Raw genomic sequence first — 113,149 nt, 5'->3', positions numbered from 1 at the left:
CAGATTGTCGATCTCCAGTATCACGACTGCCCTCCCGGGTGGAAGCAGGCCGCCAGATGAGCCTCCAGCAGCTGGGGTTCGAGCTCGGGCCGTCGCAGGCGGCAGTCGGGCTGCGCACGGCCGCACCGCGCCTGGAAGGCGCACTCGTCAGGATCCGTCAGCGGCGAGGGCACCATGCCGGGGATCTCGGCGAGCCGGCCGTTCACGGCGGCCGACGGCAGGGCGTTCATCAGGCCGAGAGTGTACGGATGGCGCGGCCGGGCGAACAGCTCGGCGACGGGCGCCTGCTCCACGGCCCGGCCCGCGTACATGACCACGGCCCGGTCGGCGATGTCGGCGACCACGCCCAGGTCATGGGTGATCAGGATGACCGCGGTGCCGAGCCGGTCGCGCAGGTCGCGGAACACGTCGAGCACGCCCGCCTGGATCGTCACGTCCAGCGCGGTCGTGGGCTCGTCGGCGATCAGCACCCGCGGCGAGCAGGCCACCGCGATCGCGATCATCACCCGCTGGCGCATCCCGCCCGAGAGCTGGTGCGGGTACTCCTTGACCCGCCGGGCGGGCAGCGGGATGCCGACCAGTTCGAGCAGCTCCACCGCGCGGGCCGCGGCGGCCTTGCGGGAGAGCCCCTCGTGCCTGCGCAGCACCTCGGTGATCTGGTAGCCGACCGTGAACGACGGGTTGAGCGAGGTCATCGGCTCCTGGAAGACGACCGAGACGTCCTTGCCCCTGATCTGCCGCATCCGAGACTCGGGCAGCGTGGTCAGCTCGCGGCCGTCTAGCTTGACCGAGCCCGACAGCCTGGTCGTGTCCGGCGGCAGCAGCCTCGGCACGGACATCGCGGTGACCGACTTGCCGCAGCCCGACTCGCCGCAGAGCGCGAGGATCTCGCCCTCGTCCAGTTCGAGCGAGATGCCCCTGACCGCCTGCACCAGGCCGTCCTCGGTGTCGAAGTCGACGGTCAGGTCGGTGATCTCGAGCAGGCTCATCGGCCACTCCTCGGGTCGAGAACGTCACGCAGCCCGTCGCCCAGCAGGTTGAAGCCGAGCGTGGCCAGCGCGATCATCAGCCCCGGCCAGATCGCCAGCCACGGCGCGACGTCGAGGTACTGCTGGGCGGTGGTGAGCATCACGCCCCACGACGGCGTCGGCGGCTGGACCCCCAGGCCCAGGAACGACAGGGTCGACTCGCCGATGATCGCCGCCGGGATCGCCACGGTGGCCTGCACGATGAGCGGGCTGGAGCAGTTCGGCAGCACGTAGCGGAGCAGGATGTGGCGGTCGCCGGCGCCGTCGGCGATGGCCGCGGCCACGTAGTCCATCTCCCTGATCGCCAGCACCTCGCCGCGGGTGATCCGGACGACCGCCGGCAACTGGGAGAAGCCGAGCGCCAGCACCACGCCCTTCAGCGAGGGCCCGATGATCGCCGCGAGGCCTACGGCGAACACCAGGAACGGGAAGGCCAGCGTCACGTCGACCAGCCGCATCACGACCGGGTCCAGCCAGCGCCGGTAGAACCCGGCGACCAGCCCGATCGGGATGCCGACCACCATGGCCAGCAGCGTCGACAGCACCCCCGCCTGGAGCGAGACCTGCGCGCCGTGCGCGATCCTGGCCAGGGCGTCCCGGCCCAGGTCGTCGGTGCCGAGCGGGTGTGCCCCCGATGGGGGCGCGAGCGTCGCGGTGTAGTCCTGCGCCGACGGATCGCCCGTGAGCAGCGGCCCGAGCAGCGCCAGCAGCAGGAACCCGGCGACGAGCACCAGCCCCGCCATCGGCATCGGGCGCCGCCTGAAGCGCCGCCACAGCCTGCGGCGCCGGTCGGCCCGGCCCGTTGTCACCGGTACGGCCGCCACGTCAGTCATGCCTGCCCCCCGACAGCCGGATGCGTGGGTTGAGGAAGGCGTAGGCGATGTCGACCAGCAGGTTGACCAGCACGTACCCGATCACCGTGATCAGCACCACAGCCTGGATGACGGGGTAGTTCCTGGTGAGCACCGCGTCCACGGTCAACTTGCCGAAACCGGGGATGACGAAGATCTGCTCCGTCACCACCGCGCCGCTGATCAGCGCGCCGAGTTGCAGGCCGAGGACGGTGACCACGGTCGTGAGGCTGTTGCGCAGCGCGTGCGCGCCCACCACCTTGGCCTCCGACAGGCCCTTGGACCGGGCGGTCCGTACGTAGTCGGCCGACAGCGCGCCCAGCATGGCCGAGCGCGTCTGCCGCATCAGGATCGCCGCGAACCCGGTGCCGAGCACCAGCGCGGGCAGGATCATGCGCTGGAGGTTCTGGCCGGGGTCCTGGGTGAAGGGGACGTATCCGGAGGCGGGCAGCCAGCGCAGCGTCACCGCGAACAGCAGGATGCCGAGCAGGCCCAGCCAGAAGTGCGGCACGGACAGCCCAGCCAGGCCGAAGCCGGTGGCCACGTAGTCGGGCAGCCGGCCCCGCCGCACCGCGGCCACGATGCCCGCGCCGACGCCGACGACGATCGCCACCAGCAGGGCCAGAGCCGACAGCTCCAGCGTCACCGGCAGCCGCTCGGCGAGGATGCCGGCCACCGGCAGCTGGTCCTGGGTGGAGCGGCCGAGGTTGCCGGACAGGGTCTGGCCCACGTAGTCGACGTACTGCGCCGGCAGCGGCTTGTCCAGGCCGAACTCGTGCCGGATCGCCTCGACCACCGCGGGTGAGGCCTCCTCGCCCGCCATCACCACGGCCGGGTCCCCGGGCAGCGCCCTGATCCCGAGGAAGATCAGGATGCTGGCCAGGAACAGCACGATCACCGCCGACCCCGCCCTGCGGAGGATGAACCAGACCATCAGCCGGCGAACCCAGCGGTGACGAAGCGGGGCAGACCATCCTTGAAGTACTGGACACCGGCGACGGTCTTGTTCATGCCCAGGTAGTACTTGTTGTGGTAGAGGTACACGACTCCGCGCACCTCGGCGGCCCGCTGCAGCGCCTTGGCGTACAGCTCGGCGCGCTGGGCCGGCTCCGTGGCCGCCGCGGCCTCCTTGATCGGGTCGTCGATGCCGGGGTCGGACATGCCGCTGTAGTTGTTGCTGCCGCGGCTGGTGATCAGGTTCGACAGGTTGCCGTCCGGGTCCACCCGGCCCGACCAGCCGTTGAGCACGGTGTCGAACTTGCCGGCCTTGCCCTGCTCCAGCGTGCTGACGAACTCGGCCGTCTGCACGGTGACGTTGAAGCCGGCCTCCTTGGTCATCTGCTGGATGACCTGGGCCAGGCGCTGGTTGGTTGCGTCGTTGGGCGTGGTCATCGTGACCGGGATGGGCGTCGGCACACCGGAGGCCTGCACCAGCTGCTTGGCCTTGGCCAGGTCGCGCTTGGCGCACTGGAGCGAGGGCGAGCGGTAGGGGCTGTCGGCGGGGAGCGGGAAGCAGTCGGGCTCGTACAGGCCGTTGTAGACGGTCTTGTTGATCTGGTCGCGGTCCAGCGCCAGCTCGAACGCCTCGCGTAGCTGCGGGCTCTTGGCCAGCGGGGTGTTGACCGGGCCCGGCTTCTCGGTGGAGCCGGTGGCGTTGCCGGTGTTGATCGTGAGGCCGTAGTAGCCGAGGCCGCCGCCGGACACGACGGTGAGGTTCGGGTCGGCCTGTACGCCCTTGACCGTGGTGGTGGCGAGCTGGTCGGCCACCTGGACGTCGCCGGACTTCAGGTTCGCGGCCCGTACGTTCGGGTCGACGATGATTTTGTATACGAGCTTGTCCAGCTTCACCTTGGCGGCGTCGTAGTAGTCGGGCGCCTTGTCCAGCACGATCTGGCTGCCGGAGGTGCGACTGCCGAACTTGAACGGCCCGACGCACACCGGGCTCGCGCCGAAGTTGTCACCGCCCGTCTCCAGCGCCTTGGGCGACATGATCATCCCGGCGCGGTCGGCGAGCTGCGCCGTCAGCGGCGTGAACGCGCGCGACAGCGTGAGCTTGACGGTGGCCGGATCGACCACGCTCACCTTCGACACAGCGGCCAGGTCGGACTGGCGGGCCGACTTCTCCCAGGTACGGTGGCGCTCCAGCGACTTCTTGACCGCCTCCGCGTCGAACGCGGTGCCGTCGTTGAACTTCACCCCCGCGCGCAGCTTGATCGTCACCTCCTTGCCGTCGTCCGAGACGGCAGGCAGGGCGGCCGCCAGCTGCGGCACCAGCGTGGCCTTCGCGTCGATGTCGAAGAGCTTCTCGCACATGCTCGCGAACACCTCGCGGCCCACCAGCGTGGTGGACACGCTCGGGTCGAGCGCGTCGGGGTCGGCGTTGAGCGCGATGTTCAGCGTGCCGCCGCTCTTGACGGCCCGGTTGTCGGCCGTGGCGTCGGCTACGGACGGGGCGACGGGGGTGCCGCCCGAACCGCCGCCACCGCACGCGGCCAGAGCTATGGGGAGTACGGCGAGCGTCAAGACCAGCCTGGGTCTCATGATGCCTCCGGGGGAGCGAACTTTAGGAGACTGTATACAAGAACCCGGATTTCCATGGTGTTTCGTCAAGCCATGTTGTTATATGAGCGTTTTCTAAGCGTTCGGGACTTTCACCGCAGCCAGGAACGACCTCCTGGCCGCCGCGACGTGCGCGACCGCCCTGGCCTGGGCCTCGTCCTCGTCGCCCGCCGCGATGGCCTCGCACAGGCTCAGGTGCTCCGACCAGGAGTGCGGTCCGCGTACGGCGGCGGTCTGGCGGAACACCCACTGGGCCCGCAGCAGCATCGGCGCCATCATCAGGTTGAGGTAGGAATTGCCCGCCACCTCGCCCACGGCCAGGTGGAAGGCGGTGTTGAGGTCGGCCACCCGTTCCAACTGGCCGCCCTCGACGGCCTCCCTGGCCGAGTCGAGCACCTTGCGCAGCCGCGCGGCCGTCTCCGGGGTGCGTTTGCGCGCCGCCAGCCGGGCCGCCAGCCCTTCGATCGCCATCCGCACGTCGAAGAGCTCCTCGGCCTCCGCCGGCGACAGGCGCGCCACGGTGGCGCCGATCCGGGGGATGACCAGCACGAACCCCTCGGCGGCGAGGACTCGGATGGACTCGCGCACCGGGTTGCGCGACACGCCCAGCCGCGCCGCGAGCCGGTCCTCGACCAGGCGTTCACCCTGGGCGAGCTCGCCGGAGATGATGAGCCGGCGGATCTCCGCGGTCACTTGATCGCGAAGGGGGAGATGGGCGCCGCCCAGTGTCAGATCAGTCATTTGACGGCTAATCGTATACAAGTTACGGCAGTTTCCGGTGCGGTCGCCGCATCGTGCGGTCAGGCGCGCAGGCGCAGACCTCGCGGTGTCGGGTGGAACCCGGCCTCCTCCAGGGCCGCGGCCAGTGGCGACTCGCCGATCGAGGTGCCGTCCGCCCGCTCGACGGTCAGCTTGCCGAGCGCCCCATCCCGTACGGCCAGCGCCAGAGCGTCCACGGCCGGCCGCAGCCGCTCGTCGTCGGCGAACGACAGCAGCGTCTTGCCGCCTCGCTCGACGTACAGCACGAGGAAGCCGTCCACCAGCACCACCAGCGCGCCCGCCTTCCTGCCGGGCTTGTGCCCCACCTCGCCGGGATGCGCCGGCCACGGTAGCGCCGCGCCATAGGGGTTGGCCGGATCGGCGGCGGCCAGCACGACCGCCCTGCGCGCCGCGCTCCCGTCACCGCCGACCGCCCTGCGCGCCGTGCTCCCGTCACCGCCGCCCGCCCGCCCGAAGGTCTCCGCGGGATCGCTCGGGGCCGGGCTGGTCGGCGCGATGCTCGGGGCCATGGCCCGCATCCGGTCGACCGCTCCCGGCAGCGCGAACTGCGCCCCCCCGAGCCCTTCGACGAAGTAGCCCCGGCGGCACCGCCCGCTCTCCTCGTAAGCCCGCAACACCTGATAGACCGGCGTGAACCCGCCAGGCAGCCGCTCCGACGTCACCGCGCCCCGCGTCACCACCCCGTGCCGTTCGAGCAGCACCTCGGCCTGCGCCTGCGCCCGCTGGGTGGCGTCCTCGGCGGGTGCGGGAAGCCGCCACCACCGCCCGCCCACGGTGGGCGGCCCGGTCCTGCTCGGCAGCACGGCCCGCCGCCGGCGCGTGGTGGCCGGCCGATGCGCGGGACGTCCCGACCCGAGGGTGGCCCGCAACGGCGCCAGCGTGTCACCGGACACCTGGCCCGACCACACCAGGTCCCACAGCGCCGACACCAGCGCCGTGTCGTCGAGCGAGCCGAGCTGGTCGGAGATGCCACGGAAGAACAGCGCCCCGCCGCCGCCCAGCACGTCGAGCACCTGCTCGTGCAGCGGCGTCATCGTGATCGGGCCGGGCTCGGGCAGCAGCAGCGGCGCGGTGTCGGCGAAGTAGAGCGACACCCACCCGTCCCCGCCGGGCAGCGACCCCTGGCCCGCCCACATCACCTCACCCGAGGCGGTCAGCTCGTCGAGCAGCGCCGGGTGGTAGCCGGGCACCCGCGACGGCAGCACCAGCGTCTCCAGCGCCGACGCGGGCACGGCGGCCCCCTGGAGCTGCTCGACGCTGTGGATCAACGCGTCCATGGCCCGAGCCGACCCAGCCGAACCAGCCGCGCCGCGTGGCGCCTGGGCCGAGCCGGTGATGCCGTGCCAGGCCGGCATGAACAGCGCGAGCGTCTCGGGCGCGACCGGCTCGACCTCCTTGCGCAGCCGCGCCAGCGACCTGCGCCGCAACATCCGCAGCACCCCGGCGTCGCACCACTCCTCGCCCCTGCCGCCCGGCCGGAACTCCCCGCTGACCACCCGCCCGGACGCCGCCAGCCGCCGCAGGGCGTCGGTCACCACGGCCACGCCGAGCCCGAACCTGGCGGCGGCCGTGCCGGCGTGGAAGGGCCCGCGCGTACGGGCATGACGGGCCACGAGGTCGGCCAGCGGGTCGGCGACCGGCTCCAGGAACGCGTGCGGGATCCCCACCGGCAGCGGCGCGCCCAGCGCGTCGCGCAGCCGGGCCGCGTCCTCGATCGCCGCCCACTGCTCCTCGCCCGCGATCCGCACCCTGATCGCCCGGCGGGCGCGTTCGAGCTCCGTCAGCCAGGCGGGATCGCCGCCGCGTACGCTCACGTCGGGCACCAGCAGCGGCCCGTGCGAGCGCAGCAGGTCGGCCAGGTCCTCGGCGTCACGCAACGGCCGGTCGAGCCGGGCCAGCTCGCGTTCGCTGTCGGAGATGACGTCGGGGTCGAGCAACTCGCGCAGGTCGGCCTGGCCGAGCAGCTCGGCCAGCAGCGTCGTGTCGAGCGCCAGCGCCTGGGCCCGGCGTTCGGCCAGCGGCGCGTCGCCTTCGTACATGAACGCGCCGATGTAGTGGAACAGCAGTGACGCGGCGAACGGCGACGCCTGCGACGTCTCCACCTCCACCACCCGCACCCGGCGCGCGGCGATGTCACGCATCAGCCGCACCAGCCCGGGCACGTCGAACACGTCCTGGAGGCACTCGCGCATCGTCTCCAGCACGATCGGGAACGACGCGTATTGGGAGGCCACCCCCAGCAGGTGGGCGGCCCGCTGCCGCTGCTGCCAGAGCGGGCTGCGCTTGCCGGGCACGCGGCGCGGCAGCAGCAGGGCCCGGCCCGCGCACTCCCTGAACCGGGAGGCGAACATCGCCGAGCCGCCCAGCTCCTCGGTGACGATCCGCTCGATCTCCTCGGCGTCGAAGGCCGCCACGTCGGTGGGCGGCTCGGCCAGCGTGTCGGGGATCCGCAGCACGATGCCGTCGTCGGAGTGCACGGCCTGCACGTCGAGGCCGTAACGCTCGCGCAGCCGCCGGTTGATCGCCAGAGCCCACGGGGCGTGGACCCGCGCGCCGTAGGGGGAGTGGATGACCACGCGCCAGTCGCCGAGCTCGTCGTGGAAGCGTTCGACCAGGAGCGTGCGGTCGTCGGGGACGTAGCCGGTGGCCTCGCGCTGCTCATCGAGGTAGGCGCGGAGGTTGCCGGCGGCGTACGTGTCGAGTCCGGCGGCCCGCATGCGGTCGGTCGAGGTGTTTCCGGCGTGTTCGCGGAGGAACGCGCCGATCGCCTCGCCCAGCTCGGCGGGTCTTCCCGGCGTGTCGCCGTGCCAGAACGGCAACTTGCCCGGCTGGCCGGGCGCGGGGGAGACCAGCACCCGGTCGGTGGTGATGTCCTCGATCCGCCAGGAGGTCGCACCCAGCACGAACACGTCGCCGACCCGTGACTCGTAGACCATCTCCTCGTCCAGCTCGCCCACCCGCGACGCCTTCTCGCCCACCAGGAAGACGCCGAACAGCCCGCGGTCGGGGATCGTGCCGCCGTTGGTCACCGCCAGCCGCTGCGCGCCCGGACGGCCCCGCAACGTGCCCGTCACCCGGTCCCAGACGACGCGCGGCCGCAGCTCGGCGAACTCCTCGCTCGGGTAGCGGCCCGCGAGCATGTCGAGCGTGGCCTCCAGCGCGGTGCGCGGCAGCGTCGCGTAGGGGGCGGCCCGCTTGACCACGGCCTCCAGCTCGTCGACCGTCCACTCCTCCAGCGCGGTCATCGCCACGATCTGCTGGGCCAGGACGTCGAGCGGGTTACGCGGGTAGCGCAGCTCCTCGATCTGGCCGCTCTTCATGCGTTCGGCCACCACGGCGGTCTGGATCAGGTCGCCGCGGTATTTCGGGAAGATCACTCCCCTGGACACCGCGCCCACCTGGTGACCCGCCCGGCCGATGCGCTGCAGCCCGCTCGCCACGCTCGGCGGCGCCTCCACACAGGCGACCAGGTCGACCGCGCCCATGTCGATGCCCAGCTCCAGGCTGGACGTCGCGACCACGGCGGGCAGCCGGCCCGACTTGAGCGCCTCCTCGATCTGCGCCCGCTCCTCCTTGGACACCGAGCCGTGGTGCGCGCGGACGATCTCGGTGACCACGCCCTTGCTCGCCCCGGCCTGCGCCATCATCTCCGCGGGCATCCGCCGGGGCGGCTCTCCCGGCGGCGCTCCCGGAGAGGGCGTCTCCCAGATCGACAGATCGACGGCCTCGGGCCCCTGAACCCGCTCGTAGGCCAGCTCGTTGAGCCTGGTGCACAGGCGTTCGGCCAGCCGTCTGGAGTTGGCGAACACGATCGTCGACGAGTGGGCCTCGATCAGGTCGAACAGCCGGTCCTCGACGTGCGGCCAGATCGACCGGCTGGACGGCTCGGGCTCCTCGCCGTCGGCGGGCCCCGGCCCGCCCTCCATCTCGGTCATGTCCTCGACCGGGACGATCACCTCGACCTCGATGCGCTTGTCGGAGGGCGGCTGCACGACCGTCGCGGGACGGGACCCGCCCAGGAACGCCGCGACCTCACTCACCGGCCGCACCGTCGCCGACAGCCCGATCCGCTGCGCGGGCCGCTCGAGCAGGGCGTCGAGCCGCTCCAGGCTGAGCGCCAGGTGCGCGCCGCGCTTGGTGGCGGCCACCGCGTGCACCTCGTCGACGATCACCGTCTCGACGCCGCGCAACGCCTCGCGCGCCTGGCTGGTGAGCAGCAGGAACAGCGACTCCGGCGTGGTGATGAGGATGTCGGACGGCTTGGCGGCGAACCGCCTGCGGTCCTCGGCCGGGGTGTCGCCGGAGCGGATCGCCACCGAGATGTCCGGCACCGGCAGGCCCAGCCGGCGCGCGGTCTGCTTGAGCCCGGCCAGCGGGGCACGCAGGTTACGCTCCACGTCGACGGCCAGCGCCTTGAGCGGCGAGACGTACAGGACCTTGGTCCCCTTGTGGGCCTGTTTCGGATCGGCCCGGGTGGGGTCGGCGGCCAGCCGGTCGAGCGACCACAGGAAAGCCGCCAGCGTCTTGCCCGACCCGGTGGGCGCCACCACGAGCGTGTTGTCGCCGCGCGCGATGGACTCCCACGCGCCTGCCTGCGCGCTCGTGGGCGCCTCGAACGCTCCGGCGAACCACTGCCTGGTCCCGTGGGTGAAATGGTCTAGCGAGCTCACCTGCACATAGTGCCTCGCGGCACCGACAGAAAACGCATTGTGGCGGTGGTGCGCGATTGAGGCGGGGGCGCTGCGGACATAGAGCGATCGTGGGCATCGACTACGCAGCCATTGAGACCCGCCGCGAGGACATCAGGGAGCGCTATCTATTAGCGCACCGACCGTCGAGCAGCGCGCGCGGCCTGCACCACTTCGCTCTCCTGTCGTCGGACGTGGAGCGGACGGTCAAGTTCTACCAGGAGTTGCTTGAGTTCCCCTTGACGGAGATCTTCGAGAACCGGGACTACAAGGGCTCCAACCACTTCTTCTTCGACATCGGCAACGGCAACCTGCTGGCCTTCTTCGACTTCCCGGGGCTCGACCTCGGCCCTTACCAGGAGGTGCTCGGCGGGCTGCACCACATCGCGATCTCCGTCGACCCCGCCACCTGGGAACGGCTGCGCGGCAAACTGGAGATGGCCGGCGTGCCGCACCAGATCGAGAGCGGCGCCTCCATCTACTTCAAGGACCCCGACGGCGCCCGGCTGGAGCTGCTCGCCGACCATCTGGGGGAGATGTACGGCTCGCGCGTGATGTGAACTACCGTCGCGACGCTCTACGCGTCCGCGGTGTGCCCGCCCGAGGTTCCTGCTTGATGCCCGCGTGCCTTTCGGCTCGTTCGGCTTTTTCCTGTTGTACGGCTAAGCGCTGGGCTAAGCGGAGCTGGCGGCGCTTCGTCCGGTTGGCTCGGCACTTGGCGGACTTGGGAGGGGAGGACTTGGGGGTCTTTGCCATGGGGGTGTCCTACCACTCTCGCGGCGGTTCCATACTTGGGTGATGCGCCTGACCGAGTTCTGGAGAAGGATGCGTGCCCACTTCGGCGAGTCGTACGCCGACTCGTGGGCCCGCGACTACGTGATCGCCCCGCTCGACGGGCGCACGGTCGACCAGGCGCTGGCCGACGGCGAGAGCGCCAAGACCGTCTGGCGCGCGGTCTGCCAGGTCGAAAACGTCTCCTCCCGGCTCCGCTAGCTCCCCGGATCCATGCTCTCCTTCAGCGCGCGGACCGTCTGGGGCAGGTCGTCGGCGGTGCCCTGACCGCCGGGCGACCACAGGAACTCCCACCCATGACGCCCGGGGGTGGCGAAGACGAGCGTCTGCCTGCCGGTGCGGGGATACCACGCCCACAGCACCGGCTCCTCACCGCCGACCATGCGGCTCGCCAGCCCGTGACCGGGCAACAACGCGGCGAGCGCTTCCAGGTGGGCGCGTCGTTCTCCGGTGTACGTGCTGCTCGTCACGTCGCCGCCTCCAAGCCTCAGGTTCAGAGTCTCCCCAGCTCATGGGGTGTGACAACACGTACGGCGCATTGCCTATGAATGTCTGTTGTGTGTACGGCGCCGCTCGACGTGGTCGCTACCCTGGCCGTCATGCGTGCGCGCCTCAACCAGATCGTGGTGGATTGCCGGGACCCGAAGAGCCTGGTCCGCTTCTGGGCCGCCCTGCTCGGTGGCGACCCGGTGGATCGTGCCCGGGGCTGGTCTCACATCGAACTTCCCGGAGCCGTACGGCTGGCGTTCCAGCCGGTTGCCGAGGACAAGGCCGTGAAGAACCGGTTGCACCTGGACATCGAGGTCGACGCCATCCTGCCCGCCATCGCCCGGGCGCTGGGACTGGGCGCCACGCGGATCGGGGAGACGGTGACCGACGACCAAGGCTCCTTCCAGGTGATGGCCGACCCGGAAGGCAACGAGTTCTGCTTTGTCGGGGATTGAGGCGCGACGCCGCGTTCAAGGGCTCATACCCGAACCTGTCCCGCTATCGTCGTACAAGATCGACGACAACAACGTCCAGGCCACGACTGTGGAGAAAGGCCGATGGCGTACCGAACAGATAGGGAAACCTTATGACCACCACCGCGCTCATCGTCGGCGACCTGCAGGCGGGCATTGTGGACAACTACCCCTTCGCCGCCGGTGTACTTCCCGCCATGGAAAAGGTTCTCCCCGCGGCCAGAGCCTCCGGAATCCCAGTGATCTTCATCCGTTTCGGGCTCCGGGCCTCAGGCCTTGATGTGGCGGGAAACCAGTTGGTCAGCACTCTGCACGGGGCCGGGACGCTGTTCCACGAAGAATCCCCCGAGACGCTCGTGCATCCGCGCATCGAGCCGTTGCCGGGCGAGGCCGTCGTCCTCAAGCGCCGCGCCAGCGCGTTCGCGGCGACCGACCTCGATCTGCTCCTGCGCGCCCAGGGCATCGACTCCATCGTGCTGACCGGTGTCGCGACCGGGGCGATGGTCGCCGCTACGCTCTACGACGCCGCCGACCGCGACTACCGCCTGACCGTACTCAGCGACGCGTGCGCCGACGGGGAACCGGACGTGCACGACTTCCTGATCAACCGCGTCTTCCCGGCCAGGGGCGCTGAGGTCCTCACGGCCGACGAGTGGACCGCCCGCCTGTGAACAACCGCCGGCATTGAAGATCGGAGCCAGGTCCCGCGACAAGCCGGCGCACCTGACCCGCTCAGCCCTCGATGACAAGAGCTCAAGGTCCGAAGTCACGGGACACTCAAGGTTCCCTGCCGTGTACTGCGTGTTCCGTGTGTGATCGAACAGCCGTTCGGCTACCATGGAACCTGCCAGGCCACGCTCTCCCACCAACGACTCCGCAAAACTGTCGGTGGCAGGCCGTAGCTTTCACTCGACTGATCGGACCACAACCCTCCAGGGGGAGTTCCCATGGCTATCAACGACCGCGAGAAGGCCCTCGAGACCGCCCTCGCTCAGATCGAGAGGCAGTTCGGTAAGGGCTCCGTCATGCGCCTCGGCGACGACGCCCGAGCCCCCATCGAGGTGATCCCCACGGGTTCGATCTCCCTGGACGTCGCGCTGGGCATCGGAGGGTTGCCGCGGGGCAGGATCGTCGAGGTCTACGGCCCGGAGTCCTCGGGTAAGACCACGATCGCCCTGCACGCGGTGGCCAATGCCCAGCGCGCGGGCGGCATCGCCGCGTTCATCGACGCCGAGCACGCCCTCGACCCCGAATACGCCAAGAAGCTCGGCGTCGACACCGACGCCCTGCTCGTCTCCCAGCCCGACACGGGTGAGCAGGCGCTCGAGATCGCCGACATGCTGATCAGGTCGGGCGCCGTCGACATCATCGTCATCGACTCGGTGGCCGCGCTGGTTCCCAAGGCGGAGATCGAGGGCGAGATGGGCGACAGCCACGTCGGCCTCCAGGCCCGCCTGATGTCCCAGGCCCTGCGCAAGGTCGCCGGCGCGCTCAGCAACACCGGCACCACCGCCATCTTCATCAACCAGCTCCGCGAGAAGATCGGCGTCATGTTCGGCTCGCCCGAGACCACGACCGGTGGCAAGGCGCTCAAGTTCTACGCCTCGGTCCGCCTCGACATCCGCCGCATCGAGACGCTCAAGGACGGCACGGAGGCGGTCGGCAACCGCACGAGAGTCAAGGTCGTCAAGAACAAGATGGCCCCGCCCTTCCGGGTCGCCGACTTCGACATCCTCTACGGCGTGGGCGTCTCCCGCGAGGGCGGCCTCATCGACATGGGCGTCGAGCACGGCTTCGTCCGCAAGTCCGGCGCCTGGTACACCTACGAGGGCGACCAGCTCGGCCAGGGCAAGGAAAATGCCCGCAACTTCCTGAAGAACCACCCCGACATGGCCAACGAGATCGAGAAGAAGATCAAGGACAAGCTCGGCGTCGGTCCCCGCCTCGACGCTCCCGCCGAGGCACCCGCGGCACCCCCCGCCCCGGCCGCCGCTCCCTCGGGCCGCGGCGCCAAGGCCGCCACGCCGAAGCCCGGTGACGTCTGATCGGTCGCCGCATGAGTGACACGGACCCGCCGCAGGCGCCCCACTCCCACGACTGGGGCGCCTGGCCCGACCTCCCCACCCCACCTCCGAGCCGCCGCCGCAAACGCCGCACCTCCAGCGACAACCCCCCACCGCTGCCCCCGACCTCGGACACCTGGCCGTCCCACCCCTCGGACAGCCCAGCCTGGGGCGGCCAGCCATCCGACCAGGCCCGGCCCAGCCGGAACCGGTCCAGCCAGGACCGGTCCAGCCAGGACCGTTCAGGTCGGGAACGGGCCGGCCGTGAACGGTCTGGTGGCGCGTCGTCGGGGGGCTGGCCGTCACTCAGCGAGTGGCGCGAGCGTCCCCGCCCACCAACCGACCCACCACCCTCTGAGCCGGCCCCTGAGGCACGCCCCGACTCGTCTCCCGAGCCGAGCCCTGAGCTGGGCGGTGGGCAGTCCGACGAGCGCCTCTCAACCACGTCCCAGGAAACCGCCTGGCCGCCTGCCCAAGACGCCTCACCGTCCACTGAAGGCAGTCTGTCTCCGCGAGGTGACGTGCCATTCTCAGGCGATCCGTCGTACGGGCTGGGCACCGAAAGCGGTCAGCCTGAGGACGGCCCCCGTCTGGGCGGTCAGCCTGGGGGCAGTTCCTATCACGGCGGTCAATCCCAGGCCGGCTCGCACTCCGGCGGCCTGTCCGGGGACGGTCAGTCCAATGACGGCCCCCGCCTGGGGGGTCAGCCTGCGGACACTCTCTTCCCGGAGGGTCAGTTCGAGGCGGGTTCCTACTTCGGTGGCCAGCCCGAGGACGGGCCCTTCCAAGGCGGTCACCCTGGCGACGCGCCCTACTCCGACGGATCATCCGGAGCTGGTTCCTACCAGGGCGGTCGGCGTGGGGAAAAGCGGTCCGGTAGAGGGCGTCGGTCAGGTGGGAAAGGGGCGCGTTCGGCGGGGTCTCGGGGGCGTGGCGGGTGGCTTCCCGATGGGCCCGATGAGGAGTCGGCCGCCGGTGCCACTCCCCACGCCGACCCCGAGTCGGTGGCTCGGGCCATCTGTCTTCGCCTGCTCACGATGGCCCCCAAGACGCGAGCCCAGCTAGCCGAGGCGCTGCGTAAGCGTGACGTGCCGGACGAAGCCGCGGAGACGGTCCTCGACCGCTTCTCCGAGCTGGGCCTCATCAACGACGAGGCGTTCGCCGAAGCGTGGGTCGACTCCCGCCACCACGGTCGCGGGCTGGCCAAGCGCGCCCTGGCCGCGGAGCTTCGCCACCGGGGTGTCGACTCCGAGACCGTCAACGAGGCCGTGGACCGCCTCGACCCCGACCAGGAGGCCGAAACGGCGCGGCGCCTCGTGGAACGCAAGCTGTCCTCCACCCGCGGCCTCGATCCCCAGGTCCGCACTCGCCGCCTTGCCGGAATGCTGGCCAGAAAGGGGTACGCCCCTGGGCTGGCCTTCCGCGTCATCCGCGAGGCCCTGGAGACGGAAGGTGTCGAAATAGAGGACGACTTCTCCTGACCACGCACAGCGGGCCCGCCGTCGGGTCGCTTTTGGTCTGTGTCCGGCCCCCGCCGCCCGGTCGCTCCGGGTCTATGCCGGGCCCATCGCCGGGGCACGTCGTTCTGTGTCTGGTCCGCTATCGGATCATTCCCCGGTCTGCGTCTGGCCCGCCGCCGGGTCGCTCGGGGTCTGTGTTCGGTCCGTCACCGGGTCACGTCGTTCTGCGTTCGGTCCGTCGCCAAGTCACTTTCGGTCTGTGTCCGGTTCGCCGTTGGGTCAATGCCTGCGCGCGTCCATAGGTGTGTGCAGAGGGGTATTTCGGGTCAGAAGCTGGAAATCTGACTGAATGGCAAGATGCAAGCCCGTAAGACACGCTTGATGACTCGTTTGCTTGCTCGTGACTTGTTCGACGCATAACCTCGACGGCAGTGAGGAGTTACTCCGCGCAGTGCGGATTGCCATACCGGTGATTGACGGACGAACGAGCTCGAAGGATCGAGGCAGGCGAGGTGTCGGCTATGCCAGTCGACGCCCGGTCAGTCTTGGTTGGATATCGGTCGTGGTGAAGGTGCCGTTTGGGCGATCAGCGCCGCGCATGTGACCCCTCCCGTTTTGAGGGCGCGTTACGAGTCTTGACGACGCGAGGAGGGCGGGGAGCACATGGGGCCGCTTGTCGTGGTGCTGTCGGTGGCGGTGCTCCTGCTGGCGTTCGGGATGATCGCCGCGTTGCTCATCGTCGTCCGTCGCACGTCAGGCAGCGGTTCGCGAGTGCTCAAACCGAGCCCCGAGCAGTTGCAGGCCGTACACGAGGAGATCGAACAGGCTCGTGAAGAGGCCGGGGAGATCCGGGACAAGGCCGAGTCCGACGCGGAGGAGATCCTGCGCAGGTCGGCGGCCGCCGCTGAGAGTGCGGCGCAGTTGCGGCGCGAGGTCGAGGAAGAGGGCCGGATACTCAAGGCGGAGCTCAAGGAGCTCCGGGCCGATCTCGAACGCCGGGAAGGACGGCTGGCCGAGCGCGAGCAGCGGCTCGACGAGGAGGCCAGGCGGCAGGCCGAGCGCGATCGCAAGCTGACCGAGACCGAGGTCGAGCTGGCCGACAGGCGGGCGGAGTTGCTGCAGGTCGAGGATGAGCGGCGGGTGATTCTCGAGCGCGTCGCCGGGCTCACCGGCGAGCAGGCCAAGGGCGAGCTGGTACGCGAGATCGAGAACCAGGCCAAGCGCGAGGCCGCCCTGATCATCAGGGAGATCGAGGGCGACGCCCGCAAGGAGGGCGAGAAGCGCGCTACCAAGATCGTGACGCTGGCGGTGCAGCGGATGGCGGCGGAGCAGACGGCCGAGTCCGTGGTCAGCGTGCTGCACCTGCCCGGTGACGAGATGAAGGGCCGGATCATCGGCCGTGAAGGGCGCAACATCCGGGCGTTCGAGTCGACGACCGGCGTGAACCTGATCATCGATGACACCCCGGAAGCGGTGCTGCTGTCGTGTTTTGACCCGGTGCGCCGGGAAACTGCCCGGCTCACGCTGGAGAAGCTGGTGCTCGACGGCCGCATCCACCCGCAGCGCATCGAGGAGGCACACGAGCGCAGCCGCGCGGAGGTGCAGGACCTGTGCGCGCGGGCGGGCGAGGACGCGCTGGTCGAGCTGGGCATCACGGACATGCACCCCGAGCTGACGCTGCTGCTCGGCCAGCTCCGATACCGCACCTCCTACGGCCAGAACGTCCTCAAACACCTCATCGAGTCCGCGCACATCGCCGGCATCATGGCCGCCGAGCTCAAGATGGACCAGCCGCTGATGAAGCGCTGCGCCCTGCTGCACGACATCGGCAAGGCGCTGACGCACGAGGTCGAGGGCAGTCACGCGCTGATCGGCGCGGAGATCGCCCGCAGATACGGCGAGCAGGAGGACGTGGTGCACGCCATCGAGGCGCACCACAACGAGGTCGAGGTCCGCACGGTCGAGGCCGTGCTCACGCAGGCGGCCGACGCGATCAGCGGCAGCCGTCCGGGGGCGCGACGGGAGTCGCTGGAGGCGTACGTCAAGCGGCTGGAGCGGCTGGAGGAGATCGCGCAGTCGTATGAGGGGGTGGAGAAGGTGTTCGCCATGCAGGCGGGGCGGGAGATCCGGGTCATGGTGAAGCCTGACGCCATCGACGACATCCAGGCGCAGGTGATCGCGCGGGATGTGGCGAAGCAGGTCGAGGAGGAGCTGACCTATCCGGGGCAGATCCGCATCACTGTTGTTCGGGAGTCCCGCGCGACCGAGTTCGCCCGCTGACGGTCGAGGTCACCAGCCTCACGATCATTTTTCTGTACGGCTGAGCACGGTGGGCGCCACCCGCCGTATGAGGCTGGGGTCTGTCCAGGGGCAGGGGTCGGTCGTCGACCTGCTTCTTTCTTGTTTTACGGCCAGCATGGGCCAGCCCCACCCGCCACACGGGGCCGGGGTCTCTCCAGGGGCACACTCCTCCGGTTTACCGGGCTGGGCGCCGTGACGTGCGTCTTCTTGGCCCCGGTCCGTGGATTGTGCTGGCGGCGGGCAAAAAGGGCGGTGTGGCCGGGGCGGGAGGGAGGTTCCGCCCCAGCCACACTCGCCCCGGCCCGGCCCACACCCCCACTGTGCGGGTGTCAGGCCAGGCGGATGCGGGGGTCCAGGAGGCCGTAGGCGAGATCCACCAGGAGGTTGGCCAGGACGACGGCGGTGGTGGCGAGGACGACGACGCCCATGATGACCGGCAGGTCGCCGCTGACGAACGCCTGTACCACCGCCTGCCCGATGCCGCCGAGCCCGAAGACCGACTCCGTCACCACCACCCCGCCGATCAGCGTGCCCACGTCGACGCCGAGTTGCGTCACCACCGGAGTCAGGGCGGCGCGTAAGCCGTGCCGGTAGATGACCTGGCCTTCGGGGACGCCCTTGGCGCGGGCCGTGCGGATGTAGTCCTCGCCGAGGGTGTCCAGCATCGACCCGCGCGTCAGCCGTACGTAGGAGGCGGCCTGGACCATGGCGAGGGTGATCCAGGGCAGGATCAGGTGGCGGGCCCATTCGCCGGGGCTGTCGGTGAACGACACGTACGAGTCCGGCGGCAGCAGCGGCGCCCCGGCCATGGTGAGCTGGAAGAACATGAAGTACAACAGCAGCAGGCCGACCACGAACGTGGGCATGGACACGGCGGCCAGCGCCAGGAACGTCACGACGCGGTCCAGGAGGGAGCGCGCCCGGGTGGCGCTGAGGACTCCGGCGCCGACGCCGATGACGACCCAGAGGATCGCGCCGCCGATCACGAGCGAGGCCGTCGGCGGGAAGTCCTCGGAGAGGATCTTGCCGATGGATTCGCCGGAGAAGTACGACTGGCCGAGGTCGCCGTGGATGAGGCGGTTCAGGTAGTCGAGGTACTGGACGAGGGTCGGGCGGTCCAGGCCGAGGTTGTGGCGGATGAGCTCCACCTGTTCGGGCGTGGCCTGGCGACCGGCCAGCGTCCTGGCGGGATCGCTGGGGGCGACGAAGAACAGCAGGAACGTGCCCAGCGTGACGAGCCACAGGACGAGCACGCCGAGCAGCGCCCGCCGGAGCAGGAATCTGCGGAGCATCAGGCCCCCTTACGGGCAGAGCGGCGGCGACGGCGGCTGAACAGGCGTTCCGTGCGCGGGTCGATGGCGTCCCTGATGCCGTCGCCGACCAGGTTGAAGGCGAGCGTGGTGAGCAGCAGGGTGGCCGCGGGGAAGCCCAGGTACCAGTAGGCGACCCGGTAGAAGCCCTGCGCCTCGCTGAGCAGGTTGCCCCAGGAGGGGGTGGGCGGCACGATGCCGAGCCCCAGGTACGACAGCGTCGACTCGAAGACGATGGCCGCCGGCACGAGCAGCGTGGTCAGGACGATGACCGGAGCGAGCAGGTTCGGCAGGATGTCGACGAACATGATCCGCAGGTCACCGCAGCCGATGGACCGGGCGGCCTCGACGTACTCGCGTTCCTTCAGGGAGAGCGTCTGGCCGCGCACCACCCGTGCGATGGCCGCCCACGAGTAGAAGGCGATCACCCCGATCGTCGCGGTCAGCGACGGCCCGGCGATCGACACCACCGCGATGGCGAAGATCAGGTACGGGAACGACAGCACCACGTCCATGAGCCGGGACAGCACGGTGTCGATGACGCCGCCGTAGTAGCCGGCCAGCAGGCCGATGACGACGCCCACCAGCGCGGCCAGCCCGGTGGCGACCACGCCGACCAGCAGCGAGACCCGCGCCCCGTACAGGACCCTGATGAACAGGTCGCGCCCGAGGCGGTCGGTGCCGAACCAGAACGTGCCGTTCGGCGCGATCGGCAGCCCCTGGGCGGTGATGCCGGTGTCGCGGAACTGCTCGTCCGGGTCGTGGCCGTTCCACGCGGCGATGAGCGGGGCGGCCAGCGCCAGCGCGCAGAGCAGGACCACGGTCAGGCCGGAGACCAGCGCGACCTTGTCGGTCCTGATCCTGGCCCAGGCGAGCTGCCACGGGCTGCGGCCGGCGATCGTCCGATCGGTGACCGCGTCGGGTCTGATCTCCGTCAGCGTCATGCGGTCCTCCCGACGGTCAGGTCCTCGCCCGCCTCGACGGGGAAGTGGCAGGCCACCAGGTGATCCCGGGGCACCAGCAGGGGTTCCTCCAGCGAGCAGCGGTCGCGCGCCTTCGGGCAGCGGGGATGGAAGCGGCAGCCGGACGGGGGGTCGATCGGCGAGGGGACGTCGCCCGTGAGGATGATGCGCCGCCGCCGTCCGGCCTCGTCCGGGTCGGCCACCGCCGTGGCGGAAAGGAGGGCGTTCGTGTACGGATGCCGGGGATGTTCGTGCAGCTCGTCGGCCCCCGCGAGTTCGACGACCTTGCCCAGGTACATGACCGCGATCCGGTCGCTGATGTGCCGCACCACCGACAGATCGTGCGCGATGAACAGATACGTCAGGCCGAAGTCGTCCTGCAGATCCTTCAGCAGGTTGAGGATCTGCGCCTGGATGGAGACGTCCAGCGCCGACACCGGCTCGTCGCAGATGATCAGCCGGGGCCGCAGCGCGAGCGCCCTGGCCACCCCGATCCGCTGCCGCTGCCCGCCGGAGAACTCCGCCGGGAACCGGTTGTAGTGCTCGGGATTGAGCCCCACCCGTTCCATCAGCTCCTGCACGGTACGGCGGAGCTCGGCGCCGCTGCTCACCCGGTGGACCACGAGCGGGTCGGCGATGATCGAGCCGACGCGCCTGCGCGGGTTCAGCGAGCCGTAGGGGTCCTGGAAGATGACCTGGATGTCGCGCCGGTAGGCCCGCATCCTGGCCCTGGGCAGGTTCGTGATGTCGTCGCCGTCGAAGCGGACCCGGCCGGAGGTGACCGGGTGCAGGCCCGCGACGCACCGGGCCAGGGTCGACTTGCCGCAGCCGGTCTCGCCGACCAGCCCGAGCGTCTCGCCCGGCGACAGGTCGAAGCTCACCCCGTCGACGGCCCGTACGTGCCCGACCGTCTGCTTGACCAGCATGCCGGTGGTGATGGGGAAGTGTTTGACGACGTTCTCGACTTCGAGGAGCATCAGGCCTCCTTCGCTCGCAGCCGCAGCGCGTCGGCCTCCGGGCCGAGCCCGACCGCCTCATGGGGCAGCCAGCAGGCCGAGGCGTGCCCGCCGCCGCCCGTGACCTTGGCCAGCGGTGGCCGCTCGGCCGCGCAGACCGGCATGGCGTACGGGCAGCGCGGGTGGAAGGCGCAGCCCGAGGGGATGTCGATCAGCGACGGCGGGGAGCCGGGGATGGGCCGCAGCCGCCCGCCGCGGGCCCCCGTGCTGCCCGGGATCGACTCCAGCAGGCCCTTGGTGTAGGGGTGGTGGGGGCGGTAGTAGAGGGTGCGCCGGTCGGCCCGCTCCGCCACCAGCCCCGCGTACATGACCAGCACCTCGTCGGCGATGCCCGCCACGACGCCGAGGTCGTGCGTGATGAGGATGAGCGCGATGTCGAACTCGGCCTGGACCCGGCCGATGAGTTCGAGGATCTGCGCCTGGACGGTCGCGTCGAGCGCGGTGGTCGGCTCGTCGGCGACGATGAGCTTCGGGTTCAGCGCCAGCGACATGGCGATCATCGCCCGCTGCCGCATGCCGCCGGAGAACTGGTGCGGATAGTCGTCCACCCGCCGGTCCGGCCGGGGGATGCCGACCAGGCCGAGCAGCTCGATCGCGCGCTTGCGGGCCTCGGCGCGGCCGGTGCCGGGCTGATGGACCCGGAACAGCTCCTCGATCTGCCAGCCGACCTTGTAGAGCGGGTGCAGGCTGGTCAGCGGGTCCTGGAAGACGACGCTGATCTCCGCCCCCCGGATGCGGCGCAGCTGCTCGCGGTCGAGCTGGAGCAGGTCCACGCCTTCGAACAGGGCGGTGCCGGAGATGTCGGCCCCGGGGGAGAGGCCGAGGATGGCCTGGGTGCTCACGGTCTTGCCGCTCCCGGACTCGCCGACGATCGCCAGCGTCCGGCCGCGGTCGACGGTGAACGACAGTCCCCGCACCGCCTGCACCAGGCCGTCGGAGGTGGGGAAGGTCACCTTCAGGTCGGTCACCTCTAGCAGGCTCATGTTTCTCCCTCACAGCGCCCCGCGGACTCCCGCGGGGCGCCGCACCGTCATGGCGAGTTGGGGTCAAGCCAGAGGTTGGTGATGTCGTAGAGCTGGAAGGCGGGCAGGTACAGCGCGTTCCGCACCCGCTTGCTCTTGTAGATCGGCGTGTTCTGGTTGTTGAACGGCACGATCACCGCGTCGCCCATCACCGTCTCGTCGACCTGGTGCCAGAGTCCGGCCGCCTTGGTCGCGTCGGGCTCGGCCAGTGCCTGCTTGATGAGGTCGTCCACCTTGGGGTTGCTGTAGCAGCCGTAGTTGCTCGTGCCCGCGGCGCAGTTGGTCTGGAACAGCGGCTGGGAAACGGCGCGGCCGTTGTTGCCGTACCAGTCGGGCACCCAGCCGGGCGCCGAGATGTCCCACTTGCTGTCCTTGGCGATCGTCGGGTTCTGCAGGAAGGCGCCGTAGTAGTCGCCCTGTCGTACGGGCAGGCCCTTGACGTTGATCCCGCACTGCTTCAGGTCGGCCGAATAGGACTGGAAGTTGGCCGGGTGGTTGCCCGCGTTGCGGAACGCGCCGATGAGCGTCAACCCGTTCGGGTAGCCCGCCTCGGTGAGCAGTTGCTTGCACTTGGCCGGGTCGCCCTGGTCGCCGGGTGTCGGGTACGGGTTGTACTCCTGGTAGCCGATGTTGCCCGGCGGGATGGCCGTGTGCAGCGGGGTCGCCACGTCGGCACCGCCGTAGATCTTGGCGATGGCCACCTTGTTGATGGCGTACTCGATGGCCTGGCGCACCTTGACCTTGCCCATGGCGCCGTTCTCGTTCTTGCTCTGCAGGTTGAACACGAGATACGGGTTCGTCACGGCGCCCGGGAAGATCTTGAAGTCGGCGTCGCCGCTCTTCAGCCGGGGGATCTGGGCGGTGGGCACCGGCAGGTCCCAGGACAGGTCCGCGCTGCCCGCCTCGAGCTGCTGCTGCACCGCGTCGGGCTCGGTGACGCCCATCTTGACCTCGACGGCGTTGACGTACTGGTGCCTGATCGGGTCGGAGGCCTGCGTCCAGGCGGGGTTCCTCTCCAGCCTGATCGACTTGGTCGCCACATACTGGGTGATCTTGTACGGGCCGTCGGAGATCACGTGCTGGCGGAAGGTGGCGTCGTCCGGCACGTACTGGTCGTACTCCTGGGGTGCGGCCGAGGAGAAGTTCAGCGACAGGATGTTGAGGAAGTCGGCCGCCGGCTGGACCAGCGTGAACACGACCGTCTTGTCATCCTTGGCCCGGACACCGGCGATGTCGTGGGAGTTCTGGAAGGCCGCCAGCGCCGCGGCGGTGGGCTTGGCCTTCTCGAACGCCTTGGCATAGGCCGCGCAGTAGGCGGCCATGCCCTTGATCGTGCTGGTGTAGTAGCCGGGCGCGCCCGCTCCGGCCACCGGGTTGCAGATCCGCTTGAAGCCGCGGACGAAGTCGCCCGCGGTCACCGCCCGCGGCGGCTGGGTGTCCCACTGGACGCCGTCCCGCAGTTTGATCGTGTAGGTGAGGCTGTCGGCGCTGAGGCCGCCGTTCGCGGTCGTCGGCAACTCGGCGGCGACGTCGGGGACGACGGCGAAGCCCTTGGTGGTCTCGGCCTCCTTGGCCACGCCGTTCAGGTTGAACAGCTGGCGCGCGTAACCGCGCAGGATGCCGTTGGTGACCGTGTAGTAGGCGCTGGTGGGATCGAGGTGGTCGACGTCGCCACCGCCCACCAGTCTGAGCGTGCCGCCCGATAACGGGGTGCCGGGCTTCTGGGCGGTGGTCGGGGGCGCGGAACCGTTCGTACCGGTGTCCGTGGCGCATGCGGCGGCGAGCAGACTTGCCGCCGCCACCACGGCAATGCTGAGATAGCGCAAGCTGGCCATCTGGCCCTCCCTCGTGCCGAGATGGGATGTGTGGCTGGCCAGTGGGGTGCGCTTCGTGGCCGCGACGCGCACCCCACGTTTGCTCTTTCACGGTGCTCTTTCGAGCAACCCACCTGGAGGGTCTCGGTGTCGAGGACGGTTATTCAACCGTTGGCGAGTAGCGACCGCCGAGTGATGCCGGTTCTGTCAAGGAACCGTGAGAGATGACGACGAGAGCGAGATTCAGCTGAAAACCTGCTGGTAGAACGCCAGTTCCGCGGCCAGCGCGGTGGCCCGCGTCTCGGTGCGGCGGAAACCATGTGACTCGCCCTCGAACGCCAGATAGGTGCACGAGACACCGCGCTCGGCCAGCGCGTCGGCGAAGGCCGCCGACTGCTCGGGCGGCACCGCGGGATCGTCGAGCCCCTGGAGCAGCAGCATCGGGCAGGACACGCCGCCGACCAGCGCCAGCGGCTCGCGCTCGGCGTACAGCCGCGGGTCCTCCGGGCCGACCAGCCACTCCACGTAACGTGACTCGAAATCGTGCGTGTGAGCGTTGAGCGGGGCCAGCGCGCTGACGCCGTAGTAGGACACACCCCCCGCGAACACGTCAGAACGGCAGCAGGCCGCCATTACGGTCCAGCCGCCCGCGCTGCGGCCGCGCACCGCGATGCGCCCGGGGTCGGCCAGCCCCTCGGCCGCCAGCCATTCGGCGGCCATGATCGTGTCCTCGACGTCGACGACGCCCCACTGCCCCTTCATCTGATCGCGGTAGGCCCGGCCGTAGCCGGTGGACCCGCCGTAGTTGACGTCGAGCACGCCGATGCCGCGCGAGGTGAGGTATGCCTTCTCCAGGTCGAGCGCCGTGTGCGCGTGTGCCGTCGGGCCGCCGTGCACGAAGACCACGTACGGCGGAGCCTCCTCCGAGTCCTCGGCGGCCGGGTTGGACGGCGGGTAGAGGAAACCGTGCACGCGGCGCCCCACCTCCACCGGCCGTGGCGTCGGCAGGCAGCCGAGATCGGGCAGCTCCTCGATGTCGAGTCTGAGCCCTTCTGCCTGGCCGGTCACGGTGTCGACGCGCAGCACCGACTTCGGCACCGCGGCGCCGTACGCGATGCCGGTCACGGAGGTGCCGTCGGCGGCCAGCGCCGGATCCCATCCCGCACACGGCAGGTCGAGGTCGGCGAGCTCGCCCGTCTCGGGGTCGAGCACCCCGAGCCGCAGGTCGCCGCGCCCGTGCAGCACCGCGAGCCGGCCGTCGCCGAGCACGAGGTAGGGCAGGCCGCCCAGCGTCCACGGCGGCCAGGCGAACTCCTCCTCCAGAGGATGGAGCGGCTGGGGCGAGGCGTCGTGGAGGCCGGTCTGGTAGAGATTCCACCAGCCGGAGCGGTCGGAGATCAGGTAGAGGTGGTCGTCGTCCTTCCAGCTGGGCGCCAGCACGGACTCGGACGGACCGCCCCGCACGGTCCACGTGGCGCCGTCGGACAGGCGGGTGACGCGGAGCTCGGTGCCGATCCACGGCATGAGCGGATGGTTCCAGGTGATGTACGCGAGATGCCGCCCATCAGGGGAGATGGTGGGGGAGGCGTAGAAGTCGCCGCCGGTGACCCATTCGCGGGTCTCGCCACCGTCGACCGGGATGGAGACGACGGTCCTGGTCACCTTCCCGTCGTCGGTGTGCCGTTCGCGTACGCACCAGACCTGGCCGTCGCGGATCAGCAGGTCGGCGTAGCGGTCGCCGTCGGCGGTGAGCGGGACGGGCTCGCCCGCGAGCCGGTCGAGCAGGTAAAGGCGCTGGTCGGCGAAGCAGGCGAAGATCACGTCGCCCTCGGGGGTCACCGCGTAGGGGCGGCCTCCGTACTCGTGCACGCGGGTGCGGGCGCTCCACGGCGCGGGCAGCAGCTCGCGGCAGGCGCCGTCGGCGGCGCGATGCATGATCGTGGTGCGTCCGACTTGGTCAGGACGGTCCTCCGTCCACCACACCTGGCCGTCGAGCGCGGTCGGCCAGCCGAGCCGCCGGCCGGACCGGGCGACGTCGGTGGTCGAGATGGGGGAGCGCCAGAAGGGCATAGACGCATCCTGCCGGAAGATCAGCAAGAGTGCGGGGTGATCACCGTAGCTCGGTGACCACCCCGCGTCGATCACCGTAGTCCGGTGACCACCCCACTCCGGTCACTGGACTGCGATGACCGCTTTACGACGTCGGTCACACAGTCATGGGGGTGTTACCCATATCTGGCTGCCCCGGGGGCAGCGGCACCGCGCCCGGCGGCTCGAGTGGCCCGGCCGTGGTCTTGCGGCTGCGGCGGCTGCGCTTCTCCAGCCAGGTCGCGAACGAGCTGAGCGCCATGGCCATGACGATGTAGATGACGCCGATGACGATCGCCGACACCAGCTTCGTGCCGGGGTAGACCGACGGCAGGGTCTTGAAGCCCATGTTCAGGAGGTCGACGTAGACGATGAAGTAGCCCAGCGCGGTGTCCTTGAGCAGGACCACGAGCTGGCTGACCACCGCGGGCATCATCACCGTGAGGCCCTGCGGCAGCAGGATCAACCGCATCACGCCGCCCTTGCGCAGCCCGACCGCGTACGCCGCCTCCGACTGGCCCTTCGGGATCGAGTTGATGCCCGCCCTGACCACCTCGGCCAGCACCGAGCCGTTGTAGAGGGTGAGCCCGAGCACGATCGCGAACAGCGCGTAGTCCCCGCCGCCGAACAGGTCGGGCGACAGGAACCAGATGAAGAAGATCAGCAGGAGCAGCGGGATCGCCCGGAACAGCTCCACGATCCAGGCGGCGGGAAGCCTGATCCACCGGTGGTCGGAGAGCCTGGCGATGCCGAAGACCGCGCCGAACAGCAGCGCGAAGACCGCGCCCAGGACGGCGGCCGTGAGCGTGCCCACCAGGCCGGGCAGGATGAAGTCCACCCAGACGGTCTCGGTGGTGAACGGCTCCCAGAGCTTGCCGTCGAACTGGCCTTTCTCGTTGAACTTCAGCACCACCCAGCCGAGGACCGCCAGCAGGGCCAGCGCGGAGATCCCGGTGATCAGGTGGTTGCGTACCCGGCCGCGCGGGCCCGGGGTGTCGAAGAGAACGGACGTGCTCATCGGGCCACCGCCAATCTCCTGGCCAGCCAGCCGGTGTACCAGCCGATCGGCAGGATGAGTACCAGGAACGACAGCACGATGCCGATGAAGATGGGGATCGAGACGCCGGTGGTGTCGAACGTCTCCCTCATCGTGGCGGCGATCTCCACGGTGTAGCCCGCGGCCGCCACCACGGTCGTGTTCTTGATCATGGCGATCAGGACGCTGCCGAGCGGGGCGATGACCGCCCGGAAGGCCTGCGGGAAGATGACGAGCGTGATCGACTGGCTGAAGGTGAGCCCGATCGCGCGGGCCGCCTCGGCCTGTCCCATCGGCACCGTGTTGATGCCGGACCGCAGTGCCTCGCAGACGAACGCCGCGGTGTAGGCCGACATGCCCAGCACGGCGAGCCAGAACGAGTTCGTCAGCGGCACCTCGGTGGAGAAGATCAGCCCGAGGGTGTCGCTGAGCCCGAGGTAGCAGAAGGCCAGCACCAGGGTCAGCGGGGTGTTGCGCACCACGTTGACGTACACCGTGCCCGCGGCCCGCAGGACCGGGGTGGGGGAGACCCGCATGGCGGCCAGGATCGTGCCGACGATCAGTGAGAACACCGCGATGATCAGCGAGAGCTTAATGTTGTTCAGGAATCCTTCGCCCAGGTCGGGCGCGTACTGAATCAGTTCGTCCATCGTGCTCCACCAGAGAGAATGGCGGCGGCGGCCGGGTCACCGGCCGCCGCGGTCTTGAGGATCAGGCGCAACCCTCGGCCGGTGGGGCCTCCTTGGGCAGGTCCAGGCCGGTCTTGCCGAACCACTTCGTGAGGAGCTGGGTGGCCGTGCCGTCCTGCCACATCTTGGTGACGGCCTTGTTGACGGCCTCGCAGGTCGTCTTGTCGCCCTTCTTCAGGCCGATGCCGTACTTCTCATCGGTGAAGGGGTCGTTGAGCAGCTTGTACTTGCCCGGTTCCTGGCTGGAGAAGCCGGCCAGGATCAGGTTGTCGGTGGTGACCGCGTCCAGGTTGCCACCACTGAGCTTCTGCACGCACTCGGAGTAGTTGCTGGCTCCGACGAGCTTGGCGGGCAGGCCGAGCTTGCCGTCCGGCGGCGGGTCGGTGATCCGCTTGTAGGAGTTGGAACCCTGCGCCTGACAGATGCGCTTGTCCTTGAGGTCCGTCGCCTTGGCGATGTCCGCGGCGTCCGCACGGACCATGGTGTCCTGGTGGACGATGACGTACGGGCCGCCGAAGGTGACCTTCGGCTTGCGCGCGTCGGTGATGGAGTATGTGGCGAAGATGATGTCCACGGTGCCGTTGGCGAGCAGCGCCTCGCGGTTGGACGAGGGCGACTCCTTCCACGTGATCTTCACATCCTGGCCGCCTGCCAGCTCCTTCACGATGTACTTGGCGACATCGACGTCGAAGCCCTCAGGATCGCCGCCACCCTTTTTCAGACCCAGGCTCGGCTGATCCCATTTGGTGCCGATGGTGATTTCCTTGGCACCCTTGAGCTTGTCCATGACGTTGGTGTAGCTGTCTCCACCGCCACACGCGGCAAGACCGGCAGCCATGGCCGTGACGGCGAGCACGGCCCCAGTTCGACGCATCTGCATAGTGGTTACCTCAATCTTCCTGCTGCGGACTGGGATCAATGCGTGAGGATCTTCGAAAGGAAGTCCTTGGCCCGGTCTGTCTGGGCGTTGGTGAAGAACTCGTCGGGGGTGTTCTCTTCGACGATCTGACCGTCGGCCATGAACACCACCCGGTTCGCGGCCCTTCGGGCGAACCCCATCTCGTGTGTGACGACCATCATCGTCATGCCGTCGCGAGCGAGCCCGATCATCACGTCGAGCACCTCCTGGACCATCTCCGGGTCCAGCGCCGACGTCGGCTCGTCGAAGAGGATCATCTTCGGATCCATGGCCAAGGCCCTGGCGATCGCGACGCGCTGCTGCTGGCCGCCGGAGAGCTGTGCCGGGTATTTGTCCGCCTGCGCGGCGATGCCCACCCGTTCGAGCAGCTCCATGGCGCGCGTGTCCGCGGCGTCACGGGCCTTCTTGCGCACCTTGATCGGTCCCAGCGTGACGTTCTCGCGAATCGTCTTGTGGGCGAACAGGTTGAACGACTGGAAGACCATGCCCACTTCGGAGCGGAGCTTGGCCAGCGCCTTGCCCTCTTCGGGCAACGGCTGACCATCGAAGATGATCTGCCCGCCGTCGATGGTCTCCAGCCGGTTGACGGCCCGGCACAGGGTGGACTTGCCACCACCTGAAGGGCCGATCACGACCAGGACCTCGCCACGGGAAACGGTCAGGTTGATGTCCTTCAGGACGTGCAATGCCCCGAAGTGCTTGTTGACGTGCTCCAACTTCACTAGTGGAGTGACGTCCCCGTTCTCCGTCATGGTCAAAACCTAGGGGTGAATAGGACGCTGGTCACTAACCGAGCGGTACCGATCCGATCACATCGTGCCGTCAAGCTGCTGTTTTAGATCCTACGACCGTCGCAAGCCGGACAAGGACTACCCTTGGACGTGCGATGACTGTGACCCAGGAGAGCGCCCGCACCTATGAAGTGCGCACATACGGGTGCCAGATGAATGTGCACGATTCCGAGCGCCTTTCCGGTCTGCTGGAGGACGCCGGTTATGTAGCCGCGACCGAGGGCGAGACCGCCGACGTTGTGGTGTTCAACACGTGCGCCGTGCGCGAGAACGCCGACAACCGCCTCTACGGCAATCTCGGCCACCTACGACCGGCCAAAATGAGCAACCCCCGCATGCAGATCGCCGTCGGCGGCTGCCTGGCGCAGAAGGACCAGGGCGAGATCGTCCGCAAGGCGCCGTGGGTCGACGTGGTGTTCGGCACCCACAACCTCGGGGCGCTGCCGGTGCTGCTGGAGCGGGCGCGCATCCAGGGCGAGGCGCAGGTCGAGCTCAAGGAGTCGCTCGAGGTCTTCCCCTCGACGCTGCCGACCAAGCGCGAGTCCGCCTATGCCGCCTGGGTCGCGATCTCGGTCGGGTGCAACAACACCTGTACGTTCTGCATCGTGCCGTCGCTGCGGGGCAAGGAGAAGGACCGGCGGCCCGGCGACGTTCTCGCCGAAGTCCAGACATTGGTGGATCAGGGCGTTCTCGAGGTCACGCTGCTCGGCCAGAACGTCAACACCTACGGCGTCGAGTTCGGCGACCGGCTGGCGTTCGGCAAGCTGCTGCGTGCCTGCGGCGACATCGACGGGCTGGAGCGGGTCCGCTTCACCTCGCCGCACCCGGCCGCCTTCACCGACGACGTGATCGCCGCCATGGCCGAGACGCCCAACGTCATGCACCAGCTCCACATGCCGCTGCAGTCGGGCTCCTCGCGCCTGCTGAAGGCGATGCGCCGCTCCTACCGGGCCGAACGCTACCTCGGCATCATCGAGCGGGTTCGCGCCGCCATGCCGGACGCGGCCATCTCCACCGACATCATCGTCGGCTTCCCCGGCGAGACGGAGGAGGACTTCCAGGCCACCCTCGACGTCGTACGACAGAGCCGCTTCGCCAACGCCTTCACCTTCCAGTACTCCATCCGGCCCGGCACACCCGCGGCGACCATGGACGACCAGATCCCCAAGCAGGTCGTCCAGGAGCGTTACGAGCGCCTGGTCGCCCTCCAGGAGGAGATCTCCTGGGCGGAGAACCGCAAGCAGGTGGGCCGGACGCTGGAGGTGCTGGTCGCCGAGGGCGAGGGCCGCAAGGACGACGCCACGCGCCGGCTGTCCGGGCGCGCCGCCGACAACCGACTGGTGCACTTCGCGGTCGGCGACCACACGCCGCGGCCCGGTGACATGGTCACGGTCGAGGTCACGTACGCGGCTCCGCACCACCTGGTGGCCGACGGGCCGGTCTCCGTCCGCCGTACCCGGGCGGGCGACGCCTGGGAGGCGCGGCAGGGCGCCCCGGCTCCGGCCAAGGGCGTCTCGCTCGGCATGCCCACCATCGGCCGCCCGCCGTCCGTACCGACAGCTGGGGCGTGCTCCGCCTCCTAAGCGCCCCTTGTCAAGGGGCCGCCCGTCGCGGGGCGCCTTGTCTGTTGCGGGCCGTGTGTCATGGGGCCACCTGCTGAGGGGTCATCTGCCGAGGCGGTCGAGCAGCCGGAAGCAGTAGTCGCGGCGGAAGTCGAAGAAGGTCGCGCACGGGTTGGCCCCCAGCGGCGCCGAAGGCTCGTGTCTTTCGGCGTGCTCGCCGGGGGCGGTGGCCTGGGCCGCCGGTGCGTCCGGCGGGGAATCCGTGGGTTTCTGCGGGGTCGGCAAGGGCCGGGGTGCCCGCGACCTCTCCGGCGGGCCGCTCGGCGTGGGGCTGTCCCGCTGCGGGGGCGGCGGCAGCGCTTCGCCCACTCCCGGGCTTGGTGAAGGCACGGGGTGCGGGCGTGCCTCGATCTCCTTGGGCACCAGGCCCTTCTCGGGAGTCGGGCCGTTCTCCGGTGGCGGGCCGCTGTCGGGATCCGGATCGTCGGTGTCGGTGTCGGTGTCGGTGTCGGCGTCGGTGTCGGCGACGTTGGCGTCGGCGCCGGCGGCCTGGTTGTCGTCTGGGGCCGTGTACGACATCGGGGGCGTAGCCGAAGTCAGAGCGGGAGGCGGGCTCGGGCTCGGCGAAGGAATGCTTGATTGATCGGAAAGCCCGCTTTCCTGATCATTTTCCGGCCCCTTTTCAGGATCGGGACTTTGGGATCCCATGAGCGACAGGAAAACCCCGAGCGCGGCGACGACGATCACCCCGGCCACACCTGCCGCGGCTGCCAGGCGGTCACGACCACCTGGGCGAATAGCTTTATGCGGTGACAAGTCGTGATTCCTTTGTGATTGGTGCGCGAGCATTCGACTCCTGCGGCTAGTGTGGTCCATCACCCGCGGAAGCCGGCGAGCTTTCCCGATACGACCGCAGGGAGACGCACCACCATGCAAGATCCGATGGAACCGGATCGCCAGGAGATCCTCACCGGGCCGGGCGATATGCCGAGATCTGCCAGAAATGGCAGGTCCGCCACCACCAAGAAGGCCGTCATCATCGCCGCGTCGGCCCTCGCCGCCGTGCTCGTGGCGGGTGGCATCGGCTTCGCGCTGGCGGGTGGCCCCGGCGGGCCCGTCCAGCCTTCGTCGTCCACAGGCCAGGCCGGCCAGGCGAGCCCCACCCAGGCCGCCGACGAGGAACTGCAGGACGAAGAGGCGTCCATGGGTGATGCCAAGACGGACGCCCCCGACGAAGGACTCTCGTCCGACGAACCCGCCGCCGACATGGGTGACGCGGCCACGGACCCGGATACGAGCACGGATACGGACAAGGGGGCGGCGGGCACCGATACACGCACCACGACCACGCCTCCGGCCAAGAACGGCAAGAAGCCCACATCCTCGCCGACCAAGCCGGCGCAGGAGTCAGCGGGCGACAACCCGGCGGACGGTCCGGCGGGCGAGGTCATCGGGCAGTGCGCGAAGAGCGGTTGCTGACGGCAAAGTGGTGTAGAGCGGCGGCCGGCGGCTGACCGGTTAGGCGGGAAAGCGGCCGGCCAAGTGGCTTGGCGGTTCCCTGCGGCATTGGCCCTTTGGTGGGCAGCCACCCTTTCCTAAGCTGGCCGTATGACCACTGACAAGGCCGCCCTGCTCCGGGCTCTCCACGTGCCCGGGAACCCGCTGGTGCTGCCCAACGCCTGGGACGCGGCGTCCGCGCGGGCCGTACAGGAGGCCGGGTTTCCGGTGATCGCCACCGGAAGCGCGGCCGTCTCCCAGGTGCTGGGCTACGAGGACGGCGAGCAGACCCCCGTCGCCGAGATGATGGCCGCCGTGGCCCGCATCACGCGCGTCGTGGACGTCCCCGTGACGGCGGACGTCGAGCGCGGGTACGGCCTGAAGCCGGCCGAGCTGGTCGAACGCCTGCTCACGGCCGGTGCCGCCGGCTGCAACCTGGAGGACTCCGACCCCCGTACCCACGTGCTCATGGACGTGGAGGCGCAGGCCGAGTTCCTGGCGGACGTGCGGGCCGCCGCCGGGCCGGCGCTCGTGATCAACGCCAGGGTCGACACCTACCTGTACGGCGACCGGACACGGGAGGCGGCCGTGACGCGGGCACGGCGCTACCTGGAGGCCGGTGCCGACTGCGTCTATCCGATCGTTCTCGGTGACGCGGAGGAGATCGGGGCCCTGGTGAGCGAGGTCGGTGGCCCGGTGAACGTGCTGTTCAGGCCCGGTGTCCCGGACCTGGCCCGGCTGGCCGAGCTGGGTGTGGCCAGGGTCAGCTATGGGGGCGGGCTGCACCGGGCCGCGTACGAGTACGCTCGCGGCCTGATCCAGGCGATCGACGAGGGCCGCAGCCCGTACGAGTGACTTGCGTTACTCGGTCAGCTCATTGCTGAGCTGGTCATCCTTGACGGCCGCGGCAAGGTGGAAGTCCTTGCCGCATTCGAGGTCGTCGAGCGCCGCCTTGATCTCCCGGTTCAGGATGGCCCGCTTCTCGCCCTCCGTGAGGTGCGCCGGGATGTAGCCTGTGCCGGACTCCGGGTCGAAGTCGGGAATGCTCTTGTCGTCCTTCTTCGCGAGCTCGTGCAGTTCCCTGGTGAACGTCGTATATCCCCAGTCCCGCATGGCCAACGGGCTGTGCGCGGTGATCCGGTAGCCTTTGGCGGTCATGCAGTCGGCCATGCCCGTAGCCAGTTCGGTGAGCCGGGCGTCGCCGTTGAGCTCGCGCTTCCTGCGCGCCACGTATGCCTGCTCACGGAACCGGCTCCACTCGTCAGCCGACTTCACGACCTTGCCGGTGATCTGCTTGATCGCCGCGATCTGACACTTTTCGAACTTGGTCCCGTACGAACGGCGCTGTGCGGGCGAGAGAGACTTGACGAGGGCGACGTTAGGGTTCTTGGACTCGTGCTCCTGTCCTGCGGCCTCGCCGTCCGGTGGGTAGACGAGCATGGAGGACACCCCGAAGCCGTATTTGGCGCGGTATGCCTTCATGCCCTCGTAGTCGCGGGCGGAGCCCATCTTGGATTGTTCCGTCTCGGGCGGCTCAGGAGGGATCCACGCCACGTATTTGAAGCCGTTCGCCTTCATGCAGTCGGCTTTGGCCAGCTCGATCCGCTGGTTCTCGCCAAGCCCCTGGCCGGCCGTGGCGGCCGAGGGAGACGGCTGTGCGGTGCTGGTCGTCCCGCAACCGGAGACGATGACAGCGAGCGCCGCCAGCGCTAATGATCTCTTTGGCATGGCCTAGGACCATAATTCGTTAAACGTAGTATTGTCAATCTCCGCTCAGTAGGACTGGAACTCCAGCAGATTCCCTTCCGGGTCACGGACGTGCGCGGCTCGCAGGCCCCAGCCGGGCCGGTCCGCGGGCTCGGTGACGGACCGGCCGCCGTGGGCCAGGCAGAGGGCGTACGCCCGGTCGACGTCGGCCACCCGGCTGACGAGCATGAGGCGATCCTGCGCGGCGGCGTCCACCGGCAGGGCGCCGGTGCCCGCGACCTCGGTCATGAAGCCGCGGTCGAGCATCGACAGCACCCCTTCCGACCCCACGTCCCAGTGCGCGTAGGGACCGTCCGGGCCGCCCTTCGCGAGGTTCGCCCCGAGCGCCTCTGGCAGGACCGCGTCATAGAAGGCGAAGCACTCCGCGAACGCCGAAACCAGCAGCCGAGGATGTAGCACGTCCATCCTGAAATCTCCTGAAATAGTGGGTCGAGACCTATTATTGGGTCAGACCTTACAATATCCAGGATGGACACGCTGCCGCCGAGCCTGCTCGGGCTCACCACGTACCTGCTGTCGAAGACCGGGAAGGCGGCCAGAGGCCGGCTGGCCGCGCGGCTGGCGGCCGACGGGCTGCGCATGTGGCACATGGCCGTGCTGGCGGCGCTGGCGGACTTCGGGCCGCACGCCCAGCGCGACCTGTCGGCCAGGCTCGGCATCGACCCCAGCGACATGGTCAAGGTCCTGGACGAGCTCTCGGCGCCGGGCTTCGTCGACCGCGCCCGCGACCCCGCCGACCGTCGCAGGGTCACCGCCACCATCACCGCCACGGGACGGCGCGAACTCACCCGCCTGACACAGGAGGCGCGAGCCATCCAGGACGAGCTCCTCGCCCCCCTCGACGCCGCCGAACGCGACCAGCTCCACGACCTGCTCACCCGGATCCTGGTCTGACCCCTGTTGTTCGTTCGGGTGCGGAGCAGGTAGGACAGATCTCATGACTGCTCTCGGCGCCGTGTTCCGGCCTCAGCTCCCTCCCGAACGGATGCGCGGCGTGGCCCGCGTGGCGGAGGAGGCGGGGCTGGACGAACTCTGGCTCTGGGAGGACTGCTTCTCCCAGAGTGGCATCGCCAGCGCGGCCGCGGCCCTGGCCTGGACCGAACGGCTGCGCATCGGCGTCGGCCTGCTCCCGGTGCCCCTGCGGAACGTCGCCCTGACCGCGATGGAGGTGGCCACGCTGTACCGGCTGTTCCCGGGGCGGGTCGTCCTGGGCGTCGGTCACGGCGTACAGGAGTGGATGGCGCAGGCGGGCGCGCGGGTGGACTCGCCTCTGACGCTGCTGCGCGAGCACCTCGCGGCGCTTCGGGCGCTGCTGCGCGGCGAGCGGGTCACCGTGGACGGCCGTTACGTGCGGCTCGACGACGTCGCCCTCGACTGGCCGCCGGAGACGGCGCCCCCGGTGCTCGCCGGGGCGATCGGGCCGCGGTCGCTGCGGCTGTCCGGCGAGGCCGCCGACGGCACCATCCTCGTCGCCGGAACCCCGCCCGACCAGGTACGGCAGGCCCGAGGGCTGATCGACGAGGGGCGTGCGGCGGCCGGGCGTACCGACCACCACGAGCTGATCGTCGGCCTCCACACGGCGACCGGCCCGGACGGACCCGGGCGCCTCAAGGCCGAACTCGAGCGCTGGGGCGACGCCGGCAAACCGGACGTCGGAGTCGCCGGGGACGCGGGCACGGTCGCCAAGGCCGTCCAGCGGCTGGCGGACGCCGGGGGCGACACCGTGGTGCTCCAGCCGACGGCCGACGAGCCCGACCTCGAAGGCTTCGTACGGTTCGTGGCCGAAGAAGTCCGCCCGCTCGTTCCCTGACGTAACTGATCTCGGCCGGCCTAGGAAGTGGGTCGGCGGCGGAGGAAGCGGGCCCACCGGCCGGGCGGCGGTCCGGCCGGTGGGGGGTCCAGCGGCAGGCCGAGCCAATCGGCGAAGGCCCTGGCGTCGCCCAGGGAGCCGCCGGGGGGCTTGGGGTGCCGCTCGGCGTACTCGGTGAAGAGCGCGGCGAATCGGGGGCCGAGGCGGATCGCCAGGTCGGGAGCCGACCTGGCCACAAGGCCCCGTCTCTTGGCGATCAGCCCGGCGGCCTCGATCCGGAGCCGTACCGGGTCGAAGCCGTCAGGGAGCGGCCCACCGGCGACGAGCGCCGCCAGAAGCCCCCGCTGAGCCGCTGCCAACCGCTGCCGCCGCTGGTCGGCGGCGTGGTCAGCGGCTTGGTCATCGGACATATGACGCCGCCCTGATGCGGTCGAGTTCGGCGGCGAGTACGGCGTCGCTCGGGTAGTCCGCGTCCCACTCCAGCAGCACGCCGGGTGGTTCCGCGCGGGCGGACAGCTCGGCGAGCAGGTCGAGGACGTCCGGGGGTATGACGGTCGTGTGCGTGTCGTGCCAGACGCCGTCGTGCGCGTACCCTCCGGCGACGTGGACGTAGGCCAGCTCCTCCAGGGGCAGCGTGTCCAGGGCCGCGCGGGCGTCGAGGCCCAGGTTGACCTGGCTGGTGTAGAGGTTGGCCACGTCGATGAGCAGGCCGACACCGGTCCGCTCGACCAGTTCGCGCAGGAACTCGGCCTCGGTCAGCTCGTCCTCCGGCCAGCCGAACAGCGCCGCCACGTTCTCCAGGGCGAGGGGCACCGGCAGGGACTCCTGCGCCTGCCGTACGTTCTGGACGATCACCGACAGCGCCTCGCGCGTGCGTGGCACCGGGAGCAGGTGGCCGGATTCCAGGTCTCCCGCTCTGACGAAGGCGAGGTGCTCGCTGACCAGCGGTGATTCGAGCGCCTGGGCGCAGGCGGCGAGATGGGCGAGGCGCCGGCTATCGGGTGGCTCGGCGCTGCCGACGCCGAGGCTCACGCCGTGCGGGATCACGGGCGTGCCCCGGGAGCGGAGCACGCGCAGCGATTCGGGCAGGGCCGGCGGGCGGATGTTCTCCGCGATGACCTCCACGAAGTCCACCCCCGGGAGCCCTTCCACGGTCAGGTCGAGCTCGGCCCGCCAGCCGATGCCCACGCCCAGCCGCTCCGGGCGGGGGCTCACTGGCTGCCTCCCCCGCAGCTCGAACCGCCCCCGTCACTGCCTCCGCCGTCGTGGCCGCCCCCGTGGTGACCGCCTCCGTGATGGCTTCCTCCACCGAAACCGTCGAAACCGCCGAAACCATCGGAACCGTCGCCGCCGAAGAGGCCGCCGAAGAAGTCGCGGCCGAAGAGGCCGTCGCCGCCGCTGCCGCACGTACTGCCGGCCCAGGGACTGCCCCTGGAGTAGGACCCGCAGTGGCCGGGGGCGCAGCACGTGGCGTAGCGCCGGCTCCGGGCGCGTGTGTCGCTCCGCAGGGTGCCGGCGAGGTCGCGGTCCGGCAGCTTCGTCAGCCCGTGCAGAGCCACCAGGCCGAAGTCGGAGTTCTGCCATCCGCCATCGGCGTCGTCGACGTCCGCGTGCTTCAGCGCCGCGCGGCCCGCCTTCGTCAGCGGGTCCATCATGAGGTGGCGCTGCCAGGAGAAGCAGGCGACGCCGGCGACGGCGGCCACGGCCGCGATCACCAGCGCGTTCACGGGCGCGTGGAGCAGGGCGTCCGCGATGACCACGACCGCCGCCAGCCCGGTGAACACGACGAGCCAGCGCGCCCGCCGGCGCGACCGGGCCCTGACACCAGGCGGCATCAGGAGCCCCTGCCGGGACAGCATGATCGTCAGTTGCCGGACCGCGTGGGCGTCGGTGGCCGCGTGCCGGACCTCGGCCGCGGTACGGCCTCCTGGGGCCGAGGCGACCTGCCGGTACACGGCGCGCTCGACGACCACCCGCTTGGCCGGCTTGAACCCGTGCACCGGGGTGACCGTCCCGTCGCGGGAGACCCGGAGGCCGCCCTGGGAGACCAGCGACACGAGCGCCGTGTTGATGACCCGCCGGGGGCCTCCGGCCAGGTACGCCGCCTCGTAGACGTCCATCGGCGAGCGTGCGCCGGAGGGGGCGACGGAGCGGCCCCTGACCAGCGCGAGCTGTGTTCGGATCACGGTGAGGGCGACGAGTGCGAGCAGAACGATGCCGGCCGCGTAAAGCACTTGCTCCATGGTGCCTCCCCGCGTGGAGGGGTGTTTTTACCTGAATGACGAACGCGGTCGTCGCGAAGTTTCCCTACGGGTGCCGCCGTGGTACTGGGATCTTCATCAGGTCGCGGGCCAGGATGATCTCGCCGTCGTAATTGCGCCGTGCCTCGCCGAGGAAGGCCGGTTCGTCGGCGAAGCCGTAGCGTTCGGAGAAGTGGGTGAGCACCAGGCGGCGCGCCCCCGCCTCGGCCGCCACCTGACCGGCCTCGGCCGCGGTGAGGTGGCCGTACTCCTTGGCCAGGGTGCTCTCGGCGGACAGGAACGTCGACTCGATCACCAGCAGGTCGGTGCCGGCGGCGAGTTCGAAGACGGCGTCGCACAGGCGGGTGTCCATGATGACGGCGGCGCTCTGCCCGGTCCTGGGGACGCTGCACTGGTCGAGCGTGATGCCGCGGACGGACCCGGTGCGCTGGAGCTCGCTGATTTCAGGTCCGCGAATCCCGAAAAATGCGAGCTTGTCGGGGAGCATGCGGCGGCTGGACGGTTCCTGGAGGCGGTAGCCGTAGGACTCGACGGGGTGGGACAGGCGGCGCGCGGTCAGCGGGCCGATGGTGGCGTGCTCGCCGCTGACCGGCTGCTCTTCGATGACGCCGGTGTCGGCGAAGACGGCGGCGTGACGGAGCCGCTGCCAGTATTCGGCGCCGGAGGCCGGGTAGACGGCTCGTACGGGATGCCGGACCTTGTCGCGCGCGATGCGCTGCACCACGCCGGGCACGCCCAGGCAGTGGTCGCCGTGGAAGTGCGTCAGGCACAGCCAGTGGACGTCGTTGGCGCTGACCCCGGCGTGCACCATCTGCCGCTGCGTGCCCTCACCTGGGTCGAACAGGTAGCCCTGGCCGTCCCAGCGCAGGAGGTACCCATTGTGGTTTCGGTGGCGCGTGGGCACCGCGCTGGACGTTCCCAGGATGACGAGTTCACGGGATGACACGAGCGCGATGTTAACCGTTCGATGCCTAGACGGGGGCTTTGCGGCGGGTGATATGTCTGCGGGTCCAGCGGACCGCGCGCTGGACGACGGGTCCGGCCAGGCTGATCTCCCTGGTCGCGGTCTTCAGGTTCTGGACGGCGGTACGGGATTCCGCCGCGGTCTTCTTCAGGTCCGCGGCCGTGCGCCGGAGCTCGGCGCTGAGCCGGCCCAGCTCGCCCAGGTCGCCGGCCGGGGCGGGCTTCTTGCGCTGGTTGACGCGGACGAGTTCGCGTTCGCCGAGCACGTCCGTGGTGTGCCAGAGCTCGGGGGTGGCGGCCAGCCAGTCGAGCAGGCGCCGCTGGACGGGCACGGGATCGCCCCACGTGGCGTACAGCTTCTGCGAGCTGACGCAGACCGGGGCCAGCCCGAGCCCGGAGACCGCCTCCCAGACCGCGAGCGCGACGCCCGGCGTGTGCTCACTGCGGTAGTCGTCGAAGGCGACGATCCCGTCCTCCCGCAGCACCGCCCGCGCCGCCAGGACGTCCGCCTTGACGTGCGTGTAGAGGTGCGAGGCGTCGACGTGGACGAACCTGCAGGAGTCCGCCTTGACGTGGTCCAGGATCACCGAGGTGGGCCCGTGCACGATCTCCGGCAGGCTGTCGTGGACGCTCAGGTAGTTCTGCTCGAACCGCTCCCTGGTGAGCGTGGAGTAGGAGCCGGTGGTCTCCGCCTCGTTGGCGGCGTCGGGCGCCTCCGACTCGAACAGGTCGCAGACGGTGAACGACTCTCCGGGACGCAGGTGCCCGCCGATCAGGACGGCGCTCTTGCCGAGGTACGTCCCGAGCTCCAGGAGATCGCCCTGCGTGCCCGTGGACAGGAACCACGCGAACAGGCGCTGGTCCGTGGGCCAGAACCAGCCAGGGATCCGGTCCAGTGCGGCGGCGGTGGGTGCTGGCATGTTCGGACGGTAACAACCCGGATTCGCGGACCTGAAGAGGCTTCGCCACATGGCCATCCGGGAGTCGCCTAGTGTTTATGCCGGGAGTAAATCCCCCAGGGGAGGACATGATGGGTACGGTCGCGTTCGCCGAGGTGCAGACGCCGGTAGGGCCGTTCGTGCTGGCGGTGACCGAGGTCGGGCTGGCCGCCACGGGGTGGGGCGCAAGGACGCATCCGGGTGAGCGGCTCTCGGATCTGACCGCGGTGGACGACCCCGGGCGCACGGCCTTCGCCGTCGCCGAGCTGAACGCCTACTTCGCCGGTGACCTGCGTACGTTCGAGACCCCGATCGACTGGCGGCTGACCTCGGGGTCGCGCCGCCAGGTGCTGAAGACCCTGCACGGCATCCCGTACGGCACCGCCGTCACCTACGGCGAACTGGCCGAGCGGAGCGGATCGCGGGTGCCGGCCCGCGGCATCGGTTCGATCATGGGCTCCAACCCGATCCCGATCGTGGTGCCCTGCCACCGGGTCGTCGCGGGCAACGGGCTGGGCGGGTTCAGCGGCGGCGAGGGCGTGGAGACCAAGCGCTGGCTGCTGACCCACGAGGGATACCTGCAGCCGACACTGCTTGATCTCTAGACGCTCGACCTCTGAGCGGTCCGCCCATACCCAGACAGTTGACACACTTGTCGGTGTGCGTCAGCAGCCAGTCATCGCCGTCGTGGGTCCCACGGCAGCCGGAAAGTCCGATCTAGCCGTGGATCTCGCCCTCCGGCTGGGGGGCGAATGCATCAATGCCGACTCGATGCAGCTCTATCGAGGAATGGACATAGGCACGGCAAAGCTTTCCCCGGCCGAGCAGCGGGGGGTGCCGCATCACCTGCTCGACATCTGGGACGTCACGGTCACCGCCAGCGTGGCCGAATACCAGAAGCTGGCCAGGGCGCTCATCGAGTCGCTGGCGGCGCCCGTGCTGGTCGGCGGCAGCGGGCTCTACGTACGCGCGGCCATCGACGACCTGGACTTCCCCGGCACCGACCCGGAGATCAGGGCCAGGCTGGAGGCCGAGCTGGCCGAACGCGGCCCGGCACCGCTGTACGAGCGGCTGCGCGAGGCCGATCCGGCCGCCGCGGCGGCGATCCTGCCGAGCAACGGCCGCCGGATCGTCCGCGCGCTGGAGGTGATCGAACACTCGGGGCGCCCGTTCTCCGCGACCATGCCGTCGTTCGAGGCGATCTACCCGAGCGTGCAGATCGGGCTGGCGGTGCCCCGGCCGGAGCTCGACGAGCGGATCGAGATCAGGGTCGGCCGCATGTGGGCGGCGGGCCTGGTCGACGAGGTGCGGGGCCTGCTCGGGCAGGGCCTGGCCGAGGGACGTACGGCCGGCCGCGCGCTGGGGTACGCCCAGGTGGCGCGCTTTCTCGACGGCGAATGGACCGAGGAGCAGGCCTTCGCCGAGACCGTCAGGGCGACCAGGCGTTTCGCCCGCCGCCAGGAGTCGTGGTTCCGCCGCGACCCGAGGGTCCACTGGCTGCCCTATGACGCCCCCGACCTGCTCGAACGATCCCTGGCGCGAATCGCCGAACAAGGGTCCGCATAAAATCGTCCTATGCGTTTTCTCAAGGGGCACGGAACCGAGAACGATTTCGTCATCCTCCCCGACCCCGATGGCGAGCTCGACCTGTCCGCCGCGCTGGTCGCCGCGATCTGCGAACGGCGCTCCGGGATCGGCGCCGACGGCGTCCTGCGCGTGGTGCGCACCAAGCTCAGCCCCGAGGTCGCCGACCAGGCCACGACCGCCGAGTGGTTCATGGACTACCGCAACGCCGACGGCAGCATGGCCGAGATGTGCGGCAACGGCGCGCGTGTCTTCGCCCGCTACCTCGTCGAGACGGGGCTGGCCGGTGGGAGCGAGTTCGACGTGGCGACCAGGGGCGGTGTCCGGAGGATCCGCATCGAGGACAACGGCGACGTCACCGTCGACATGGGCAAGCCCGTCGTCCGCGGCACGAGCGTCACCACCGTCACCGGGCAGGAATACGAGGGTGTCCATGTCGACATAGGCAACCCGCACCTGGCCTGTGCCATCGGCGACCCCGTCGCGCAGCTCGACCTGACCCACCAGCCCGGCTTCGACCCGGGCGTCTTCCCCAGGGGCGTCAACATCGAGCTGTTCAACGCGGTCGGCGCCAGCCGCGCGGTCATGCGCGTCTACGAGCGCGGCTCGGGCGAGACCCGCTCCTGCGGCACCGGCACGATCGCCACCGCCGTCGCGGCCGCGGCCCTGTCCGGCGAGACCACCGGCACCTGGACGATCGAGGTGCCCGGCGGCACGGTCGTCGTCACGCTCGACGAGGAGACCAGCTATCTGACCGGCCCCGCCGTCATCCTCGCGAGCGGCAACCTGATGCTTGCAGAATGATGTTCTCCTGAGAGATGCTGAGTCCACTTCCCGAACCGAGAGGGGCTGGACATGGCGGACCCGAGAACCACGGCCGTGCTGGTCAAGGCCCCGATCGGCCGGTACGGCGGCGGATTCATGGTCTCCAGGGAGGCCAAGACCCGCTGCGAGAAGTACGGTCTCGGCCCGCGTGAGTTCTACTTCCGCGGGCGCTGCGGGGTGCTCGGCGAGTGCGAGGCCGACGTGGTCACCTCCGTCGCGGTCTTCTTCCCCGCCGCTCACGTCGAGGAGAGCTGGAACGGCGGGCGCAAGCTGACTGTCGAGCGGGCCGTCGAGGTCTACGCCGAAGCCTGTCAGGAGTGGGGACGGCGCCGGCTCGGCGACTTCGACGGCTGCGCCCGGCTCGCCGAACTGCTCGAACCGGTCGTCGCCCAGGCCCCGGTCGCCGGGGCGCCGCTGTTCGCCGGGTGGCGGGCCGTACCCCTGCCCGATGACGCGCCGGCGCGGGCCACGCAGCTCATGCACGTCGTACGGGAGCTGAGAGGGGGGCTGCACGCCAACGCGGTGCTCGCGGCGGGCCTCCACCCGCTGGAGGCGATACTGGCGGCCGAGCACGACGCGCCTTTCGGACACGCGGCCGGTGAGGCGATGGCGCGGTTCCTCAACTGGCCGGAGCCGTACCAGAAGCCGGGTCCCGACGTGGTCGCGATGCGGACCGCGGTCGAGGACACGACCGATGATCTGCTGGCATCGGTATTTTCGGTATTGAACAACGACGAATCGGACGAGCTCATCGAGCTTCTGCGTTTTGGGCACGGTCATTGACCTGGCAGACTGACTGCTCATGGACGTGGACATCTGGGCCTGGGTCGGTGAAACCCAGCAGCAGCTTTCTGAGGCGGGCAACGTGGGCCTCGCCATGGCGCTGGGAGACCTGCCCGCACAGGCCTACGAGGGGCGATACCCCCAGCTAGACGTGATGGCTCCGGCCATCGCACAGCAGGCGGAGGCCCTGGAGCTCCCGTGGCTCGAGTTCTACGCCCGCTACTGGCACCTGCTCGGCCGCGTGGGCGACCGCGCGCAGGGTGCCGTCGCGATCGGTGACGCCGAGCAGTTGCTGTCGTTCGCTCAGCGCGAAGAGGTGCGTGACTGCCCGGCCACCCCGGCCGCGGTCGAGGCGCTCGCGCTGGCGTGGGCCAACGCCGACGGCCCCGGCTACGCGGCCGAACGCCTGGAGACGCTCGACGCGGTCATCCAGGACCTAGAGCCGGCCAACCCGGCCTACACCGGGCTGGTGACCCAGTACATCGCCGCGCTCATCGACGCGGGCCGGGCCGGCGAGGCCGTGACCTACGCCGAGTCCGCCGTCGAGCGGCTGCGCGCCGCCGACCGCGAGGCGAGCTGGGAGCTCGGCGCCGAGAGCGCCCGGGCACTGCTTGTCGCCGGACGCGGGGAGGACGCGCTGGCCGCGCTCCAGGCCGCGGCCGACTTCCAGGCCGACGACCCGGTGGCCAAGGCACACCGCGACGGCGTACGCCGCGCGCTGATCCTGGCCACGCTCGGCCGCATCGCCGAGGCCGTCGACGCGCTGCCCGACCTCGACGTGGTCGGCGACCACCCGGGCTCGTGGGTGGAGTGGACGCAGGCGGTCGCCAAGCTGGCCGGCTCCTCGCAGATCACCAACACCTGGCAGCTCGGCCGCGTGCTGCGCCAGTGGATCGACTACTTCGGCATGATGGGCGGCTACCGCGCCCGCTTCGAGCTCTCGCTGGTCGCGGGCGAGCTGGCCGTCGCCAGGCAGGGCGTCTGGCAGGCGCGGCTGCTGGCCGACCAGGCCCAGTCGGCCGCCGCCGAGCTGCGCGAGAGCGCGGGCGTGGCCGAGCGGATCGCCGCCCTGCGCGCCGCCGCCGACGCGGCCACCGAGCCGCCCGCGCCGGGCCCGGTCGAGGAGCGGGTGGCCTACTTCGACGCCGCCGACGGCCACAACGCCGACCCCGAGCGGTGGGTCGGCTGGCTGGCCCCGCGCTCCGGCGAGGACCTGGAGACCACCCGCCGCCACACCACCACGCTCGGCTTCCTCGGCTACCCGGCGACGGGCGCCGACATCTACTGGAAGCTGCTGGTCGACTCCGGCGACCTCGCCGGCGCCGACCCCGAGGACATCTCCACCCTGACCACGCTGCTCGTCGAGGCCCGCCAGGACGAGCGGCTCGAGCAGCTGGCGGCGCTGCTGCCGCACGACACCCAATACCTCGCGCTGGCGCGGCTGCACAGCGCCCGCGAGCGCTGGCCGGAGGCGCTGGAGGCGGCCGAGCACGCCGTGGCGGCCGGCGCCGGCGTCGAGGCGCGCCGTCTGGTGGCCACCGCGGCCCAGCAGCTCGACGACAACGCCAAGGGCGCCCGGGCGCTGCTCGAAGTGATCGATGAGATCACCGAGGAGGACACCTGGCGCATGATCGTCATGGCCACCTCGAGCGAGGACTGGGACATCGTCCGCAAGGGCACCGCCAAGATCGGCATGCCGGTCAAGTCGACCGAGGGTCCGATCGAGGAGGAGATGGGCCTCATCCGGGTCATCCTCCCGGCGCCCGACGGCGGCCAGCGGCAGATCCTGTCCATCCGCACCGGCCCGGCCACCGCCCGGCTCGCCCTGCCGCAGCCCCGCGGCATGGACTACAACGCCGGCGACCTGGTCGTGTTCGACCCGCAGCTGCTGGAGCCGGTCCCCGACGACCCCGAAGAGCAGCAGAACTTCGTGCCCCCCTTCGCCGCGGTGCGCATCCTGCGGCCCGGCGGCTACACCAGCTACTTCTTCGACGGCGCCGCGCCGAGCGAGGAGGACTGGGCGGAGTTCACCGAGGTCATGGCCGAGCGCGGCTGGCCGATGTGGGTCTACAGCGACGAGAACTACACGGTCACCCACCCGACCGGCGGCGAGGCGCTGCCCGGGGTGTTCGGCTGGGTCGCGGTGCCGCCGGACGTCTCGGCGACCGAGGTCGACGCGCTGCTCGACGACGCCACCGAGCGGTGGTCGCACCCGCTGGCCTGGCTCGACCTGGCCAAGGAGGTCGACGTGGAGGTCGAGCGCCACGAGCGGATCGTCAAGGAGTACGGTCTCTAGCATGCTTCAGCGGTTCAGCCTCGAGGGGAAGGTCGCCGTCGTCACCGGCGCGTCGTCGGGACTGGGCGTGGCCTTCGCCCGAGGGCTGGCCGAGGCCGGGGCCGACATCGTGATCGGCGCCCGGCGGCAGGATCGGCTGGAGGAGACGCGGCGGCTGGTCGAGGAGACCGGCCGCCGGTGCCTGGCCGTCAAGACCGACGTGACGCTGGTCGAGGACTGCCAGGCGCTGGTCTCCGCGGCCGTGGAGACCATGGGCTCGGTCGACGTGCTGATCAACAACGCCGGGGTCGGCACCGCCGTGCCCGCGCTGCGGGAGACGCCGGAGGAGTTCCGGCAGGTGGTCGACATCAACCTGCACGGCACCTACTGGATGGCGCAGGCGTGCGCGCGGGTGATGCGGCCCGGCTCGTCGATCGTCAACATCGGCAGCATCCTGGGCGAGACGACGGCGGGGCTGCCGCAGGCCGCTTACAGCGCGTCGAAGGCGGCGGTGATCGGGCTGACCCGGGATCTGGCGCAGCAGTGGACGGGGCGGCGGGGGATCCGGGTCAACTGCCTGGAGCCGGGGTTCTTCGCCTCGGAGATGACGGAGCAGTACAACCCCGCCTACCTGGAGCGGATGCTGGCTCAGCGGGTGGTCATGGGGCGGGTGGGGGATCCGGCGGAGTTGGTGGCCGCGGCGGTCTTCCTGGCGAGTGACGCGTCCTCGTACATCACCGGCGCCGTCCTTCCCGTCGACGGCGGCATCCTCATCACCTGACTTGGCGCACCACCTGACCTGGCGGTCCATGGTGCCTGGTAGTTTGAGCGCTGATTGATGGCGTGATTTTCCGGGACCTGGAGGGGCGATGCAGGACATCGACAGGCTGGCGGCTGTGATCCGTGACGAGCGGCCGTGGGGTGGGTTCGAGCGGTTCACCCTCAACGAGGTGTCCACCGTCAAGATCATCGAGGTCTCGCCGGGGCAGCGGCTGAGCCTGCAGCGTCATGAGCACCGCTCCGAGCTGTGGGTGGCGCTCGACCCGGGGTGCGTGTTCGAGGTGGACGGGAAGCGGATCGAGCCCGCGGTGGGGGACCGGGTCCTGATCCAGCAGGGCCAGACGCACCGGCTCAGCTCGTCGGGGCCGGCGACGCGGATTCTGGAGATCGCCTTCGGCCACTTCGACGAAGACGACATCGAGCGCCTGGAGGACAGTTACGGGCGGTCGTAGTCGATCGGCTTTCCCGTCATTCCCGCCCTGAGGGGCGGGAATTTTTTGTTTTACGGCCAGCCCGGTGGGCCCCACCCGCCATACGGAGCCGGGCTCTGTCCAGGGGCACGCTCCTCCGGTGGAGGGTGCTGGGCGCCGTGACGTGCGCCTTCTTGGCCCCGTCCGTGGTCTGGCCGAGCACCGGTGGCGATCCGGCATCCGGCCTGTAAGGGTTACTTGGCTTCCTTGAGGGATAAAGCGTGCCTTAGGGGTAATTGCTCTACCTAGACTTTGCTAAAACTTTAGTCAAGGGGTAGAGCGTGCGGTTTCGTGTGGGTTTGGCCGGTTTGGCCACAGTGGGATTGCTCGCCGGATGTGGGCAACTGGAAGCGCAGACACCTCAAGCCGACAAGGGCAAGGCCGCTTCGTCGGCCGACGTGGGGGACGCCCGCAAGAAGCTGGCCAAACTCGCCGTCAAAGGCCGTGCGCCGCGGACCGGCTTCGAGCGGGAGAAGTTCGGGCCGGCCTGGTCGGACGTCGACCACAACGGCTGTGACACGCGCAACGACATCTTGAAGCGTGACCTGCACGACGAGAAGTTCAAGTCGGGCACGCACGACTGCATCATCCTCAGCGGCGTGCTCGACGACCCGTACAGCGGCAAGACGATCACCTTCAAGCGCGGCCAGGACACCAGCACCGCCGTGCAGATCGACCACCTGATCCCGCTGTCCGACGCCTGGCAGAAGGGCGCGCAGCAGTGGACGGCGGACAAGCGCAAGGAGTTCGCCAACGACCCGATGAACCTGATGGCCGTGGACGGGCCGCTCAACGGGCAGAAGAGCGACTCCGACGCCGCCACCTGGCTGCCGCCGCGCAAGGCGTACCGCTGCACCTACATCGCCAAGCAGATCGACGTGAAGGCGAAGTACGGCCTGTGGCTGACCACCGGTGAGAAGGACGCCATGGACGGCATCCTGGACTCCTGCTGACGACCGGTCCCGCCGGTCAGGCTTCCGCGCCGAGTGCCGCCTTCGTGAGCTCGGCCTGCCGCCTGATCTGTCCCATGACGATCTGGTTGACCCCCTTGGACTGGAACAGGGCGACCATCTTGTCCATCACCGCGTTGGCCCGTTCCAGGTCGCCCTGGCGGGCCTCGGCTCTGGCCAGGCGGCGCATCACCATGTTCAGGGTGATGTTGTCGACGCTGGCGTCCCGGGCCACCGCGGTGAGGTGCTCGATGCCCTGCTTGAGGTCCGGCGGCCGGACCTCGACCTGCTTGTCGGCGGTGATCGCCTTGAACTCCCGCTCGGCGTTGAGCCCCTTGACCATGCGGGCGTAGACGGCCAGCGGGTGGCCGCCGTACCTGCCGATCACCTCGTCCAGCGCCCGGTTGCCCGAGCTCAGCGTCGGCGAGTCGGAGCCGAGCAGCGAGAACAGCTTGCCCTGCTCGTCGCCCAGCATCAGCTCGGCCACCCGGTGATCGTCCGCGCCGACCGGGTAACGGACCCTGACCAGGCAGGCGGGGGAGACGATGCGCGAGCCGTCGGCGGCGATGTACTGCCCGCGCACCTGGTACTCGCCGGGCTGCTGGAAGTAGTGCCCGTCGCGGCCGTGCCCGATGTACGCGCTCCGGTACATGGCCGGGTTGCCCGAGTCGAGCCGGATGTCGGGTGAGGCGTCGACGCAGTGCCGCATCATCGGCCGGTACAGCACGGTCCGGCCGGTCGGCTGGGTGATGGTGATCTGGGTGAACTCGGTGTCGGGATGGAGATGGCCGTGTGTGGTGCGCGGCTCGCCGGTCGTGGACAGCTTCAGCTCCACCACGACGGGCTCGCCGAAGCCGAACGACTCCTTGGCCCGCAGTTCGAGCAGCAGCCCGGACCGGTCCACGATCGGCTGTTCGAAGGGCGCGATGTCGGCGGCGCCCGTGCCGAAGGCGTTCGCGCCCATGGCCACCTCCCGGTAGAAACCGTGACGGAGGTGGACGAGCTCGGAGTCGGTGAACTGGAAGGGGAAGGCGGCCCAGTAGCCCTGCTCGCCGCCGGGTTGGTAGTTCTGGACGTAGTTCATCCAGGACAGGTCGCCGAAGCCGCCGTTCGGGCCGAGCGGCTGAGGTGGGGTGGCCAGGTTCTTCTGCCAGGAGTGCAGCAGGTTGAAGGCGTGGCCGAGCTCGTGCACGTACGTGCGCAGTTGCGCGCGCTGCGCCTGCGGGGTGTCGCCCTTGATCGCGTCGTAGAAGACCGCGGACCCCTGCCGCTGGTGGGCGTCGTCGTAGTCGAACATGATGCCCCGGTAACCGCCCACGTGCCTGCTGGCCACCAGCAGCCACACCCGCCAGGCCGGAGCCTCCCCGAACGCGCTGAACTGCTGCGTCATCGCGTGATGCAGCTCGGCGTCGTCCCAGGCCAGGTCCGCGCCCGACCCGTCGACCGGGATCACCCCGGGCGGGTTGACGGTCAGGCGGATCCCCGCCTCGTCGTAGGCGGCGGCCACGCTCAGCTCCCTCGCCGGCGAGCCCGCCGGGCCGGGCAGCGTCCCGGTGCCGTACTTCTCGAACGGCCGGGTGCCCGCCACCGAGTCCTGTTCCAGGAGCACGGTACGGAAGTGGCGGCCGGAGAACGTCAGCTCGTAGGTCTGGCCGGCGATCCTGGCGGTGCCCACCGTGCCGCTGATCGTGACCGTCACGTCCTTCGCCGGGGTGTCGAACGAGAACGCCCCCCGCCCCGTGATCTTCGTCCCGGCGCCCTCGGCCGTCGCCGAGGCCGCGTTCACCACGAACGAGCCGGCGTATGACGTGGTCGCGCCCGCCACGGAGAACAGATCTCCGCTCACCCTCCCGGTGGGCCGCGCCCCGTCGACGTCCACCCGGAGTTCGAGGCGCGAGTCCCCGTCCCTACCCTGATACAGCCCACTGATCATGGGATGCCCCCTGGCGATCGATGCGGTTACACCGGGGACACTTCCCTCACCGGGGGATCGTGTCAACGCCCTCCGCGAACCTGTAGCGCCGCCAGCAACTCCTCCGACGCCCGGGTGATCGTCTCGACCGCCCGGTCGAACGCCTCGGCGTTGTGCGCGGCGGGCGCGCGGAAGCCGGAGATCTTGCGTACGTACTGCAGGGCCGCCGCCCGTACGTCGTCTTCCGTCACGTCCTCGGTGTACGGCGGGCGCAGGGTCTTGATGCTTCTACACATGCGGTCAACGGTAATAGCCGCTGGAGCTCAAAGGCCCGCGCCGGCCACCGGGCTGAGTTCGGCGCCGAAGTCGAGCGCGAGTTTCCGCATGGCCGCGGCCAGCTCGTCCCGGTCGAGGGCGTCGATCCGCTCCGCCGGGCCCGACACCGACATGGCCGCCACCACCCGGTTCCCGTCGTGCACGGGCACGGCCAGGCAGTGCACGCCCAGCTCCTCCTCACCCAGGTCCATCGCATAACCCCGGTCCCTGACCCGGCCGAGCTCGGTGAGCATGCCGTCGGTGTCGGTGATCGTGTTCGGGGTGCGGCGCGGCATGCCGGTCCGTACGAACACCGCGACCGCCTCATCGGCCGGCCGCCCCGCCAGCAGCACCTTGCCCACGGCCGTACTGTGCGGCAGCACCCGCCTGCCGACCTCCGCGAACATCCGCAGCCTGCGCGGCGAGGGCACCTGCGCCACATAGACGATGAAGTCGCCCTCCAGCACCGCCAGGTTCGCCGTCTCTCCCGACAGCGACACCAGCTTCGACAGGTAGGGCCGCGCCCACACGCCGACCATGCTCTCGGCGATGCCACCCAGCCGCACCAGGCCGCCGCCCAGGGCGTAGCGCCGGTCCGACTCCTGGCGTACGTAGCCGCGGGCCAGCAGCGTCTGCAGCAGCCGGTGGATCGTCCCGTACGGCAGCCCGGTCTTGGCCGCGATCTCCGACAGCCCCGCCTCACCACCGTGTTCGGCCAGCGCCTCCAGCACGTCGAGCGCCCGCTCGACCGACTGCACGCTCACCCGCCCAACCCCCGTCCGGTCAAAGGGACACCCCGCGCAGCGACGCGTCGAGCACCTCGGCCGTGTGCGCCACCCTGATCTCCGCGCCGCCGCGCCGCATCGCGGCGGCTATCTGCATCGTGCAGCCCGGATTGGCCGACACCAGCAGCTCCGCGCCCGTCGAGGCCACCGACCTGGCCTTCCTGTCGCCCAGGTCGCGGGCCGCCGCGGGCTGGAAGATGTTGTACGTGCCCGCCGAGCCGCAGCAGATGGCCGACTCCGGCACCTCACGCAGGTCCAGCCCCGGGATCGCCTTCAGCAGCTCGCGCGGCTGGGCCCGGATCCCCTGCGCGTGGGCCAGGTGGCAGGCGTCATGGTAGGCCACCGTGACGGGCAGCGGATGCCGGTCCGCCACCGGTCCCAGCTCGGCGAGGTATTCCGACAGGTCCAGCACCCGGAACCCCGGCTCACTGCCCAGCAGCCGGCCGTACTCCTTCATCGACGACCCGCACCCGGCCGCGTTGACCACGACCGTGTCCACGCCGGCCCTGGTGAACGTCCTGACCGTGCGCCGCGCGAGCCGCCTGGCCTGCTCCTCGCGCCCCGAGTGCACGCTCAGCGCCCCGCAGCAGCCCTGTCCGGGCGGGATGACCACGTCGCAGCCCTCCAGCGCGAGCACCCGCGCGGTGGCCGCGTTGACCTGCGGGAAGAACTCGCCCTGCACGCACCCGGTGAGCATGCCGACCACGGCCCTGCGCGGCCCCCTGGCCCGGACCAGCCGTGGCAGCCGCTGCCTGCGCCCGGCCCTGGGTGCCAGCCCGGCCATCGCCCCGAGGCTGGGATGCACCCGTTCCAGGAACGGCGCCATCCGCTCGGCCAGCCACATTCCGGGGCGCAGCAGCCGCAGCCTGCGCGGGTAGGGGAACAGGCTGAACACGATCTCCCTGACCGCCCGCTCGCGCGGGTCGCGCACGTGGACCCGCTCGACCTCGGCCCGCGTCTGCTCGATCAGCTGGTCGTACTGGACGCCCGACGGGCAGGCGGTGACGCACGCCATGCAGCCGAGGCAGGCGTCGAAGTGGCCGGCCATCTCCGGCGTCACCGGGGTGCCTTCGACGTGCTGCTTCATCAGGTGGATCCGGCCGCGCGGCGAGTCCATCTCCTCGCCCCACAGCACGTACGTCGGGCAGGTGGGCAGGCAGAAACCGCAGTGCACGCAGTCGTTGATCAGCTTGGGGTCGATGCCGGACGTCACGTCAGATGCCTCCCACGAACCGGCCGGGCGACATCCTGCGCTCCGGGTCGAACCGTTCCTTGACCCGCCGCATCAGCGGCAGCGCGCTCACCGGTCCCCACCGGTCCACGCTCTCGTCCGGCGCGGCCAGCACGGTCACCCGGCCGCCCAGCGGCGCCAAGCGCTCCCGCAGGCCGGACACCACGTCCGCGAACCCTGTGGTCATGGCGCCCGCGAGCTCCAGCCGGACCCGGCCCGCGACCGGCGAGCCGCGCAGCGCGAACCCGGTCCCGCGTACCCTCTCCAGGACCTCGCCCGCCCGCGCCGGCGGGAACCGCAGCTCCAGCAGGACCTCGTCGTCCGTGATCAGCCCCCACCAGGCCGGCGCCTCGTCCGTGACACTGCCCGCGCCCATCGCCTCGCGCAGCGCGTCCGCCCGCTGCCCGGCAGCCGTGCCCTCGACCAGCACCGCCAGGGTGAACGGCGCGTCCCCGCCGGGCCAGTCGAGCTCGACCGCGCTCGGCTCGGCCTGCGAGGCGGCCAGCAGCGCGGCCACCTCCTGGACGCGCTCGGGCGACTCGAACGCGGCCACGACATAGCGCCGGTCGGCGGGCAGCGGGTGCAGCCGGAACGTGGCCTCGGCGATGACGCCCAGCGTGCCGTACGAGCCGGTGAACAGCTTGCCCAGGTCGTAGCCCGCGACGTTCTTGACCACCCGGCCGCCCGACTTGGCCACGGTCCCGTCCGGCAGCACGACGGTGATGCCGATGAGCAGGTCGCGGGCCGTACCGTAGCGGAAGGCGCGCGGCCCGGCCGTCGCGGCGGCCAGTGTGCCGCCGACCGTCGCGCCGTCGGTGAACGGCACGTCCAGCGCCAGTTCCTGACCCTGCGCGGCGAGCGCGTCAGCCAGCGCGTCCATCGTCACCCCGGCCTGGGCCTTCACCACGAGGTCGCCCGCGGCGTGCTCGATGACCTCGTTCAGGCAGCACAGGTCGAGCAGCACGTCACAGCGTTCGGGCGGCGGGCCCCAGTGCAGCTTGGTGCCGCCGCCGGCGGGTACGACCGCCAGGTCGTGCTCGGCGCAGGCCCGCAGCACGGCCGAGATCTCCTCGACCGACTCGGGCAGCGCCACCACGCTCGGGCGCACCCCGCCCACGGCGTCGTCCGGCCCGGCCTCCCTGACCGTCACGCCGGTCTTGTCCAGCCGCTCCATCAGAACTGCTCCGCCTGCCCCGAGGCGACCAGCGGATGAACGCCCTTGCGCACGCCGGGCACCTCCCCGCACAGCCGCGGCGTGGGGAAGATCTTGCCCGGGTTCGACAGGCTTTTCGGGTCGAAGGCGCAGCGGACGAGCTGCATGGTGTCGAGATCGTCTTCCGAGAACATCTTCGGCATGTACTTCGCCTTGTCCGTGCCCACCCCGTGCTCCCCGGTGATCGACCCGCCGTGCTCGATGCACAGGTCGAGGATCGCGCCGGAGACCGCCTCGGCCCGCTCGCCCGCCCCCGGCTCCGCGTCGTCGAACAGCACCAGCGGATGCAGGTTGCCGTCGCCCGCGTGGAAGACGTTGGCCACCCTGATCCCGTACTCCTGCGACAGCCGGTCGATGGCGGCCAGCACCTTGGGCAGCGAGGTGCGTGGCACCACGCCGTCCTGCACGATGTAGGCCGGGCTGATCCGGCCGACGGCCGCGAACGCCGACTTGCGGCCCCGCCAGATCGCCGCCCGCTCGGCCGGGTCGTCGGCCACCCGCAGCTCGAACGCCCCCGAGCAGATCTCCTGAAGCCGCTCGAACTGCCGGAGCACCTCCTGCTCCGGCCCGTCGAGCTCGACGATCAGCACCGCGCCCGCACCCTCGGGGTAGGAGCAGGACACCGCCGCCTCGGCCGCCTCGATGGACAGCGCGTCCATCATCTCGATCGCGGCCGGCACGATGCCCGCGCCGATGATCGCCGACACGGCCTGCCCGCCCTGCTCGATGCTCTCGAACGCGGCCAGTACGGTGATGACGGACTCGGGGGTACGGCTCAGCCGTACCGTGATCTTGGTCGCTATGCCCAGCGTGCCCTCGGAGCCGATGAACGCCCCGAGCAGGTCGTAGCCGGGGTCCATGCGGTCGAGCGTCACCAGGTCGCCGTCAGGGGTGACGATCTCGCAGGCTTCGATGTGGTTGACCGTGAAGCCGTATTTGAGGCAGTGGGCGCCGCCGGAGTTCTCCGCCACGTTGCCGCCGATCGAGCAGATCTGCTGGCTGGACGGGTCGGGGGCGTAGTAGTAGCCCTGGTCGCGGACGGCCTCGGTGATCGCCAGGTTCGTGACGCCCGGCTCGACGACGGCCCTGTGGTTGGGCAGGTCGATCTCCAGGACGCGGCGCATCCTGGAGGTGACGATCAGTACGCCGTCCTCGCGGGGGAGCGCCCCGCCCGACAGCCCGGTGCCGGAGCCGCGGGCCACGAACGGCACCCCGAAGTCGTTGCAGGCGCGGACCACGCCGGAGATCTGCTCGGCGGTCTCCGGCAGCACGACCACGCCCGGCGTGGCCCGGTGGTAGGTCAGGCCGTCGCACTCGTAGGTGCGCAGGCGTACCGGGTCGGTGATCACCGAGTCGGCGGGCAGCAGCGCGCGCAGCGCCGCCGTCAGCTCGTCGAGCAGCTTGTCGACCATGGCGACCCCCTTCTTATCATCATCCTTTACGGCATGCGGGAGTACGCCGGGAGTGTCAGGAATTCGGCAAAGTCGTCGTCCAGCGCGACCTCCTTGAACAGGGCCGTGGCCTGCTCGTACAGCCGCTCGTCGTAGCCGGGCTCGGCCGCGATCTTCGCCAGCTCCTCCGAGATGATCTGCTCGACCAGCTCCTTCGTCACCGTCGCGCCCGTGTCGGACAGCGTGATGTCGTTGTGGATCCACTGCCAGATCTGCGAGCGGGAGATCTCCGCCGTGGCCGCGTCCTCCATGAGGTTGTGGATCGCCACGGCCCCGAGCCCGCCCATCCAGGCGGCCAGGTAACGCAGCGCCACGTCCACGTTGCCGCGCAGCCCGGTCTCGGTGATCTCGCCCGGCGTCTCGGAGACCGACAGCAGGTCGGCGGCCGAGACCGAGACCTCCTCGCGCGTCCTGTCGAGCTGGTTGGGCCGCGAGCCCAGCACGCCGTCGAACACCTCGCGGCAGATCGGCACCAGGTCGGGGTGCGCCACCCAGGAGCCGTCGAAGCCGTCGCCCGACTCGCGCGTCTTGTCGGCGCGCACCTTCTCCAGCGCCATGGCGTTCACCTCGGCATCGCGCCGCGAGGGGATGAACGCCGCCATCCCCCCGATCGCGTGCGCGCCACGCTTGTGGCAGGTCCGCACCAGCAGCTCGGTGTACGCGCGCATGAACGGCGCGGTCATCGTGACCGCGTTGCGTTCGGGCAGCAGGAACTCGCGGCCCCTGGTGCGGAACTTCTTGATCACGCTGAACAGGTAGTCCCAGCGGCCCGCGTTGAGCCCGGCCGAGTGCTCACGCAGCTCGTAGAGGATCTCCTCCATCTCGAACGCCGCCGGGTACGTCTCGATCAGCACGGTCGCCCTGATCGTCCCCTGCGGAATGCCCAGCAGGTCCTGCGCGCGGACGAACACCTCGTTCCACAGCCGCGCCTCCAGGTGCGACTCCATCTTCGGCAGGTAGAAGTAGGGGCCGCGGCCCTTGTCCAGCTGCCGCTGGGCGCAGTGGAAGAAGTAGAGCCCGAAGTCGAACAGCGAGGCCGACACCGGCCGCCCGTCCACCAGGGCGTGCTTCTCGTCGAGGTGCCAGCCGCGCGGCCGGACCACGATCGTGGCCAGCTCGGCGTCGGGCCTGAGCGAGTAGGACTTGCCGCCGGTCTCGAAGTCGATCGTCCGGTCGAGCGCGGCGCGCAGGTTGAGGTGGCCGCTGACGCAGTTGGCCCAGAGCGGGGAGTTGGCGTCCTCGAAGTCGGCGAGCCAGACCTTGGCGCCGGAGTTGAGCGCGTTGATCGTCATCTTGCGGTCGACCGGGCCGGTGATCTCGACCCGGCGGTCCTCGAGGCCCGGGGCCGGGGGCGCGACGCTCCAGTCGCCCTCTCTGACCGCCTTGGTCTCCGGGAGGAAGTCGAGCCGGCCGCCCGCCGACAGCTCCGCCTGTCGCACCTGCCGGGCTTCCAGCAGCTCCTGGCGCGTCGCGTCGAACTCCCGCTGGAGGGTCTCCACGAAGGCGAGCGCCTCCGGCGTGAGGACCTCGTCGAACCGGTCGAGCATCGGGCCGGTGATCTCCATGAGCCCCTTCTTCCATGATGTGGAAAATCAGTTCTGGATTATGGAAGTGAAGCTACTTCATGGGTGGTCCCGGGTCAAAGGTGGGGGTTCCCCTGGGAGGGGTCCGGGGGAAACCCCGATGTGCGCCAACCCCTGCGCACGCGAGGATCTGGGGCATGAAGACAATCGTGATCGCGGGCGGCCTGCTCGCCTCGGCGCTGCTGCTGACGGGCTGCGGGCTCAAGAGCCTCGGTGGCCCGACCAACCAGGACACCGTCACGTACCAGGTCGCGGACAAGGTGGCCAAGCTGCACCTCAGGAACGAGTCCGGCGACTCCGTGATCACGGAGTACGACGGGACGGCCGTGCGGGTCACCGAGACCCTCCAGTGGCGCAACAACAAGCCGAGGGCCCAGCACAAGGTCGACGGCGACACGCTCTCCGTGTATTACGACTGCGACAAGGACTGGGGCAGTTGCAGCGTCGACTACAAGGTCGAGGTCCCCAAGGGCCTTCAGATCGACGCCGACGCGGGCTCGGGCAACATCACGATGCGGCAGCTGACCGGGCAGATCGACGCGTCCGCCGGCTCGGGCGACGTGGACGCCACCGGACTCGGGAGCAAGAAGATCTTCGCCGAGGCCGGTTCCGGCGACGTCGAGGTGAAGTTCGCCGCCGTGCCCGACAGCGTCGAGATGGAGAGCGGCTCCGGCGAGGCCATCCTGCACGTTCCGGACGGTGCCTATGATGTGAAGACCGAGGTCGGATCGGGCGAGGCGACGGTTTCGGTCAAGAAGGACCCGTCTTCTCCGCACAAGGTGTCGCTGACCACGGGCTCGGGGGACGCCAGCGTGTTGCCCGGATAACCAGGTGATGGCGCCAGGGATGTCATGTCACCATCGGGGAAGACACTCCGGTGTTCAGACGTTGCCTATTAGAGATGACACGAATGCACGAATACTCCGCGCGCGACGAGTTCGAGACCGGCGAGATGGACCTCGAGGAGCGCCAGGCGCTACGCCGCGTGGCGGGCCTCTCTACCGAACTCCAAGACGTCTCCGAGGTCGAATACCGGCAGCTGCGGCTCGAGCGGGTCGTCCTGGTGGGCGTCTGGACCTCAGGCACGGCCGAAGACGCCGAAAACTCCCTGCTGGAGCTCAAGCTCCTGGCCGAGACGGCGGGCTCCGAGGTCCTCGAGGGCCTCATCCAGCGGCGCCAGAAGCCCGACCCGGCGACGTACATCGGCTCGGGCAAGGCGCTCGAACTCCGCGACGTGGTCGACTCGACCGGCGCCGACACCGTGATCTGCGACGGCGAGCTGGCTCCTGGCCAGCTCCGCCAGCTGGAGGAGACGGTCAAGGTGAAGGTCATCGACCGCACCGCGCTGATCCTCGACATCTTCGCGCAGCACGCCAAGAGCCGTGAGGGCAAGGCTCAGGTCGAGCTGGCCCAGCTCCAATACCTGCTGCCCCGCCTGCGTGGCTGGGGTGGCAACCTGTCCAGGCAGGTGGGTGGACGCGCCGCGGGCGGCGTCGGCATCGGTGGCCGTGGCCCCGGTGAGACCAAGATCGAGCTGGACCGGCGCCGCATCCGCGAGCGCATGGCCAAGCTGCGGCGCCAGATCAGCGGGATGTCCACCTCGCGCGACACGATGCGCCACCGGCGCGCCCGGCGCGAGGTCCCGGCCGTGGCGATCGCGGGTTACACCAACGCCGGCAAGTCCTCCCTGCTCAACCGGATCACCGGTGCGGGAGTGCTGGTGGAGGACGCCCTGTTCGCCACCCTCGACCCGACCGTACGCCGGGCGCACACGCCTGACGGCAGGCTGTTCACGATCGCCGACACGGTCGGCTTCGTGCGCCACCTGCCGCACCAGCTGATCGAGGCGTTCCGCTCCACGCTGGAGGAGGTCGCCGACGCCGACCTGATCCTGCACGTGGTCGACGGCGCGCACCCCGACCCGGAAGGTCAGCTCGCCGCCGTACGCGAGGTCTTCGCCGACATCGAGGGCGCGTCCGACGTTCCCGAGATCGTGGTGATCAACAAGGCCGACGCGGCCGACCAGGAAGTGCTGGACCGCATCGCCAGGCGCGAGCGCGACAGCATCGTGGTCTCGGCGCGCACCGGTGCCGGCATCGCCGAGCTGATGGCGCTCATCGAACGCGAGCTGCCCAGGCTCGACCACGAGGTCGTGCTTCTGGTGCCGTACGACAGGAGCGACCTGATCTCGCGGGCCCACAAGGAGGGCGAAGTGCTCTCGGTGGACCACGTGGCGGACGGCACGATCCTGCACGCACGCGTGCTCCCGAGCCTGTCCCAGGAACTGGAGCGGGTCGGCAAGCCTGTCGAACGCGTGTCTTAGCCATCGCAAGCGGGCAGCTCCGCCAAAATCACTGCAGGGCTGCCCAAAGGCGGCAGTGGTCCCTGAACGCTGGGATTGCTAGGATAAGCCGAGTCTTACGACACTAATGGCGCGGGTTTCGGATGATCGCTGCTGTGAGTGAGGTCGCGTGCGGGGGCCACAGGGGTTCAATGGGGTCGAGTGGCGGTTGGGAAGAGTGGGCTTTCTTCCGAATAACCCTGTACAGCAAGCCCACCTGTGAAATAACGTAACTGAACTGAAATCGCCGGATCATGAGTCCGGCGATACGGTCACCGCACAGCCATAGCGGATGAGATCAGGAGACCCCCCATGTCGTCCGGACCCGGAGCCGACTCAGTGGGCGCGGCGTCAGCCGTGCGCTGCTGGGTGCTGTGCTCATCTGGGGGATCCCGCAGGGCGGTGATGCGGTGACCGTTCGACTTCTGACCAATATCGGCCGCCTCTGGACCGGCAACGAGGTTCTCAGCAACGCGGCCATCCTCGTACACAACGACCGGATCGCCTGGGTCGGGCGGGCGCCCGACCTCCCACAGAGCGTGCCCGGGGTCGTTGACGACATCGTCGACGTGGACCACGTCGAAAACCTGGGTGGCGCACTCGTCACGCCCGGCCTCATCGACGCGCACACCCACCCGGTCTACGCGGGCAACCGCTACGCCGAGCTGGCGATCCGCACCGGCGGCTCCACCTCGTCGGCGATCACCGCGGCGGGTGGCGGCGTGGGCTCGACCGTCACCGTGACCCGCGGCACCGACCCGTGGACCCTGTGCAACGGCGTCCGCGAGCGGCTGCGCGGCTGGCTGCTCAGCGGCACCACGACCGTCGAGGCCAAGACCGGCTACCACCTCACCCGCGACGGCGAGCTCGCCGACGTGCGGCTCCTGCGCGAGCTGGAGAAGGAGCCGATGATGCCGCGGGTGCACGTCACCTTCCTCGCGGCGCACGTGGTGCCACCGGAATACTTCGGCCGTCAGCGCGAATACGTCGAGGCCGTGGGCGCCTGGTGCGCCGACGCGGCCGCCGCCGGTGCCGACAGCGTGGACGTCTACTGCGACGAGGGCCACTTCACCACCGAGGAGTCCCGCTGGGTGCTCGCCTCGGGCCGCAACGTCGGCCTGCTGCCGCGCATCCACGCCGGCCTCTTCAGCCGCCGCGGCGCCGTCCAGCTGGCCGCCGAGCTCGGCTGCGCCTCCGCCGACGGGCTGCACCACATGTCCGAAGAGGACATCGCGATCATGTCCCGCTACGGCGTGCCCGCCGTGGTCTGCCCCGCGACGGCGCTCCAGCGCGGCCACCTGCCGCCGGTCCGCCAGATGATCAAGCACGGTGTGCAGATCGCGCTCGGCAGCGACCACAACCCCGGCTACTGCGGCATCACCTCGATGTCCCTGGTCATCGCGATGGCGGTGTCGGCGTTCGGGATGAGCGTCAACGACGCGCTGCGGGCGGCCACGCTCGGCGGCGCCACCGTGCTGGGCGCGCCCGACCGCGGTGTCCTGGCTCCCGGCCGCCTGGCCGACATCGTCCAGTGGGACGCCGACCACGAGGGCGCCTTCGCCTGGTCCTTCGGCCTCAAGCCACGCCGGGTCTGGCGGGGTGGAACTCCGGTTCAGTAGTGCCGCCATCGGTGGTCGTGGTCACGGATTCAACTGCTTACCTGCCTCCGGTGGCTGGTGTCGCTGTCGTACCTGTACAGGTGACTTCCGGTGGTTTGTCGTACGACGAGAACTTATTCACCGGCGACCTGTCGTCGGCGACCACCTCCAGACCCGCACCCGCCCGCTTCGCCGCGTGCTACTCGTCGCTGGCGGCCGGCGGCGCTTCGGGCGTGGTCTCGATCCACCTGTCGGGCGAGTTCTCCGGTACGGCCTCCGCCGCGCTGCTGGCCGCCGCGGAGTGCCCGGTGCCGGTGGAGGTCATCGACAGCCGGTCGATCGCCATGGGGCTGGGCTACCCGGTGCTCGCCGCCGCCCGTAAGGCCGCGGCGGGCGGTTCGCTCGCGGAGGTGGCGGCGGCGGCCCGGCGGTGCGCCGCGCGTACCCGGACGTACTTCTACGCCGACACGCTGGAGTCCCTGCGGCGCGGCGGGCGCATCGGGACGGCGGCCTCGCTGGTGGGTTCGGCACTGATGATCAAGCCGCTGCTGCATGTTGTGGACGGGCGGGTCACGCTGCTGGAGAAGGTACGGACCGCGGGCCGGGCCATCGCGCGGCTGGAGGATCTGGCGGTGGCGGCTGCGGAGGGCGAGGCGGGGGTGCGGGTGGCGGTGCAGCACCTGGGGGCGCTGGGACGGGCGGAGGGGCTGGCGGAACGACTGGCCAAGCGGCTGCCTGGGGCGGTGGAGATGCGGGTGGTGGAGGTTGGGGCGGTTATCGGGGTACATGTGGGGCCGGGGACGCTGGGACTGACGGTCACCTCAGCCGACTAGCCGTACTGACCGTGGACGTCTGACCACCTGTCGACTTCGACGCCTTGCTGACGTTCGGCCGCTCGCCCATTTCGGCGTCTTATGGACGTCTGGCTGTCCTCCCGCCTCGCGCGGCTGCCCAGAAGCCACACCTACCCCGGCGTCCCTCTTCGTTCAGGCCGTTCACCATGTCGTCCACAGGCTGGCCCGCCATGCCTCGGTTATCCCCAGAACCTCGTTCACCGCTCTTCGAGCCCCAGCCGGTCTCGTACCTTCGCTGCCGTGCGCAACCACGATGCGACAGCCGAGCGGACCATCGCCGAGTCCCGCCTACGGTCGATCACCAGCCCCAGCCTGCCCGGCGGCGCACTCCAAGACCCGCATGACCCGCCCAGGGGGTCAGACCAGCCTGACTCGCCTCTGAGGTCAGGTCGCCCTCCGGTCCCGCCTGAGTCGCCCCTGGGGTCAGGTCGCCCATCGCTCTCGGACAACCCGCCCCTGAGGTCAGGTCGCGCGCCGCTCCCGCACGACCCACCTCAAGGGTCAGGTCACCCGCTGCACCCGCACGACGCGCCCCTGGGACCAGGCACACCCTCGCTGCCGCATGACCCGACCTTGAGGCCAGGTTGGGCCCCCATCCCACCCTCGTTCGAAGCTTTTCGCCAGGCTGTCACCACCAGGCCCCCCGCCTCCCTCGACCCCGGCAAGTCAGGTCTGCGCATCCTGATTGCCCTGGCCGTCCTGGCCGCGCTGGTGGCAGGCGTGATCGCATGGCGCTCCCAACCCACCCCGGAGCCCCTCCCCGCCCCGATCCCCAGCCCACCGATCCCTTCCACCCCATCTCCCACTGCCAAGGTGACCGTCCACATCACCGGCAAGGTCCGCAAGCCGGGCCTCTACACCCTCGCGATGGGAGCCAGGGTGGCCGACGCCGTGACAGCCGCCGGCGGCCCCTTGCGCGGCACCGCCACATCCTCGGTCAACCTGGCCAGACGCCTCGTAGACGGCGAACAGATCGTCATAGGCGCTCCATCCGGCCCCACCCAAGCCGACCCCGCCACCACCACGACACTCGACCTCAATTCGGCCACCCCCGACCAACTGGAGCAACTCCCCGGGGTGGGCGAGGTCCTGGCGGCCCGCATCGCCGACTTCCGCACCACGCACGGCGGCTTCACCAGCATCGACCAACTACGCGAGGTCAGCGGCATCGGCGCGAAGAAGTACGAGGAGATCAAGGGAAAGGTCCGCGTCTGACATGCCCCACGACCTTCCCACCTCCCCTCACTCCTGGTCCCTGGCCCTCCCCGCTCTGGCCGCCTGGGCCACCGCCCTCACCCTCCTGAACTTCTCCCCGACAGCGGGCCTGACCGTCTCCATCCTGGCCATTGGGTCCGCGGCGGCCCTTCTGGCGGGCTCCGGATTCGCGCGCGTGCGCAGACACTCCTCGCTCATCCACCCACTTCTGAGACCTTCTTCACTCACCCGTGCGCTCCTGAAGCCTTCCTCGCTGACCCGTGCGCCCACGACGCCTTCCTCACTCACGCGCCTCCTCCTGACGCCTTCGTCACACACGAGGCCGCTCCCGACACCTTCGTCATCCACCACGCCGCCTCTGACGCCCTCCTCGCTCACACGCGCGCCCACGACACGCTCCTCGCCCGCTCGTACGCGCTCACCGCTTACCCGCATGGCCCTAAGGTGCTTCTCACCTATCCGCGGCCTCACGCGCATCTGGCCTGGACACCCGTTTCCTACACGCCTCCGAGCCTCCGGCTCCCTCGCCGTGCTCAGGCGGATCGTGTCCGCTCGTCCGTCCTCGGGACCGGTTCCCGGCGCCGTTCGACGGCTCTGGCGCAATGTGGTGATCGCGACTCTCACCTGCGTCGCCGCGACCTCGGCTTCGGTAGCCCTCCGCGTTCACGCCGTGAGCACCGGCCCCGTGGTCGCCCTGGCGACCCGCGAAGCACAGGTCACCGCACAGATCACCCTCACCGACGACCCGAAGGTCAGACGCCATCGAGGCGGACGCTTCACCCAAGACCGAATAGTCATCCCCGCCACCCTGACCCTGCTTCAAACCCCGGCAACCCGGCTGGCCGTCAACACCCCCGTGATCGTCTTCGCCCAAGGCTCCGAATGGACCCGCCTCCTCCCAAGCCAGCGCCTGGAAGTAACCGCCCGCCTCGCCCAGGCGACCCCAGGGGACCTGATAAGCGCCGTTCTCCTCGTCCGTGGTCCACCGCATGTCCTCACATCCCCGTCATGGATCCAAGCCGCGGCAGGCACCCTCCGAGCGGGCCTACGGACGGCCGCAGACATACTCCCGGCAGACCAGCGCGGCCTCCTTCCGGGTTTGGTCGTTGGCGACGTCTCCCGCATGGACCGCCAACTCACCGCAGATCTCACCGAAGCAGGCTTGAGCCACTTGAACGCGGTGAGCGGCGCGAACCTGGCGATAGTCGCAAGCGCCGTCCTGGCCGTCTCCCGCCTGGCAGGACTCCCGCTCGCCCTGAGAGCCGTCCTCGCCGCCGTCGCCATGATCGCGTTCGCCGTGGTGGCAAGGCCCTCGCCGAGTGTCCTCCGGGCTCTGCTCATGGGCTTGACCGCCGCCGTAGCCCTCGGCACCGGCCGGACCAAGGATGGAGTGGCGGCCCTGTCGGCGTCGATCCTGCTGCTCATCCTGTTCGACCCCGAACTGGCCCACTCGTACGGCTTCGCCCTGTCGGTATCCGCCACCGCCGGCATCCTCCTCCTCGCTCCCCGCTGGCGAGCCCGCTTCACCGGCCCTGACCCCGCGGAGACCCCGGCCGATGCCGCCCTCCACGACGACTCGGACCACGAGAGACCCGTCTCCACCAGGGCCGGCGACGCCAGGCGTCACAGCGACCCGGCACCCCGTGGCGCCGTCGCATCTGATCCGGCGTGCGGTGGTGGTGTCGCGTCTGCTGCGGTGCTTGGTGGTGCTGGTGTGTGCGGTTCGGCGTGTGGTGGTGGTGTCGCGTCCACTGCGGTATTTCGTGGTTCCATGGCGTCGGATCCGGCGTGGTGCTGTGCTGTGTCCAATTCGGCGACCCGTGGTGCCGTCACGTTCGACTCGGCGGTCTGTGGCGCTGTCGCCTCCGACTCGGTACTTCGTAGTGCCGCCACGCTCGATACGGCGTTCGACGGTGTGGCCACATCCGATGATGTCCTGGCGTCGGCGGCGTCGCCCTCTGCTCCGATCCGTTCGCCGTCGCGGCGTCATCTGCGGCTTCCTCGATGGGCGGCGGAGGCGGTGGCCGTGTCTGCGGCGGCGCAGGTCGCTGTGACACCGGTTCTCGTGCTGATGTCCGGTCAGCTCACCCTCGTGGCGATCCCCGCCAACCTGCTCGCGGGCCCGGCAGTGGCGCCCGCGACCATCCTCGGGTTCGTTGCCGCGTTGGTGGCCCCCTTTTGGCCTCAGGCGGCTCAATGGCTGGTCATCCCGGCCGGGTACGCGGTCGGCTGGATCATCATGGTCGCCCAGTGGGCCGTGGGCGTGCCGCTCGCCACACTTCCGTGGCCGGGCGGGCTTCCGGGGCTCGGCCTTCTGCTGATCGCCGTGGCTGTGGCGATCCCCGTGCTTCGACACCGAGCCTGGCGGACGGTGGCTCTCACGATGGCCGGTGTGGCACTCGTGGTCGTGCTCGTCGTTCGTCCGGTGGCCAAGCCATGGCCGCCCCCGAACTGGCTGATGGTGGTCTGTGACGTCGGACAAGGTGACGGCATTGTGCTGGCCGCCGGTCCCGGCCGGGGCATCGTCGTCGACACCGGACCGGACCCCGTCGTCATGGACCGCTGTCTTCGCAGACTGGACGTACGCGACGTACCCCTGCTACTCCTCACGCACCCGCACGCCGACCACGTGGACGGGCTCCCCGGTGTACTCAAGAACAGGCACGTCGGCGCGGTCATCGTCAGCCCGCAACGCGTCGCCCCGCAGGAGAGCAGCCGCATCGCGACCATCCTCGCCCGCTACCGGATCCCTGAGTGGACACCACCCTCGGGCAGTCGCTGGCAGCTGGGCCCCTCCGAGGTGACCATCCTCGCCCCCGATCCGTCGCAGGGTAAGGCTGGTGGCCAAGGGGAAGGCAGCTTGATCAATAATGCCAGCGTCGTGGCCCACGTACGCTGGCGAGCAGGCTCCGCCCTCCTGAGCGGAGACATCGAGACCGAGGCCCAAGACGAACTGCTGCGCCGCCTCGCCCCGCGAGCAGACGTACTCAAGGTCCCGCACCACGGCTCGCGCCGGCTGGACCCGGCCTTCTTCGCATCTGTCGGCGCTCGCGCGGCACTGATCAGCGTGGGCGCCGACAACGACTACGGCCATCCAGCCCCGTCCACGATCGCGCTCCTGCAACGCCTCGGTGCCCGCGTCTACCGCACCGACCAGTCAGGCGACCTCGCGGTGATCGAACAGGACGGACGGCTGGCGGTGGTCGCCCGCGGCCCGTAGCCAACGATCTGCCGTTGGTGGCGTCCGGCACCGGCCCATCGGGCGCGGTCGACCCCTCAGGCGGCTGCCCCTCCGGTGTCTGTCTTCTCCGGTGGCTGACTCCTGAGGTGGCTGACTCCTGAGGCGGACGCCCCCTCCGGCGGCCCCTGGTCGAACAGGCGGGCTACACGATCACGCCCGTGCCCAAGCGCCTCTGCACCGCAGCAGATCTCACCACCTACACTCCCAGCGCAGCACCATCACGCACAAGATCAACTCAGCGTGTGATTTCTCTGCCAGCCCTCAACGGCATCGGCAGGTACGTGCCGAAGCCGCCGACCCGCGGCGGTGGGCCGGGGGCCTCGATGGGCTGAGCGCAGAAGCTAGCGGAAGGCAGTTGATCTTCATGCCGGGCCGGTGACGACCCCGTTCGGGCAGGTCGTGGGGCCTGCGTTCCTGGGCCATGTATGTCGAATGTGGGTACCAACGCGGCGTACGTCATCACCATTCCCGTCTCCGCGCTCTCGATTGGCGGCACATCATGCGAATTAAAGAATTGATCGACGTCCACGAGCCGTGACTGCTCGACGACAGCTTGGCGACAGCTAGACGAAAGCGAGACGATCTATGATCCAAGCCATCCGAGTAAACAATCGCGTGTTGTTGCTCGGTATACCGCCGCCGGAACAGCAGCCATGGGACACCTTCTTATGGCGACTTCTTGAGCGCTAGCGTCGATTCGTCAAGGGGCTTGGCGACGTTCATCGCGTTCGCGTTTATGGAATCCGGCGCAACGCCCTCAGGAGGAGAACTTTCCAGAGAAGGAGGACCTGGCAGATGAGATTTGTGGCAAGGCTCGTCATGGGCTCGGCCATCATGGCTGCAATGGCCGTGCCGATCGTGCCGGCGGTCGCCGCTGAGGGCGGCCAGTTTAGCGGACCGCAATCATCGAGCAGCGATGCAGGCTATTTCATGAACGGGTGGATAGGCCCGTTCGGCAGCTTGGCCGAGTGCCAGAGGTCGCAGAGAGAATGGGATATCGAGCACGTCATTACCGACCCGTGCAGGTATCACCCAACCGGAGGAGGGTGGTGGTTCGCCTGGGCGTGATTGAAGCACTGTCAGTGACTGAAGCCAGCCGATTCTGAATAGCAATATGGCGGGGAAACGGTCATGCGGCCGCATCCAAAATCATGGTGTATCAAAATGAGACCACCCTGCGATCTTCGTCTCTTTAGGCAGCAATGGCAGCGACGGTCGCATGGGCGTCATCCCCACCGTCATTCTCGGCAAACTACGGTACGCCGTCCACAATATCGCATTGTCGGCACGCGGGGCAGAAGTCGGTGAGCCCAAGCGCTGATCGACGGTGGAACGAACATATCTTACCGTCGAAGCGTGGCACGCAGTCGACGTGGCACGTGAAAGCCGGAATGTCCACAGCGGGAAGCGTATCGATCGCAACAATATCAATGGAGATCGGGACTTCACGTGCGCGGATCATCGCCGCGACGATCACGAGATCGCTCCTCCCGCCCTTCAAGTCAGCAAAAGAGGCGCGAACTCCACCGTTCCACAACTTACCCCAGTACTCTTCCAGTCAAGACGCAGCGTGAGAAAGGACAGTCGTGAAAAAGCTATTATCGGCGATAGTCGCCGCCGCGATCACCCTTGTAACACTGCCATCCGGCACGGGAGCCGCGGAAACCAGTCGCGCGTCGGCTTCGGAATGTGGCAGCATCAGCGAGCAACAGGCAGCCATCCACAAATTCGTTCGGCTGACGAAGGATCGACTGAAGCTCAGCATCAGCGCCCATGATTACGAGGTTCAAGACTACGGGGAAGGCTGTATCGTCAAGCCTCGCGGCAGCGCGCCGGTAACTGTCAACGTGGCGACCGATGCCTCGGGTCGTAAGACGGTCACGGGACAAACCGACACGCCGACTCCCTCCGCCATACAGGCCGACGGCAACGTGACAACCCAAGCGGAAACACAGTGGCAGCAGCCGCAGTGCTGGGGCCCGTTCGAAGACGCAGCCCGCGTCGGCATCATGCAACCCTACTGCTTCCAATGGGGGATCATGAACTATGTCGGTGCAACGCGCTGGAACTACGCGGCCCGTGTCTATGCGACCTGTGGCGCGCGGGAAGGTGGCCCCGACTTCTGGCAGGTCTACGCCTGCTCGGTGGGGGCTCGTCCCTCGGCCACCTCGGCACCGATGGTCTTGAATGACTACAGCCCGAGGGGCAGCACGACGCTGAGCGGCTGCGGAAGCATACCTCTCAACATCACGGCCGGGCCCGTCTCGGCCGGTACCTCCCTGCAAACCTGTGAAAAGCTGGCTCTGGAGACTTCACCTTCGCCCACGTGGCCGCAAATGGAGGTGAGATGGATCGGCACATCGTACTGGTCGCGGGACAAGCGAGAAACCGGATTCCTTCTGGGCATAGGTGTCCCCATCGGGGGAACGCCGATGTTCTCGCTTTCCTGGACCCTGGACGTTGGCCCGTGCTCTCTCCCGCCGGGGCCCGCGCCGTATTGTGCGCTGTGACCTGAGCCGGCCATACGCTCCGATGCGCTGTTATGCGTGAACTTCGACGGGTCCATGGCACAGTCACTCAAGTGGCCATACCTGTAGAACTGCTGCCAACAGTGCTTCGACCGAGAACCTCGTAATGCTCTTATCAAACCGACTGACAGGAGCAGCAAAGTTTCATAAAAGATCGTTCCGGTAAATTGCGGGAGCACCCAGAAACGGCGCTCGAATCCGGAAGGAAAGCCACAGTGCTCGCTGTCAAATCCGTCGCGAAGCAAGTAGAAATCGCATTGAGCCATACCGCTTTGGCGCTCGTCACGGTGTTCGCTGCAGTCGCCGGCATATCGCTGACAGCGGTCCCGGCCTCCGCCTCTTCCACCTCGAACGCTGCGGACCACATCTGGTGTCCGGTCTACTTCACTGACGATGGCAACGGGGCCTGGACGGCATGCAGCACCGCCGTCGCCGGCAGGACCAGGTACCGCGTCGCCGTGACGTGCAGCGACCTTAGGGTCGTCCGTGGGCCCTGGGCAGGTGCTCCTTGGCCCAGCATCGCGGGATGTGGTTCCGCTCGGGCCAGCAGCGCGAATTTCGAGCATGAGTGCGTAGGGGTCTGCCTTTCCGATCCCGACGCCGCGATCGCCGCTAAGCACCCGCAAGTCAAGCAGTGAAGGCACATCCTGGTCCGCGCCCTGCGAACCTAGATGCAGCATCGTGTACCGGATGGCGCGCTCGACCAGCATGCTGATCGAGAAACCGCCCAGGCGGCAATGATGTTCTCGAATCGGCTGATGATGTTGACGGATCCCGTCTGATCATCATGATCGGGCGGGATCTTGTCGCTGCAGGGAGTGCCCACATGGGTTTCCCCTCAGGGCCTGCGGCGAAACGGAACCTGTCAATTGGATCAAGGCAGTTGAGCTGGGCTAATTCTGTGTTGTCTTCTCTGTGGCGTCCTCGGGTGCGTTGGTCTTGGGCTTGTTGATCCGGGCGGGGCCGGGCAGGTCGGGCGGGGTGGGCAGGCCGCCGCTGGCGAACCGTTTGGGATGAGTGGCGTGGGCGGCGGCCAGTACAGCGGCGCGCCGGTCGCGGATGGCGGCGGCGCGGCGGGGGCTCGCCCCGAAGTGTGGTGCAGCCGCCTGTCCGCGACCTTCCGCACCTCCGACACCTGCCGGGCAAGCACGCTCACCCCCGGCAGCAGCACCCGGTTGCGGCGCAACCAGCCCACCGCGTGGTCAAACAGCGCCTTGGGGCCCTCGGCGTGCGTCCAGGCCCGTCCGTGCAGGAACGTGCGGAACCGCCGCGACCACTCCGCATCCTCGTACTCGTGGTACTCGTAGGCGTCCCGGATCTCTCACGCGTGCTCGTACGCCGTCTTCGGCCGCTCGGTGTACCGCTTCACCACCGACGCATCCTCGATACCGAGCTGTGGTTCTGTCGGTAGCTGGTGACGTCAGTTGTTCGTGAAAGCTGACGTCACCATCGGGGTTGCGGTGTCAAGCTGGATGTGCTCAGTAAAGGAGCACCCCCGATGCCGCCTGGCCAGTCGAAGGTCGAGTTGTACGCCGCGCTGCGGCGCGACTCCCGCGATGGCATGTCGAACCGGGCGTTGCAGTGCAAGTACGGCGTCACCTGGAGCACGGTCAACAAGGCCCTGCCCTCGGCTTGGCCGCAGCCACGCACGACAACCGCTTCGGCGCGGCCGTCGAAGCTGGATCCGTTCACGCTGCTGATCGACGAGATCCTGCTCATTGATCTGGACGCGACCAGGAAACAGCGCCACACCGTCACCCCGGATCTACCGCCGTCTGATCGACGAGCACTCCTCGTCCGAGGCGTTGCGTTGACCACTTGAACCCGCACCGATGAGAGGGCGCAAGCGTCCTGCGAGCAACCGCGCGGTCCGGCCAGGGACTGAGAGTCCGGTGTTTATACCTTGCTCGCGACCACCATGTAGTTCTCGGCCTCAAGATCGAACGTGCTCAGTTCCGTTTGGAGTCCGACCCGGTGCAGCTCGACTTCGAGTTCCTCGTACCGGTAGGGCCAGCAGGACAGCAGTTCCGAGCGGACAAGAACCAACCCGGTCGCATCAACTTGCGCGATCGCAATCTCGATGTGGTGCTCCTCCTCCCAATGCGGCGCAATCTCCCAGCGGTAGACCACGATGGCATCGCGACCGTTCCGGCGGACGAGTCGGTCACTGATGTCCAGCCGGGAACCTCTGGCCCTCACGAGTTCCCAAGTGCGGGATGTGAGTACCAAGCGCCCGCCGGGGCGCAGAAGCCGTGACATCGACTCCAGAGCAGCACCCCTGCCTGTCGCGCCCGTGGCATGGTGAAGCGAGTTGCCAACGCAGAACACCATGTCGAACGTGTTGTCCTGGAAATGGTCGGGCAACTCTTCCCAGTTCGCCCGTACGGCCTGGACGGATGCCCCGAACTCCTCAGACAACTCTGCAGTCCGACGAACCATCGCCTCGCTGGCGTCAGTTGCGACAACCTGCATGCCACGACCGGCGAGGCCAACCGCCAACTGTCCGGTTCCGCACGAACAGTCGAGGACGTGAGCGTTCGACGGCAGGAGATTGAGGACGCCGTCGAACGACGCAGCGAACTCGGCTGGAGGCAACTTTGCATCCGAGATGAGCCATTCGTACACCTCGGCAAGCACGTCATAACCTGTCACAACCACTACCTCCGTCACGCGGCAGACTCACGGTAGGACGTCAGTTCATCAGCGGAGCAAGCCGGGCACCAATGGTTTTCGCAAGGATGGCTCTGACGGTGTTTGTGGGTTGTCAGTTGTCCGTCTGAGTGGATGTCACCGGCTGGTTAGCTGGGAAGTTGTTCGTGAGAAGTAATGTCACTCGCGGGGTTGCGGTGGCAAGGTGAATGTGCTCAGTGAAGGAGCACCGCCGATGCCGCCTGGTCAGTCGAAGGTCGAGTTGTATGCCGCGCTGCGGCGTGACGCTCGCGAGGGCATGTCGAACCGGGCGCTGGAGCGCAAGTACCGGGTGGGCTGGCGGACTGTTCAGAAGGCGCTGAGTTCGGCGTGGCCGCAACCTCGGGAACCGTACGCGCCTCGCCGTTCCAAGCTGGATCCGTTCAAGCCAGATGCTGCTGGCTGATCTGGATGCGCCGAGGAAGCAGCGTCACACGGTGGTCCGGATCTATCGCCGGTTGATCGACGAGCACGCGATGGACGACGTGTCCTACCAGGTCGTGCGCGCCTACGTCGCCAAGCGTCGGTGCTCGGCTTCACGCGGCGCCGGGTCGAGACCGACCGGTGGACCGCATTTCGGTCCCACTACGGCATCGAGCCGTTCTACTGCACGCCGGGAATCGAGGGCGCTCACGAGAAAGGCGGCCTCGAGGGCCAGATCGGCTGGTTTCGCCGCAACCACTTCGTTCCCGTCCCCGAGATCGACTCGCTGGCGCACTTGAACATGCTGATCGACGAGTGGGATCTGGCCGACGAGGCCCGGCGGATCGGGACCCGTCCCCGCACGATCGGCGAGCTGTTCGCCGTCGAACGGCCGTCGTTGAAGCCGTTGCCCGTCGAGACGTTCGAGACCGGCCGCTGGTTCACCCCACGGGTCGACCGGTTCTCCCAGATCACCGTCCGCACCAACCGTTACTCGGTCCCGACCCGGTTCATCGGCCGCCAGGTCCGGGTCTAACAGTCGGCGGTTGGCTTCAGGGCAGGCAGTGGTCGACGAGTTAGCCGCGGCAGGCCTGCCAGGCGAAGGCGGCCCCTATGCGAAGGCGTCCCGCTCAGGCAGAGGCGCCCGCCCAGGCAGAGGGCGCTCGCCCCCCTCCCGGCGAGCGCCCCTTGTCTGGGCGGGCGCTTTCGGCGCGGGCTCAGGGCGTTAGTTGCTCACCACATCTGTGGCCCCCGCCTGAGAATCCCCGCCCGAGATCCCCAGCTGCGCTCACACCTGTGGCTCAGCGCGTCAGCGGTGCCCGGCACGTCAGTGGCGGTCGAGCACACCAGCGGCTCAGCACACCAGCGGCGGTCGGGCCCGCCAGTGGCCAAGCGCGTCAGCGGTCGAGTACGTCAGTGGCGGTCGAGACCGTCAGCGCCGTTGAACGTCAGCGGCTCAGCACCTCACAAGGATTGTCGGTACGCGAGCCACGTCTTCCCCGCCACCGCCGCCCTCGCCCGGAACTCGCGCATCTCCTCCGGCCCGTACCGAGCCTTGTAGATGCGGAACCGCGTCCACAGTGCCGCCAGCCCGATCACCGCGTCGGGCGGGGCGGACGTCCACGACGGAACGCGGGACAGTAGCTCGTCCACCTCTGGTGGGGTGTGTCCGGCTTCGACGAGGCGTGGGGCGAGCATGGCCGCGTCGATCCAGGCGGCGCCCCGAGCGGCGTACGACCAGTCGATGACGTACACGCTCCCCTGGGAGATGAGCATGTTGCTCGAACCGAGGTCGTAGTGCAGCAGGGTGTTGCCGCGGAGGTCGCTTGGCTCGAAGCGTTCGATCGCGGTGTCGTACAGGTCGCGGTCGGCGGGGATGCCTTTGTCGCGTAGGTGGGAGTCCTTGGCCAGGAGGGGCAGGATGTTGTCGATAACCGGCGCACCTCCCCGGGGACAGGGGGTGAGGAGGGCGCCGAGCAGGGAGACCGTGTCCAGGACGGCGGGCAGGTCGGGGGAGCCGGGTGTCAGGTCGACGTGGCGGCTGTTGTCGTTGATGTACTCGAACACCGTCACCAGCCAGCCGTCCTGCTGCCCTCGCCACAGCAGGTGCGGTGCGGGAGCCTCGTCGGGCAGGACGCTCGCCGCCCAGGACTCCGTACGGTGTGCCTTGGCCGCGATGCCGGCTGCCTCTACGGCCTTGATGAACACGCTGTGGTTCGCGGTCTGGAGCCGGGCCGCGATGCCGGGCATGACGCCTTCGCCGGCGGGCTCCGCCTTGATCACCGGGCCGCCGCATTCGAGCTCTACCCTCTCGCGTACGCTGACCGGGAGGTCTTCCCATTGTTGGCGGGTCATCGTCATCCTCCACTTCCGGAGTCGTCGGCGCAGCCGGAGTAGCACTGACCGCATCTGCCGTCGGGGATCCACAACTCGACGTCCACCGGGAGACCGGCGGCACGCATGGCTTGTACGGTGGCGCCGACTCGCTCAGCCGCGGGGCGAAGCGCTTCCCCTGCCGGGTCGTCGGGCCTGTGATGGATGAACCGTCCGGCCACCTGCTCGCAGAACGCCGCGTACTCGCGGGTGTGGAGCAGGAAGGCGTGCCAGCCCTTGTCCACCTCTTCCGAGGGTGACAGACCGGAGTCCGGATTGAGGGCACATGCGGCAAGAAAACCGAGTGTCTGCCGGATGATTCGCTCGGCGTAGGCAGTGGTGGTGCAGGAGTCGCGCGCGACTCGCTCGACCAGCCGGTCGAACAGGCCCACGTCGACGAGGTCGCACGGATCGGTCAGGGCCGACCGATCCAGCAGGGGGATCATTGCCGTACTCCAATCGTGAGGTGGGGGCTACACGAAGGGATGGGCGCTGCCAAGATGACCCGCGGGACGCCTGGCGGTGGTTCTGGGAGCCGGCGGGGAGCGGGCGAGAGCTGTGAGGACGCGGTGCTGGGGCTGATACGCCGAAAGTGCGGTCGCGGAGCGCCGACGGCGGTGAAGTCGCGGGCCGGCATGTGGAGACGACCGCGGATAAGGCGGTGGGTGACACAGCGGGTTCCTCACAGAGGTGGTTCTTTGCTTGCGGCGGCCGGGGTTTTGGAAGTCCGGGAGCCTTCCGACCGCCGCGAAGTGGTCCGACTCGAAGGTACGAACCAGCGTCGCCGCAGCTCAAGTAAGTTTCGAAATGTTTCTTAAAGATCTCGGCGGGCCGCGTCGATACAAGCCAGCGCGGGCTGCCCGTACACCGCCACCTCGGCCAGTGCCGTGAACGCCTTCTCATAGACGGCGACATCGTCCGGTTTCTTGATCCGGAACTGCGCCGCCACCCCATCGACCCGGACCTCGGTGGCGTCGTACAGCCAGAAGTTCTCCGGCGGCATGACGGGGGGTTTGCGGCTGTACGGGAGGATGCCGAGGCTGACGTATGGATTGTCCCGGGTGTAGGTGGCCAGTCTGTCGAGCTGGGCGTTCATCCCGGCGGGGTTCACCATGGGGGTGCGCAGTGTCTGCTCACCGAGCACGAACACGAAGCGCCGCACGCCGCCGAGCGACTGCTGCTGCGCCATGCGCGCGGCCACGGCCCGCTCCAGGTCATCGGGTATGCCGCGGAAGGAGATGATCGTGGATAAGTGGGCGCGGGCGTAGGCCTCGGTCTGCAGCAGGCCGGGCACCGTGGAGTGCTGCCACACACGTAACCGGGTCGTCCGCTCGTACAGCGGGATGAACGCTTCCTGGACCTGGCCGAGTCCGTTCCGCTCAAGGCGGCGCCATTCGGTGTACAGCGTGTCGATATGACGGGCGGCGGCGAGCAGGTCGGGGATCTCGTGTTCGGCGCCGCAGGCGGTGGCCCAGGCGCGGATGTCGTCCTCGCTGGGGACCTGCTGCCCGTTCTCGATCTTGGAGATGCGGGCCTTGCGCCCGCGCCATCCCATGGCCTCGGCCAGACGGTCGCCGGTCATGCGCCGGCCGTCCTCGGTATGGGCGGTTCGGAGGTCCCTGAGCCGGGTGGCGAGCGACATCCGCGCTTCCATGATCGTGCTGTGACTTGTCATGGGTCACCTCGGCTCGGGCGATGGAGTTGCTTCGAAGCTACGCCCGGCTTCGGCTTCGCGTCAGTAGGGTTTCTAGAAAATCATGACGAAACCCTACTGAGTAGGATTTCGTCGGATGTGGCCGCTGCTTCGGAAGTGCCACGCCGCCGGATGCGAAGCAGGCTGGATCGTCGAGTACCGGCTTGTCGGTGGTGCATGGCATGCTGCTCGGCATGGCGGGAACCCATCCAGCACTCGTGACCCTGGTCGTCGGTGACGAGGAGTTGCTGGCCGAGCGGGCGGTCAGCGGCGTGATCGAGGCGGCGCGGGCGGCCGACAGCGGCGCGGACGTGCATGATCTCATCGGCGGGAAGGTGGCGCCGGGGGAGCTGACCCAGCTGACCTCGCCGTCTCTGTTCGGCGATCGTTCCGTGGTGGTGATCCGGTCCGCGCAGGATCTCGTCAAGGACGTCATCGCGGAGGTCGTGAAGTACGCGGCGCACCCCTCCGACGACACCGTGCTCGTCCTGGTCCACCCGGGTGGGGTGAAGGGCAAGGCGCTGGTCGACGGGGTCAAGAAGGCGGGGGCGAGCGTCGTCACCGTCAGCAAGGTCACCAAGGCCGGCGAACGGCTCGACTTCGTCAAGAGCGAGATCAAGCGGGCGGGGCGCGGCATCTCGGCCGACGCCGCGCAGGCGCTGCTCGAGGCGGTGGGCAACGATCTGCGGGAGCTGGCCGCGGCCTGCAACCAGCTGGTGTTCGACACGGAAGACAAGACGATCAACGCGGCGGCCGTGGCCCGCTATCACAAGGGGCGGGCGGAGGTCACCGGGTTCAACGTGGCCGATTCGGCGGTCGAGGGGCGGCTGGCCGAGGCGCTGGAGCAGCTCCGCTGGGCGCTCGGCACCGGCGTGGCCCCCGTGCTCCTGGTGAGCGCGCTGGCGGGCGGGCTGCGGGGCCTGGCCAAGGTCGGCGGAGCGCCGCGCAACCTCAGGGGCGGGCAGCTGGCGAGCCACCTCGGCATGCCGCCGTGGAAGATCGACCGTGTCAAGCGGCAGCTGAACGGCTGGGGTCCGGAGGGCCTGTCACGGGCCATCCAGGCGGTGGCCGACGCCGACGAGCAGGTCAAGGGCGGCGGAGCCGATCCGGCGTACGCTCTTGAGCACACGGTGCAGGTGATCGTCGCCAGCCGCACCGGCCGCTAGCCATGACAACCTGAGCAGTGGAGGAAGTGTGACCTGGTCGCCGTTTCGGATCGACGTGCCGGACGACGTGCTCGACGATCTGCGCCATCGGCTGCGTAACGCCCGGTTCGGCGACCCGACGGGTGAGCGGTGGCGGGGCGGCGCGGATCTCGGTTATCTGCGGGACCTGATCGGCTACTGGGCCGATGGATTCGACTATCGGGCACGTGAGGCGGAGCTGAACGCCCTGCCGCACGGCATGGCGCACATCGACGGCACGCGTACCCACTTCCTGAAGATCCCCGGCAACGGGCCCGCGCCCATGCCGTTGCTGCTGAGCCACGGCTGGCCGAGCAGCTTCGTGGAGATGCTGCCGCTGGCGGCGCGGCTCGCCGATCCGGGACGATACGGGGGCGATCCGGCCGACGCGTTCGACGTGGTGATCCCGTCCATGCCCGGCTTCCTCTATTCGGACCTGCCTGCCGAGCCGCTGACCAGGGCCTCGATGGCGCGGACGCTGCACGCGCTGATGACCGAGGTCCTGGGCTACGAGCGTTACGGCGCGTTCGGCGGTGACATCGGCGGGGCGGCGACCGGGTGGCTGGGGGCGCTCTATCCGGAGCAGGTGATCGGGATTCATCTGATCCATCCGCCGTTCCCGGCCTCGATGGAGGACCCGCCGCTGTCGGCGGAGGAGCAGGCGTTCATCGACGCCGAAGCCGTCTACGACGAGGGTGACGGCGGCTACAGCGCCATCATGGGCACGCGGCCCGACACCATCGCCGCCGCGCTGCTCGACTCACCGGTCGGGCTGGCCGCGTGGATCGTCGACAAATACCGGGACTGGAGCGACTGTCAGGGCGAGGTGGAAACGCGGTTCGACCGTGACACCCTGCTGACGATCCTCACCCTCTACTGGGCGACGGGCTCGATCGGCACCTCGTTCCGGCAATACTTCGACTGGGAGCACAACTCCGCGCGGTCGGACATCACCGTGCCGACGGCGATCACGCTGAGCCACGAGCCGGTCATGGCGGGGTTCCCGCGGACGCTCGCCGAGCGCGCCTGCCCGGATCTCCGGCACTGGAGCGAACCCCGAAGAGGCGGCCACTTCCTGCCCATAGAAGAGCCCGCGCTCCTCCAGGACGAGCTGACGACGTTCTTCCGGAAACTCCGGCACGCCTGAAGCGCTGACGTGCCGCACGACCTGGCCCCATGGTCAGGAACTCAGCGTCGCCGAGGCGTCGAAGACCAGCCGGACCAGGCGTTCGGCGAGCTGGTCGTCCAAGGGGGAGCCGCTCAGCAGCCTGCGGTACAGGATGGTGCCCGCCCACAGGTCCTGCACCAGGCCGGTGTCGAGGGCGGCGGGCAGGTCGCCGCGGTCGATGCCGCGGCGCAGGGCGACGGCGATGTTGTCGCGCTTGCGCAACAGGAACGTCTCGCGGAAGCTCGCCAGCAACTCAGGGCTGCGTGCCAGGTCGGCGGCCAGCGCGGGCACGGCGATCGCCAGGTCGGCGTCCGCGTAGTTGTCGATGGTCATGTCCACGGCGAGCCGCAACTCGGCCTGGGTGTCACCGAGATCCGGGATCTCGTCACCTTTGAAGATCTCGGCCAGCGCGTCGGCCAGCAAGGCCTCCCGGTTCGGCCACCACCGGTAGATGGTCGACTTGCCCACGCCCGCCTTCGCCGCGACCGCCTCGACGGTGAGGTCCGCGTAGCCGCGTTCGGCCAGGACCTCCCGCGCGGACTGACGGATCCGGGAGGCCGCGCGGGGCCCCGATGGCTCGGCAGTGGTCACATTACCCATGAAACGAAACGATACGACCCGTTTCATTCTTCGGCAAATCGCGCTACGCTCCAAATGAAACGAAACGTATCGTCCCATTGGGAGATCTCATGCTGCACGGCTACACCCTTCCCCTGTCCCCGCGTGGCGAGGCCGCCCTGGTCCCCGCGCCGCCCTGGCACTACGCCGGTGACGTGCTCGGTGTGGAGTTCTGGGCCGCTCCTGAGGCCACGGCCGCGTCCCTGCCCCAGGGGCTGGACCCGGACCCGTCCGGCCGCGGGGTCGCGATGTTCATCGACTGGCAGTTCTCCGCCGCCGACCAGGACTACCTTGACCCGGTACGCAGCCAGTACCGCGAATTCATGGTGCTCATCGACGCGTTCTGGCAGGACACCCCCGTCGCCTGGTGCCCCTACATCTACGTCGACAACGATGCCGCCCTGGCCCGCGGCTGGATCCAGGGCTTCCCCAAGAAACTCGGGGCCGTCCACCAGACCAGGGCCTTCGCCGCGCAGGGCCCGGCCACACCGCAGGTGGGTCCGGGCGGCCGGTTCGCCGCCACCGCCTCGACCGCCGGGCAGCGCATCGCCGAGGCCCTGGTCACCCTCGGCCAGCCGGTGCCCGACGCGACGGCGCTGCTGACCAGGCCCACGGTCAACCTGCGCCACTTCCCCCGCTTGACCGATGGCCAGCACGACAAGCCCGCCGTACACGAGCTGGTCATGGCTGTCTTCGACGACCTGCGCATTGACAACGCCTGGGCGGGGACCGGCGAGTTGTCCTTCCTGGCCGCCCGCGGCGAGGAGCTCGACGCGCTGGCACCCACGCGCACCGGCATGGGCTTTCGCGCCTCGCTGTCCTACACCGTCAACGATCTGCACCTCCTCGGCGGCTGATCCCGCAGCCTGAGGAAGAACCGGGCACCAACGGAGAGGAGCAGGACATGGCTGATGCGATTTTCAAAGTCTTGGGGCCAGTGCGGGTGTGCTGGCCCGATGGGCGGCAGGTTCATCTGAGCGGCAAGCAACGCGCCGTGCTCGCCAGCCTGCTCCTCAACGTCAACACGCTGGTCTCCCAGGAACGGCTGGTGGCGGCACTGTGGGAAGCCCCTCCCGCCTCAGCCATCTCCAACCTCCACACCCATGTCGCTCAGCTGCGCAGGGCGCTGCCCACCGGCGCGCGGCTGCTGACGGAGGAAGCGGGTTACATCCTCGCGGCGGGTACCGAAGAGCTCGATCTCCTGGAGTTCGAGCAGGCGTTACGACAGGCCCGAGACGGGACCGAGCAGGGCGACCTCCGCGCGGCGGTCCGCGAGTTCGAACGAGCTCTGTCGATGTGGCGGGGGAGACCTGCCGACGGCACCAAGCTCGCCGGTCCCGTCCTCGCCCGCGTGGCCGAGCTGGAAGAACGGCTGGCCGCGGCGAGACTGGACTGGGCCGAGGCCAAGCTCGCCCTCGGCATGCCCATGGAGGTGATCGAAGACCTCCGTCTCTTCCTCGCCGAGCAGCCACTGCGCGAGAGCGCCTGGCGATTACTCATGCTCGCGCATGCACGAGCGGGACAACGTGACAAGGCCCTCGAAGCCTTCCGGCAGGCCCGGTCGGTGCTCATCGACGAGTTGGGCCTCGAACCCGGCGCGGAGCTCCAGCAGCTCCAGGTCGCGATCCTGACCGGCACCATGCCGCTGAACGGGCCCGCACCGGGGACGCCGACCTGTCAGCTCCCGTCAGACGTCAGGCACTTCAGCGGCAGGGAGGCCGAACTGGCCACTCTGGACGAGCTCCTTCCCGCGGCGGACGAGGAGCCGCCGTCCGCCGCCACGACCTGCGTGATCAGCGGCACGGGCGGGGTCGGGAAGACCTCACTCGCCGTGCACTGGGCCCACCGGGTACGCGAACGCTTTCCCGACGGTCAGCTCTATGTGGACCTCCAGGGCTTCAGCTCCGCCGCGTCGCCCCTCTCTCAGGCGGAGGCCGTACGGATCCTGCTGGGGTTCCTCCATCCGCCCCACAACCGGATACCGGCCACCTTCGACGAGCAGATCATGCTCTATCGGAACCTACTGACCGGCAAGCGGGTCCTCATCCTCCTGGACAACGCCCGAGAGCCCGATCAGGTACGCCCGCTGCTCCCCCCATCGCCGGAGAGCCTCACCCTGGTGACCAGCAGGACCGTGCTCACCGGCCTGATCGCGGCCGAGGGCGCCCAACTGCTCCGGCTGGCGCCGCTCTCCGACGCCCAGGCCGGCGAGCTGCTCAAACACCGCCTCGGGAAAGACCGGATAGCGGACGAACGCGAGGCGGCGGACGACATCATCAGAACGTGCGCCGGACTGCCGCTGGCCCTGGGCATCGTCGCCGCGCGGGCCATCGTCGACGAAGGCCTTTCCCTCGCCGAGCTGGCGGAAGAACTTCAACCGGAGACCACCCGATTAGACGCGCTGCGCACCGAAGAGGTCAGAACCGACCTTCGGGAAGTATTCGGCTCCTCCTATCGCGTGCTGGCCCCCGAGGCAGCCGAGACCTTCGCTCAGCTGGGCCTGGCGCCGGGTCCCGACATCAGCCTGCTCGCCGCCGCCAACCTCATCGGCCAACCCGTCCCTCGCACGCGTACGCTCCTGCGCACCCTGGAAACCGCACATCTGCTGCATCAGCACGTGCCCGGCCGCTATCGGATGCACGACCTCGTCCGCCTCTACGCCATCGAACGCGCGGTCCTCGACCTGAGCGTGGAGGACCGTACCGCCGCGGTGCGTCGTCTGGTGGCCTTCTTCCTGCACACGTCATACGCGGCCGATCGCCTGATCTCCCCCTACCGGCGGGGCGCCGGAGAGCTGGATCCGCCGGCTCCCGCTCGTCTCCCGCACGCCTTGGCCGACGCGGCGGCGGCACGGGCCTGGTTCAGAGCCGAGCACGCCGGGCTGCTCGCCGTTCAGGAACTGGCCGTCAAGCATGATCTGCACGTCGCCGTGTGGCAACTGGCCTGGACGCTCAACACCTTCCACCTACGCCACAACCTGCTCCAGAACTGCCTCTCGACCTGGCGGATCGCGTCAGGCGCCGCTGAACACCTACCGGGTCCGGCCGTCCATGCCCTGGTCCACCAGATGCTCGGCCGAGCCTGCGCCGGAGTGGGGCGGCATGAGGAGTCCCAGTCCCATTTCGCCGAAGCCCTCGATCTGTACGAGCGATCCGGAGACATCGCCGGCCAGGCGCATGTCCGCCATTCGCTCGGGGTCGCCTGGGAAGACCGGCACGAGCATGAGCAGGCGTTGTTCCATCTGGAGCAGGCGCTGCGCCTGTACGAGGTCCTCGACGACGACGTGGCGCGGGCCAACGCGCTCAATTCCCTGGGCTGGAACCAAGCGCTGCTCGCCGACTTCGGCAACGCCCGGACTCATTGCGAGCAGGCCCTGGCCCTGCTCCGCCGTCATGGCGATCGGGTCGGCGAGGCGGCGGCTCTCGACAGCCTCGGCTACATCGCCGGCCACACCGGTCAGCACGCCCGATCCCTCGACCACTACCACCAGGCCCTGCGGCTGCGGCGGGAGAACGGCAACACCAGCCAAGAGGCCGAGACGCTCTCCTATCTCGGCGACACCTACCACGCCCTCGGCCGGCACACCGAAGCCGCCCGGGCCTGGAGCCAGGCCCTCGCCATCTACCAGGCCCAGCACCACACCGCGAAAATCGCGGACGTACACGCGAGACTTGCCGCCGGCACCGCGTCCCGGGCCTTCCATCAGGTCAACGGTGCGATTCCACATTCACAAGGAGCCGTTTGAGCAGGCCGTCCAGGACCGCCTGCTCCGCCGGATCCAGCACACTCACCATCCCGGTCTCCACCTCCCCCCGGATCCGCATGGCCGCCAGCCACAGCTCGTGCCCCTTGTCCGTCAGCTCCACGTCGACCCGGCGCCGGTCGTCCGTGCTGCGCAGGCGTCGGATCAGGCCCGACTTCTCCAGCGTGTCGAGGCGGCCGGTCATCCCCGCGGGCGACAGCATCAGCTCCGCGGCCAGCTCCGAAGGCGTCGCCGAACCCGACCCGGCCACCAGCCGATGCAGCGTCTCGAACTCGAAGTCCTGCATCCCCACCTGCGCCAGCGCCCTCTCCTTCGTCTGATGGAGGTGCTTGACGAGAAACTGCATGCGCGTCACGACCGCCTCCACCCGCTCGTCGTACGGCGCCTTGCCGCGCCACCGAGCCAGGTGCCGGTCAACAGAGTCTTCAGCGTCGTTCCTCGAGTCCATGAGCCAATCATACGTTGACGAAACATTAGCCAGCGAATTAATCTCACCCTCCATGAGACTGCTGATCGGCCGAGCCATCTCCGCTCTGGCCACCGCCTTGATCCCCACCACCCTCACGCTCGCCGTCCTTCGCTCCACCGGCTCGGCCGAGGCCCTCGGCACCGTACTGGCCTGCGAGATGATCCCCCTTCTCCTGCTTCTCCCGGTCGGCGGGGTGCTGGCCGACCGGTTCCGGCCCGAGCGGGTGGCCTTGGTGGCCGATCTGGTGCGCGGGCTCTCCCAGGCCGCCATCGGGATCGAGCTGCTGATGGGCGCCGGCCGCGTGCTCGACCTGGCCGTGCTGTCCGCCGTGGCCGGGGTGGCGATCGCGTTCGGCATGCCGGCCGTCCCGAGGCTGGTCGTGGCGGTGGTGCCGGGGCCGGAGCGGTTGCGCATGAACGCGCGCCTCGGTGTGGCCACGAGCGCGTCCAGCGTGCTCGCGCCCGCCTTGTCGGGCGGTGTGGTGCTGGTGGCGGGTCCGGGGTGGGCGGCGCTGCTCACCGCCGCGCTGTTCGCCTGCTCGGCACTCACCCTGGGCGGAGTCCGTACGGCCGAGCAGCCCGCGAGACCCCGGACCACGTTCGCGAAGGACCTGGCCGAGGGGTGGCGCGAGGTCAGGACGCGGCCATGGTTCCTGAAGTCGGTGCTCGGTCACGGCGTATGGCACTTCATGGCCGGATTGTTCCTCACGCTCGGCCCGCTGACCGCGGTCAAGCAGCTCGGTGGCGAGGCCAGCTGGGTGCTGATCGTGCAGTGCGGCACGGTCGGCCTGGTGGCCGGGGTGTTCCTGGTGCCGAGGCTGCCCATCCGCAGGCCGCTGGTCGCCGTCCAGGTGGCCGCCGCGCTGTACCTGCTGCCGCTGGTGGCGCTGGCGCTGGCGGCGAACGCGGTGGTGATCGCGGCGGCGTACTTCGTGGCGATGTTCGGGCTCGGGCTGCTCAGCCCGCTGTGGGAGACGGTCGTCGCCGAGGAGATCCCCGAGGGCGCGATAGGGCGGGTGCGGGCCTTCGATCAGCTCATCTCGTTCGCGTCGCGGCCGTTCGGGCTGGCCGTCGCGGCGCCGCTCGCGGGGCTCGTGGGCATGACCGGGCTGCTGCTGACGGGAGCGGTCGCCGTGGCCGGGGCGAACCTGGCCGCGATCACCCGCCTCCCGGCTTCGACGCGGCCTCCGGAAGAGCCCCGTCCAGCGGCGGAGTCTCCCGGAGAACTCCGTCGCTGATCTCCAGCACCCGGTCGGCCAGCGTGATGAGACTCGGGTCGTGGGTGGCGACGAGCGCGGTGACGCCCTCACTGCGTACCAGGGCGCGCAGCAGCTCCATGATCTGCCGTCCTGTCTGCGAGTCGAGCTGCCCGGTGGGCTCGTCGGCGACCAGCAGCCGGGGCCGGTTGGCCAGCGACCTGGCGATCGCCACGCGCTGCCGTTGCCCGCCCGACAGCTCGTACGGCCGCTGGTTGGCGTGCTGTTCCAGCCCCACGAGGGACAGCAGCATGCGCACCCGCGCGTCCCGCTCCGCGACCGGTGTGCGGGCCAGCCGCATCGGCACGCCGACGTTCTCGGCCGCCGACAGCACCGGGATCAGCCCGAACGACTGGAACACGAACCCGACCACGTCGCGCCGCAGCGTCAGCAGGTCGTCCTCGGACATCGAGGTGACCTCGGCCCCGGCCACGACGACCCGGCCGGCGTCGGGCCGGTCGAGCCCGCCGATCTGGTTCAGCAGGGTCGTCTTGCCGGACCCCGACCGGCCGCGGACGGCGATCAGCTCGCCGGGGTAGGCCGAGAACGACACCTCCCGCAGCGCCACGACCTCCTTCGGCCCGCTCCGATAGACCCGGCGCACCCCTTCGACGACGACCAAGGGCTCACTGCTCATCGGAGGGCTCCTCCCGGGCCGGCCACACGCCGATGTGGTCGGATTCGAGTTCGAGGCGCACCCGGCGTTCCATGTCCAGGGCGTTCATGAAGTCGCGGGGCAGTTGCAGCCGCCCCACACGGTCGAGCACGGCGTACTCCTCGGCGACGCCCTCGCGGCGGAGCGTCTCGCTGCTGGTACGCCCGTCGCGGATGCCGATCGTCCGGTCCACGCGCTCGGACACCAGCGGGTCGTGAGTCACGATCACCACGGTCACGCCCAGCTCGCCGTTGGCCTTGCGCAGCGCCCCGAACACCTCCTCCGACGTCTCGCTGTCCAGTTCGCCGGTGGGTTCGTCGGCCAGGACGAGTTGCGGGGAGTTGGCCAGGGCGACGGCGATGGCCACCCGCTGCTGCTCGCCGCCGGACATCTCAGGCACCTTCCGGCCGGCGCACGAGCCGACACCCATCAGGTCCAGCAGGTCGGCCGCGCGGCCCCGCCGAGCCTTGCCCGCCAGCTTCATCGGCAGCTCGACGTTCTCTCGCGCGGTCAGATACGGGAGCAGGTTGCGCGCGGTCTGCTGCCAGACGAACCCGACGATGTCGCGCCGGTACCGCAGCCGGTCCTTCGCGGTCATCGACAGCAGGTCCGTGCCCGCCACCCGGGCCACGCCCGCCGTCGGCACGTCCAGGCCGGACAGGACGTTCAGCAGCGTCGACTTGCCCGACCCGGAGGCCCCGACGATCGCGACCAGTTCGCCCTGCTGGATGAGCAGGTCGAGGCCCTGCAGGGCGACCACCTCGACGCCCTCGGTCTTGTAGATGCGGACCAGGTTGTCGCACACGATGTGCGCGTCGCCGCCGAAGGCGGCCTTCTTCTCGGCGGCCCTGGCCTCCAGTTCGGACAACGTAGGACTCATGCGAGGTCACCCACTCGGAGTACGGCGCCGAGGTTGCGGCGGCGGCTGATGGCGGTGTGCGCGTAGGCGCCGAGCACGGCGACGGCGGCCAGCCCGGCCGCCAGGACGGCCGGCATGACCGGATCGGCGGAGTAGCCGCCGACGGTCAGGTCGCCGGTGTAGGCGGACATGTCGATGGCGGGCCCGAGCGCCGCGGGCAGGCCGAGGCCGAGCGCGAGCCCGGCGAGCGAGGTGATGAGGATCAGCGGCAGGATCTCCAGCACGGTCAGGCCCCGCGCCTGCCGGTCGGACAGCCCCAGCGTGCGCAGGAACGACAGCGCCCTGGCCCGGTCGGCCGCGCCGATCACCAGCGTCACGGCCACGGCGATGAGCGCGTAGACCGCCAGCGCGACGGTGGAGATGAGCAGGACGTCCTGGACGGTACCGGTCAGCGGGTCGTCCTTGATCGCGTCCAGGGCCCGCTCCTGCGAGGTCAGCTGAGCGGCGGGCTGGCCGGTGGCCGCCAGCAGGGCCGCCGGATCGGCGTCGCCCTTGATCAGCAGGGTGTTGACGCCGGGCCGCTTGTTGGTCTCGAACGGCAGCACGATGAACTTGCCGCGCGTGTAGAAGCCGGGCAGTGCGGCGATCTCGCCGGCCGTGGTGACCTTCATCCGTTCGTACCAGCCGATGTCGAACGTGCCGCGCCCGCGCAGCTCGTGGGAGACCAGTACCGGGATCCCGGAGCCTCCGGAGGCGACGGCGGGCACGCTGATCGGCGCGCCGTCCAGCAGCCGCCGCCACTGGGCCAGGTCGACGGCGATGATCTGGGCCCGATCGCCGCTGTAGCCGAGCTGCGCGCTGGCGGTCTGCGCGGGGACGAGCAGCCGCACGCCGGGCACCTTGCGTACGCGCTCGATGGCCTCGGGGGGCAGCTCCACGGGTGAGGTCAGCTTGATCGGCGCGCCGACGCTCTGCCAGGACGCCAGGCGCTGCGTGGTCGACAGCCCGCCGGAGACCACCGTCCCGAACACCGACACGGCCAGCGCGGGCAGCAGGATCAGCACCGGCAGCGCGCTGGCCGATCGCGCCCGGGCCGCCCTGGTCAGGCCCAGGAAGGGCACGGCGAGCCGGCCGCGGGCGGCCAGTCGTACGAGAAGCTTGAGGGGGAGGGGATAGCAGCGGATGGTGATCAGCGCGGCGGCGACCGTCAGCGCGACCGGTACGAGGAGCAGGAACGGGTCCAGCCCGCCGGTCGTCAGGCCACGGGTGCGCAGCAGGTACGCGCCGGCCAGCGCGAGGCCGACGACCAGCACCTCCAGCGTGATCCGCCTGGCCGACGGGCGGGCGGCGGCCACGTCGTCGCGCCGTTCGTGCAGCGGCGTCCGGTGTGTCACGGCCAGCCGCGCGGCCGCGTAACCGACCGCGGTGAGCGGCACGAGGGCGGGTCCGGCATGGGCGAGCCACGGCACCGGCCCCGGCACCAGGAAGGCCAGCGCCCACCCGGCCAGCGCCGCGGGCGCCACCGCGATCGCGACGAGCGCCGCACCGGCCCCCGCCACCTGCCGCAGCGACCCGCCGCGCGCCCGCGCCAGCGCCAGCGGGTGATCGATCCGCTCGGTCAGCAGTTGTACGGCCAGCACGAGCACCCCGAGCGCCACGGCCAGCAGCCCGCCGAGCACCAGGAACATCACGGTCTGCGCGGCGCCCAGCGCGGTCCCGAACCCAGCCAGCACCCCCGGCAGATCCGTCGCCAGCTCGTACGGGCTCCCGTTGCCCGCCATCTGCACCGGGATCAACCGCCCGTAGTCCTCGACGGCGGCGCGCAGCTCGGGCACGTCGAGAGAGGCGGGCGCGGCGGGATCGACCGGCAGGGTCCAGCTGTAGACCAGGTGGCGGGTGGCGCCGCTCAGGACGGCCAGGCCGCTCGCCGGGATCAGCGCCGTCGTGCGCCGTTCCAGCTCCTGCTTGCCGGGTGGCTGGACCTGCGTGACATGCAGGACGTCGGCGTCGTGGCTCCAGTAGCGGGCGCCGGGGTCCTTCGCCCGGAACACACCGACGATCTTGACGGCCATCTGGTCGCTCTCGCCGAGGATCCGCACGTCGCCGACCTGCAGCGGCATCGTGGTGCGGGCCTCGTCGACGATGCCCACCTCGAACAGCGGGATCTCCGACCCGTTCCAGCGAAGGACGCCCGGTTTGCCCGGCGCCCGGCCGTCGATCCACTCGACCCGCCGGTCGCCGTCGGACAGCCAGCCGAGGTTGATGTAGGTGAGCCCGTTCGACTGGTAGACCGGCGTGTCGTACGTCTTCGCACTCATCTGGCCGGTGGCCGAGACCAGCGGCCGCAGCCGTGACGGGAGCAGCGAGCGGATCCGGGCGTCCTTGGCGGCGAACTCGCCGGGGTCGTGCAGGTCCGCCCCGCGCGACTCGGTCTGTACGGTCAGGTCGACCTGCGACGCGGACGCCTTCCAGAGGGCCCCGTGGAGCGCGTCGTCGTACGAGGCCTGCAGCACCCGCGGCAGCCCCGCCATGAGCAGGCAGGCGCTCAACGTCAGCAGGGACAGCACGGCGACCACGCCGAGCCGCACCCGGGCGAGCACCAGGATCCTCACAAGTCCTCCCCACCCTGCCCGCGCAGGTTGCGGGCCAGCACCGCGACGATGCCGAGCAGCAGCGCGGCCACCAGCGCCAACATGGCCGCGGTCGCCGCCCATGGGATGTCGAGCAGTACGTCGGGCGTGACCGCCGCGGCCTGCCCGGTGAGCACGATGTGCGGCACGACCAGGACGCCCACGACGAACGCCAGCGCCGTGCCCGCCACCAGCGACAGCCCGATGACGAACGCCTGCTCGATCGCCAGCATCCCGAACACCTGCCGGGAGCTCACCCCGAGCGCCCGCAGGATGGTGAACTCGGCCATCCGCTCCCGCGCCGCGACGGTGGCGTTCACCAGGAAGCCCAGCACCGCGAACGCCAGCGCGGCCGCGAAGCCCAGGATCAGCGCCCCCTGCAGCCCGCTGGCCAGCGGGTCGTCGCGCAGCCGCTCGGCGAGTTCGCGCTGGTCGAAGGCGGTGACGTTCCACTCCGGCCGCTTCTTCAACGCCGTGAGCGCGGGCTCGGTGTCGCCGCCCTTGGCGGCGAGCCACCATTCGGTGGCCGGTCTGGGTATCTGTCCCGCCGCCAGGCCGTGCGCCTGGAGGGTGCCCCAGTCGGCCAGTACGGCCGGCTGGTCCGCGGCGGTCGTCGGCATGCGATCGACCAGGCCCGCGACCTTGACCTCGACGACCCGCCGATCCAGGCTGACCCGGCTCACCTGGCCGGGCGAGAGCTTGAGCGAGGCGGCCAGGTCGGTGGTGAGCACCACCGGCAGCGGGCCGGTCGGCTCGTCGAAGGCGACGGCGGCCGGCTGCGGTCCGGTCACCTTCAGCGAAATCGCACTGCCGGGACTCAGCCCGGTCACCGTGACCTGCGCGGCGCCTCTCTCGGGCGGATTGGCGACCAGGCCGCGGACGGACAGCGGGTAGGCGATCTTCCCGGTCCGCCCGGCCAACGCCCCGAGGTCCAGGACGATCTCGTTGTCGCCCCGATGGAGCAGGCCCAGGGACAGTTCGCGCCAGACGCCGAGCGCGTCCGAGACCATGATCCGCAGCGGTACCTCGGCGTCGGTGCGGGCCCGTACCGTGAGCGTGGTGGGTCTGCCCGGCAGCTCCAGCGGGCCACCTCGCTGTCGGCCCGAGCGCAGCTCCCGCGCCATCTCCCCGACCGACCGCGCCGACAGGTCGGGCCGCAACTGGAGGAGCCGGTCGAGCTTGCCGGCGTCGAGGCCGAGCAGGACCGCGCCCTCGCCGCTGAGGTCCACCTGGCCGCGGAAGGCGGGGGAGAGCGTCGTGACGCCCGGCAGCGCCGCGAACGCGGGGCCGCGCCCGAACGTGCCCAGCTCGGGACCGTCCGGTGGCCCGGAGATCCGCAGATCGGCCCCGGTCTGGTGGCGGGCCTGGTCCTCCTGGGAACCGCGCCAGGTGGCGGCCGTGGCCATGGACACGATGCCGATCGCGATGGCCATGGTCAGCAGCAGCGCGGGACCCGCGTACCTGAGCGGCCGCCTGCTGACCTGCCAGACGCCGAGCGCCGGAGCCAGCGTGGGCCGCCGGGCGGTGAGCCGCTCGGCCAGCTTCGAGACGCGGGGCACCAGACGCAGGCCCAGCATGCCACCGGTGAGCAACGCCAGCGCCGGGCCCGAGACGATGAGCGGATCGATGCCGAGGTCGCCGGCCGCCGTCGCGGTGACGGGCGCGCCATAGCGCCGCAGCTGCCAGATGGCCAGCGCCGCGACCAGCAGCAGCGCCAGGTCCGCCCCGGCCCGCTCGATCAGCCCGCGCCCGCCGCTCCGGCCGCGCGTCGACTGCTCCTCCACATAGGTACGCCGGGCGCCCGCGAGGGCCGGCAGCATGAGGAGTACGGCCGAGGCCAGGGCCACACCGATCGAGACCGCGAACGTGCCGAGGTCGGCCGACGGCGCCAGCCGTACACCGGAGGCCTTGATCCACGGCAGCGCGTTGACCAGGGCCAGCAGCGGCGGACCGAGGAACGGCGCGACGATCGCGCACGGGACGGCCACCAGCAGCGCCTCGCCGCCCGCCAGCGCGGCCAGCCGCAGCGTGCCCGCGCCGCGCGAGCGCAGCAGCGCCACCTCCATGCGGCGGTGGTCGGCGAGCAGGCGGGCGGTGAGCATGAGCGCGTACGCGGCCAGCAGGAGCAGCTGGAGCACCGGGATGAGCATGGTGGAGCGGGCCACCAGGGCGGCGGTGCCGAGCTGAGTGAGGATCTCCGGCAGGCGGCTGGCGGCAGTGCAGCTCGGGCAGCCGTTCGCCCGCAGCCGGTCGCGTAGCTCGCTCACCCGGCCGGCGAACGGCCGTAGCTGCTCCGGCGACAGCGTGCGCAGGTCGGGGACTGCGGTCCAGGTGGCGTTGACGTTCGTGGCGAAGCGGCTCAGGAACGTCTGGCGGGGGACCATCAGCGGGCCGTAGGTGGTGTACTCGCCCGTCTCGACGCCTCGGGTGAGCAGTTGCTCGCCGGTCCAGCGGTCGCCGAACGGGTCGTTGAGCTGGAAGACGCCGGTGATGCGGACTTTGACCGGCTTGTGGTCGAGGCGGCCCTCGGTGGTGATCTCCTGACCGGACTTGAGGCCGCTCGCCGAGGCCGCCGACAGCGAGATCGCGGCCTCGACGACGTCGCTTCCGGCGGCGTCGGTCTTGGCGGCGTCGGTTTTGGCGGTCGGCCAGGCGCCGGAGATCAGCTTGGCGTGGGTGTCGAGGCCGTCATAGCTGCCGAACCTGAGGAGTTCGGGGGTTTTGCGGCTCTCCTGGCCCGGCAGGACGTACGAGTCGGAGCGGAAGGCGGTCGTGATGGCGGCGGGCGCGCCCGCGTAGGCCCGGGCGAGCTCGGCGCGGATCGCCCGGTCGAGCGCCGGGAACGTCTTGGTGTTGACGGGTGTGGCGATGGTCGCGGCCACCTGGCCCAGCGACGCGGTCTCCATCGTGCGGCGCACGCCCACCTCGGCGATGGTCGAGGCGTACATCGTCAGCGCTACCAGCGTCGTGGTGGCCAGCAGGATCGACCCGAACGCGGCCAGTAACAGCAGCGGCTCGCTGAACGCCCGTTTGACGACCAACGGCCCCCGCATATGCCCCCCTTGCCCCGTTTAGTGAACCCTTGGGCATTCAAGAGGGGGGAGGCAAGGTGATCTTCGGAACGGTGACGGACCTGAAACGCCGGTGTGATATCGAAATCGTGACACAAAAAACGCCGCACCCCTTGACGGCGGTGCGGCGCTGTGGTGCCTCTGGCGACCTACTTGGCAGCCAGGCTGGCGGCCTGCTTGGCGATCGCCGACTTGCGGTTGGCGGCCTGGTTCTTGTGGATGACACCCTTGCTGACGGCCTTGTCGAGCTGACGGGCGGCGGCCCGCTGCAGCTCGGCGGCCTGCTGGGCGTCGCCCTGCTCGGCGGCCTCGCGGAACTTGCGCACAGCCGTCTTCAGCGAAGACTTGACAGCCTTGTTGCGCAGGCGAGCCTTCTCGTTCTGCTTGTTGCGCTTGATCTGGGACTTGATGTTCGCCACGAAGAAGCCTCGGTGAAAGTCTGGTGATGGATGGGGCGCGCGGGCTCGAGAGAGGGCGCGCCACACGCAGTTGAACAGGTTACCAATAACCCAGGCGGCAGCTCAAATCAACACCCTGGGTCATCGGAGTCTCCGCTCAGTGTACGTCCTCAGGAGAACCACTCGGTGGTGTATTCGCGCCAATCCTCCTCGGTTGCCGCGAAATCGACGTACAGGGCCAGGCCGAACAGCTCCCGTCTGCCGTGGTCCGTCAAGGCCAGCTTGGCGCCCTGGGCGGCCATGGCGACGCTCTCGGCGGAGTCGCCCCAGCCGATGCCGTGGTCGTGGTAGGCGGGGGCGCCCATCAGGACCAGCTTCGTCTCGGGGACCAGATCGAGGGCGAGGGTGGCCTGCCGTGCGACATATCCCCCGTAGAGGGACTGCGCGGGGGTGAAGGAGTCGTACGTCATGATGGCGATCTGGTCGACGCGGTCGGCGGCCTGCTTGAAGAAGCCGCTCGACCAGTACTTGTCGTGGCCGATGAGGGCCCGGGCGGGCAGGCGCATCAGGGGGTAGGGCTCGATCTGGGGCGTCGAGATGGACAGGAGCCTGGTGTACTGGCGGGTTTTCTCGAGGAGGTCGAGGAAGTCGCGGTCGCCGTCGCCGATCGGCTCGAAGTCGTAGTGGATGCCGTCGAAGCCGGTCCGCATGATGGCGGCGGCTCCGGCCAGGACGTTCTCGCGGGACTTGGCGTCGTCGAGGTCGAGGAGGCCGTCGACCTTCTGGCCGAGCCAGGCGGAGACGCGGAGGCCGGGGAGGTACTGCCGAACCCATTGGACGAAATTTCGGGCGCTGGGGTATTTTGCGGGATCTAGGCGGCCGTCCTTCTCGAATGGTCCCGAATGGACGTACAGGTCCTTGATGCCCGTGGCGCGCAGGCGTACCGCGAGTCGCTCCACGTCCGCCTCCGTACGGCGGCCGTCGACCCACGCGTGGCCGAGCCAGAGGGCGTCGTTACCTGTGCTCTTCGCCCAGGCCGCCGGGGCACCGGTAAACTGAAGACGGAGCGCGCCGGCCAGGAGGCCGATCAGCGCGACGATGACAGCCAGGGCCAGCGCGACAAGGCGCAGACCACGGCGAATGGCGGTTCGGGCAATCACCCGGGCATGTCACCATGAAAGACGCTTGACCTCAACCCTGTCGAAACGGACTTCGGTGCGCACTCAGCCTGGCCAGACCGACCCCGCGTTGATCCGCAACTTCTGCATCATCGCGCATATCGACCACGGCAAGTCGACCCTTGCCGATCGGATGCTGCAGATCACCGGCGTGGTCGACGACCGGTCCATGCGCGCCCAATACCTCGACCGGATGGACATCGAGCGAGAGCGCGGCATCACGATCAAGTCGCAGGCCGTACGACTGCCGTGGGACGGCCACGTGCTCAACATGATCGACACGCCCGGCCACGTCGACTTCACCTACGAGGTCTCCCGGTCGCTGCAGGCGTGCGAGGGCGCGATCCTGCTGGTCGACGCCGCCCAGGGCATCGAGGCGCAGACGCTGGCCAACCTCTACCTGGCCATGAACAACGACCTGCACATCATCCCGGTGCTCAACAAGATCGACCTGCCCGCCGCGCAGCCGGAGAAGTTCGCCGAGGAGCTCGCGGGCCTGATCGGCTGCGACCCGTCCGACGTGCTCAGGGTCTCGGGCAAGACCGGCGCGGGTGTGCAGGAGCTGCTCGACCACGTGGTGCAGACCGTCCCCGCCCCGGTGGGCGCCGCCGACGAGCCCGCCCGTGCGCTGATCTTCGACTCGGTCTACGACACCTACCGGGGCGTCGTCACCTATGTCCGGGTCTTCGACGGTCACCTGGGCAAGCGCGAGCGCATCCTGATGATGTCGACCCAGGCCGCCCACGAGACGCTGGAGATCGGCGTCATCTCGCCCGAGCCCAAGGTGTCGGAGCTGGGGCTGGGCGTCGGCGAGGTGGGCTACCTGATCACCGGCGTCAAGGACGTGCGCCAGTCGCGTGTCGGTGACACCGTCACCTCGGTCGCCAAGGGCGCCACCGAGATGCTGGCGGGCTACGACCACCCCAAGCCGATGGTGTTCTCCGGCCTCTATCCGATCGACGGCGACCAATACCCCGAGCTGCGCGAAGCCCTCGACAAGCTGCAGCTCAACGACGCCGCGCTGATCTACGAGCCGGAGACCTCGGCCGCGCTCGGCTTCGGCTTCCGCGTCGGCTTCCTCGGCCTGCTGCACATGGAGATCGTCCGCGAACGGCTGGAGCGCGAGTTCGGCCTGTCGCTGATCTCCACGGCGCCCAACGTCGTCTACCGCGTGGTCATGGAGGACGGCAGCGAGCTGACCGTCACCAACCCGTCGGAGTTCCCCACCGGCGGCAAGATCGCGCAGGTCTTCGAGCCGGTGACCAAGTCGACCATCCTGGCCCCGGCCGAGTTCATCGGCGTGATCATGGAGATCTGCCAGGGGCGGCGCGGTCAGCTCCGCGGCATGGACTACCTGTCGGAAGACCGGGTCGAGATCCGTTACACACTGCCGCTCGGCGAGATCATCTTCGACTTCTTCGACCAGCTCAAGTCGCGCACCCGCGGCTACGCCTCGCTCGACTACGAGCCCGACGGGGAGCTGGAGTCGGAGCTGGTCAAGGTCGACATCCTGCTCCAGGGCGAGCCGGTCGACGCCTTCAGCGCCATCGTCCACAAGGACAAGGCGTATGCGTACGGCGTGGACATGGCCAAGAAGCTGCGTGAGCTCATTCCCAGGCAGCAGTTCGAGGTGCCGATCCAGGCGGCCATCGGGGCCCGCGTCATTGCTCGCGAGAACATCCGGGCGATCCGTAAGGATGTTCTGGCCAAGTGCTATGGCGGTGACATCACGCGTAAGCGCAAGCTGCTGGAGAAGCAGAAGGAAGGCAAGAAGCGGATGAAGATGGTGGGGCGGGTCGAGGTGCCCCAGGAGGCGTTCGTGGCGGCGCTGTCGACGGATTCGAGCGCCGACAAGGCCAAGAAGTAGCCGGCTGCTCGCCGCAAAGGACCTCCGCTACGCTCCGGACGATCTTTTCAGCCCACCCCTTACCCGATTCGGTGGTTGGCCGTTTGATGCCCGCCCGCCCACAACGGCCCTCCGCTTCGCTCCGGACGTCCTCCCAGGCGGGCTGACGCCCGCCCCCTGAAGGGCCTCGCTGCGCTCGGACGCCTTCCAAGAACGCTTCGCCGGGTTGGCTGATTGGAGCAGCCTGACCTTGGCGGCAACATCATCGAGCAGGTAGCGCGACAGGATTATCCGGAGAGTCCAGCCACACATATTGGCCAACGGGTGTGACGCACATCCCGAATCTGCTCAGCTCGGGTCTTTCCCATTCCGTCCACTGCGAAAAAGCCCTCTCTACCTCGTCCCACAGGTTGCGGGGGCCGACTTGCGCCACCTCACTACCCGATACGTAAGCCTTGGAATCGCCGGTCCACAACCAAGTTTGGAAGTCATTCTCCCTGTCCACATTTACAGTGATGTCGGGGTACATTCCAGCAATGGCCACATCGGCTCCGTACCCAGCACGAAATACCGTCGCAGGATCGATCTCTGTGGGCCTGAATCGGAAATCGTCCTCAAAAAGCGGTGGGGAAGCAGCACGTTGGCTTTTCAGCAGCATGTATCCGGCGTACTGCGTGAAATTCCCGGACGCCGTGCCATGCGGGCCAACAGACAACCGTAGCTGATACCCAGGCTCATAACGGGGCATCCACGGCAGCACAATCACCCCGCCAGATCGCGTCTGCCGCACCCACTCATAGGGGACCTCGAACACGCCACAAGTGACATGCACACGGTCGTAGGGAGCGCCGCGGGCCCATCCTCGTCCACCATCGCCTCGAACCAGGTGCGGCCGGTGGCCGACCTCGCTGAGATTGCCAACTGCTGTCGAGAACACGTCCTCATCGATCTCTATGCTTGTCACACACTCCTCACCGACCCGATGTGACAGCAGACCAGCCGTCCACCCCGGCCCCGTTCCTATCTCCAGCACCTGATCGTTCGAGCCGGCTCCGAGAAGTTCAAGGAAGTCCAGCACGACCCCCGGAGCTGACAGGGACGAGGTATAGCGCCCCGGCCCTTTGCTGATCTCCGTAGCCCCGTCATCGAACTGCGTGATGATCGCATGATCGGCGTAGGCCGCTTTCAGCCATGCGTCCGGATTGCTCTCCCGATCGATCAGGTAGCCGGGGGCGTCGTCCGGTTCGGCCCAGGCCACCGCTGGCACGAAAAGGTGACGGGGCACGGCGAGCAATGCTGCCCGCCATGCCTCATCCGTCAACTCGCCGTTGGATGCCAAGGCATTGGCCATCGCAACGTTGAGTTCTTCGGGATCCACTAGTGCCTTCCGCCACCCTTGCCGTTCTTCTCCGCCTCTGTCGGTTCCTTCACCTTAAATGGTACGTCCTTCTTTTGCCCGCCTGCATGTTTCGGCGTGGGCTTGTCGTCCTTATCATCCTTATCGTTACCCATAATGCTCCTTTCGCCATGCGGGCTGATGTCCGCTCTTGGGTTCGACGTTAGCTTCAAAGCCTAGGCCTCGATGCTTCTATTCGGTGAGAAGATTGATCCCTTGGCCGCCGCTGTCCATTTTGGAGAAAGCGGGATAATGGTTTTCTTTTGGCTAAATCATTTTTCTTGTCCCCTTTAGATGTGACGGCGAATGATGTGCGGCGGCAACGCGGGCGCTCAACCCCTACCAAGAGGAGCATCAACCGGAGGGTGATCATCGAGACGCAGGGCATGATGGGCGGCTGAGGCTTCGGTTCTGCGCGACTCCGCCGGCTCGGGTCCGGCCTGATGTGTGAAATCGTCGCCTTCTTTCGCTTGCTCCTCCAGCGAAGGCACGTTCATGAGCGCCCAGACCGCCAAGCGCTTCCCTCCGAACTGACGCCACCCCCATTTCGCGGCCAGGTCATCGACGATCCCCAGCCCTCGCCCATCCTCGCCGTGCGCATTCGGATAGCGAGGAGAGGGGCAACTTGCCGACCCGTCGTCGATCACTTCGATCTGGACCAAGCCAACATCGACGCGTTTGACCCGGACCCGTACCCAGCCACCCGGCATCGCCGAGTCGCTGTGCTTGGCCGCGTTCGTCACCAGTTCGCTGAGTACCAGCAGCGCATCACTGATGTCCCCACCAACCCCGGCCAGCATCGTCTTGACGAACATCCGCGCCATCGGGACCGACGCTGCCAAGCCTGGCAACCAGAAACCGCCCAGGTCCCGCTGCATCAAATCAGCCGCATCGCTTGGTACACCCGCTCCGCAGCGTTCTCGTGGTTGGCATCCACTCGACACCAGGGCCACGGACCCCACCTGTAGATCCAGCGCCCCCGCCGAAAATCGGCGCGGACCATCAAGGACGGCAGCGCGACCCTGGCTCGCCGGAGGTCCAACCTCGGGTCTGCGCCAAGGCACATCAGCCCTTGGTCCAGACGCGTAAGGTAAGCGAGGCGTTGCAGATCGGAGTCACTAAAAGGCATGACGAACCTCCGTGAATGCACCGTTGATTGCCGCGCTGTACCTGCGTTTCGAGGGCGGTCAGCGCTTGAGGTCCTACGCTTTGGAAGGTACCTCAGAAGCATTGCTCCTGGCAGTTTTCCAATGGAAAATTACCAGAGAAAGTATCGTGGGAGATGTAAGCGTGTCACTGGAGACGAGTCCAACAGTGCGTCGACGCCGGCTTGCTTCTGAGCTGCGACGACTCAGGACCGAACGTGGTCTGTCCATGCAAATAGTGGCAGAACAGATGGAAATGGCCGCCGCATCGATCAGTCGTATCGAAACGGGACGTAGGGGCATTAAGCCTCGCGATCTCCGGGCGCTCCTTGATATCTACGAGATTGTCGGAGCGGAGCGGGAATCGCTGCTAGATCTCGCCCGAGAGGCGCAGCAGAAGGGATGGTGGCAAAAGTACGCAAATGTCCTGCCTGGCGAGTACTCCACCCTCATCGGCCTTGAGGCGGAAGCACGGCTGGTTCGCCACTACAGTCAGAGCCTGGTCCCCGGGTTGCTCCAAACGGGAGCTTATGCTCATGCGGTCACTATCGCCGCTCGCCCTGGTGACCCTCCAGACGAGATCGATCGGCTCGTCTCGATCAGACTGAAGCGCCAGGAGCGTCTGAACGACGGCACGTTCGAGCTAGCAGCCATTCTCAGCGAGGCTGTGATTCGTCAGAGTATCGGCACGTCAGCTCTGATGTCTGATCAGCTCAGGCAACTCGTTGAAGTCGGCGAACGCCCCAATGTCATGTTGCAGATTCTGCCGTTTCGAGCAGGAGAGCACGGAGCGTTGACCGGATCGTTCAGCATCGTAGGCTTCCCTGTCCCAAGTGACATGGATGTCGTGTACCTGGAAAACATGATCAGTGCCGTGTACTTGGAGGAGGCCCCCGAGGTTCGAGCCTACGAGAGCGTGTTCGACTACCTGCGAGCTGCCGCCCTGAGCCCCAACGATTCCAGGACTATGCTGATAGGGGCATTGGAAGATCTTACGTGAAACCCCTGTCAGAAGGGAGTGGACGATGCTTGATCCGGATAAGTGGGTCAAAAGTTCATACAGTGGCGGTAATGGCGACTGCGTCGAGTTGGCAACGCACGGCTCGTTGATTGCAGTACGCGACTCCAAAAATCCTGACGGTCCAAGGCTGTACTTCACTCGTTCGGAGTGGGATGCCTTCCGTCGAGGGCTCATCGACGGCGAATTTGATTCACTCTGAGTGAAGAGGCCTCTCCTGCCTGAATCCACTCAAGTGGGCCCACATCACTGGAACCCCTCTTTTTTGACGGCCGAGCACATCCGGTGTGTCGGTGGTTTCAGAGACCAAGAACGTCCGGTGCGTCGGCCAGGGAGCGCCAGCGGGCCGCCGGGTCATCCACCAGTCGGCGGGCTCCCAGATCGAGCAGGCCGCCCACACTGGTCATCTCGGCCGCCAGCCGCCCGTCGGCGTGCCTGAACTCCTGCGCGATCTTGAACGTTTTCCCCTCGCCCCACACGAACGCGCATGTCACCTCCACCTCGTCCCCGCCGCGCAACTCGCCGAGGTAGCGGATGGTGTTCTCCAGAGTGACCGGGCCGACGCCCGAGCTCCGCATGGCGTCGACCGAGATGCCCGCCGCGCGCAGGCACTCCCAGCGGGCATGGTCGCCGTACTGGTGGTAGACGGCGCTGTTGACGTGGCCCTGCGTGTCGAGCTCATAGCCGCGTATGGCGATGCGTACGGAAAAGGTCATGCCCGTTCCTCCAGCCAGGTGTGCGATTTCGCGGTGAGGTAGCGCAGGCCGTCGTCGCCGATCTCGATCCAGTCGCCCCTGGCCCACCCGCCGGTCGTCTGCGGGGCGAACCCGTGGCGCTGGAACAGCACCGACGCCTCCTTCTGCGTCAGCCCCCGCCGCCCCCACTCCTCGATGACCCGGGCCGTCCGCTCGTCCTCTCCGGCCTCCTCCTCACCCAGGGCGGCGGCGAGCTCCTCGAACCCACGGGCGATCAGCCGGAGTGCGGCCTGCGTACGTGCGACGTCCATCTCTCATCGCCTACCAATCGATTCCAATTGCTAACCGATCCTACCCTGTCGGCTTCGCCGCAAAAGGACGTTCGCTTCGCTCCGGACGTCCTCCCCAAAACGCTTCGCCGGGCCGACTGATTGGGAGCGAACTGACCTTGGCGGCAACATCATCGAGACCAGCATCGATTCCTACTCCTCACGCCTGGCGTAGCACCCGCACCACCAGAGTGATGCCAATCAGCATGATCTTCGGATGATTGGTCCGCCAAGAGGACCAATATTCTCAGATTGGCTCTGTCGTCGGGCCACTCTGACGGCAAGGATTGGGGCATGACCACACAACATGAAGCTACGCGTCACCTTGCTGCGGTCTCGGTGGCCGAGGCCATCACTGCGCTCCCAGGACCCTTTCAGCAGCACACTCTGGCGGCGGTGAATGACACCACCGTTGTTCGCCTGGCTCGAGTGGAAGGCGAGTTCGTGTGGCATCACCACGATGAGGACGAGCTTTTCTTGTGCTGGGACGGCAGCCTCGAGATCCAGTTGGAGGGGCAAGACCCGGTGGTGCTGAAGGCGGGCGAACTGTTCGTCATTCCCAGAGGAATGCGGCACCGTCCCGTTGCCGACAAGACCGCCCATGTCCTGCTCATCGAGCACCCGGACACCAAGCAGTACGGGAGCTGACGCAACAGACCCCAAGACCTGGTCTGATCCAGCTCACTCCCCAAGGCCCTTCCGGATCTCAGGACGTCTTCTAACGCCCAGCCCGGAGCCGATGAAGACCCAAACCCCGCCGGGCATGATGCACATCCGTCTTAGGTGTCACAGCGTCCCCGGGTGACCTTGCAAGTTTTCCGTTGAGCGGAGGGCGCTGGCGTACGGCGTCTGGCCCGGCCGCTCACGGCCGTTGTCCGGATTTCGAGTCGCCGGACGTACCGGAAATGTGCTACCTCTCGGGGATGCCCGACGAAGGTGATCTTTACATCGGAGCGTCGGAGGATCATGGCGACGCCGTCACCGCGGTCGCGGTCTCCCCAGACGGGCGGATCGGGGCGACCGGGGCGCGCTCCGGCGAGGTCCGGCTGTGGGATCTGCGCCACGGCCTGCTGACCGCCTATATGGGAGGGCTGCAAGGCGGACCGGTGGAGAGCGCCGCGTTCATCGGCGACGCCAAGCAGCCCAAGTTGCTGACCACAGGCTCATTTGCCTCGCTATGGACGGTGGCCGCGGAGGCCCTGGAATGGCGGCAGCTCCCTTGGGACGGCGGGCGGCTCCTCACGTCCTCGGACCGGGAGGCGGTGCTCAGGCAGTGTGGAGACCTTCGCTGGCTGGGCGCCTTCGGCACCCTCTACGGCCGCATCAAGTCGGACTCCCCGATGGCCTTGGGGCGCACCGCCTCCGGCCTGATCGTCGTGAGCAGTGACGCGGGCCGGATCACGGCATGGCGACGGCCTTCCGGGGAGGCCTACGGCGACGCCGGGCTCGTGTGGGCCTTCGGTGAACGCGATGCGGCGGATCAGCGGCTGACGCGCTGTTGCGACCGGTGGCGGCTCGTAGTGTCCGCGCGGCGCGGCCGGGTGGTCGTTCTCGACGCGGAGACCGGGGCGGTCGTGACCGCGTTCGTCCCGCCCGCCCGTCCGACGGCGATCGCGGCGCATCCGGACCGGCCGCTGGTGGTGCTCGGCGGGCGGGACGGTTCGCTGTCGTGGTGGGATGCCCGCTCGGGGCACTGCCTCGGGCGCGTTCAGGCGCATGGCGGCCGCGTCCGGGCGCTGGCCCTCGCCCACGGCACCGACCTGGTGATGTCGGTTTCCCAGGACGGTACGGCCGCGCTCTGGCGGCTGCACGGCCGTGGGCCCGTCGGCCGCTTCGCGCCCCCCACGCCCTCCGGCCCGCGAGAGCTGACCCATGTGGCGGGTACGCCGGACGGGCGGTGCTGGCTGATCGGCGGGCGTGGCGGCCAGGTCCACGTTCTCCACTGGTCCGGCCATGCCGGGCTCGTGCCGCAACGCGTCGGCCGCCCCTCCTGGGTGATGGACGGCGGTGACGTGGAGACCCTGCTCGACGACGTTCGCCACCACTGGGACGACGGCCCGGCGAGCGTGGCCGCAGTCCGTGAGCTGGCCTCGGGTGACCTCGACGAAGCCTGGCACGGGACGGCGGCAGATGCGCTGGCGGACCTGATCGTGAACAGTGCGGACCCGGCGGCCCGGGAGGCCGCGGTGATCGCGCTGGCGGAGATCGACGAGGGAGCGGCCACCACCGCCCTCTACCGGATGTTCGATCGTCACGACAGTCACGGTGCCGCCGGGAGGTTGCTGGCGTACTTCACCGGCGAGGACGAGTCCACGACGGAGGAGCTCATCGCGAGCCTGCCCGGGATCGGCAACTTCCTCGGCAACCTGACCTCGGCCACCTTGGGCGAGCGAGGCGCTGCCGCGGTCCCGGCGGTGCACGCGGCGCTCCGCGCGTTTCCCTTCCCGGCCCGGGACGACGCCGACCACTGGTTCCGTGACGAGTCGACCAAGTACCGGCTCATGTACGCCCTCAGGCAGGCCGGTGTGGCCGCGGCGCCCGCGATGCCGACCCTGCTGGCCGTGCTGGAGGACGACGAGATCTACCGGGACACCCGGCACCAGGCGAAGGTGACCCTGCAGGCGATCGGCCTCCCGGAGACAGCCGACACGATCGCCGCCGAGGTCCGGCGGCGGGCCGACCTTGTCGTACGCGATGAGGACGATGAGGACGACGAGACAGAAGGCTTCAGCCTCCTGCTCGATACGCTGCTGGGCATGCCGCCCGCGGCTCTGGCGGCCTCCCGCGAGGTCGGACCGGCGCTGGAGGCGGTGCGGCGCCGCTTCGGCGACGGCATCAGGACATATGAGGAAGACGGCGAGACTCGCGAGTACACCGTCTTTGAGATACGGCTCGCCGACTGCATCGACGAGAAGATCGCCGCTGGAACAGCACCGACGCCTCCTTCCGCGTCAGCCCCCATTCCTCGATGACCTGGGCCATCCGCTCGTCCTGACCCGCCTCGGCCGTGACGCGCACCCGCGCCTACGCCGAACGCCGCACCAGCGAGGCCAAATCCAAAAAAGAGATCCTCCGGTGCCTCAAGCGCTACGTTGCCCGCGAAGTCTTCCCGATCATCATCGAAGCGCTCTCACCTGCGAATCTAACGCTTAAGGGGATCGCTGGTGAGTCTTCTCAGCCGTACGGGGGCGTCAAGGCTCGGGGCCTCCGGGTCTTGCCGGGTCATCTCGGGTATGGCCGGTGAAATGTTCACACCCGGCGGAGACTCGTGATCTCGGACGGCGTCGGCCAGAGCTCCGTAATAAGGCCAGCGCACCCCCGTACGCTACGCCGTACCAGGCGGGCAGCCACGCGCCTCCGATCACGGCGGCGGCGAGGCTGATCGCCGAGACCGTGGCGAGCAGCAGGACGGTGGCGGTTCGCTCCCGTGCCGCCAGAGCCGCCACGGCGGCTCCGCCCAGGACGCCCGAGGCGGCCAGGAGGTCCAGCACCAACCACGCGTCCAGCAGGCCGGCCCGCGTCAGCAGGTGGAGCAGCGGGAGTGGCAGCGACGGTGTCCAGATCCAGGTGAGCCCGCCGGCCAGGTTGACCGCCGACGGGAGCACCAGCAGCAGCGGCACCGCCCACCGGAGCAGACGGGCCGGACCGCCGTTCAGGGCCGTACTCCGGGCTTGTCGGTGATGCCGATGGCGAGGCGGACTAGGCGAGTGATGATCGTCCCCTTTTTGATCGTGGAGGTGATCGAGAAGGCGTCAGTCCCGGGGATGTGTAGTCGGCGATGACGACGTCGCGCCGCGTCCGGGTTCGGATCTGGGCCGGAGACGGTGCGCACCGCGCTGAGTGAGCGAGGAACTCCTGGGGTGACCGTGGCACGTCACACCCAGGGGCTCAAGTCAGGGGCGTTGGCCGGAGCGGTCGACGATTCCGGTCGTCAGGCGGACCGAGTAGCTCTCGACGGCGCCCGCCTTGTACGTCCCGCCTTCCGGGAACGTGTGGTCCTTGATGACCGTGGTGCGATGCCCCCGGTAGGCGTACGTGGTCCGGTCGAGGAGGATCTCCTGCTTCAGATAACCCTCAACCACGATGGAGATCGACACCACGGGGCGATCCGTGTCGTCCACGGCGGCCTCGTCCACCTCGATACCGGGGATCAGCGCAAGGGCACGATACGTGGCAGCCTCCAGGTCTGGGGGCAGCACCCCGTTGCTCAACATCAACCCGAAGAGCACGTTGTATGGCCTGACGTCGGGTTCCGCTATAGGTCCGCCGTTCTCGCGAGCCCAGGCGAGCAGCTTGTCCGGGTCGCGCGGAAGGGCCGCCACCGACGCGTAGTCGACGGGCGGCACTCCGCCCCCGGTGGGCGAGACCTCCACCTTTCCGTCCACCAAGGTGGCGAGGCGCTTGCCGTCCGCCCGGATCCACAGGCGGTCGAGCTCGGTCCTCAGCGGCGACTCCGCCGTCAGCACCTCGCCCTTGCCGGGCTTGCCCAGTCTCTTGTATTGCGTCTCGGTATAGACCCACTGCTCCGGGCGGGGGGCGGTAAAGGTCCGCTGCTGGGCGACGTTGGCCGCCTGGTTGAGTACGACCTGTGCGTTCGCCACCGGACCTGCGGGAGCGAGGTCCTGAGCCACCGTCGTTCCGGCCGCGAGCGCGAGCGCCAGACCGCCGATCGTGACGAGCCGCACGGTGGCACGGCGAGACAGGAATCCACGCCTGACCGACTCGGCGCGCGTGATGTGGTTGAAGGCGGTGCGACCGATGGCGTCCTTGCCGGCGCCGGCGAGGGCGCCGCGTGGGCTCGGGTTGGCCGGCGCGAGCAGTCGCCGGATCTCCTGGATGTCGTCGTTCATGACTGCGAGCTCCTCTGCAGGTTCGGGATGGGCCGGCTCTGGCCTTCGGCATCCAGTTCGGCGAGAACGTCCGACAGGCGGCGGCGGGCTCGGTGCAGACGGACCGAGAAGGTCTTCGCCGAGCAGCCCACGACGACTGCCGCGTCATTGACGTCGAGTTCCTCCCAGCCGATGAGCTGGAGGACCTCGCGGTCGCGGGGCGAAAGGCGCCGCAGGGCCGTACCGATGCGGCCGTCTTCCACCACCCCGGTCGCGACGTCGGCGACCGGCTCGTTCAGGCCACGGTCGTCGCGTATCCGCCACCACAGGCGGTCTCGCCGCCGATGCCCGCGCGCCGCGTTGGCAAGGACGTTCATGGCCACGTGGAGCAGCCATGGGAACGGCCGGTCCATGGGGATGTCGGCCCTGCGCCGCCAGGCGATCAGGAACGTCTCCGCTGCGAGGTCACGCGCCGTCTCGTGGTCGACTCGGCGGGCGGCATAGCCCAGAACATCGTCATAGTGCGCGTCCCATAACGCGGCGAATTCATCGTCCGCTTCCGGCACAGCTACCCCTTTCCTCCGACTTCTCGTTCATCCAGAGATGTCCAGGAGTGCCGGGATCTCTACACCCCCTGTGCGGTGCGGGTGAGGATCTCGCGGGCTTCGCGAGTTCGGCCGCGCGGCGGTCCAGGGTGGTCATGTACTCGCGCAGGGCGTCCAGGATGCCGGGGCACGCCGCGCCCGATTCTTCAACCGGTCCAGATCACTCTTGCCGCCCGACCCGACCTCCAGCAACGCCTCGATCCAGGCACGGTCCTGCGAGTCGCCGCCAGATCTGAAAGATCCGCCCGTTGACCTGACCGCGGATCGTCGAGTCCATGCCGTCCAGCGTCGAGAACGCCGTCAGCTCCAACGCCACGTTGATCAGATCCGTCGGATGGTTCTTCACCCACGTGCCCGTAGCATCGCGGCGACCGCAGCACCACCCAGCCCGAAGGCCGCCATGGCTGCGAAACTCCTGGGGGCCACTCACCGCCGTCCAATTCGCATCAGCCGCGCCCCGAGTCAGAGTGAGCCTGCGCGTCACATGTGACCAGGAAGTCCTCACCACGTTCCACGCCCGGATCGCCATCGACCACAAGGACGGCCTGTTCGCCGACTGGTACGAGGTGGACCACGACTACTACGAACAGCTACCTGGCCATGTCTTACACCCTCGTGTCCCCATGCCGGGATGGTGGTAGCTACCGGGCGCGTGCCTCCATCGTCGGCACGTTCACCAACGGCGAGCCCTACAAGGTGCAGGACGAGAGTTCCAGCAGCCACGTGGACTGCGACCACCCCGAACCGATCACCTGAGGGCCTGTCGGCTGCCGCTCACGACTCCCCACGGCGGGCACTCGATCACCGTACGGCCGAGCGGCGGCACCACCTCAAACGCCCAATGGGCCGCAACCTCAGGTTTGGCCCGAGGGATGTCCTCAGTGCTGAAGGCGGGCACTGTCGTGACGTCCGGCCTCCAGCCGGGCCACACGCCCCAGCCCTCACCCCACCAGGCAACCCGCCACACGTGCCGCCCCTCATCCAGCTCGGCTATGTCCGCGTGGTCCGCGGGCGTGCCTGGGCGGCGAGACCACCAGAGCCGCCGCACGAACGTGTGACCGTGCTGCCGGGCGCGCTTGCGGCCAGGAAGGTGCATGCGTTCAGCGTCGCACATGGTGTCACGCTTGTCGCCGCTACCAGCACGTTCACCCCGTCCGCTGTCACCCTCAAGCGGTAGTCAGCAGTTCGTGGAGCCACGCGCTGGCGGTTGGTCGGGCCGGCGTGACACCAGCAGTGCGTCCAACCGCGCCATCCAGGCGGCGGCGCAACGCGGCAATGATCGCTTCCACGTGGGTGATCGGCGGTCACGTCACGCTCGCACCCGGAACGAGGAACCTCTCGCCTTCCGAGATGGGCTCAACGCTCTCCGCCCGGCCAGCCTCCATCCCATCGGAACGCCCCGCCGACAAAGCCGCTATGGGGAACCGTCACCGCAGAGCGCCAGGCGACCGTCGCATGCGGAAGGCATTCAGAGGTCGTTCACCTGCTCCCCAGAGCACCGCGAATGCCTTCTATGACGGCTACGGCCTCCGGAGAGGAGCCGCTCTCCTCCCAGAGTTCCAGCCACTCCGAGTCTTCGCCCACCACCCGGTCCAGCGCCCGCACGGCCAGCGCCGCGAGTTCGTCATCGACCTCCACCCTGCCGCCTTCCAGCAGGAAATCCGGCGCATAAGGCGAGGTGATCGGCACGCCGCTGCGTTGAGAGGCGACAATGGCCGCTGCCGCGATCGCCTCCACCGCCTCATCGCTGTCCAGATATTTCGCACGACCCGCAGCGCCTTTGAGTGCCTTGCGGATCAGAGCAGGACGCCGCTTAGGGGCTGCGTCGTGCAGATCACCGCACCAGTCGGCGGCCGAGTCGTTGTCGAACGGTCCCACATCCCATGTGCCCATGGCCGATTCATATCGGACCTCACCGACATTTATCCCCGCACCGTCACGACCGCTTCGGGTGCGACCTCCCATGCACTCGCCGAAGGTATTCCACAGCGTGTTCTGTGGCCGGGTCATGGCTCAGCCGTTCCCGGTAGAAATGGAGCCGATCCTCGCAATCATCGATGATTGCGCTCCACGTACGGGCCCAGATACGAAGCCCTCCCTCCCACTCGACGATGCAACCTGGCGGACGGTTCGGCGCGCTGGCATCACGTCTGACGATCTCCGCCATCCTGTGCTGTCCGTCGGCTTCGCCGCGTCAGTCTGCACCGGGGTAAGCGGTGCTGCGCCACCAGTCGCCGGCTTTCAGATGCTCGATCAGCCGTGAGTCGGTGACCACCACGTCGTAATCGGCCCCAACGCGTATCTCCTCGCATCGGAGGAAGGCCGCGGCGGATTCAGGGGACATCTCGTCGAACGGCCCTTCATCCTCCCAGGGAAATCCTCTGCCACTTTCGGACAGCCGTTCTTCGGCCGCCTCCGTGAAGGGGTAGTTGCGCGTCGCAGTCCGCTCCACACTCTCGACGAAGTCGCGATCCATCCCGTCGTCCTCGTCAACAAGAAGGTCCAGTATGGTCTCATCCTCTTCCAGATCACGGAGGAAGAAGCTCTTGTCAGGCAGCGGCCAGTGCCATACGTCCGGGTTGAAGGCAGTTACCCGCAGTTGTATGCGGCGGCGCGCTGGATCGACGGCCAGCACCCTTACCGCGTAGAGATCGGTCACAACGCCATTCTCTGCTTGGGCAGCCCCGCATCGTCGAAGGCTCAAACTAAGCCTCCGCGCCCTGCGCGAGCACACCGCCGCCCCAGTCGCAAGGCGAGAGCACACCGCGCCGCTCTGGACCTCAACGCAATCTGGAAGTGATCACCATTGAGAAAACCTCTGTGGTCTCTACCTTGAAGAACGAGCTGGGGCAGAGCCGGAGCTTCATCGCGAAGCTGGGCAAGGAAGCCTAATGAGCGAGGCGTCGGCCGCCAGCCGTTGGCGTGCTGCTCACCCATCGCCCTCCCTGCCCGCCGCTGTCGCGTGTGCCGTCTCCGGGATACGCGTTTCCGCAGCCGCTGACAAGGGTCGCGATCGTCATCTGACAAGACCCGCCTGATTCCTCCCGCTTGACGCATGCCGATATGGGAATATGATGGCTGCCATGGCACGAGCAGCGACGACGTCGGACGTCTTCAACGCGATCGCCGAGCCGCAGCGCCGGGAGATCCTTGCGCTGCTGCGGGCGGGTGAGCGGCCGGTGACCGAGGTGGCCCAGGAGCTGGGGATGACCCAGCCGGGGGCCTCCAAACACCTGCGGGTGCTCCGGGAGGTCGGGCTGGTGCGGGACCGCAAGGCAGGCAAGCAGCGCCTGTACGGCCTCGACGCCCGTGGGCTGCGACCGGTCCACGAGTGGACCGGCGGGTTCGAGCGGTTCTGGAACGAGAGCTTCGACCGGCTGGACGCGTACGTGCAGGACCTCAAGCAAGCAAGGCAAGAGGAGTGACCAATGGCAGCGACAGGACGGGACGCGCCGGCGCAGTCAGCGACGGCCGACCGCGAGATCGTGATCTCCCGGGTCATCAGTGCCCCACGGGAGCTGGTGTTCGAGGCGTTCACCGAAGTCCGGCACCTGTCGCGATGGTGGGGGCCGGAAGGGTTCACCACCACGACGCGGGCGTTCGAGTTCCGCGTCGGCGGGGCGTGGGACTTCGTGATGCACGGACCGGACGGAACGGACTACCAAGAGTGGATCACCTGGACCGAGATCGCCCCGCCGCAGCGGATCGCGCTGCTGCACGGTGAGTCCCACGACGACCCGAACGCTTTCGAGTCGGTCCTCACGTTCGCGCCCGACGGCGCGGCGACCCGGATCGAGATGCGCACGGTGTTCCCCACCAAGGAACTGCGTGACGAGGCGGTCGAGAAGTACCACGCGATCGAGGGCGGCCGGCAGACCCTGGGCAACCTGGCTGCCTACGTCGCCGAGATCGTTCAGAAGGGAGTTGAGGACTGATGGCCGGAAAGGTGTTCTTCAGCGTGTCCATGTCGCTGGACGGTTTCATCGCGCCCGAGTCCCTCGGGGACTTGATGGGGCAGCAGTGGATGGAACTGCAGCAGTGGATATTCCCGCAGCGTTTCTTCCGGGAGAACCTGAAGCTCGGCGAGGGCGGCAAGGAAGGGCGCGACAACGACATCGTGCGGGAGACGTTCGAACGCACCGGCGCCAGCGTGATGGGCAAGCGCATGTTCGACGCCGGCGAGCAGATGTGGCCGGAGGAGGCGCCGTTCCACACACCGGTCTTCGTCGTGACGCACGAGAAGCGTGACCCCTGGGAGCGGCCGGGTGGGACCACCTTCCACTTCGTCAACGACGGCATCGAGACCGCGCTCGACCAGGCCCGTGAGGCCGCCGGCGACCGAGACGTCCGCATCGCGGGCGGCGGCGCGACGATCCTGGAGTACGTGAACGCCGGCCTGATCGACGAGTTCTCGATCGCGCTCTCACCTGTGCTGTTCGGCTCCGGAATCCGCCTGTTCGAGGGCGTGGACGCGGGCCGCGTGGCCCTGGAGCCGCTCCGCGCGGAGCCGACGCAGCGGGTGACCCACCTGACCTACGCGGTCCGGGAGCGGTAGGCCGGTCCGGAGCCCTGGATCCCCGTGCACGTCGGCGATTCTGTCGGTGGCGCCCGCTACCTTCTTGTCCGAACACCTGTGCGATAGGAGGGTGACATGATTGCCGCTGAGCAATTCGAGCGTGCTGCTGTGCTGGGGGTCGCCGTGGCGGAAGAGATGCGGCGGTTGCTGAGGCTCCACGCGGTTCCGGGCGAAGAGGAGCGTGACGGGACTGTCCTGGTCGACGTTCCCTATCCTGACGCCGCCCTGGTGGTGGCTGTGCTCGATGTGGCCGCCGACTGTTTCGGCGAACGCGGCGGCTCGGTCGAGGAGACCCGGCAGGCCGCCCTGGAGACGGTCTTACAGCTGGCGGGCTTCGATGACGACTCCCAGCTCAACCGCGCCGAGGTCAGGGGGCCGGGCGGGCCAGACCGTGGCGGTACGCGTACGTGACGGCCTGCGCGCGGTCTCTCAGGCGGGCCTTGGCGAAGAGGTTGTTGATGTGGGTCTTGACGGTGGCCTCGCTGATGAAGAGCCGGGTGGCGATCTCGGTGTTCGACAGGCCGTCGGCGATGAGCCGTAGCACTTCGACCTCGCGCGGCGTCAGACCGTCGCGCGCGCCGGCGAGCGCTTCGTCGCCGGTGCTCCTTGTCGTGTCCGCGCTGCTGGGGGTGCGCCGTTCGAGGGTCGCATCCGGCCTGCCAAGGGACGGTACGGGAGGCTGCTGGAGAGTGGCGGGAGGGTGTTCGTGCGGGTCGAGACCAGGCCAGCCGTCGTCAGGAGCGGTCCGGTGCGGCTGTACGCCCCAGGGCCGGCTGTCGTCGGGAGCCGTCATGGCGTCGAGGAGGCGGCGTTGGACAGTGGGGTCGAGCTGCGCGTTGCCGCGTACGACGGTGGCGATGGCCTTGGCGATCTCGTCCGAGTCCGCGCTCTTGGTGAGGAAGCCGCGTGCGCCCGCCCTGAGCGCGGCGAACACCGACTCGTCATCCGAATACGTCGTGAGCACCACCACCTGGGTGTCTGGGTGTTCGGCGCGGATGCGGCGGGTGGCCTCGACGCCGTCCATGCGCGGCATCCGGAGGTCCATCAGCGCCACGTCGGGCTGCCGCTCCGCGACCAGGCGGAGCGCCGCCTCACCATCCCCTGCCGAACCGACCACCTCGATCCCCGGCAGGAGACCGAGCAGCAGGACCAGCCCCTCACGGACGACGGCCTGGTCGTCGACCACTACGACCGTGACGCTCATGATCCGGCCACCGCGACCCACGGGGAGGGGTTGTCGGATGTAAGGGAGGTCATGCCCGAACCCCGCGGGTGGACGGCCATACGTGAGCCCCGCAGGTGGACGCGGAAGCCGCCGTCCGTCTCGCCCGCGCACGGGTTCATGCCGGGACCCACAAACGGACCTGGAAACCGTCGGTCGTCTCGCCCGCTGACAGGGTGCCGCCGAGAAGCTCGGCTCGTTCGCGCATGCCCACGAGGCCATATCCTCCCCCAGGTGTGCCTGGCTCGGCGCTGGCGGGGTTGGTGATGCGCAGGTCGCATGAGCCGGGCTCGTACAGCAGCCTGACCGTGGCCGGAGAGCCGGGCGCGTGCCGCCGTACGTTTGTCAGAGCCTCCTGGGCCGTACGCAGCAGGGCGAGCTCCGCCTCCGGGGGCAGGCGGTGTTCCGCGCCCGAGATGTGCAGTGTGCACGGACGGCCGGTGGTCGCCTGGAAGTCCTCCGCCAGAGTCCGCAGCGCCTGCGGAAGGGCCGGTGGGTCTTCGCGCAGGGCCGACACCGCTCGCCGGGCCTCCTCCAGCCCGGATTTGGCCAGGTCGCGGGCGTGGACCACACGGTCGAGTGCTTCGTCGGTCTTGTCCGCGCGGAGCAGCAGCTTTGCGCCCTCCAGGTGCACGAGTTGCGCCGACAGCGAGTGGGCGAGGATGTCGTGGATCTCCCTGGCGATCCGCGCTCGTTCGGCGAGTACGGCCTCGCGGGCTTCGGCGGCTCTGGCCGCGCGGCGTTCCTTGACCGAGTAGGCCACCAGGAACACCAGGCAGGCGCTGAGGATGAGGCTGAGATCGCGACCCAGCCGCCCGTGGATCGCCCCCTCCACGAGCAGCCCGCCGATGGCCAGGACCCCGATCGGCGCCGAGTGGCGCAGCGGCAGCCGGACCGCCGCGATGCCGAGGCAGTAGAGCAGTACGGCGAGCGCCGGACCGCCGTCGGCCACCGCGTCGAGGATGATCGCGAGAACGACCGCCAAGCCGAGCGCTATCGCCATGACAGGCACCCGGGACGTGGCCGTCGCGGCAGACGTTCGGGACGCGATCGCTCTGACGGATCGGAGGGACGCGGTCGTCATACGGGAAACGCGGGATGTGATCGCTCCTGCCAGTGCGCCGAATGCGATTCCTTTTCGCGACACACTGACAGGCTCGGACGGGCGCGGCGCCTCGTGGTCCAGCGGTGGTCGGAGCATCACTTGGTCCTGAGGTGGTCGGGACGGAGCTCGGCCTGGCAGGCGCGGGAACGGCGTCTGGTCCAGCGGGGATCGGGACGCCGCTTCGTCTGGCAGGGGTTGGGCCGGCGGTTGGGGTGGGGAGGGGGGTGGGGCCTTGGGGGCCTGTCGGGGTGCGGACGTCCTGCGGGCCAGGGGGAGTTGGACGACGAGCAGAATGATCACGATGGCCGAGGTCAGTGCGGTGACCTTCAGGCTGGTGCCGGTCAAACCAAGCGAGGGCTTAGCCCGTATTTGTGCCCATACGAACACCACGATCGCCCCCACCCGCAGCACGAAGGGGACGATCTTTGACGGGTCAGGCATCACTCCACGAAGTTATCCGCCCGCACGGTCGCAGCGGAAAGGGCGCGGCCGCGACGGGCGACGAGGAGGGCCTGGGTGCCGATGGTCAGGCCGATGAAGAACAGGAGGCCGGAGGTCGTGACGGGCAGACCGAGGGCGGCGCCGGCGAAGTAGAGACCCACGCGGCTCGCGAGCGAGGCCAGCCATGCCAGAAGGGTCAAGAGCGTGGCTTTCGACCAGGTCACTCCGGCCTCGTCCATCCAGACGCGTACGGTCGCGGCACGGATGGCGCCGAAGATCACGGCGGCGACGGCCTCCACGGCCCCCAGGCCCAGGCTGACGGCCAAATGGTCGCCGTCGATGAGGCCGCCGGTGAACACGCCCAGGACGATCATGGCGGCGGAAACGTAGACGATGCCGTTTCTGGCCGTTGGGCGGGTCATCATCTGCCGGTAAACGACGAAGACGGCGGCAGCGAGGATGAGCAGGGTGCTCTGTGTAGGGTCCATGGGCTTGACGGTAGGGACGAGGGGTGTTGCGGCGGATCGGACTGCGGGTTGAGTCCAGGATCTCCACCCTGGGGTGGAGACCGCGGTTCAGACGGCGTGCGCGCCCTACTGGGGCAGCACCCCCACAGGTCAGGGGCGGGACAGTGGGGAAGCGTGCCCGCAGCAGTATCGAGTGCGGCGGCGATGTCAGCGGAGGCCGGGCGGTGTGCGGGCGAAGCAGGAATCGCGCCCGCACACCACGATCACCGCGGCACTACCGGAGTACCGAGTACAGCGCCGACGTGAGCGAGGCCCGGGAGTCGTCCTCGTCGATTGACCACATCATCGACCCGCCCAGCCCCTTGAGCCGGATGTACGCCGCCTTCTGCAGCATCACCGCCGGATCGTCGTACGACCAGAACTCGTTCCCGTCGTACAGCCACAGCGTCCCCGTGCGCGGGTCCCGGTACCGCTTGCCCGGCTTGGTGACCAGGTCCTTGTAGTCCTCCGTCCCCGCCTCCCACTTGGCGGGCGCCGGGCCGGTGGCGGGCTTGTAGAGGCCGTCGCCGCCGGCCGTGACCCCGGTCCAGCCCTGGCCATAGGCGGGGACACCGACCACGATCTTGCTCGCGGGCGCGCCGCGTGACAAGAAGTCGCGTACCGTCTGGTCGACGCTGTACCGGATCGGGTTCGGGTCGCGGCGGTCCGTCAGCAGGTTGCCGTTGTGGCCGGTCTGGAGCTCCCAGTTGCCCCGCAGGTCGTATCCCTGGACGGTGGCGAAGTCGAGTTGCTTGAACGCCTGCCGCACCTCGAACCCGGCGTCGATCTTGGCCGCTGCGGCCGGCAGGAAGGCTGTCAGCTGCGACGACGCGGAGAACGCCCGTAGCCGGGAGCGCAGTTCCGTCACGAAGAGGGTGAAGTTCCGCTTGTCCTCGGGCCTGATGACGTTCCCGTCGGCGCCGGACGAACCTGGCCATTCCCAGTCGATGTCGATGCCGTCGAACACCCCGGCTCCGGCGCCCGGCTCCAGCCCCGGCAGGTCGCCGCGCAGCCACAGGTCGACGCACGACTGCGCCAGCTTGGCGCGGGACTCGGGGGTGAGTACGGCGTCGGAGAAGTAGCGGGAGCCGGTCCAGCCGCCCAGCGAGATCAGCACCTTCAGCCCCGGATGCTTGGCTTTGAGCTTGCGCAGCTGGTTGATGTTGCCGTTCAGGGCCTGTCCGGGCGCGTCGGCCACGCCGTCCACGCTCTGCTCGGCGGGCACCGGGCGCTGCCAGTCCGCCCATGGGTCGGCTGAGTAGCAGGTCCCTTCCGCGTTGACGAATCCGAAGGCGTAGTTGAGGTGCGTCAGCTTGGCCGCGGCGCCGCTGACATCGACGTCCTTGACGTGGTAGTTGCGGCCGTAGACGCCCCACTGGACGAAGTAGGCGACGCGCTTGAAGCCGGTATGCGCTTCGGCCGGCACCGCGATCGCCGAGAGGCCGAGGAGGAGTGAGAGCGAGATCAGGAGCTTTTTCTTCACCAGCTGTCTCCAGATAGGAAACTTTCCTAATAATTTCTCGGATCGTAGGGCCGCTGGATCTGGCAGTCAATGGCAGCGGGCACACTGGAGGCGTGCCATCCACCCTGCCCGACGGCGACGCCGCGCCCCCGTCCGGCGACCTGCCCGAGAGCGCGCTACGCGGTCT

Annotated in this window: 110 protein-coding genes (2 of these 110 only partly in view); 47 read left to right on the top strand and 63 right to left on the bottom strand. The window is 69.1% G+C overall.

Translation table 11 applies throughout. The features are described from left to right. From KME78_RS63965 to KME78_RS05605, 7 genes are all read right to left on the bottom strand, one after another. Window positions 1-24 carry the 5' portion of an ABC transporter ATP-binding protein gene (locus tag KME78_RS63965; RefSeq protein ID WP_308126817.1) on the bottom strand. 945 nt of this gene lie to the left of the window's left edge, so 24 of the gene's 969 nt are visible here — the first part of the coding sequence; the start codon lies at window positions 22-24; its stop codon lies beyond the left edge, outside the window. Continuing rightward, window positions 21-989: an ABC transporter ATP-binding protein gene (locus tag KME78_RS63960; protein WP_246650402.1), complete on the bottom strand. Its 969-nt coding sequence runs from the start codon at window positions 987-989 to the stop codon at window positions 21-23. Before KME78_RS63960 ends, KME78_RS63965 begins: the two co-directional genes overlap by 4 nt. Beyond that, a complete protein-coding gene (locus KME78_RS05625) occupies window positions 986-1,861 on the bottom strand; it encodes an ABC transporter permease (protein WP_219527655.1) in 876 nt (291 codons plus the stop codon). Before KME78_RS05625 ends, KME78_RS63960 begins: the two co-directional genes overlap by 4 nt. Next, window positions 1,854-2,813 carry an ABC transporter permease gene (locus KME78_RS05620; RefSeq protein WP_219527654.1) on the bottom strand — a complete coding sequence of 320 codons (960 nt, stop codon included), beginning with the start codon at window positions 2,811-2,813 and terminating at the stop codon, window positions 1,854-1,856. The genes KME78_RS05625 and KME78_RS05620 overlap by 8 nt, the downstream gene beginning before the upstream one ends. Continuing rightward, window positions 2,813-4,420 carry an ABC transporter substrate-binding protein gene (locus tag KME78_RS05615; RefSeq protein ID WP_219527653.1) on the bottom strand — a complete coding sequence of 536 codons (1,608 nt, stop codon included), beginning with the start codon at window positions 4,418-4,420 and terminating at the stop codon, window positions 2,813-2,815. Before KME78_RS05615 ends, KME78_RS05620 begins: the two co-directional genes overlap by 1 nt. A 93-nt stretch (window positions 4,421-4,513) precedes the next feature. Next, a complete protein-coding gene (locus KME78_RS05610; RefSeq protein ID WP_219527652.1) occupies window positions 4,514-5,179 on the bottom strand; it encodes a GntR family transcriptional regulator in 666 nt (221 codons plus the stop codon). A gap of 59 nt (window positions 5,180-5,238) precedes the next feature. After that, window positions 5,239-9,888 (bottom strand): ATP-dependent helicase, encoded by a 4,650-nt coding sequence (locus KME78_RS05605; RefSeq protein ID WP_219527651.1) that lies wholly within the window; start codon window positions 9,886-9,888, stop codon window positions 5,239-5,241. An 89-nt stretch (window positions 9,889-9,977) separates the two neighbouring features. Between KME78_RS05605 and KME78_RS05600 the strand changes: the two genes are divergently transcribed. Next, window positions 9,978-10,466 (top strand): VOC family protein, encoded by a 489-nt coding sequence (locus tag KME78_RS05600; RefSeq protein ID WP_219527650.1) that lies wholly within the window; start codon window positions 9,978-9,980, stop codon window positions 10,464-10,466. Between the two features lie 238 nt (window positions 10,467-10,704). Continuing rightward, on the top strand, window positions 10,705-10,899 hold the full coding sequence (locus KME78_RS05595; protein WP_214638510.1) for a DUF3046 domain-containing protein: 195 nt from the start codon (window positions 10,705-10,707) through the stop codon (window positions 10,897-10,899). On the opposite strand, the gene KME78_RS05590 is transcribed toward KME78_RS05595, so the two are convergent. Then, complete coding sequence (locus KME78_RS05590) at window positions 10,896-11,168, bottom strand: hypothetical protein (protein ID WP_219527649.1); 273 nt, start codon at window positions 11,166-11,168, stop codon at window positions 10,896-10,898. The two genes, KME78_RS05595 and KME78_RS05590, sit on opposite strands and share 4 nt — an antisense overlap. A gap of 129 nt (window positions 11,169-11,297) precedes the next feature. On the opposite strand from KME78_RS05590, the gene KME78_RS05585 reads away from it, so the two are divergent. The 3 genes from KME78_RS05585 (at window position 11,298) to recA (ending at window position 13,705) form a co-directional block, all read left to right on the top strand. Then, a complete protein-coding gene (locus KME78_RS05585) occupies window positions 11,298-11,642 on the top strand; it encodes a VOC family protein (RefSeq protein WP_219527648.1) in 345 nt (114 codons plus the stop codon). Between the two features lie 131 nt (window positions 11,643-11,773). After that, on the top strand, window positions 11,774-12,331 hold the full coding sequence (locus tag KME78_RS05580; protein WP_219527647.1) for a cysteine hydrolase family protein: 558 nt from the start codon (window positions 11,774-11,776) through the stop codon (window positions 12,329-12,331). A 276-nt stretch (window positions 12,332-12,607) separates the two neighbouring features. Continuing rightward, window positions 12,608-13,705, top strand: coding sequence for a recombinase RecA (recA, locus tag KME78_RS05575; protein ID WP_219527646.1), 1,098 nt, complete (start codon window positions 12,608-12,610; stop codon window positions 13,703-13,705). Window positions 13,706-14,253: 548 nt separating this feature from the next. Here recA and KME78_RS63955 read toward each other — a convergent pair. Beyond that, complete coding sequence (locus KME78_RS63955; RefSeq protein WP_246650400.1) at window positions 14,254-14,511, bottom strand: hypothetical protein; 258 nt, start codon at window positions 14,509-14,511, stop codon at window positions 14,254-14,256. Between the two features lie 216 nt (window positions 14,512-14,727). On the opposite strand from KME78_RS63955, the gene recX reads away from it, so the two are divergent. After that, a complete protein-coding gene (gene recX / locus KME78_RS63950; protein ID WP_372454875.1) occupies window positions 14,728-15,204 on the top strand; it encodes a recombination regulator RecX in 477 nt (158 codons plus the stop codon). A gap of 642 nt (window positions 15,205-15,846) precedes the next feature. Beyond that, complete coding sequence (gene rny, locus KME78_RS05565; protein ID WP_246650398.1) at window positions 15,847-17,463, top strand: ribonuclease Y; 1,617 nt, start codon at window positions 15,847-15,849, stop codon at window positions 17,461-17,463. Between the two features lie 350 nt (window positions 17,464-17,813). Here the strand turns inward: rny and KME78_RS05560 are convergent, their stop codons facing one another. The 10 genes from KME78_RS05560 to KME78_RS05515 form a co-directional block, all read right to left on the bottom strand. Continuing rightward, window positions 17,814-18,776: an ABC transporter permease gene (locus KME78_RS05560; protein ID WP_219527644.1), complete on the bottom strand. Its 963-nt coding sequence runs from the start codon at window positions 18,774-18,776 to the stop codon at window positions 17,814-17,816. Further along, complete coding sequence (locus KME78_RS05555) at window positions 18,776-19,738, bottom strand: ABC transporter permease (RefSeq protein WP_219527643.1); 963 nt, start codon at window positions 19,736-19,738, stop codon at window positions 18,776-18,778. The genes KME78_RS05560 and KME78_RS05555 overlap by 1 nt, the downstream gene beginning before the upstream one ends. After that, a complete protein-coding gene (locus KME78_RS05550) occupies window positions 19,735-20,733 on the bottom strand; it encodes an ABC transporter ATP-binding protein (RefSeq protein ID WP_219527642.1) in 999 nt (332 codons plus the stop codon). Before KME78_RS05550 ends, KME78_RS05555 begins: the two co-directional genes overlap by 4 nt. After that, window positions 20,733-21,755: an ABC transporter ATP-binding protein gene (locus tag KME78_RS05545; protein ID WP_219527641.1), complete on the bottom strand. Its 1,023-nt coding sequence runs from the start codon at window positions 21,753-21,755 to the stop codon at window positions 20,733-20,735. Before KME78_RS05545 ends, KME78_RS05550 begins: the two co-directional genes overlap by 1 nt. 47 nt (window positions 21,756-21,802) lie before the next feature. After that, on the bottom strand, window positions 21,803-23,629 hold the full coding sequence (locus KME78_RS05540; RefSeq protein WP_219527640.1) for an ABC transporter substrate-binding protein: 1,827 nt from the start codon (window positions 23,627-23,629) through the stop codon (window positions 21,803-21,805). A gap of 222 nt (window positions 23,630-23,851) precedes the next feature. Further along, a complete protein-coding gene (locus KME78_RS05535; protein ID WP_219527639.1) occupies window positions 23,852-25,678 on the bottom strand; it encodes a S9 family peptidase in 1,827 nt (608 codons plus the stop codon). Window positions 25,679-25,814: 136 nt separating this feature from the next. Beyond that, complete coding sequence (locus KME78_RS05530; RefSeq protein WP_219527638.1) at window positions 25,815-26,714, bottom strand: amino acid ABC transporter permease; 900 nt, start codon at window positions 26,712-26,714, stop codon at window positions 25,815-25,817. Continuing rightward, on the bottom strand, window positions 26,711-27,382 hold the full coding sequence (locus tag KME78_RS05525) for an amino acid ABC transporter permease (protein ID WP_219527637.1): 672 nt from the start codon (window positions 27,380-27,382) through the stop codon (window positions 26,711-26,713). Before KME78_RS05525 ends, KME78_RS05530 begins: the two co-directional genes overlap by 4 nt. A 61-nt stretch (window positions 27,383-27,443) precedes the next feature. Then, window positions 27,444-28,301 (bottom strand): glutamate ABC transporter substrate-binding protein, encoded by an 858-nt coding sequence (locus KME78_RS05520; protein ID WP_219527636.1) that lies wholly within the window; start codon window positions 28,299-28,301, stop codon window positions 27,444-27,446. Between the two features lie 35 nt (window positions 28,302-28,336). Further along, window positions 28,337-29,092: an amino acid ABC transporter ATP-binding protein gene (locus KME78_RS05515; protein ID WP_219527635.1), complete on the bottom strand. Its 756-nt coding sequence runs from the start codon at window positions 29,090-29,092 to the stop codon at window positions 28,337-28,339. Window positions 29,093-29,226: 134 nt separating this feature from the next. Here KME78_RS05515 and miaB point away from each other — a divergent pair, with 134 nt between their 5' ends. Then, on the top strand, window positions 29,227-30,714 hold the full coding sequence (gene miaB, locus KME78_RS05510; protein ID WP_219527634.1) for a tRNA (N6-isopentenyl adenosine(37)-C2)-methylthiotransferase MiaB: 1,488 nt from the start codon (window positions 29,227-29,229) through the stop codon (window positions 30,712-30,714). 81 nt (window positions 30,715-30,795) lie between these two features. On the opposite strand, the gene KME78_RS05505 is transcribed toward miaB, so the two are convergent. Then, complete coding sequence (locus KME78_RS05505; protein WP_219527633.1) at window positions 30,796-31,272, bottom strand: hypothetical protein; 477 nt, start codon at window positions 31,270-31,272, stop codon at window positions 30,796-30,798. Between the two features lie 351 nt (window positions 31,273-31,623). On the opposite strand from KME78_RS05505, the gene KME78_RS05500 reads away from it, so the two are divergent. Together KME78_RS05500 and KME78_RS05495 are read left to right on the top strand one after the other, a co-directional pair. Continuing rightward, entirely contained in the window at window positions 31,624-32,172 is a 549-nt protein-coding gene (locus KME78_RS05500) for a hypothetical protein (protein ID WP_219527632.1), read from the top strand. Window positions 32,173-32,301: 129 nt separating this feature from the next. Next, entirely contained in the window at window positions 32,302-33,045 is a 744-nt protein-coding gene (locus KME78_RS05495; protein ID WP_219527631.1) for an isocitrate lyase/PEP mutase family protein, read from the top strand. A 6-nt stretch (window positions 33,046-33,051) separates the two neighbouring features. On the opposite strand, the gene KME78_RS05490 is transcribed toward KME78_RS05495, so the two are convergent. Together KME78_RS05490 and KME78_RS05485 are read right to left on the bottom strand one after the other, a co-directional pair. After that, the gene (locus tag KME78_RS05490) at window positions 33,052-33,918 is read right to left on the bottom strand and encodes a hypothetical protein (RefSeq protein ID WP_219527630.1); all 867 of its coding nucleotides are present in this window, start codon (window positions 33,916-33,918) and stop codon (window positions 33,052-33,054) included. Window positions 33,919-33,963: 45 nt separating this feature from the next. After that, the gene (locus KME78_RS05485; RefSeq protein ID WP_219527629.1) at window positions 33,964-34,362 is read right to left on the bottom strand and encodes a VOC family protein; all 399 of its coding nucleotides are present in this window, start codon (window positions 34,360-34,362) and stop codon (window positions 33,964-33,966) included. 63 nt (window positions 34,363-34,425) lie between these two features. Here KME78_RS05485 and KME78_RS05480 point away from each other — a divergent pair, with 63 nt between their 5' ends. Next, window positions 34,426-34,851 (top strand): MarR family winged helix-turn-helix transcriptional regulator, encoded by a 426-nt coding sequence (locus KME78_RS05480; protein ID WP_219527628.1) that lies wholly within the window; start codon window positions 34,426-34,428, stop codon window positions 34,849-34,851. Between the two features lie 43 nt (window positions 34,852-34,894). Then, entirely contained in the window at window positions 34,895-35,767 is an 873-nt protein-coding gene (locus KME78_RS05475) for an LLM class flavin-dependent oxidoreductase (RefSeq protein WP_219527627.1), read from the top strand. A gap of 20 nt (window positions 35,768-35,787) precedes the next feature. Here KME78_RS05475 and KME78_RS05470 read toward each other — a convergent pair whose 3' ends face one another. From KME78_RS05470 to KME78_RS05450, 5 genes are all read right to left on the bottom strand, one after another. Beyond that, the gene (locus KME78_RS05470; protein ID WP_219527626.1) at window positions 35,788-36,177 is read right to left on the bottom strand and encodes an SCO6045 C-terminal-like domain-containing protein; all 390 of its coding nucleotides are present in this window, start codon (window positions 36,175-36,177) and stop codon (window positions 35,788-35,790) included. Next, complete coding sequence (locus KME78_RS05465) at window positions 36,167-36,982, bottom strand: MbnB/TglH/ChrH family RiPP precursor modification enzyme (protein WP_308126815.1); 816 nt, start codon at window positions 36,980-36,982, stop codon at window positions 36,167-36,169. Before KME78_RS05465 ends, KME78_RS05470 begins: the two co-directional genes overlap by 11 nt. Beyond that, window positions 36,979-38,010 carry a TIGR04222 domain-containing membrane protein gene (locus KME78_RS05460; RefSeq protein ID WP_219527625.1) on the bottom strand — a complete coding sequence of 344 codons (1,032 nt, stop codon included), beginning with the start codon at window positions 38,008-38,010 and terminating at the stop codon, window positions 36,979-36,981. The genes KME78_RS05465 and KME78_RS05460 overlap by 4 nt, the downstream gene beginning before the upstream one ends. 64 nt (window positions 38,011-38,074) lie before the next feature. Continuing rightward, a complete protein-coding gene (locus tag KME78_RS05455; RefSeq protein WP_219527624.1) occupies window positions 38,075-38,974 on the bottom strand; it encodes a ribonuclease Z in 900 nt (299 codons plus the stop codon). Between the two features lie 25 nt (window positions 38,975-38,999). Continuing rightward, the gene (locus KME78_RS05450; protein ID WP_219527623.1) at window positions 39,000-39,911 is read right to left on the bottom strand and encodes a class I SAM-dependent methyltransferase; all 912 of its coding nucleotides are present in this window, start codon (window positions 39,909-39,911) and stop codon (window positions 39,000-39,002) included. Between the two features lie 107 nt (window positions 39,912-40,018). Between KME78_RS05450 and KME78_RS05445 the strand changes: the two genes are divergently transcribed. From KME78_RS05445 to KME78_RS05410, 8 genes are all read left to right on the top strand, one after another. Then, entirely contained in the window at window positions 40,019-40,534 is a 516-nt protein-coding gene (locus KME78_RS05445) for a methylated-DNA--[protein]-cysteine S-methyltransferase (RefSeq protein WP_219527622.1), read from the top strand. 55 nt (window positions 40,535-40,589) lie between these two features. Continuing rightward, window positions 40,590-41,495: a tRNA (adenosine(37)-N6)-dimethylallyltransferase MiaA gene (gene miaA / locus KME78_RS05440; RefSeq protein ID WP_219527621.1), complete on the top strand. Its 906-nt coding sequence runs from the start codon at window positions 40,590-40,592 to the stop codon at window positions 41,493-41,495. Between the two features lie 9 nt (window positions 41,496-41,504). Next, a complete protein-coding gene (gene dapF / locus KME78_RS05435; protein ID WP_219527620.1) occupies window positions 41,505-42,317 on the top strand; it encodes a diaminopimelate epimerase in 813 nt (270 codons plus the stop codon). A 51-nt stretch (window positions 42,318-42,368) separates the two neighbouring features. After that, window positions 42,369-43,121 carry an SCO6745 family protein gene (locus tag KME78_RS05430; RefSeq protein ID WP_246650397.1) on the top strand — a complete coding sequence of 251 codons (753 nt, stop codon included), beginning with the start codon at window positions 42,369-42,371 and terminating at the stop codon, window positions 43,119-43,121. Window positions 43,122-43,140: 19 nt separating this feature from the next. After that, window positions 43,141-45,417: a tetratricopeptide repeat protein gene (locus KME78_RS05425; RefSeq protein ID WP_219527619.1), complete on the top strand. Its 2,277-nt coding sequence runs from the start codon at window positions 43,141-43,143 to the stop codon at window positions 45,415-45,417. A gap of 1 nt (window position 45,418) precedes the next feature. After that, complete coding sequence (locus KME78_RS05420; RefSeq protein WP_219527618.1) at window positions 45,419-46,177, top strand: SDR family NAD(P)-dependent oxidoreductase; 759 nt, start codon at window positions 45,419-45,421, stop codon at window positions 46,175-46,177. Window positions 46,178-46,265: 88 nt separating this feature from the next. Then, window positions 46,266-46,628, top strand: a complete 363-nt coding sequence (locus KME78_RS05415) for a phosphomannose isomerase type II C-terminal cupin domain (RefSeq protein ID WP_214638474.1) — start codon at window positions 46,266-46,268, stop codon at window positions 46,626-46,628. Between the two features lie 299 nt (window positions 46,629-46,927). Next, on the top strand, window positions 46,928-47,599 hold the full coding sequence (locus tag KME78_RS05410; protein WP_308126814.1) for an HNH endonuclease family protein: 672 nt from the start codon (window positions 46,928-46,930) through the stop codon (window positions 47,597-47,599). A gap of 16 nt (window positions 47,600-47,615) precedes the next feature. Here KME78_RS05410 and KME78_RS05405 read toward each other — a convergent pair whose 3' ends face one another. From KME78_RS05405 to aceB, 7 genes are all read right to left on the bottom strand, one after another. After that, window positions 47,616-49,529: a hypothetical protein gene (locus tag KME78_RS05405; RefSeq protein ID WP_219527617.1), complete on the bottom strand. Its 1,914-nt coding sequence runs from the start codon at window positions 49,527-49,529 to the stop codon at window positions 47,616-47,618. Window positions 49,530-49,591: 62 nt separating this feature from the next. Beyond that, a complete protein-coding gene (locus KME78_RS05400; protein ID WP_214638472.1) occupies window positions 49,592-49,804 on the bottom strand; it encodes a DUF2277 domain-containing protein in 213 nt (70 codons plus the stop codon). 27 nt (window positions 49,805-49,831) lie between these two features. Continuing rightward, entirely contained in the window at window positions 49,832-50,581 is a 750-nt protein-coding gene (locus KME78_RS67025; RefSeq protein ID WP_372454880.1) for an IclR family transcriptional regulator, read from the bottom strand. Window positions 50,582-50,606: 25 nt separating this feature from the next. Next, entirely contained in the window at window positions 50,607-51,809 is a 1,203-nt protein-coding gene (locus KME78_RS05390) for a (Fe-S)-binding protein (RefSeq protein WP_219527725.1), read from the bottom strand. A 13-nt stretch (window positions 51,810-51,822) separates the two neighbouring features. Further along, on the bottom strand, window positions 51,823-53,013 hold the full coding sequence (locus KME78_RS05385; protein WP_219527615.1) for an FAD-binding oxidoreductase: 1,191 nt from the start codon (window positions 53,011-53,013) through the stop codon (window positions 51,823-51,825). Continuing rightward, the gene (locus KME78_RS05380; protein WP_219527614.1) at window positions 53,013-54,464 is read right to left on the bottom strand and encodes an FAD-linked oxidase C-terminal domain-containing protein; all 1,452 of its coding nucleotides are present in this window, start codon (window positions 54,462-54,464) and stop codon (window positions 53,013-53,015) included. The genes KME78_RS05385 and KME78_RS05380 overlap by 1 nt, the downstream gene beginning before the upstream one ends. A 26-nt stretch (window positions 54,465-54,490) precedes the next feature. Beyond that, window positions 54,491-56,068 carry a malate synthase A gene (gene aceB / locus KME78_RS05375; RefSeq protein WP_219527613.1) on the bottom strand — a complete coding sequence of 526 codons (1,578 nt, stop codon included), beginning with the start codon at window positions 56,066-56,068 and terminating at the stop codon, window positions 54,491-54,493. Window positions 56,069-56,223: 155 nt separating this feature from the next. On the opposite strand from aceB, the gene KME78_RS05370 reads away from it, so the two are divergent. The 5 genes from KME78_RS05370 to KME78_RS67020 all read left to right on the top strand — a co-directional run bounded on the left by KME78_RS05370 (window position 56,224) and on the right by KME78_RS67020 (window position 62,094). After that, entirely contained in the window at window positions 56,224-56,913 is a 690-nt protein-coding gene (locus tag KME78_RS05370; RefSeq protein ID WP_219527612.1) for a DUF4097 family beta strand repeat-containing protein, read from the top strand. An 83-nt stretch (window positions 56,914-56,996) separates the two neighbouring features. Further along, window positions 56,997-58,409 carry a GTPase HflX gene (gene hflX, locus KME78_RS05365; protein ID WP_219527724.1) on the top strand — a complete coding sequence of 471 codons (1,413 nt, stop codon included), beginning with the start codon at window positions 56,997-56,999 and terminating at the stop codon, window positions 58,407-58,409. A gap of 428 nt (window positions 58,410-58,837) precedes the next feature. Next, on the top strand, window positions 58,838-60,046 hold the full coding sequence (gene hutI, locus KME78_RS05360; RefSeq protein ID WP_219527611.1) for an imidazolonepropionase: 1,209 nt from the start codon (window positions 58,838-58,840) through the stop codon (window positions 60,044-60,046). Next, window positions 60,046-60,858 carry a DegV family protein gene (locus KME78_RS05355; RefSeq protein ID WP_219527610.1) on the top strand — a complete coding sequence of 271 codons (813 nt, stop codon included), beginning with the start codon at window positions 60,046-60,048 and terminating at the stop codon, window positions 60,856-60,858. The genes hutI and KME78_RS05355 overlap by 1 nt, the downstream gene beginning before the upstream one ends. Before the next feature lie 834 nt (window positions 60,859-61,692). Next, window positions 61,693-62,094: a ComEA family DNA-binding protein gene (locus KME78_RS67020; RefSeq protein ID WP_219527609.1), complete on the top strand. Its 402-nt coding sequence runs from the start codon at window positions 61,693-61,695 to the stop codon at window positions 62,092-62,094. Window positions 62,095-62,121: 27 nt separating this feature from the next. Here the strand turns inward: KME78_RS67020 and KME78_RS05345 are convergent, their stop codons facing one another. Continuing rightward, window positions 62,122-62,484, bottom strand: coding sequence for a hypothetical protein (locus KME78_RS05345; RefSeq protein WP_219527608.1), 363 nt, complete (start codon window positions 62,482-62,484; stop codon window positions 62,122-62,124). Between the two features lie 43 nt (window positions 62,485-62,527). Here KME78_RS05345 and KME78_RS05335 point away from each other — a divergent pair, with 43 nt between their 5' ends. Together KME78_RS05335 and KME78_RS05330 are read left to right on the top strand one after the other, a co-directional pair. Then, window positions 62,528-65,314, top strand: coding sequence for a ComEC/Rec2 family competence protein (locus KME78_RS05335; protein WP_281428603.1), 2,787 nt, complete (start codon window positions 62,528-62,530; stop codon window positions 65,312-65,314). 816 nt (window positions 65,315-66,130) lie between these two features. Beyond that, complete coding sequence (locus KME78_RS05330) at window positions 66,131-66,403, top strand: hypothetical protein (RefSeq protein ID WP_219527607.1); 273 nt, start codon at window positions 66,131-66,133, stop codon at window positions 66,401-66,403. 184 nt (window positions 66,404-66,587) lie between these two features. On the opposite strand, the gene KME78_RS05325 is transcribed toward KME78_RS05330, so the two are convergent. Continuing rightward, window positions 66,588-66,812 carry a hypothetical protein gene (locus KME78_RS05325; protein ID WP_219527606.1) on the bottom strand — a complete coding sequence of 75 codons (225 nt, stop codon included), beginning with the start codon at window positions 66,810-66,812 and terminating at the stop codon, window positions 66,588-66,590. Window positions 66,813-66,921: 109 nt separating this feature from the next. Here KME78_RS05325 and KME78_RS05320 point away from each other — a divergent pair, with 109 nt between their 5' ends. Further along, window positions 66,922-67,845 (top strand): hypothetical protein, encoded by a 924-nt coding sequence (locus KME78_RS05320; RefSeq protein ID WP_219527605.1) that lies wholly within the window; start codon window positions 66,922-66,924, stop codon window positions 67,843-67,845. 892 nt (window positions 67,846-68,737) lie between these two features. Here the strand turns inward: KME78_RS05320 and KME78_RS05315 are convergent. After that, window positions 68,738-69,181, bottom strand: a complete 444-nt coding sequence (locus tag KME78_RS05315) for a DUF4158 domain-containing protein (RefSeq protein WP_219527722.1) — start codon at window positions 69,179-69,181, stop codon at window positions 68,738-68,740. A 180-nt stretch (window positions 69,182-69,361) separates the two neighbouring features. Between KME78_RS05315 and KME78_RS05310 the strand changes: the two genes are divergently transcribed. Further along, a complete protein-coding gene (locus KME78_RS05310; RefSeq protein ID WP_219527604.1) occupies window positions 69,362-69,685 on the top strand; it encodes a hypothetical protein in 324 nt (107 codons plus the stop codon). 74 nt (window positions 69,686-69,759) lie between these two features. Here the strand turns inward: KME78_RS05310 and KME78_RS05305 are convergent, their stop codons facing one another. Beyond that, window positions 69,760-70,533: a class I SAM-dependent methyltransferase gene (locus KME78_RS05305; protein ID WP_219527603.1), complete on the bottom strand. Its 774-nt coding sequence runs from the start codon at window positions 70,531-70,533 to the stop codon at window positions 69,760-69,762. A gap of 184 nt (window positions 70,534-70,717) precedes the next feature. Here KME78_RS05305 and KME78_RS05300 point away from each other — a divergent pair, with 184 nt between their 5' ends. Both KME78_RS05300 and KME78_RS05295 read left to right on the top strand, forming a co-directional pair. Next, window positions 70,718-70,957 carry a hypothetical protein gene (locus tag KME78_RS05300; RefSeq protein ID WP_219527602.1) on the top strand — a complete coding sequence of 80 codons (240 nt, stop codon included), beginning with the start codon at window positions 70,718-70,720 and terminating at the stop codon, window positions 70,955-70,957. 120 nt (window positions 70,958-71,077) lie between these two features. Then, entirely contained in the window at window positions 71,078-71,509 is a 432-nt protein-coding gene (locus tag KME78_RS05295; RefSeq protein ID WP_219527601.1) for a Mu transposase domain-containing protein, read from the top strand. A gap of 428 nt (window positions 71,510-71,937) precedes the next feature. Here KME78_RS05295 and KME78_RS05290 read toward each other — a convergent pair whose 3' ends face one another. From KME78_RS05290 to KME78_RS05280, 3 genes are all read right to left on the bottom strand, one after another. Continuing rightward, window positions 71,938-72,828 carry a phosphotransferase family protein gene (locus tag KME78_RS05290; protein WP_219527600.1) on the bottom strand — a complete coding sequence of 297 codons (891 nt, stop codon included), beginning with the start codon at window positions 72,826-72,828 and terminating at the stop codon, window positions 71,938-71,940. Between the two features lie 2 nt (window positions 72,829-72,830). Next, a complete protein-coding gene (locus KME78_RS05285; protein WP_219527599.1) occupies window positions 72,831-73,292 on the bottom strand; it encodes a glycine-rich domain-containing protein in 462 nt (153 codons plus the stop codon). Between the two features lie 368 nt (window positions 73,293-73,660). Beyond that, a complete protein-coding gene (locus tag KME78_RS05280; protein WP_219527598.1) occupies window positions 73,661-74,521 on the bottom strand; it encodes a helix-turn-helix domain-containing protein in 861 nt (286 codons plus the stop codon). Window positions 74,522-74,721: 200 nt separating this feature from the next. Between KME78_RS05280 and holA the strand changes: the two genes are divergently transcribed. Together holA and KME78_RS05270 are read left to right on the top strand one after the other, a co-directional pair. Further along, window positions 74,722-75,705 (top strand): DNA polymerase III subunit delta, encoded by a 984-nt coding sequence (gene holA / locus KME78_RS05275; protein ID WP_219527721.1) that lies wholly within the window; start codon window positions 74,722-74,724, stop codon window positions 75,703-75,705. Window positions 75,706-75,733: 28 nt separating this feature from the next. Beyond that, entirely contained in the window at window positions 75,734-76,870 is a 1,137-nt protein-coding gene (locus tag KME78_RS05270; RefSeq protein ID WP_219527597.1) for an epoxide hydrolase family protein, read from the top strand. Window positions 76,871-76,903: 33 nt separating this feature from the next. Here the strand turns inward: KME78_RS05270 and KME78_RS05265 are convergent, their stop codons facing one another. Next, window positions 76,904-77,491, bottom strand: coding sequence for a TetR/AcrR family transcriptional regulator (locus KME78_RS05265; RefSeq protein WP_219527596.1), 588 nt, complete (start codon window positions 77,489-77,491; stop codon window positions 76,904-76,906). Between the two features lie 89 nt (window positions 77,492-77,580). Here KME78_RS05265 and KME78_RS05260 point away from each other — a divergent pair, with 89 nt between their 5' ends. Both KME78_RS05260 and KME78_RS05255 read left to right on the top strand, forming a co-directional pair. Continuing rightward, a complete protein-coding gene (locus KME78_RS05260) occupies window positions 77,581-78,366 on the top strand; it encodes an acetoacetate decarboxylase family protein (RefSeq protein WP_219527595.1) in 786 nt (261 codons plus the stop codon). A gap of 47 nt (window positions 78,367-78,413) precedes the next feature. Continuing rightward, the gene (locus KME78_RS05255) at window positions 78,414-81,254 is read left to right on the top strand and encodes an AfsR/SARP family transcriptional regulator (RefSeq protein ID WP_219527594.1); all 2,841 of its coding nucleotides are present in this window, start codon (window positions 78,414-78,416) and stop codon (window positions 81,252-81,254) included. On the opposite strand, the gene KME78_RS05250 is transcribed toward KME78_RS05255, so the two are convergent. Next, complete coding sequence (locus KME78_RS05250) at window positions 81,217-81,720, bottom strand: MarR family winged helix-turn-helix transcriptional regulator (protein WP_219527593.1); 504 nt, start codon at window positions 81,718-81,720, stop codon at window positions 81,217-81,219. The two genes, KME78_RS05255 and KME78_RS05250, sit on opposite strands and share 38 nt — an antisense overlap. 52 nt (window positions 81,721-81,772) lie before the next feature. Here KME78_RS05250 and KME78_RS05245 point away from each other — a divergent pair, with 52 nt between their 5' ends. Continuing rightward, window positions 81,773-82,978 carry an MFS transporter gene (locus KME78_RS05245; RefSeq protein ID WP_219527592.1) on the top strand — a complete coding sequence of 402 codons (1,206 nt, stop codon included), beginning with the start codon at window positions 81,773-81,775 and terminating at the stop codon, window positions 82,976-82,978. Here the strand turns inward: KME78_RS05245 and KME78_RS05240 are convergent. The 6 genes from KME78_RS05240 to KME78_RS05215 form a co-directional block, all read right to left on the bottom strand. Next, entirely contained in the window at window positions 82,899-83,633 is a 735-nt protein-coding gene (locus tag KME78_RS05240) for an ABC transporter ATP-binding protein (RefSeq protein WP_219527591.1), read from the bottom strand. The two genes, KME78_RS05245 and KME78_RS05240, sit on opposite strands and share 80 nt — an antisense overlap. Continuing rightward, complete coding sequence (locus KME78_RS05235) at window positions 83,623-84,531, bottom strand: ABC transporter ATP-binding protein (protein WP_219527590.1); 909 nt, start codon at window positions 84,529-84,531, stop codon at window positions 83,623-83,625. Before KME78_RS05235 ends, KME78_RS05240 begins: the two co-directional genes overlap by 11 nt. Next, window positions 84,528-87,122, bottom strand: a complete 2,595-nt coding sequence (locus KME78_RS05230; protein WP_219527589.1) for an FtsX-like permease family protein — start codon at window positions 87,120-87,122, stop codon at window positions 84,528-84,530. Before KME78_RS05230 ends, KME78_RS05235 begins: the two co-directional genes overlap by 4 nt. Then, complete coding sequence (locus KME78_RS05225) at window positions 87,119-90,193, bottom strand: FtsX-like permease family protein (protein ID WP_219527588.1); 3,075 nt, start codon at window positions 90,191-90,193, stop codon at window positions 87,119-87,121. Before KME78_RS05225 ends, KME78_RS05230 begins: the two co-directional genes overlap by 4 nt. Window positions 90,194-90,360: 167 nt before the next feature. Next, a complete protein-coding gene (gene rpsT / locus KME78_RS05220) occupies window positions 90,361-90,630 on the bottom strand; it encodes a 30S ribosomal protein S20 (RefSeq protein WP_219527587.1) in 270 nt (89 codons plus the stop codon). A gap of 149 nt (window positions 90,631-90,779) precedes the next feature. Next, window positions 90,780-91,769 (bottom strand): glycoside hydrolase family 18 protein, encoded by a 990-nt coding sequence (locus tag KME78_RS05215; RefSeq protein ID WP_219527586.1) that lies wholly within the window; start codon window positions 91,767-91,769, stop codon window positions 90,780-90,782. Window positions 91,770-91,824: 55 nt separating this feature from the next. Here KME78_RS05215 and lepA point away from each other — a divergent pair, with 55 nt between their 5' ends. Continuing rightward, window positions 91,825-93,654: a translation elongation factor 4 gene (gene lepA, locus KME78_RS05210; RefSeq protein ID WP_308126812.1), complete on the top strand. Its 1,830-nt coding sequence runs from the start codon at window positions 91,825-91,827 to the stop codon at window positions 93,652-93,654. A gap of 241 nt (window positions 93,655-93,895) precedes the next feature. Here lepA and KME78_RS05205 read toward each other — a convergent pair whose 3' ends face one another. Together KME78_RS05205 and KME78_RS05200 are read right to left on the bottom strand one after the other, a co-directional pair. Further along, on the bottom strand, window positions 93,896-95,011 hold the full coding sequence (locus KME78_RS05205) for a methyltransferase domain-containing protein (protein ID WP_308126811.1): 1,116 nt from the start codon (window positions 95,009-95,011) through the stop codon (window positions 93,896-93,898). 350 nt (window positions 95,012-95,361) lie between these two features. After that, window positions 95,362-95,907, bottom strand: a complete 546-nt coding sequence (locus tag KME78_RS05200) for an ATP-binding protein (protein ID WP_281428602.1) — start codon at window positions 95,905-95,907, stop codon at window positions 95,362-95,364. 262 nt (window positions 95,908-96,169) lie between these two features. Between KME78_RS05200 and KME78_RS05195 the strand changes: the two genes are divergently transcribed. Both KME78_RS05195 and KME78_RS05190 read left to right on the top strand, forming a co-directional pair. Further along, on the top strand, window positions 96,170-97,174 hold the full coding sequence (locus tag KME78_RS05195; protein ID WP_219527583.1) for a helix-turn-helix domain-containing protein: 1,005 nt from the start codon (window positions 96,170-96,172) through the stop codon (window positions 97,172-97,174). A gap of 25 nt (window positions 97,175-97,199) precedes the next feature. Continuing rightward, a complete protein-coding gene (locus KME78_RS05190) occupies window positions 97,200-97,394 on the top strand; it encodes a DUF397 domain-containing protein (RefSeq protein ID WP_219527582.1) in 195 nt (64 codons plus the stop codon). 97 nt (window positions 97,395-97,491) lie between these two features. Here the strand turns inward: KME78_RS05190 and KME78_RS05185 are convergent, their stop codons facing one another. Together KME78_RS05185 and KME78_RS05180 are read right to left on the bottom strand one after the other, a co-directional pair. Continuing rightward, on the bottom strand, window positions 97,492-97,908 hold the full coding sequence (locus tag KME78_RS05185) for an acyl-CoA thioesterase (protein WP_219527581.1): 417 nt from the start codon (window positions 97,906-97,908) through the stop codon (window positions 97,492-97,494). Further along, complete coding sequence (locus tag KME78_RS05180) at window positions 97,905-98,198, bottom strand: hypothetical protein (RefSeq protein ID WP_219527580.1); 294 nt, start codon at window positions 98,196-98,198, stop codon at window positions 97,905-97,907. Before KME78_RS05180 ends, KME78_RS05185 begins: the two co-directional genes overlap by 4 nt. 312 nt (window positions 98,199-98,510) lie before the next feature. Here KME78_RS05180 and KME78_RS05175 point away from each other — a divergent pair, with 312 nt between their 5' ends. Together KME78_RS05175 and KME78_RS05170 are read left to right on the top strand one after the other, a co-directional pair. Then, window positions 98,511-98,864 (top strand): cupin domain-containing protein, encoded by a 354-nt coding sequence (locus KME78_RS05175; protein WP_219527579.1) that lies wholly within the window; start codon window positions 98,511-98,513, stop codon window positions 98,862-98,864. A 275-nt stretch (window positions 98,865-99,139) separates the two neighbouring features. Beyond that, window positions 99,140-101,188, top strand: a complete 2,049-nt coding sequence (locus KME78_RS05170) for a WD40 repeat domain-containing protein (RefSeq protein ID WP_219527578.1) — start codon at window positions 99,140-99,142, stop codon at window positions 101,186-101,188. Window positions 101,189-101,407: 219 nt separating this feature from the next. Here KME78_RS05170 and KME78_RS05165 read toward each other — a convergent pair whose 3' ends face one another. The 3 genes from KME78_RS05165 to KME78_RS05155 all read right to left on the bottom strand — a co-directional run bounded on the left by KME78_RS05165 (window position 101,408) and on the right by KME78_RS05155 (window position 103,611). Next, window positions 101,408-101,836 (bottom strand): hypothetical protein, encoded by a 429-nt coding sequence (locus KME78_RS05165; RefSeq protein WP_219527577.1) that lies wholly within the window; start codon window positions 101,834-101,836, stop codon window positions 101,408-101,410. 273 nt (window positions 101,837-102,109) lie between these two features. Continuing rightward, entirely contained in the window at window positions 102,110-103,066 is a 957-nt protein-coding gene (locus tag KME78_RS05160; RefSeq protein WP_219527576.1) for a CU044_5270 family protein, read from the bottom strand. Next, window positions 103,063-103,611, bottom strand: coding sequence for an RNA polymerase sigma factor (locus KME78_RS05155; protein WP_219527575.1), 549 nt, complete (start codon window positions 103,609-103,611; stop codon window positions 103,063-103,065). Before KME78_RS05155 ends, KME78_RS05160 begins: the two co-directional genes overlap by 4 nt. A gap of 506 nt (window positions 103,612-104,117) precedes the next feature. On the opposite strand from KME78_RS05155, the gene KME78_RS05150 reads away from it, so the two are divergent. Next, complete coding sequence (locus tag KME78_RS05150) at window positions 104,118-104,291, top strand: hypothetical protein (protein ID WP_219527574.1); 174 nt, start codon at window positions 104,118-104,120, stop codon at window positions 104,289-104,291. Between the two features lie 107 nt (window positions 104,292-104,398). On the opposite strand, the gene KME78_RS05145 is transcribed toward KME78_RS05150, so the two are convergent. The 3 genes from KME78_RS05145 to KME78_RS05135 form a co-directional block, all read right to left on the bottom strand. Next, window positions 104,399-104,764: a hypothetical protein gene (locus KME78_RS05145; protein ID WP_219527573.1), complete on the bottom strand. Its 366-nt coding sequence runs from the start codon at window positions 104,762-104,764 to the stop codon at window positions 104,399-104,401. Between the two features lie 365 nt (window positions 104,765-105,129). Then, on the bottom strand, window positions 105,130-105,543 hold the full coding sequence (locus KME78_RS05140) for a DUF4259 domain-containing protein (protein WP_219527572.1): 414 nt from the start codon (window positions 105,541-105,543) through the stop codon (window positions 105,130-105,132). Between the two features lie 301 nt (window positions 105,544-105,844). Beyond that, window positions 105,845-106,309 (bottom strand): hypothetical protein, encoded by a 465-nt coding sequence (locus KME78_RS05135; protein ID WP_219527571.1) that lies wholly within the window; start codon window positions 106,307-106,309, stop codon window positions 105,845-105,847. Between the two features lie 424 nt (window positions 106,310-106,733). Here KME78_RS05135 and KME78_RS05130 point away from each other — a divergent pair, with 424 nt between their 5' ends. The 4 genes from KME78_RS05130 (at window position 106,734) to KME78_RS05115 (ending at window position 108,637) form a co-directional block, all read left to right on the top strand. Continuing rightward, window positions 106,734-107,075, top strand: a complete 342-nt coding sequence (locus KME78_RS05130; protein ID WP_219527570.1) for an ArsR/SmtB family transcription factor — start codon at window positions 106,734-106,736, stop codon at window positions 107,073-107,075. 3 nt (window positions 107,076-107,078) lie between these two features. Next, on the top strand, window positions 107,079-107,585 hold the full coding sequence (locus KME78_RS05125) for an SRPBCC family protein (RefSeq protein ID WP_219527569.1): 507 nt from the start codon (window positions 107,079-107,081) through the stop codon (window positions 107,583-107,585). After that, entirely contained in the window at window positions 107,585-108,205 is a 621-nt protein-coding gene (locus tag KME78_RS05120) for a dihydrofolate reductase family protein (protein ID WP_219527568.1), read from the top strand. The genes KME78_RS05125 and KME78_RS05120 overlap by 1 nt, the downstream gene beginning before the upstream one ends. Before the next feature lie 96 nt (window positions 108,206-108,301). Next, complete coding sequence (locus KME78_RS05115; RefSeq protein ID WP_219527567.1) at window positions 108,302-108,637, top strand: hypothetical protein; 336 nt, start codon at window positions 108,302-108,304, stop codon at window positions 108,635-108,637. On the opposite strand, the gene KME78_RS05110 is transcribed toward KME78_RS05115, so the two are convergent. From KME78_RS05110 to KME78_RS05095, 4 genes are all read right to left on the bottom strand, one after another. Continuing rightward, a complete protein-coding gene (locus KME78_RS05110; protein WP_219527566.1) occupies window positions 108,594-109,430 on the bottom strand; it encodes a response regulator transcription factor in 837 nt (278 codons plus the stop codon). The two genes, KME78_RS05115 and KME78_RS05110, sit on opposite strands and share 44 nt — an antisense overlap. Window positions 109,431-109,566: 136 nt before the next feature. Then, the gene (locus KME78_RS05105) at window positions 109,567-110,451 is read right to left on the bottom strand and encodes a sensor histidine kinase (protein ID WP_219527565.1); all 885 of its coding nucleotides are present in this window, start codon (window positions 110,449-110,451) and stop codon (window positions 109,567-109,569) included. Between the two features lie 542 nt (window positions 110,452-110,993). After that, window positions 110,994-111,482: a hypothetical protein gene (locus tag KME78_RS05100; RefSeq protein ID WP_219527564.1), complete on the bottom strand. Its 489-nt coding sequence runs from the start codon at window positions 111,480-111,482 to the stop codon at window positions 110,994-110,996. Window positions 111,483-111,735: 253 nt separating this feature from the next. Beyond that, window positions 111,736-112,983 carry a glycoside hydrolase family 18 protein gene (locus KME78_RS05095; RefSeq protein WP_219527563.1) on the bottom strand — a complete coding sequence of 416 codons (1,248 nt, stop codon included), beginning with the start codon at window positions 112,981-112,983 and terminating at the stop codon, window positions 111,736-111,738. 92 nt (window positions 112,984-113,075) lie between these two features. Here KME78_RS05095 and hemW point away from each other — a divergent pair, with 92 nt between their 5' ends. Beyond that, a protein-coding gene (gene hemW, locus KME78_RS05090; RefSeq protein ID WP_219527562.1) for a radical SAM family heme chaperone HemW crosses the window boundary here: on the top strand, window positions 113,076-113,149 show its 5' portion. It continues 1,150 nt past the right edge of the window; only the first 74 of its 1,224 coding nucleotides appear in the window; it begins with the start codon at window positions 113,076-113,078; the stop codon falls past the right edge of the window.

Source organism: Nonomuraea guangzhouensis (assembly GCF_019396345.1).
GTDB classification, from domain to species: domain Bacteria; phylum Actinomycetota; class Actinomycetes; order Streptosporangiales; family Streptosporangiaceae; genus Nonomuraea; species Nonomuraea guangzhouensis.
Note: the sequence above shows the minus strand (reverse complement) of the source record. Positions and strands in the feature narration are given on the sequence as shown.

Excerpts from the sequence above, each read along its gene's own strand:
- KME78_RS63960 (WP_246650402.1), bottom strand. The coding sequence starts at position 989 with ATGAGCCTGCTCGAGATCACCGACCTGACCGTCGACTTCGACACCGAG.
- KME78_RS05625 (WP_219527655.1), bottom strand. The coding sequence starts at position 1,861 with ATGACTGACGTGGCGGCCGTACCGGTGACAACGGGCCGGGCCGACCGG.
- KME78_RS05620 (WP_219527654.1), bottom strand. The coding sequence starts at position 2,813 with ATGGTCTGGTTCATCCTCCGCAGGGCGGGGTCGGCGGTGATCGTGCTG.
- KME78_RS05615 (WP_219527653.1), bottom strand. The coding sequence starts at position 4,420 with ATGAGACCCAGGCTGGTCTTGACGCTCGCCGTACTCCCCATAGCTCTG.
- KME78_RS05610 (WP_219527652.1), bottom strand. The coding sequence starts at position 5,179 with ATGACTGATCTGACACTGGGCGGCGCCCATCTCCCCCTTCGCGATCAA.
- KME78_RS05595 (WP_214638510.1), top strand. The coding sequence starts at position 10,705 with ATGCGCCTGACCGAGTTCTGGAGAAGGATGCGTGCCCACTTCGGCGAG.
- KME78_RS05585 (WP_219527648.1), top strand. The coding sequence starts at position 11,298 with ATGCGTGCGCGCCTCAACCAGATCGTGGTGGATTGCCGGGACCCGAAG.
- KME78_RS05580 (WP_219527647.1), top strand. The coding sequence starts at position 11,774 with ATGACCACCACCGCGCTCATCGTCGGCGACCTGCAGGCGGGCATTGTG.
- recA (WP_219527646.1), top strand. The coding sequence starts at position 12,608 with ATGGCTATCAACGACCGCGAGAAGGCCCTCGAGACCGCCCTCGCTCAG.
- rny (WP_246650398.1), top strand. The coding sequence starts at position 15,847 with ATGGGGCCGCTTGTCGTGGTGCTGTCGGTGGCGGTGCTCCTGCTGGCG.
- KME78_RS05560 (WP_219527644.1), bottom strand. The coding sequence starts at position 18,776 with ATGCTCCGCAGATTCCTGCTCCGGCGGGCGCTGCTCGGCGTGCTCGTC.
- KME78_RS05555 (WP_219527643.1), bottom strand. The coding sequence starts at position 19,738 with ATGACGCTGACGGAGATCAGACCCGACGCGGTCACCGATCGGACGATC.
- KME78_RS05550 (WP_219527642.1), bottom strand. The coding sequence starts at position 20,733 with ATGCTCCTCGAAGTCGAGAACGTCGTCAAACACTTCCCCATCACCACC.
- KME78_RS05545 (WP_219527641.1), bottom strand. The coding sequence starts at position 21,755 with ATGAGCCTGCTAGAGGTGACCGACCTGAAGGTGACCTTCCCCACCTCC.
- KME78_RS05540 (WP_219527640.1), bottom strand. The coding sequence starts at position 23,629 with ATGGCCAGCTTGCGCTATCTCAGCATTGCCGTGGTGGCGGCGGCAAGT.
- KME78_RS05535 (WP_219527639.1), bottom strand. The coding sequence starts at position 25,678 with ATGCCCTTCTGGCGCTCCCCCATCTCGACCACCGACGTCGCCCGGTCC.
- KME78_RS05530 (WP_219527638.1), bottom strand. The coding sequence starts at position 26,714 with ATGAGCACGTCCGTTCTCTTCGACACCCCGGGCCCGCGCGGCCGGGTA.
- KME78_RS05525 (WP_219527637.1), bottom strand. The coding sequence starts at position 27,382 with ATGGACGAACTGATTCAGTACGCGCCCGACCTGGGCGAAGGATTCCTG.
- KME78_RS05520 (WP_219527636.1), bottom strand. The coding sequence starts at position 28,301 with ATGCAGATGCGTCGAACTGGGGCCGTGCTCGCCGTCACGGCCATGGCT.
- KME78_RS05515 (WP_219527635.1), bottom strand. The coding sequence starts at position 29,092 with ATGACGGAGAACGGGGACGTCACTCCACTAGTGAAGTTGGAGCACGTC.
- miaB (WP_219527634.1), top strand. The coding sequence starts at position 29,227 with ATGACTGTGACCCAGGAGAGCGCCCGCACCTATGAAGTGCGCACATAC.
- KME78_RS05505 (WP_219527633.1), bottom strand. The coding sequence starts at position 31,272 with ATGTCGTACACGGCCCCAGACGACAACCAGGCCGCCGGCGCCGACGCC.
- KME78_RS05500 (WP_219527632.1), top strand. The coding sequence starts at position 31,624 with ATGCAAGATCCGATGGAACCGGATCGCCAGGAGATCCTCACCGGGCCG.
- KME78_RS05495 (WP_219527631.1), top strand. The coding sequence starts at position 32,302 with ATGACCACTGACAAGGCCGCCCTGCTCCGGGCTCTCCACGTGCCCGGG.
- KME78_RS05490 (WP_219527630.1), bottom strand. The coding sequence starts at position 33,918 with ATGCCAAAGAGATCATTAGCGCTGGCGGCGCTCGCTGTCATCGTCTCC.
- KME78_RS05485 (WP_219527629.1), bottom strand. The coding sequence starts at position 34,362 with ATGGACGTGCTACATCCTCGGCTGCTGGTTTCGGCGTTCGCGGAGTGC.
- KME78_RS05480 (WP_219527628.1), top strand. The coding sequence starts at position 34,426 with ATGGACACGCTGCCGCCGAGCCTGCTCGGGCTCACCACGTACCTGCTG.
- KME78_RS05475 (WP_219527627.1), top strand. The coding sequence starts at position 34,895 with ATGACTGCTCTCGGCGCCGTGTTCCGGCCTCAGCTCCCTCCCGAACGG.
- KME78_RS05470 (WP_219527626.1), bottom strand. The coding sequence starts at position 36,177 with ATGTCCGATGACCAAGCCGCTGACCACGCCGCCGACCAGCGGCGGCAG.
- KME78_RS05460 (WP_219527625.1), bottom strand. The coding sequence starts at position 38,010 with ATGGAGCAAGTGCTTTACGCGGCCGGCATCGTTCTGCTCGCACTCGTC.
- KME78_RS05450 (WP_219527623.1), bottom strand. The coding sequence starts at position 39,911 with ATGCCAGCACCCACCGCCGCCGCACTGGACCGGATCCCTGGCTGGTTC.
- KME78_RS05445 (WP_219527622.1), top strand. The coding sequence starts at position 40,019 with ATGATGGGTACGGTCGCGTTCGCCGAGGTGCAGACGCCGGTAGGGCCG.
- dapF (WP_219527620.1), top strand. The coding sequence starts at position 41,505 with ATGCGTTTTCTCAAGGGGCACGGAACCGAGAACGATTTCGTCATCCTC.
- KME78_RS05430 (WP_246650397.1), top strand. The coding sequence starts at position 42,369 with ATGGCGGACCCGAGAACCACGGCCGTGCTGGTCAAGGCCCCGATCGGC.
- KME78_RS05425 (WP_219527619.1), top strand. The coding sequence starts at position 43,141 with ATGGACGTGGACATCTGGGCCTGGGTCGGTGAAACCCAGCAGCAGCTT.
- KME78_RS05420 (WP_219527618.1), top strand. The coding sequence starts at position 45,419 with ATGCTTCAGCGGTTCAGCCTCGAGGGGAAGGTCGCCGTCGTCACCGGC.
- KME78_RS05415 (WP_214638474.1), top strand. The coding sequence starts at position 46,266 with ATGCAGGACATCGACAGGCTGGCGGCTGTGATCCGTGACGAGCGGCCG.
- KME78_RS05405 (WP_219527617.1), bottom strand. The coding sequence starts at position 49,529 with ATGATCAGTGGGCTGTATCAGGGTAGGGACGGGGACTCGCGCCTCGAA.
- KME78_RS05400 (WP_214638472.1), bottom strand. The coding sequence starts at position 49,804 with ATGTGTAGAAGCATCAAGACCCTGCGCCCGCCGTACACCGAGGACGTG.
- KME78_RS05385 (WP_219527615.1), bottom strand. The coding sequence starts at position 53,013 with ATGGAGCGGCTGGACAAGACCGGCGTGACGGTCAGGGAGGCCGGGCCG.
- KME78_RS05380 (WP_219527614.1), bottom strand. The coding sequence starts at position 54,464 with ATGGTCGACAAGCTGCTCGACGAGCTGACGGCGGCGCTGCGCGCGCTG.
- aceB (WP_219527613.1), bottom strand. The coding sequence starts at position 56,068 with ATGGAGATCACCGGCCCGATGCTCGACCGGTTCGACGAGGTCCTCACG.
- KME78_RS05370 (WP_219527612.1), top strand. The coding sequence starts at position 56,224 with ATGAAGACAATCGTGATCGCGGGCGGCCTGCTCGCCTCGGCGCTGCTG.
- hflX (WP_219527724.1), top strand. The coding sequence starts at position 56,997 with ATGCACGAATACTCCGCGCGCGACGAGTTCGAGACCGGCGAGATGGAC.
- KME78_RS05335 (WP_281428603.1), top strand. The coding sequence starts at position 62,528 with ATGGCCCTAAGGTGCTTCTCACCTATCCGCGGCCTCACGCGCATCTGG.
- KME78_RS05330 (WP_219527607.1), top strand. The coding sequence starts at position 66,131 with ATGAGATTTGTGGCAAGGCTCGTCATGGGCTCGGCCATCATGGCTGCA.
- KME78_RS05310 (WP_219527604.1), top strand. The coding sequence starts at position 69,362 with ATGCCGCCTGGCCAGTCGAAGGTCGAGTTGTACGCCGCGCTGCGGCGC.
- KME78_RS05290 (WP_219527600.1), bottom strand. The coding sequence starts at position 72,828 with ATGACCCGCCAACAATGGGAAGACCTCCCGGTCAGCGTACGCGAGAGG.
- KME78_RS05285 (WP_219527599.1), bottom strand. The coding sequence starts at position 73,292 with ATGATCCCCCTGCTGGATCGGTCGGCCCTGACCGATCCGTGCGACCTC.
- KME78_RS05280 (WP_219527598.1), bottom strand. The coding sequence starts at position 74,521 with ATGACAAGTCACAGCACGATCATGGAAGCGCGGATGTCGCTCGCCACC.
- holA (WP_219527721.1), top strand. The coding sequence starts at position 74,722 with ATGCTGCTCGGCATGGCGGGAACCCATCCAGCACTCGTGACCCTGGTC.
- KME78_RS05265 (WP_219527596.1), bottom strand. The coding sequence starts at position 77,491 with ATGGGTAATGTGACCACTGCCGAGCCATCGGGGCCCCGCGCGGCCTCC.
- KME78_RS05260 (WP_219527595.1), top strand. The coding sequence starts at position 77,581 with ATGCTGCACGGCTACACCCTTCCCCTGTCCCCGCGTGGCGAGGCCGCC.
- KME78_RS05255 (WP_219527594.1), top strand. The coding sequence starts at position 78,414 with ATGGCTGATGCGATTTTCAAAGTCTTGGGGCCAGTGCGGGTGTGCTGG.
- KME78_RS05250 (WP_219527593.1), bottom strand. The coding sequence starts at position 81,720 with ATGGACTCGAGGAACGACGCTGAAGACTCTGTTGACCGGCACCTGGCT.
- KME78_RS05245 (WP_219527592.1), top strand. The coding sequence starts at position 81,773 with ATGAGACTGCTGATCGGCCGAGCCATCTCCGCTCTGGCCACCGCCTTG.
- KME78_RS05240 (WP_219527591.1), bottom strand. The coding sequence starts at position 83,633 with ATGAGCAGTGAGCCCTTGGTCGTCGTCGAAGGGGTGCGCCGGGTCTAT.
- KME78_RS05235 (WP_219527590.1), bottom strand. The coding sequence starts at position 84,531 with ATGAGTCCTACGTTGTCCGAACTGGAGGCCAGGGCCGCCGAGAAGAAG.
- KME78_RS05225 (WP_219527588.1), bottom strand. The coding sequence starts at position 90,193 with ATGCGGGGGCCGTTGGTCGTCAAACGGGCGTTCAGCGAGCCGCTGCTG.
- KME78_RS05200 (WP_281428602.1), bottom strand. The coding sequence starts at position 95,907 with ATGCAGCGGGACCTGGGCGGTTTCTGGTTGCCAGGCTTGGCAGCGTCG.
- KME78_RS05190 (WP_219527582.1), top strand. The coding sequence starts at position 97,200 with ATGCTTGATCCGGATAAGTGGGTCAAAAGTTCATACAGTGGCGGTAAT.
- KME78_RS05185 (WP_219527581.1), bottom strand. The coding sequence starts at position 97,908 with ATGACCTTTTCCGTACGCATCGCCATACGCGGCTATGAGCTCGACACG.
- KME78_RS05180 (WP_219527580.1), bottom strand. The coding sequence starts at position 98,198 with ATGGACGTCGCACGTACGCAGGCCGCACTCCGGCTGATCGCCCGTGGG.
- KME78_RS05175 (WP_219527579.1), top strand. The coding sequence starts at position 98,511 with ATGACCACACAACATGAAGCTACGCGTCACCTTGCTGCGGTCTCGGTG.
- KME78_RS05170 (WP_219527578.1), top strand. The coding sequence starts at position 99,140 with ATGCCCGACGAAGGTGATCTTTACATCGGAGCGTCGGAGGATCATGGC.
- KME78_RS05160 (WP_219527576.1), bottom strand. The coding sequence starts at position 103,066 with ATGAACGACGACATCCAGGAGATCCGGCGACTGCTCGCGCCGGCCAAC.
- KME78_RS05145 (WP_219527573.1), bottom strand. The coding sequence starts at position 104,764 with ATGTGCGACGCTGAACGCATGCACCTTCCTGGCCGCAAGCGCGCCCGG.
- KME78_RS05140 (WP_219527572.1), bottom strand. The coding sequence starts at position 105,543 with ATGGGCACATGGGATGTGGGACCGTTCGACAACGACTCGGCCGCCGAC.
- KME78_RS05130 (WP_219527570.1), top strand. The coding sequence starts at position 106,734 with ATGGCACGAGCAGCGACGACGTCGGACGTCTTCAACGCGATCGCCGAG.
- KME78_RS05125 (WP_219527569.1), top strand. The coding sequence starts at position 107,079 with ATGGCAGCGACAGGACGGGACGCGCCGGCGCAGTCAGCGACGGCCGAC.
- KME78_RS05120 (WP_219527568.1), top strand. The coding sequence starts at position 107,585 with ATGGCCGGAAAGGTGTTCTTCAGCGTGTCCATGTCGCTGGACGGTTTC.
- KME78_RS05115 (WP_219527567.1), top strand. The coding sequence starts at position 108,302 with ATGATTGCCGCTGAGCAATTCGAGCGTGCTGCTGTGCTGGGGGTCGCC.
- KME78_RS05110 (WP_219527566.1), bottom strand. The coding sequence starts at position 109,430 with ATGAGCGTCACGGTCGTAGTGGTCGACGACCAGGCCGTCGTCCGTGAG.
- KME78_RS05105 (WP_219527565.1), bottom strand. The coding sequence starts at position 110,451 with ATGGCGATAGCGCTCGGCTTGGCGGTCGTTCTCGCGATCATCCTCGAC.
- KME78_RS05100 (WP_219527564.1), bottom strand. The coding sequence starts at position 111,482 with ATGGACCCTACACAGAGCACCCTGCTCATCCTCGCTGCCGCCGTCTTC.